The 110,729-nt window shown below is 63.1% G+C and carries 113 protein-coding genes and 1 pseudogene (1 of these 114 running past the window's edge); 58 read left to right on the forward strand and 56 right to left on the reverse strand.

The window, feature by feature from the left end; translation table 11 throughout:
• The 3 genes in view from AYX22_RS00505 to AYX22_RS00515 are tightly spaced (at most 7 nt apart) and all read left to right on the forward strand, a layout consistent with a single transcriptional unit that may run on beyond the window.
• Positions 1-670 carry the final stretch of an MFS transporter gene (locus tag AYX22_RS00505; protein ID WP_207595629.1) on the forward strand. It extends 680 nt beyond the left edge of the window, so the window shows 670 of its 1,350 coding nt (coding positions 681-1,350); its start codon lies off the left edge, out of view; the stop codon is at positions 668-670.
• Between the two features lie 6 nt (positions 671-676).
• On the forward strand, positions 677-2,386 hold the full coding sequence (locus AYX22_RS00510; RefSeq protein ID WP_207595630.1) for a 5-oxoprolinase/urea amidolyase family protein: 1,710 nt from the start codon (positions 677-679) through the stop codon (positions 2,384-2,386).
• 7 nt (positions 2,387-2,393) lie between these two features.
• Positions 2,394-4,157 (forward strand): biotin carboxylase N-terminal domain-containing protein, encoded by a 1,764-nt coding sequence (locus AYX22_RS00515; protein WP_207597411.1) that lies wholly within the window; start codon positions 2,394-2,396, stop codon positions 4,155-4,157.
• Positions 4,158-4,162: 5 nt separating this feature from the next.
• On the opposite strand, the gene AYX22_RS00520 is transcribed toward AYX22_RS00515, so the two are convergent.
• Positions 4,163-5,416: a D-arabinono-1,4-lactone oxidase gene (locus AYX22_RS00520; RefSeq protein WP_207595631.1), complete on the reverse strand. Its 1,254-nt coding sequence runs from the start codon at positions 5,414-5,416 to the stop codon at positions 4,163-4,165.
• A 129-nt stretch (positions 5,417-5,545) separates the two neighbouring features.
• Here AYX22_RS00520 and AYX22_RS00525 point away from each other — a divergent pair, with 129 nt between their 5' ends.
• On the forward strand, positions 5,546-6,550 hold the full coding sequence (locus tag AYX22_RS00525) for a LacI family DNA-binding transcriptional regulator (protein ID WP_207595632.1): 1,005 nt from the start codon (positions 5,546-5,548) through the stop codon (positions 6,548-6,550).
• A gap of 3 nt (positions 6,551-6,553) precedes the next feature.
• On the opposite strand, the gene AYX22_RS00530 is transcribed toward AYX22_RS00525, so the two are convergent.
• From AYX22_RS00530 to AYX22_RS00540, 3 genes are all read right to left on the reverse strand, one after another.
• The gene (locus AYX22_RS00530) at positions 6,554-7,549 is read right to left on the reverse strand and encodes a bile acid:sodium symporter family protein (RefSeq protein ID WP_207595633.1); all 996 of its coding nucleotides are present in this window, start codon (positions 7,547-7,549) and stop codon (positions 6,554-6,556) included.
• Between the two features lie 160 nt (positions 7,550-7,709).
• Positions 7,710-9,206 carry a SulP family inorganic anion transporter gene (locus tag AYX22_RS00535; RefSeq protein ID WP_207595634.1) on the reverse strand — a complete coding sequence of 499 codons (1,497 nt, stop codon included), beginning with the start codon at positions 9,204-9,206 and terminating at the stop codon, positions 7,710-7,712.
• Between the two features lie 22 nt (positions 9,207-9,228).
• Positions 9,229-10,335: a RelA/SpoT domain-containing protein gene (locus AYX22_RS00540; protein ID WP_207595635.1), complete on the reverse strand. Its 1,107-nt coding sequence runs from the start codon at positions 10,333-10,335 to the stop codon at positions 9,229-9,231.
• 110 nt (positions 10,336-10,445) lie between these two features.
• On the opposite strand from AYX22_RS00540, the gene AYX22_RS00545 reads away from it, so the two are divergent.
• Positions 10,446-11,267, forward strand: a complete 822-nt coding sequence (locus AYX22_RS00545) for an alpha/beta hydrolase (protein ID WP_207595636.1) — start codon at positions 10,446-10,448, stop codon at positions 11,265-11,267.
• A gap of 40 nt (positions 11,268-11,307) precedes the next feature.
• Positions 11,308-12,243, forward strand: a complete 936-nt coding sequence (locus AYX22_RS00550; protein WP_089593110.1) for a carbohydrate kinase — start codon at positions 11,308-11,310, stop codon at positions 12,241-12,243.
• Positions 12,244-12,266: 23 nt separating this feature from the next.
• Here AYX22_RS00550 and AYX22_RS00555 read toward each other — a convergent pair whose 3' ends face one another.
• Positions 12,267-13,328, reverse strand: a complete 1,062-nt coding sequence (locus AYX22_RS00555) for a glutathione S-transferase family protein (protein ID WP_207595637.1) — start codon at positions 13,326-13,328, stop codon at positions 12,267-12,269.
• 71 nt (positions 13,329-13,399) lie between these two features.
• Here AYX22_RS00555 and AYX22_RS00560 point away from each other — a divergent pair, with 71 nt between their 5' ends.
• A complete protein-coding gene (locus tag AYX22_RS00560) occupies positions 13,400-14,209 on the forward strand; it encodes an HAD family hydrolase (RefSeq protein ID WP_207597412.1) in 810 nt (269 codons plus the stop codon).
• Positions 14,210-14,277: 68 nt separating this feature from the next.
• Positions 14,278-15,096 (forward strand): isocitrate lyase/phosphoenolpyruvate mutase family protein, encoded by an 819-nt coding sequence (locus AYX22_RS00565; RefSeq protein ID WP_207595638.1) that lies wholly within the window; start codon positions 14,278-14,280, stop codon positions 15,094-15,096.
• A gap of 28 nt (positions 15,097-15,124) precedes the next feature.
• On the opposite strand, the gene AYX22_RS00570 is transcribed toward AYX22_RS00565, so the two are convergent.
• On the reverse strand, positions 15,125-15,991 hold the full coding sequence (locus AYX22_RS00570) for an SDR family oxidoreductase (RefSeq protein WP_207595639.1): 867 nt from the start codon (positions 15,989-15,991) through the stop codon (positions 15,125-15,127).
• Between the two features lie 138 nt (positions 15,992-16,129).
• Between AYX22_RS00570 and AYX22_RS00575 the strand changes: the two genes are divergently transcribed.
• Positions 16,130-16,402, forward strand: a complete 273-nt coding sequence (locus AYX22_RS00575; RefSeq protein ID WP_207595640.1) for a hypothetical protein — start codon at positions 16,130-16,132, stop codon at positions 16,400-16,402.
• Between the two features lie 13 nt (positions 16,403-16,415).
• Entirely contained in the window at positions 16,416-17,213 is a 798-nt protein-coding gene (locus AYX22_RS00580; protein WP_207595641.1) for a glycerophosphodiester phosphodiesterase, read from the forward strand.
• Positions 17,214-17,273: 60 nt separating this feature from the next.
• On the opposite strand, the gene AYX22_RS00585 is transcribed toward AYX22_RS00580, so the two are convergent.
• Entirely contained in the window at positions 17,274-19,094 is a 1,821-nt protein-coding gene (locus AYX22_RS00585) for a sugar-binding domain-containing protein (protein WP_207597413.1), read from the reverse strand.
• 74 nt (positions 19,095-19,168) lie between these two features.
• Between AYX22_RS00585 and AYX22_RS00590 the strand changes: the two genes are divergently transcribed.
• Together AYX22_RS00590 and AYX22_RS00595 are read left to right on the forward strand one after the other, a co-directional pair.
• Positions 19,169-20,131, forward strand: coding sequence for a D-2-hydroxyacid dehydrogenase family protein (locus AYX22_RS00590; RefSeq protein WP_242703466.1), 963 nt, complete (start codon positions 19,169-19,171; stop codon positions 20,129-20,131).
• Positions 20,132-20,191: 60 nt separating this feature from the next.
• Positions 20,192-21,334 (forward strand): glycerate kinase, encoded by a 1,143-nt coding sequence (locus AYX22_RS00595; protein ID WP_207595643.1) that lies wholly within the window; start codon positions 20,192-20,194, stop codon positions 21,332-21,334.
• On the opposite strand, the gene AYX22_RS00600 is transcribed toward AYX22_RS00595, so the two are convergent.
• The gene (locus AYX22_RS00600) at positions 21,335-21,565 is read right to left on the reverse strand and encodes a DUF2630 family protein (protein WP_207595644.1); all 231 of its coding nucleotides are present in this window, start codon (positions 21,563-21,565) and stop codon (positions 21,335-21,337) included.
• Positions 21,566-21,658: 93 nt separating this feature from the next.
• Here AYX22_RS00600 and AYX22_RS00605 point away from each other — a divergent pair, with 93 nt between their 5' ends.
• The 3 genes from AYX22_RS00605 to AYX22_RS00615 all read left to right on the forward strand — a co-directional run bounded on the left by AYX22_RS00605 (position 21,659) and on the right by AYX22_RS00615 (position 23,016).
• Positions 21,659-22,102, forward strand: a complete 444-nt coding sequence (locus tag AYX22_RS00605) for a YdeI/OmpD-associated family protein (protein ID WP_207595645.1) — start codon at positions 21,659-21,661, stop codon at positions 22,100-22,102.
• A 48-nt stretch (positions 22,103-22,150) separates the two neighbouring features.
• Positions 22,151-22,594, forward strand: coding sequence for a hypothetical protein (locus AYX22_RS00610; RefSeq protein WP_207595646.1), 444 nt, complete (start codon positions 22,151-22,153; stop codon positions 22,592-22,594).
• Between the two features lie 122 nt (positions 22,595-22,716).
• A complete protein-coding gene (locus AYX22_RS00615; protein ID WP_207595647.1) occupies positions 22,717-23,016 on the forward strand; it encodes a hypothetical protein in 300 nt (99 codons plus the stop codon).
• A 73-nt stretch (positions 23,017-23,089) separates the two neighbouring features.
• Here the strand turns inward: AYX22_RS00615 and AYX22_RS00620 are convergent, their stop codons facing one another.
• A complete protein-coding gene (locus AYX22_RS00620; protein WP_207595648.1) occupies positions 23,090-24,349 on the reverse strand; it encodes an MFS transporter in 1,260 nt (419 codons plus the stop codon).
• Positions 24,350-24,404: 55 nt separating this feature from the next.
• On the opposite strand from AYX22_RS00620, the gene AYX22_RS00625 reads away from it, so the two are divergent.
• A complete protein-coding gene (locus AYX22_RS00625) occupies positions 24,405-25,358 on the forward strand; it encodes a DUF5937 family protein (RefSeq protein WP_207595649.1) in 954 nt (317 codons plus the stop codon).
• A gap of 48 nt (positions 25,359-25,406) precedes the next feature.
• On the opposite strand, the gene AYX22_RS00630 is transcribed toward AYX22_RS00625, so the two are convergent.
• The 6 genes from AYX22_RS00630 to AYX22_RS00655 form a co-directional block, all read right to left on the reverse strand.
• Positions 25,407-25,958, reverse strand: a complete 552-nt coding sequence (locus AYX22_RS00630; RefSeq protein WP_207595650.1) for a dihydrofolate reductase family protein — start codon at positions 25,956-25,958, stop codon at positions 25,407-25,409.
• A 38-nt stretch (positions 25,959-25,996) separates the two neighbouring features.
• Entirely contained in the window at positions 25,997-26,323 is a 327-nt protein-coding gene (locus AYX22_RS00635; protein ID WP_207595651.1) for a hypothetical protein, read from the reverse strand.
• An 813-nt stretch (positions 26,324-27,136) separates the two neighbouring features.
• On the reverse strand, positions 27,137-27,361 hold the full coding sequence (locus AYX22_RS00640; RefSeq protein ID WP_207595652.1) for a hypothetical protein: 225 nt from the start codon (positions 27,359-27,361) through the stop codon (positions 27,137-27,139).
• 57 nt (positions 27,362-27,418) lie between these two features.
• Positions 27,419-28,267 (reverse strand): hypothetical protein, encoded by an 849-nt coding sequence (locus AYX22_RS00645; protein WP_207595653.1) that lies wholly within the window; start codon positions 28,265-28,267, stop codon positions 27,419-27,421.
• Positions 28,260-29,171 carry an ATP-binding cassette domain-containing protein gene (locus AYX22_RS00650; protein WP_207595654.1) on the reverse strand — a complete coding sequence of 304 codons (912 nt, stop codon included), beginning with the start codon at positions 29,169-29,171 and terminating at the stop codon, positions 28,260-28,262. Before AYX22_RS00650 ends, AYX22_RS00645 begins: the two co-directional genes overlap by 8 nt.
• A complete protein-coding gene (locus AYX22_RS00655) occupies positions 29,146-30,468 on the reverse strand; it encodes a PH domain-containing protein (protein ID WP_207595655.1) in 1,323 nt (440 codons plus the stop codon). Before AYX22_RS00655 ends, AYX22_RS00650 begins: the two co-directional genes overlap by 26 nt.
• Before the next feature lie 151 nt (positions 30,469-30,619).
• On the opposite strand from AYX22_RS00655, the gene AYX22_RS00660 reads away from it, so the two are divergent.
• Positions 30,620-31,954, forward strand: coding sequence for an ISL3 family transposase (locus AYX22_RS00660; RefSeq protein ID WP_231941989.1), 1,335 nt, complete (start codon positions 30,620-30,622; stop codon positions 31,952-31,954).
• A 177-nt stretch (positions 31,955-32,131) separates the two neighbouring features.
• Here the strand turns inward: AYX22_RS00660 and AYX22_RS00665 are convergent, their stop codons facing one another.
• Positions 32,132-32,617, reverse strand: a complete 486-nt coding sequence (locus tag AYX22_RS00665) for a PH domain-containing protein (RefSeq protein WP_207595656.1) — start codon at positions 32,615-32,617, stop codon at positions 32,132-32,134.
• A 618-nt stretch (positions 32,618-33,235) separates the two neighbouring features.
• Here AYX22_RS00665 and AYX22_RS00670 point away from each other — a divergent pair.
• Positions 33,236-33,400: an aureocin A53 family class IId bacteriocin gene (locus AYX22_RS00670; protein WP_207595657.1), complete on the forward strand. Its 165-nt coding sequence runs from the start codon at positions 33,236-33,238 to the stop codon at positions 33,398-33,400.
• A gap of 93 nt (positions 33,401-33,493) precedes the next feature.
• Here the strand turns inward: AYX22_RS00670 and AYX22_RS00675 are convergent, their stop codons facing one another.
• The 5 genes from AYX22_RS00675 to AYX22_RS00695 all read right to left on the reverse strand — a co-directional run bounded on the left by AYX22_RS00675 (position 33,494) and on the right by AYX22_RS00695 (position 36,405).
• Positions 33,494-33,799 (reverse strand): hypothetical protein, encoded by a 306-nt coding sequence (locus tag AYX22_RS00675; protein ID WP_207595658.1) that lies wholly within the window; start codon positions 33,797-33,799, stop codon positions 33,494-33,496.
• Entirely contained in the window at positions 33,786-34,088 is a 303-nt protein-coding gene (locus AYX22_RS00680) for a DUF2089 family protein (protein WP_207595659.1), read from the reverse strand. The genes AYX22_RS00675 and AYX22_RS00680 overlap by 14 nt, the downstream gene beginning before the upstream one ends.
• 299 nt (positions 34,089-34,387) lie before the next feature.
• Positions 34,388-34,930, reverse strand: a complete 543-nt coding sequence (locus AYX22_RS00685) for a GNAT family protein (protein ID WP_207595660.1) — start codon at positions 34,928-34,930, stop codon at positions 34,388-34,390.
• Between the two features lie 324 nt (positions 34,931-35,254).
• Positions 35,255-35,512, reverse strand: a complete 258-nt coding sequence (locus tag AYX22_RS00690) for a hypothetical protein (protein WP_207595661.1) — start codon at positions 35,510-35,512, stop codon at positions 35,255-35,257.
• A gap of 8 nt (positions 35,513-35,520) precedes the next feature.
• Positions 35,521-36,405 carry a hypothetical protein gene (locus AYX22_RS00695; RefSeq protein ID WP_207595662.1) on the reverse strand — a complete coding sequence of 295 codons (885 nt, stop codon included), beginning with the start codon at positions 36,403-36,405 and terminating at the stop codon, positions 35,521-35,523.
• Positions 36,406-36,916: 511 nt separating this feature from the next.
• Here AYX22_RS00695 and AYX22_RS00700 point away from each other — a divergent pair.
• The 6 genes from AYX22_RS00700 (at position 36,917) to AYX22_RS00720 (ending at position 42,449) form a co-directional block, all read left to right on the forward strand.
• A complete protein-coding gene (locus tag AYX22_RS00700) occupies positions 36,917-37,297 on the forward strand; it encodes a hypothetical protein (RefSeq protein ID WP_207595663.1) in 381 nt (126 codons plus the stop codon).
• Positions 37,298-37,547: 250 nt separating this feature from the next.
• Positions 37,548-38,078, forward strand: coding sequence for an alpha/beta hydrolase (locus tag AYX22_RS23950; RefSeq protein ID WP_242703467.1), 531 nt, complete (start codon positions 37,548-37,550; stop codon positions 38,076-38,078).
• Positions 38,056-38,376 (forward strand): hypothetical protein, encoded by a 321-nt coding sequence (locus AYX22_RS23955; RefSeq protein ID WP_242703468.1) that lies wholly within the window; start codon positions 38,056-38,058, stop codon positions 38,374-38,376. The genes AYX22_RS23950 and AYX22_RS23955 overlap by 23 nt, the downstream gene beginning before the upstream one ends.
• A 596-nt stretch (positions 38,377-38,972) precedes the next feature.
• Positions 38,973-40,526, forward strand: coding sequence for an IS21 family transposase (gene istA, locus AYX22_RS00710; protein WP_071416161.1), 1,554 nt, complete (start codon positions 38,973-38,975; stop codon positions 40,524-40,526).
• Complete coding sequence (gene istB / locus AYX22_RS00715; protein ID WP_071416162.1) at positions 40,523-41,311, forward strand: IS21-like element helper ATPase IstB; 789 nt, start codon at positions 40,523-40,525, stop codon at positions 41,309-41,311. The genes istA and istB overlap by 4 nt, the downstream gene beginning before the upstream one ends.
• Positions 41,312-41,660: 349 nt before the next feature.
• Positions 41,661-42,449: a hypothetical protein gene (locus AYX22_RS00720; protein WP_207595664.1), complete on the forward strand. Its 789-nt coding sequence runs from the start codon at positions 41,661-41,663 to the stop codon at positions 42,447-42,449.
• A gap of 340 nt (positions 42,450-42,789) precedes the next feature.
• On the opposite strand, the gene AYX22_RS00725 is transcribed toward AYX22_RS00720, so the two are convergent.
• Complete coding sequence (locus tag AYX22_RS00725; RefSeq protein ID WP_207595665.1) at positions 42,790-43,563, reverse strand: SDR family oxidoreductase; 774 nt, start codon at positions 43,561-43,563, stop codon at positions 42,790-42,792.
• A 159-nt stretch (positions 43,564-43,722) separates the two neighbouring features.
• Here AYX22_RS00725 and AYX22_RS00730 point away from each other — a divergent pair, with 159 nt between their 5' ends.
• A complete protein-coding gene (locus AYX22_RS00730; protein WP_207595666.1) occupies positions 43,723-44,319 on the forward strand; it encodes a TetR/AcrR family transcriptional regulator in 597 nt (198 codons plus the stop codon).
• 242 nt (positions 44,320-44,561) lie between these two features.
• On the opposite strand, the gene AYX22_RS00735 is transcribed toward AYX22_RS00730, so the two are convergent.
• The 4 genes from AYX22_RS00735 to AYX22_RS00750 form a co-directional block, all read right to left on the reverse strand.
• Entirely contained in the window at positions 44,562-45,191 is a 630-nt protein-coding gene (locus tag AYX22_RS00735) for a hypothetical protein (protein ID WP_207595667.1), read from the reverse strand.
• A gap of 84 nt (positions 45,192-45,275) precedes the next feature.
• Positions 45,276-47,120, reverse strand: a complete 1,845-nt coding sequence (locus AYX22_RS00740; RefSeq protein ID WP_207595668.1) for an alpha/beta fold hydrolase — start codon at positions 47,118-47,120, stop codon at positions 45,276-45,278.
• Positions 47,117-47,698 (reverse strand): TetR/AcrR family transcriptional regulator, encoded by a 582-nt coding sequence (locus AYX22_RS00745; protein ID WP_242703469.1) that lies wholly within the window; start codon positions 47,696-47,698, stop codon positions 47,117-47,119. Before AYX22_RS00745 ends, AYX22_RS00740 begins: the two co-directional genes overlap by 4 nt.
• A 150-nt stretch (positions 47,699-47,848) precedes the next feature.
• The gene (locus AYX22_RS00750) at positions 47,849-48,415 is read right to left on the reverse strand and encodes a type 1 glutamine amidotransferase domain-containing protein (protein WP_207595670.1); all 567 of its coding nucleotides are present in this window, start codon (positions 48,413-48,415) and stop codon (positions 47,849-47,851) included.
• Positions 48,416-48,607: 192 nt separating this feature from the next.
• On the opposite strand from AYX22_RS00750, the gene AYX22_RS00755 reads away from it, so the two are divergent.
• Positions 48,608-49,099 (forward strand): DUF2975 domain-containing protein, encoded by a 492-nt coding sequence (locus tag AYX22_RS00755; protein ID WP_207595671.1) that lies wholly within the window; start codon positions 48,608-48,610, stop codon positions 49,097-49,099.
• On the forward strand, positions 49,099-49,386 hold the full coding sequence (locus AYX22_RS00760; protein ID WP_347565757.1) for a helix-turn-helix transcriptional regulator: 288 nt from the start codon (positions 49,099-49,101) through the stop codon (positions 49,384-49,386). Before AYX22_RS00755 ends, AYX22_RS00760 begins: the two co-directional genes overlap by 1 nt.
• A 595-nt stretch (positions 49,387-49,981) precedes the next feature.
• On the opposite strand, the pseudogene AYX22_RS24360 reads toward AYX22_RS00760, so the two are convergent.
• The 6 genes and pseudogenes from AYX22_RS24360 to AYX22_RS00790 form a co-directional block, all read right to left on the reverse strand.
• A pseudogene (locus tag AYX22_RS24360) lies at positions 49,982-50,344 on the reverse strand (Gfo/Idh/MocA family oxidoreductase); the annotation flags it as partial.
• Between the two features lie 30 nt (positions 50,345-50,374).
• On the reverse strand, positions 50,375-51,394 hold the full coding sequence (locus tag AYX22_RS00770; RefSeq protein ID WP_207597414.1) for a LacI family DNA-binding transcriptional regulator: 1,020 nt from the start codon (positions 51,392-51,394) through the stop codon (positions 50,375-50,377).
• A 45-nt stretch (positions 51,395-51,439) separates the two neighbouring features.
• Entirely contained in the window at positions 51,440-52,897 is a 1,458-nt protein-coding gene (locus AYX22_RS00775; RefSeq protein WP_207595673.1) for a GH1 family beta-glucosidase, read from the reverse strand.
• On the reverse strand, positions 52,897-53,742 hold the full coding sequence (locus tag AYX22_RS00780) for a carbohydrate ABC transporter permease (protein WP_242703656.1): 846 nt from the start codon (positions 53,740-53,742) through the stop codon (positions 52,897-52,899). Before AYX22_RS00780 ends, AYX22_RS00775 begins: the two co-directional genes overlap by 1 nt.
• A 53-nt stretch (positions 53,743-53,795) precedes the next feature.
• Positions 53,796-54,881: a sugar ABC transporter permease gene (locus AYX22_RS00785; RefSeq protein ID WP_207595675.1), complete on the reverse strand. Its 1,086-nt coding sequence runs from the start codon at positions 54,879-54,881 to the stop codon at positions 53,796-53,798.
• A 63-nt stretch (positions 54,882-54,944) separates the two neighbouring features.
• The gene (locus tag AYX22_RS00790; RefSeq protein ID WP_207595676.1) at positions 54,945-56,261 is read right to left on the reverse strand and encodes an extracellular solute-binding protein; all 1,317 of its coding nucleotides are present in this window, start codon (positions 56,259-56,261) and stop codon (positions 54,945-54,947) included.
• Between the two features lie 325 nt (positions 56,262-56,586).
• Between AYX22_RS00790 and AYX22_RS00795 the strand changes: the two genes are divergently transcribed.
• Complete coding sequence (locus AYX22_RS00795; RefSeq protein ID WP_207595677.1) at positions 56,587-57,393, forward strand: alpha/beta fold hydrolase; 807 nt, start codon at positions 56,587-56,589, stop codon at positions 57,391-57,393.
• A gap of 68 nt (positions 57,394-57,461) precedes the next feature.
• Here the strand turns inward: AYX22_RS00795 and AYX22_RS00800 are convergent, their stop codons facing one another.
• The 6 genes from AYX22_RS00800 to AYX22_RS00825 form a co-directional block, all read right to left on the reverse strand.
• Positions 57,462-58,259, reverse strand: a complete 798-nt coding sequence (locus AYX22_RS00800; RefSeq protein ID WP_207595678.1) for a hypothetical protein — start codon at positions 58,257-58,259, stop codon at positions 57,462-57,464.
• On the reverse strand, positions 58,256-58,972 hold the full coding sequence (locus AYX22_RS00805; protein ID WP_207595679.1) for an ATP-binding cassette domain-containing protein: 717 nt from the start codon (positions 58,970-58,972) through the stop codon (positions 58,256-58,258). Before AYX22_RS00805 ends, AYX22_RS00800 begins: the two co-directional genes overlap by 4 nt.
• A gap of 30 nt (positions 58,973-59,002) precedes the next feature.
• Entirely contained in the window at positions 59,003-59,824 is an 822-nt protein-coding gene (locus tag AYX22_RS00810) for a hypothetical protein (protein WP_207595680.1), read from the reverse strand.
• A gap of 65 nt (positions 59,825-59,889) precedes the next feature.
• Positions 59,890-60,543, reverse strand: a complete 654-nt coding sequence (locus AYX22_RS00815; protein ID WP_207595681.1) for a response regulator transcription factor — start codon at positions 60,541-60,543, stop codon at positions 59,890-59,892.
• The gene (locus AYX22_RS00820; protein ID WP_207595682.1) at positions 60,540-61,655 is read right to left on the reverse strand and encodes a sensor histidine kinase; all 1,116 of its coding nucleotides are present in this window, start codon (positions 61,653-61,655) and stop codon (positions 60,540-60,542) included. Before AYX22_RS00820 ends, AYX22_RS00815 begins: the two co-directional genes overlap by 4 nt.
• 2 nt (positions 61,656-61,657) lie before the next feature.
• On the reverse strand, positions 61,658-62,506 hold the full coding sequence (locus AYX22_RS00825; protein WP_207595683.1) for a MurR/RpiR family transcriptional regulator: 849 nt from the start codon (positions 62,504-62,506) through the stop codon (positions 61,658-61,660).
• Positions 62,507-62,655: 149 nt separating this feature from the next.
• On the opposite strand from AYX22_RS00825, the gene AYX22_RS00830 reads away from it, so the two are divergent.
• The 6 genes from AYX22_RS00830 to AYX22_RS00855 are packed head-to-tail and all read left to right on the forward strand — an operon-like array spanning position 62,656 to position 68,939.
• Positions 62,656-63,843 (forward strand): C45 family peptidase, encoded by a 1,188-nt coding sequence (locus tag AYX22_RS00830; protein WP_207595684.1) that lies wholly within the window; start codon positions 62,656-62,658, stop codon positions 63,841-63,843.
• Positions 63,840-65,492, forward strand: a complete 1,653-nt coding sequence (locus AYX22_RS00835; RefSeq protein WP_207595685.1) for an ABC transporter substrate-binding protein — start codon at positions 63,840-63,842, stop codon at positions 65,490-65,492. The genes AYX22_RS00830 and AYX22_RS00835 overlap by 4 nt, the downstream gene beginning before the upstream one ends.
• A 4-nt stretch (positions 65,493-65,496) precedes the next feature.
• Entirely contained in the window at positions 65,497-66,447 is a 951-nt protein-coding gene (locus AYX22_RS00840; protein WP_207595686.1) for an ABC transporter permease, read from the forward strand.
• Positions 66,444-67,307, forward strand: a complete 864-nt coding sequence (locus AYX22_RS00845) for an ABC transporter permease (protein ID WP_207595687.1) — start codon at positions 66,444-66,446, stop codon at positions 67,305-67,307. Before AYX22_RS00840 ends, AYX22_RS00845 begins: the two co-directional genes overlap by 4 nt.
• A gap of 4 nt (positions 67,308-67,311) precedes the next feature.
• Positions 67,312-68,121 (forward strand): ABC transporter ATP-binding protein, encoded by an 810-nt coding sequence (locus AYX22_RS00850; protein WP_207595688.1) that lies wholly within the window; start codon positions 67,312-67,314, stop codon positions 68,119-68,121.
• A complete protein-coding gene (locus tag AYX22_RS00855) occupies positions 68,118-68,939 on the forward strand; it encodes an ATP-binding cassette domain-containing protein (protein WP_207595689.1) in 822 nt (273 codons plus the stop codon). Before AYX22_RS00850 ends, AYX22_RS00855 begins: the two co-directional genes overlap by 4 nt.
• Before the next feature lie 147 nt (positions 68,940-69,086).
• On the opposite strand, the gene AYX22_RS00860 is transcribed toward AYX22_RS00855, so the two are convergent.
• A complete protein-coding gene (locus AYX22_RS00860) occupies positions 69,087-69,734 on the reverse strand; it encodes a hypothetical protein (protein ID WP_207595690.1) in 648 nt (215 codons plus the stop codon).
• A 2-nt stretch (positions 69,735-69,736) separates the two neighbouring features.
• The gene (locus AYX22_RS00865) at positions 69,737-71,092 is read right to left on the reverse strand and encodes a solute carrier family 23 protein (protein ID WP_207595691.1); all 1,356 of its coding nucleotides are present in this window, start codon (positions 71,090-71,092) and stop codon (positions 69,737-69,739) included.
• A 255-nt stretch (positions 71,093-71,347) separates the two neighbouring features.
• On the opposite strand from AYX22_RS00865, the gene AYX22_RS00870 reads away from it, so the two are divergent.
• Positions 71,348-71,953, forward strand: coding sequence for a malonic semialdehyde reductase (locus tag AYX22_RS00870; RefSeq protein ID WP_207595692.1), 606 nt, complete (start codon positions 71,348-71,350; stop codon positions 71,951-71,953).
• A 533-nt stretch (positions 71,954-72,486) separates the two neighbouring features.
• A complete protein-coding gene (locus AYX22_RS00875; RefSeq protein ID WP_207595693.1) occupies positions 72,487-72,987 on the forward strand; it encodes a 2'-5' RNA ligase family protein in 501 nt (166 codons plus the stop codon).
• 102 nt (positions 72,988-73,089) lie between these two features.
• Here AYX22_RS00875 and pgm read toward each other — a convergent pair whose 3' ends face one another.
• Both pgm and AYX22_RS00885 read right to left on the reverse strand, forming a co-directional pair.
• Positions 73,090-74,751, reverse strand: coding sequence for a phosphoglucomutase (alpha-D-glucose-1,6-bisphosphate-dependent) (gene pgm / locus AYX22_RS00880; protein ID WP_242703470.1), 1,662 nt, complete (start codon positions 74,749-74,751; stop codon positions 73,090-73,092).
• Between the two features lie 200 nt (positions 74,752-74,951).
• A complete protein-coding gene (locus AYX22_RS00885) occupies positions 74,952-75,707 on the reverse strand; it encodes a glucose 1-dehydrogenase (RefSeq protein WP_207595695.1) in 756 nt (251 codons plus the stop codon).
• 217 nt (positions 75,708-75,924) lie between these two features.
• Between AYX22_RS00885 and AYX22_RS00890 the strand changes: the two genes are divergently transcribed.
• A complete protein-coding gene (locus AYX22_RS00890; protein WP_207595696.1) occupies positions 75,925-76,632 on the forward strand; it encodes a DUF4190 domain-containing protein in 708 nt (235 codons plus the stop codon).
• A 93-nt stretch (positions 76,633-76,725) separates the two neighbouring features.
• Here AYX22_RS00890 and AYX22_RS00895 read toward each other — a convergent pair whose 3' ends face one another.
• The 3 genes from AYX22_RS00895 to AYX22_RS00905 all read right to left on the reverse strand — a co-directional run bounded on the left by AYX22_RS00895 (position 76,726) and on the right by AYX22_RS00905 (position 80,472).
• Positions 76,726-78,225 carry a peptide MFS transporter gene (locus tag AYX22_RS00895; RefSeq protein ID WP_207595697.1) on the reverse strand — a complete coding sequence of 500 codons (1,500 nt, stop codon included), beginning with the start codon at positions 78,223-78,225 and terminating at the stop codon, positions 76,726-76,728.
• 74 nt (positions 78,226-78,299) lie between these two features.
• On the reverse strand, positions 78,300-79,703 hold the full coding sequence (locus tag AYX22_RS00900; protein WP_242703471.1) for an amidase: 1,404 nt from the start codon (positions 79,701-79,703) through the stop codon (positions 78,300-78,302).
• 25 nt (positions 79,704-79,728) lie between these two features.
• Positions 79,729-80,472 carry a peptidase E gene (locus tag AYX22_RS00905; protein WP_207595699.1) on the reverse strand — a complete coding sequence of 248 codons (744 nt, stop codon included), beginning with the start codon at positions 80,470-80,472 and terminating at the stop codon, positions 79,729-79,731.
• A 156-nt stretch (positions 80,473-80,628) separates the two neighbouring features.
• Here AYX22_RS00905 and AYX22_RS00910 point away from each other — a divergent pair, with 156 nt between their 5' ends.
• From AYX22_RS00910 to AYX22_RS00920, 3 genes are all read left to right on the forward strand, one after another.
• On the forward strand, positions 80,629-80,955 hold the full coding sequence (locus tag AYX22_RS00910; protein WP_024818941.1) for a rhodanese-like domain-containing protein: 327 nt from the start codon (positions 80,629-80,631) through the stop codon (positions 80,953-80,955).
• 30 nt (positions 80,956-80,985) lie between these two features.
• Positions 80,986-81,921 carry a prephenate dehydratase gene (pheA, locus tag AYX22_RS00915; RefSeq protein WP_207595700.1) on the forward strand — a complete coding sequence of 312 codons (936 nt, stop codon included), beginning with the start codon at positions 80,986-80,988 and terminating at the stop codon, positions 81,919-81,921.
• Between the two features lie 105 nt (positions 81,922-82,026).
• Positions 82,027-82,257, forward strand: a complete 231-nt coding sequence (locus AYX22_RS00920) for a hypothetical protein (protein WP_207595701.1) — start codon at positions 82,027-82,029, stop codon at positions 82,255-82,257.
• On the opposite strand, the gene AYX22_RS00925 is transcribed toward AYX22_RS00920, so the two are convergent.
• The gene (locus tag AYX22_RS00925) at positions 82,254-83,315 is read right to left on the reverse strand and encodes a diacylglycerol kinase family protein (RefSeq protein ID WP_207595702.1); all 1,062 of its coding nucleotides are present in this window, start codon (positions 83,313-83,315) and stop codon (positions 82,254-82,256) included. The genes AYX22_RS00920 and AYX22_RS00925 overlap by 4 nt on opposite strands.
• A gap of 111 nt (positions 83,316-83,426) precedes the next feature.
• Here AYX22_RS00925 and serS point away from each other — a divergent pair, with 111 nt between their 5' ends.
• Positions 83,427-84,707 (forward strand): serine--tRNA ligase, encoded by a 1,281-nt coding sequence (serS, locus tag AYX22_RS00930; protein WP_207595703.1) that lies wholly within the window; start codon positions 83,427-83,429, stop codon positions 84,705-84,707.
• Here serS and AYX22_RS00935 read toward each other — a convergent pair.
• Positions 84,704-85,444 (reverse strand): class I SAM-dependent methyltransferase, encoded by a 741-nt coding sequence (locus tag AYX22_RS00935; RefSeq protein WP_207595704.1) that lies wholly within the window; start codon positions 85,442-85,444, stop codon positions 84,704-84,706. The genes serS and AYX22_RS00935 overlap by 4 nt on opposite strands.
• A 176-nt stretch (positions 85,445-85,620) precedes the next feature.
• On the opposite strand from AYX22_RS00935, the gene helR reads away from it, so the two are divergent.
• The 4 genes from helR (at position 85,621) to AYX22_RS00955 (ending at position 90,108) form a co-directional block, all read left to right on the forward strand.
• Positions 85,621-87,819 (forward strand): RNA polymerase recycling motor ATPase HelR, encoded by a 2,199-nt coding sequence (gene helR / locus AYX22_RS00940; protein ID WP_207595705.1) that lies wholly within the window; start codon positions 85,621-85,623, stop codon positions 87,817-87,819.
• Between the two features lie 73 nt (positions 87,820-87,892).
• The gene (locus AYX22_RS00945; RefSeq protein ID WP_207595706.1) at positions 87,893-88,738 is read left to right on the forward strand and encodes an HAD family hydrolase; all 846 of its coding nucleotides are present in this window, start codon (positions 87,893-87,895) and stop codon (positions 88,736-88,738) included.
• 39 nt (positions 88,739-88,777) lie between these two features.
• The gene (locus tag AYX22_RS00950) at positions 88,778-89,632 is read left to right on the forward strand and encodes an AraC family transcriptional regulator (protein ID WP_207595707.1); all 855 of its coding nucleotides are present in this window, start codon (positions 88,778-88,780) and stop codon (positions 89,630-89,632) included.
• 80 nt (positions 89,633-89,712) lie between these two features.
• Positions 89,713-90,108 (forward strand): DUF1761 domain-containing protein, encoded by a 396-nt coding sequence (locus AYX22_RS00955; RefSeq protein WP_207595708.1) that lies wholly within the window; start codon positions 89,713-89,715, stop codon positions 90,106-90,108.
• 28 nt (positions 90,109-90,136) lie between these two features.
• Here the strand turns inward: AYX22_RS00955 and AYX22_RS00960 are convergent, their stop codons facing one another.
• Positions 90,137-90,877: a GAF and ANTAR domain-containing protein gene (locus tag AYX22_RS00960; RefSeq protein ID WP_207595709.1), complete on the reverse strand. Its 741-nt coding sequence runs from the start codon at positions 90,875-90,877 to the stop codon at positions 90,137-90,139.
• 133 nt (positions 90,878-91,010) lie between these two features.
• Between AYX22_RS00960 and AYX22_RS00965 the strand changes: the two genes are divergently transcribed.
• Positions 91,011-91,787 (forward strand): sigma-70 family RNA polymerase sigma factor, encoded by a 777-nt coding sequence (locus AYX22_RS00965; protein ID WP_207595710.1) that lies wholly within the window; start codon positions 91,011-91,013, stop codon positions 91,785-91,787.
• A 42-nt stretch (positions 91,788-91,829) separates the two neighbouring features.
• Here the strand turns inward: AYX22_RS00965 and AYX22_RS00970 are convergent, their stop codons facing one another.
• Entirely contained in the window at positions 91,830-92,780 is a 951-nt protein-coding gene (locus AYX22_RS00970) for a glycosyltransferase family 9 protein (RefSeq protein ID WP_207595711.1), read from the reverse strand.
• Positions 92,781-92,866: 86 nt separating this feature from the next.
• Between AYX22_RS00970 and AYX22_RS00975 the strand changes: the two genes are divergently transcribed.
• From AYX22_RS00975 to AYX22_RS01005, 7 genes are read left to right on the forward strand one after another with little or no spacing between them, the layout of a single operon-like run.
• Positions 92,867-93,421, forward strand: a complete 555-nt coding sequence (locus AYX22_RS00975) for an HAD-IIIA family hydrolase (protein ID WP_207595712.1) — start codon at positions 92,867-92,869, stop codon at positions 93,419-93,421.
• Positions 93,418-94,506 carry a glycosyltransferase family 9 protein gene (locus tag AYX22_RS00980; RefSeq protein WP_207595713.1) on the forward strand — a complete coding sequence of 363 codons (1,089 nt, stop codon included), beginning with the start codon at positions 93,418-93,420 and terminating at the stop codon, positions 94,504-94,506. Before AYX22_RS00975 ends, AYX22_RS00980 begins: the two co-directional genes overlap by 4 nt.
• Positions 94,503-95,570 carry a glycosyltransferase gene (locus AYX22_RS00985; protein ID WP_207595714.1) on the forward strand — a complete coding sequence of 356 codons (1,068 nt, stop codon included), beginning with the start codon at positions 94,503-94,505 and terminating at the stop codon, positions 95,568-95,570. The genes AYX22_RS00980 and AYX22_RS00985 overlap by 4 nt, the downstream gene beginning before the upstream one ends.
• Entirely contained in the window at positions 95,567-96,835 is a 1,269-nt protein-coding gene (locus AYX22_RS00990; RefSeq protein ID WP_207595715.1) for a glycosyltransferase, read from the forward strand. The genes AYX22_RS00985 and AYX22_RS00990 overlap by 4 nt, the downstream gene beginning before the upstream one ends.
• Positions 96,835-97,518 carry an SIS domain-containing protein gene (locus tag AYX22_RS00995; protein WP_207595716.1) on the forward strand — a complete coding sequence of 228 codons (684 nt, stop codon included), beginning with the start codon at positions 96,835-96,837 and terminating at the stop codon, positions 97,516-97,518. Before AYX22_RS00990 ends, AYX22_RS00995 begins: the two co-directional genes overlap by 1 nt.
• Complete coding sequence (locus AYX22_RS01000) at positions 97,515-98,918, forward strand: PfkB family carbohydrate kinase (RefSeq protein WP_207595717.1); 1,404 nt, start codon at positions 97,515-97,517, stop codon at positions 98,916-98,918. Before AYX22_RS00995 ends, AYX22_RS01000 begins: the two co-directional genes overlap by 4 nt.
• 59 nt (positions 98,919-98,977) lie before the next feature.
• Positions 98,978-99,673 (forward strand): SDR family oxidoreductase, encoded by a 696-nt coding sequence (locus tag AYX22_RS01005; RefSeq protein ID WP_207595718.1) that lies wholly within the window; start codon positions 98,978-98,980, stop codon positions 99,671-99,673.
• Here the strand turns inward: AYX22_RS01005 and AYX22_RS01010 are convergent.
• Positions 99,639-100,805, reverse strand: a complete 1,167-nt coding sequence (locus AYX22_RS01010) for a glycosyltransferase family 9 protein (protein ID WP_207595719.1) — start codon at positions 100,803-100,805, stop codon at positions 99,639-99,641. The genes AYX22_RS01005 and AYX22_RS01010 overlap by 35 nt on opposite strands.
• 110 nt (positions 100,806-100,915) lie before the next feature.
• Here AYX22_RS01010 and rfaE2 point away from each other — a divergent pair, with 110 nt between their 5' ends.
• Entirely contained in the window at positions 100,916-102,466 is a 1,551-nt protein-coding gene (rfaE2, locus tag AYX22_RS01015; RefSeq protein ID WP_207595720.1) for a D-glycero-beta-D-manno-heptose 1-phosphate adenylyltransferase, read from the forward strand.
• A gap of 11 nt (positions 102,467-102,477) precedes the next feature.
• Entirely contained in the window at positions 102,478-103,512 is a 1,035-nt protein-coding gene (locus AYX22_RS01020) for an NAD-dependent epimerase/dehydratase family protein (RefSeq protein WP_207595721.1), read from the forward strand.
• A gap of 3 nt (positions 103,513-103,515) precedes the next feature.
• On the opposite strand, the gene AYX22_RS01025 is transcribed toward AYX22_RS01020, so the two are convergent.
• Positions 103,516-104,598 (reverse strand): aromatic acid exporter family protein, encoded by a 1,083-nt coding sequence (locus AYX22_RS01025; protein ID WP_242703472.1) that lies wholly within the window; start codon positions 104,596-104,598, stop codon positions 103,516-103,518.
• Positions 104,599-104,782: 184 nt separating this feature from the next.
• Here AYX22_RS01025 and AYX22_RS01030 point away from each other — a divergent pair, with 184 nt between their 5' ends.
• From AYX22_RS01030 to AYX22_RS01040, 3 genes are read left to right on the forward strand one after another with little or no spacing between them, the layout of a single operon-like run.
• Entirely contained in the window at positions 104,783-105,715 is a 933-nt protein-coding gene (locus tag AYX22_RS01030; RefSeq protein ID WP_207595722.1) for a hypothetical protein, read from the forward strand.
• Positions 105,712-106,143, forward strand: coding sequence for a phage holin family protein (locus tag AYX22_RS01035; RefSeq protein WP_207595723.1), 432 nt, complete (start codon positions 105,712-105,714; stop codon positions 106,141-106,143). The genes AYX22_RS01030 and AYX22_RS01035 overlap by 4 nt, the downstream gene beginning before the upstream one ends.
• Complete coding sequence (locus AYX22_RS01040) at positions 106,140-106,736, forward strand: DUF3618 domain-containing protein (RefSeq protein WP_207595724.1); 597 nt, start codon at positions 106,140-106,142, stop codon at positions 106,734-106,736. The genes AYX22_RS01035 and AYX22_RS01040 overlap by 4 nt, the downstream gene beginning before the upstream one ends.
• Before the next feature lie 120 nt (positions 106,737-106,856).
• On the opposite strand, the gene AYX22_RS01045 is transcribed toward AYX22_RS01040, so the two are convergent.
• The 5 genes from AYX22_RS01045 to AYX22_RS01065 form a co-directional block, all read right to left on the reverse strand.
• On the reverse strand, positions 106,857-107,456 hold the full coding sequence (locus AYX22_RS01045; RefSeq protein ID WP_207595725.1) for a hypothetical protein: 600 nt from the start codon (positions 107,454-107,456) through the stop codon (positions 106,857-106,859).
• A 71-nt stretch (positions 107,457-107,527) separates the two neighbouring features.
• Positions 107,528-108,163 carry a hypothetical protein gene (locus tag AYX22_RS01050; RefSeq protein WP_207595726.1) on the reverse strand — a complete coding sequence of 212 codons (636 nt, stop codon included), beginning with the start codon at positions 108,161-108,163 and terminating at the stop codon, positions 107,528-107,530.
• Positions 108,150-108,785: an RDD family protein gene (locus AYX22_RS01055; protein WP_207595727.1), complete on the reverse strand. Its 636-nt coding sequence runs from the start codon at positions 108,783-108,785 to the stop codon at positions 108,150-108,152. Before AYX22_RS01055 ends, AYX22_RS01050 begins: the two co-directional genes overlap by 14 nt.
• Positions 108,786-108,831: 46 nt before the next feature.
• Positions 108,832-109,635, reverse strand: a complete 804-nt coding sequence (locus AYX22_RS01060) for a hypothetical protein (protein WP_207595728.1) — start codon at positions 109,633-109,635, stop codon at positions 108,832-108,834.
• Positions 109,632-110,612, reverse strand: coding sequence for a hypothetical protein (locus tag AYX22_RS01065; RefSeq protein ID WP_207595729.1), 981 nt, complete (start codon positions 110,610-110,612; stop codon positions 109,632-109,634). The genes AYX22_RS01060 and AYX22_RS01065 overlap by 4 nt, the downstream gene beginning before the upstream one ends.
• Positions 110,613-110,729: the final 117 nt, after the last annotated feature.

Below are 110,729 nucleotides of genomic sequence, written 5' to 3' on the forward strand. Positions count from 1 at the left end.
CCAGGCCCACGGTGATCGTCCCAAGGCTCCTATCAAGGAAGTCTTCACCACGCAGCCCAAGGCACTGGTCGCCGCAGCCCTGTCCCGAGTTTGCCCTGACATCCTTTACGCGCTGTTCACGGTGTTCGTCGCCGTTTACGCCACCAAGGAACTGGGCATGACAACGGGCAACGTCCTGTCCGCCATCCTGATCGGCTCTGCCTTCCAGCTCTTCCTGATCCCGTTGGCCGGCGCGTTGACGGACCGCTTCAACCGACGCTGGGTCTACGGCATCGCTGCAGCTGCGACCGCAGCCTATATCCCGCTGTTCTTCCTGCTGATCCAAGGCAAGTCAGTAGCCATGCTGACCGTCGGTACGGTCATCGGCCTGGCCCTGCACGCCTTCATGTACGGACCTCAGGCGGCCTTCATCACCGAACAGTTCCCGGCCCGTCTCCGTTACGCCGGCAGCTCGCTGGCGTACACCTTGGCCGGTGTGATCGGTGGGGCGGTTGCACCCATCATCTTCACCGCTCTCTACGGAGCAGCAGGTGGCGGCTGGTACCTGATCGCTGTGTACATCCTCGTCGCTTCTGTTGTGACGATCGTTGGCATGCTCCTCGGTCGCGACCCCAAACCGGAAGAAGACGTCCGTTTGATGCAGGGGACGCACGCTCAGCCGGCGTCGTAGCGAAAAATGGAAACCGTGATGCACACAGCCACCGCAAAAAGGGTTCGTTCTGTCAGGCCTGTCGGTACCCGTGCCGTGCTGGCTGAACTGGATGGGCTGCAGGACGTATTGGCCCTGCAGGACATGCTCAACAAGTCCCCGCTGCAGGGACAAGTGGACGTTCTTGCCGCCGCCGAAACTGTCATGGTGGTGGGCGAGTCCGCAGCGGCCACCCGCGCCATCGGCACCCGGTTGCTTGAGCTGGAAATCACGGCTCCGGAAGTCACCGACTCCGGGCTGGTGGTCATCGAGACCGTATACGACGGCGACGACCTCGCCGACGTCGCGGAGCTCACCGGCCTGAGCGTGGACGGCGTCATAGCCGCCCATACCGGCCAGATCTGGACCGTTGCCTTCGCAGGCTTCGCACCAGGTTTCGGCTACATGGTGGGCGAGAATGAAGCACTCACGGTTCCCCGCCGCTCTTCCCCGAGGACAGCTGTCCCCGCTGGATCTGTAGCCCTTGGTGGCCAATACTCGGCCGTTTATCCCCGCAGTTCACCAGGCGGTTGGCAGTTGATAGGCCGGACCGGGGCGCGGATGTGGGACCTTGACCGTGCACAGCCTGCCTTGGTCCGCCCCGGTGACCGTGTGCATTACAAGGCCGTCCGCGAGGTTGTGACAGCCGGCGTACACCCGGCAGGGGATACCTCAGCCGGCGACTCCCCGGCCGGCGGCTCCGACAAGGAGCGCCACACTGAGTCCGGTCTTCGGATACTGAATCCAGGGCCGCAGAGCCTTGTCCAGGACCTCGGCCGCCGGGGCTTCGGTCCGCTGGGAGTGTCTGCTGCCGGGGCGTTGGACCGGGCATCGCTGCGCCGCGCCAACAGACTGGTGGGGAACGCTTCGTCGGCTGCGGCCATTGAGAGCGTCAACGGCGGCCTCACGGTGGAAGCAATCGGCGACCAAGTGATTGCCGTGGCGGGTGCGCCGACGACGCTGACCATCGAGTCGCCGTCGTGGGTTGATTCTGAAGGATCCGACGACGACGGCTACGTCCAGCCCGGCTCTCAGCGGACCGTCCCCATGGCCGCGCCCTTCGCACTGCTCGACGGCGAAGTGCTCACGGTGGGGGCTCCCAAGTCGGGATTCCGAAACTATGTGGCGATCCGTGGCGGCGTTGATGTCCCTGAGGTTCTGGGCAGCCGGTCCGCTGACACGATGTCCGGGATTGGTCCTGCTCCTTTGACAGTCGGCCAGGAACTTCCGGCTGGTGAAGACACCGCATCCACAGCCGTGGGAAGCCCAGAGCTCCAACCGGATTTCCCCGGGCTCGCCGGCCACGGCGTCACGGTACTTGACGTCGTTCCCGGACCACGTGCCGACTGGTTCGACCAGGAAGCGCTTGATTCCCTCTGCGGCCAGGACTGGCTGGTCACGCCGCAGTCCAACCGCGTGGGCATGCGCCTGGACGGGACCCCGTTGCGGCGCACCCGTGAGGGCGAGCTCCCCAGCGAGGGCACCATGGCCGGCGCCCTTCAGATTCCACCCGCGGGGCTGCCCGTCCTCTTCCTGGCGGACCACCCCATCACAGGCGGCTATCCGGTGATTGGCGTGGTGCGTGACGAACACCTCGACCTCGCTGCCCAGGTTCCCATCGGCGGACGGATCCGTTTCCGCCTCGTTCCGGATGCGCCGGACTTCACCACGACGTTTACCAAGACCCCAGAGAATTGAGTATGTGATGCGCAAGGTCCTGATCGCGAACCGCGGCGAAATCGCAGTCCGCGTCGCCCGAGCCTGCGACGACGCCGGCATCCAGTCAGTCGCCGTCTATGCAGACATCGACGCAGATGCCATGCACGTTGGTGCTGCCGACGAAGCCTACAGCCTGCGCGGCAACTCGCCGGCTGATACCTACCTGAACATTGGGAAGCTACTGCATGTTGCCGAGGAATCCGGCGCTGACGCCGTCCATCCCGGTTACGGTTTCCTGTCCGAGAACGCTGACTTTGCACAAGCAGTGCTCGACGCCGGACTCAAGTGGATCGGCCCGTCGCCGGAGTCGATTCGCCAGCTGGGCAACAAGATCACGGCGCGCGATATCGCCGTCCGCGCCGGTGCACCTTTGGTGGCCGGCAGCGACGGCCCGGTGTCGTCTGCGGCAGAGGCCCGCGCTTTCGCCGAGGAACACGGACTCCCCCTTGCGATCAAGGCGGCCTTCGGCGGCGGTGGCCGCGGCCTGAAAGTGGTTCGTGAGCTCGCCGAAGTAGAGGAAGCCTTCGACTCCGCAGTGCGTGAAGCAGTGGCTGCATTCGGTCGCGGCGAGTGCTTCGTGGAGCAGTACCTCGACCGGCCCCGGCACGTGGAGGCGCAGGTCATCGCAGACATCCACGGCAACGTGGTGGTGGTGGGAACCCGCGACTGCTCCCTGCAGCGACGCCACCAGAAACTCGTGGAAGAAGCCCCGGCCCCTTTCCTGAGCGACGAACAGCGAAAGCAAATCTACGAGGGCTCCAAGGCCATTGTCCGCGAAGCAGGCTACTACGGTGCCGGGACAGTGGAATTCCTGGTCTCAGCTGACGGGGCCGTGGCTTTCCTGGAGGTCAACACGCGCCTTCAGGTCGAGCACCCCATTACGGAAGAGACTGCGGGGATTGACCTTGTCCAGGAGCAATTCCGCATTGCTGCCGGTCTGCCGCTGAGCATCACGGAGGACCCCATTGCCCGTGGACACTCCTTCGAGTTCCGCATCAACGCAGAGGATGTCGGGCGCGGGTTCCTCCCCTCGCCGGGCACCGTTGCGTTGTTCGAAGCACCGACGGGACCCGGCATCCGAATGGATACCGGTGTCCGGTCCGGTTCCTTCGTGGCGCCCCAGTTCGACTCCCTGCTGGCCAAGTTGATCGTGAGCGGAGCTGATCGCCAGCAGGCACTCCGCCGCGCACGCCGGGCCCTTGCCGAAATCAACATCACCGGCCTCCCCACCGTTCTGCCGTTCCACCGCGCGGTTCTGGAATCCGAAGACTTCACGTCCATTGCCGGAATGCGGGTCCACACCCGATGGATCGAAACCGACTTCGCGGACCAGATCCCGGTGGATCCCGAGTACAACGTGGTGGCCCCGGAAGGTGCGCGCAGAACCATCACCATCGATGTGGACGGAAGACGCCTCGCCGTGGGATTACCGGCGGACCTGCTGGACGGCTGGGCCCGATCAGGGCAAGGCCTTCCTGCCGCGCCAGACGTGACGGGTTGGCCGGGTTCTGCCGCCGGTACCGGGGACTCGCCAGCCGAATCCGCGCTCGTCTCCAGCATGGCCGGCACAGTAGTGAAGTGGCTGGTGGAACCCGGTGAAGAAGTCGCCGCGGGTGACCCCTTGGTGGTCCTTGAAGCCATGAAGATGGAAACCCAAGTTCCCGCCCACCGGACTGGTACGCTCTCCGAGGTCCTGTCCGCACCGGGCGGAGTTGTCACCGCTGGCGCCGTGCTGGCCCACATCCAGTAGCTCCGCTAGGCGTGTGCCGCCGCTGATATGCCCAGCACGCTGTCCAGCAAGCTGTTGCGGAACTTACCTGTGGGGTCGTTCGCCTGAACCAAGGCGCGGAAGTCTTCGAACCGCGGGTAGAGCGCGGCAAAGTCGTACTGCCCGGTTGTGAAGAGTTTGCCCCAGTGCGGGCGTGCGCCGAACGGACGCAGAGCTTCCTCAAGCTCCGGGAGCACTGCTTCCACGTCAGACTGGAGGGGCTTCCACGTGAAGTGCAGCGCCACACTTTGCTGCTGATAGAACGGGCTGAGCCAGAACTCGTCAGCGGCAATGGTGCGGATTTCCGAGATGAACAGGAGCGGCGCCAGCTTGCCTGCAAGCGCGCGGACTGCCTGCAAGGCAGCAGGCGCCTGGTCCAGCGGCAGAAGGAACTCGCTCTGCAGCTCCTCACCGTTGCTCGGTGTGAATTCGTGGCGGAAATGCGGCAAGCGGTCCAGCCATTTTCCAGCGACATCCAGCTGCTCGGTGCAGTTTTCGGCCGACATGTCCGGCAGGGGGTGCATGGCCGCGGTCGCCGCTGTTGCTCCAAAGAGGTCCGGCAGGGGAGCCTCGGAGTCGAGTGCTTTGAGCCAGACCTGCGGGATGGTGTCTCCGGTGTAATCCGTGAAGAAGCTGACGCTGTAGGCGCTGGATGCGATGGCCTGGAAGTTCGCCAAGGCACCTTCCCACGACAACCCGGTGAGCACACGCTGCCGGACCTCGTAGCTCGGGCGGACTGCCAGCTCAAGTCCCGTGACGATGCCAAGGGCTCCCACGCCCACCACGCTGGCGGGGAATTCGTCGTCGTCCGCTGTCAGTGTCACCAGCTCGCCGGAGGCGCGCACCAGGTCAACACCCACGACGGCGGCAGCCAGCGAGGGGTTGTTGACCCCACTACCGTGCGTGCCGGTTTGGATGGCGCCGGCGACGGAGATGTGGGGGAGCGAAGCAAGATTGTGGATGGCGTAGCCCTGCTCCTCGAGCGCGCGACCCAGGGCGCCGTAGCTGATGGCGCCGCTGACCTTGACCGTGCCCTTCGCGACGTCCAGCAAAACTTCCTGGGGGAGGGCGTCGAGGAGGATGTGGGTGCCGTCCGTGTCTGCCACTGTGTTGAAGGAGTGCCTGGAGCCGAGGGCCTTGATCTTGGTTGCGTTCGCCACGAGCTCCTGCAGTTCAGCCACCGAGGTGGGGCGGTGGACTTCCGCGGAGGAGTATTCGAGGTTTCCTGCCCAGTTCTTCATTGAAGGATCTTCCCATCTGGCGTTATACGGACGTCCATAAATTGTTAACGTTCACAACTAATTGAGTCAAGGGGTGTCCAGCCCTTGCCGATAGAGTTCAAGAAACCCGCTGTCTACCAGGAGCTGCACGTGAGCCAGGGATCCAAGCCCACCATCCGGGACGTTGCGAAGGCGGCTGACGTATCGCTGACCACTGTGTCCTACGTGCTTTCCGGCCGTCACGGCGGGACAACGCGGATCAGCCAGCCCACACAGGACCGGGTGTTGGCGGCCGTGAAGGAGCTCGGTTACGTGCCCAATCAGGCCGCGCGAGGCATGCGTCGGGGGAAGACGGACGTGGTGGCGGTGGCTATCGGGAACCTCGATTGGCCATGGGACCGCGCCCTCGCCACGGCGGCGGCCCGGATCCTCCCGGAGCGTGGGTACCAACCGGTGATCCTGCTGGGCGACGATTGGCGGAAGTTCATGATGTCCGGGGGCGCCGATGGTGTCATCATCGGCTACTTCCCCGAGGCCAAGGCAGACGACGAAACCGTCACCGAACTGGCTCGCCGCGGCGTCGCCCAAGTAGTGATCTCCGGAACCATGAAGCCCGCCGGGTTTGATGTCCTGGCCCCCGAATCCGATGAAGGGCTCGCGGAGTGCATGGAATTCCTCACCAGATCCCACCGCAGAATCGCGTGCATCCGCAGGGCAGACCCAGCTGGACGGCCCAAGAGCCGCTTTGCCGCCTATGCTGCCGGGTTGGAGAAGGCTCGCATACCTCTGGATGAGTCCTTGGTCAGGACGTCGCAGCACCACCCTGCCACCGCGTATCGGTCAGCGGTGGAACTACTCCAACTGCCGGACAGGCCCACGGCCATCTTCTGCACGGACGACATGGAAGCGCTGCAAGCCATCCGTGCCGCGTACCGCCTGGGCCTGCGGGTCCCTGAGGATATCCAGATTGTTGGCGTAGGAAACTCCACTGAGGGCCAGGAGTACGACCCGGCCCTGACCACTGTTGGTCCGGACCCCATTTTTGAGCAGGTGGTCAGGATGCTGCTTGATCGCTTGGCGGGTGTGACGCCAGCGGAGGGAATCCGGATTGCTTCGCCATGGAAGTTGCACCATCGAGGCACCACGCAGCCCTAGGAGCTAGTCCTTCAGTGGGCGGCGCGCCAGCCAGGCGGCCACAGTTGCCCCCGAGATGTTGTGCCACACCGAGAACACGGCAGACGGCAGTGCGGCCAAGGGGCTGAAATGCGCTGTGGCCAGTGTGGCGGCCAGGCCGGAGTTCTGCATGCCAACCTCAAACGCGAGGGCGCGGCGTGCCTTGTCGTCCAGCCTGCCGACCTTGCCCGCGAGGTAACCCAAGCCCAGACCGAAACCGTTGTGGAGAACGACTGCCAGGAAAACGATCGCGCCTGCAGCCACGATCTTGCTGGCACTTCCCGCGACGACGATGGCCACGATCAGTGAAATCACGACGGCGGACGCCCACGGAAGTGCGGGAAGAACCTTTGCGACGAGCTTCGAGAGGAACAAACGGGCCAGCAGGCCCGCGATCACCGGCAGCAGCACTGTCTTCACGATGTCCATCACCATCGCGCCGGCATCGATGTGTAGGAAAGAGCCGGCCAGGAAGAGTGTCAGGGCGGGGGTCACGATGGGCGCGATCAGCGTGGAAACCGAGGCGACGGCCACGGACAGGGCTACATCGCCCTTTGCCAGGAACGCCATGACGTTCGAAGCGGTACCCGAAGGTGCGCAACCCACCAGGATCAGCCCGACGGCCAGTTCCGGCGGCAACTGCAGAAGGACGGCGATGAGCCATCCGGCGCCGGGCATGATCACGTAGTGCGCCACAATGCCAAGGGCAACGGCCCATGGGCGCCGGGCCACCGAGGCAAAGTCCGGCGGGGTGAGCGTGAGCCCCATGCAGAACATGATGACGCCCAGCAGGTAGGGAACCGCGACGCCCATTGGTTTGAACAGATCCGGAACCAGGAAGCCGAGGACTCCCGCTGCAACCACCAGGAGTGGGAACACAGTGACAGCGATGCGCGCAATCTTGGCTTCAGCCGCAAGGGCGGCGTTGACGGGCGCAACGGCTTGTTCGGTTGTCGACGGGGTATTGGTTGCCTCAAGCATTCATCCATGCTCACACTCGGCGTCCAACCCGAACGACTTCTTTACATCCACGCAGGGGTATATGTCAGACAACCGCTGTTTCGCACCCAACTAGGTGACAGTAAACGCACCACTGAGCCCTTATTAGGACGTGTGCTGTTACCTAGTTGGGAGCGGCGGATCAGGAGTTGAGCTTCCCGGCCAATCTCTCGCGCATGCGGATGCTGGCCTCGTTGAGCCCGATAAATTCCACCTCGCGCCCGTGATTCCGGTACTTTTCGGTCACGGAATCCAGCACGGCAACAGTGGACGCGTCCCAAATGTGGGAGCCGTGCAGATCGATGATCACACGATCTATGCCTTCTGAGGAATCTTTTGCATAGTCGAACTGCGTGTACAGATCATTGGACGACGCAAAGAACAGCTCGCCGTCCACGGTGTACGTGGCAACAACTTCGCCGTTGAGCTCGAGTTCCGTCCGCTCCACCGTTGCGAAATGAGCCACCCGCCGCGCGAACAGCACCATGGCAGTCAAAACGCCGACGCCGACACCCACCGCGAGGTTGTGGGTCGCCACAACAGCGGCAACAGTTATCAGCATGACGGCGGTCTCCGACTTGGGCAGCCGCTTCAGGGTTGAGGGCTGGATGGAGTGCCAGTCGAAGGTGATCAGGGAAACGAAAATCATCACGGCAACCAGCGCGGCCATGGGGATCATGCCCACGACGTCGCCGAGGACCACTACGAGCACCAGCAGGAAGACACCGGCCAGGAACGTCGAGAGCCGGCTCCGGGCGCCGGAGCCCTTGACGTTGATCATGGTCTGCCCGATCACCGCACAGCCACCCAGGCCCCCAAGGAACCCGGTGACGATGTTCGCCGCACCTTGTCCCCAAGAGACGCGGGTCTTGTTGGACCGGGTGTCCGTGATGTCGTCAACCAGCTTGGCGGTCATCAGCGATTCGAGCAGGCCCACCAATGCCATGGACAGCGCGAAGGGTGCAATGATCTGGAACGTCTCCAGGTTCAGGGGAACGTTGGGGAGGAAGAAGCCGGGCAGGCTGTCCGGGAGTTCACCCTTATCGCTGACAGTCGGAACATCGATGCCACCCAGTACGGTGACCAAGGTGATGGCAACAATAGCCACCAAGGGAGCCGGAATGGCAGTTGTCAGGCGGGGCAGTCCGAACACAATGACCAGGCCAACGACGACAATCGGGTAGACCATCCACGGCACGTTGAAGAGCTCTGGCATCTGGGACATAAACACCAAGATGGCCAGCGCGTTCACGAAGCCGATCATCACGGACCGAGGGATAAACCGCATCAACTTGGTCACGCCGAGCACCGCCAGGATGATCTGGAAGACGCCGGCCAGGATGATGGTGGCAATCAGGTAGTCGAGCCCGTGTTCCTTCATGACGGGAGCGATCACCAATGCCACCGCGCCAGTGGCAGCGGAAATCATGGCAGGACGGCCGCCCACCAGCGCGGTGACCACGCCCATGGTGAACGATGCGAACAAGCCAATACGAGGATCCACACCGGCGATCACCGAGAACGCGATTGCTTCCGGGATTAAGGCCAGAGCCACCACAAGTCCCGCGAGGGACTCCGTCAGCAGCCGGCGGGGCGAGCGAAAAGTCGCCCGCAATGACATGAGTTGCTCCGGAGTCATGGGTCCTTACAGGGCAGGTTTCTTACAGTGCAGTCTGGCGGTAGCGCTCAATCTGCTTAAGACGCCGCTGGAGGCTGTCGCGCCGCGGGTGCGGAACGGCGTCGGGCGCCTCAGCAGTGAGATCAATGTGTTCGGTTCCGTACTGCCACAACAAGAGGTCATCCAGGAGGCGGTCGGGGCCGGGTGAATAGCGATGGTCCAGGGCCTTGCGGACCTCGGTGATCCGGTTGGCACTGAGAAGCCCGGCCAGCTCCACGGTCTTGGTGAGCCCGTGGGCGGCGAGCAGTTCGGCAGCCCATCCCCAGTCGTCATCAACTTTACGGTCAACGTGCGGCAGGAGCGTACGCCAGACGTCCCGGACCCGGTTGGGGGTCAGCGGCGAGCCGCCCTCACCCTCCAGGTCCCAGTAGCCCCGGACTTCCTCGTACCGCTCGTGAAGATCGGCGAAGGCGCTCTCCACTGTTTCCAACATGGCAGCTGTGGCAGTGAACTGGCGGTCAAAGTGGGGCGTCCACGCACGCGGGTCTTCGGCCTTGAACCGGATGTCGTGCTCGATCTCGCTCCAGGCGTGGGCAAAAACGGTGCGGATCTGGCATTCGAAGAAGTAGCTGCCGTTGGCAGGCATGTCCGGATTGAAGACGTGCTGGTATTCCTTCACGGCCTCGTTCTGGATGGTCCTCAGAATGAGGTGGCGGCTGGAGTATCCGTAGGTTCCCGACTCGATGGAGCCGATGTCCTTTTCACGGTCTCCGCGGCAATCGAAGAGCTGCCGCTGCCGCTTGATGATGTTGGCCACGGCGGCGTTCTCGGCCGGTAGCTTGGTGATGACACGGATGCCCACCATGTCATTCAACGTGCGGAAGGGATCCGGAAACTTCAACAACCGGGGGCCACCCGGCTCCAAGGGATCATCGGTGCGGGAGATCTTTTCCCGAAAGGACTCCACTGTTTTGGTCCGTCCTGTGACAAACAACGGAGTGACCTCGGCGTCATTCAGCATGTCCCTCAAGGTGAGCAGGACATCACGCGTGACCCGTTTCAGGGCAGGGCGGACACGCTCATAGAGCGCCACGTTTGCTTCCACTGCGTCGCGCTGATCCTGGTCCAGGCTGTCCCAATTGCTTGCCATGCCCCCAGCTTACGGGGCGGGTCCGACACTGAACCGAGCCACTCGCCGTCGGGGTGCCTCTAGCCAAACTAGTGAATCGTCACGATAGGCTCAGTACAAAGGAGGGCGCAATGTTGCGGCACAAGTACAGCTACGGCGAACACCCCAGCCAATGGGGCGAACTCTTCATACCTGAACCGTCCAACGGAAACCATCGCGGCGCGCCTGCGCTGGCCGGAGGGATCGCCGTTGTGATCCACGGCGGTTACTGGCGGTCCCAGTACGGCGCGGAGCTCGGCGAGCCCCTTGCACGGGACCTCGCAGCGCACGGCATCACCGCCTGGAACCTCGAGTATCGGCGGGCCGGCAACGGCGGTGGTTGGCCCCACACTTTCGAGGACATCCTGGCCGGCATCGACCACTTGGCCACCATCGCCGGTGATCACAATCTCCAGCTCGGCAAAGTGGTCGCGTTGGGTCACTCGGCCGGCGGCCATTTGGCGGTCTGGGCTGCTGGACGGCAGCGGCTCTCGGACATCGGAACGCCTGACGCCGACCGCCAACTCCAGCGCAGCCCGGAGGACAATGCCGTCCACCTGACTGGCGTCGTCAGCCAGTCCGGCCTCCTGAACCTCGCGGCCGCGGAGAAGCTGAACCTCAGCAACGGAGCCGTCTGCAACCTCATGGGCGGGGATTCCCATAGATTCCCCAAACGGCATAAGTACGCGGACCCCATGAGTTCGCTGCCGCTGGACGTTCCGGTATATGCCGTCCATGCCACGGACGATGAGGACGTTCCCGCCAGCCAGTCCGAGGCATACGTTGCTGCAGCCACGGCGGCAGGAAGCGCCGCCCAGTTGCTCCGGGTTCCCGGTGACCACTTCGACCTGATCGACCCCAAAGCCGTCGCCTACAAGAAGTGCCGCGAACTGGTCCAACGACTACTCTCGTAAACTGTACGTCGCAGGGGCTTGCCTCTGGCAGAGTTGTCCCATGCTGACAGTCATTGGTGAAGCTCTTGTTGATGTGGTCCAACGCTCGTCCGGAATCGAGGCGCACGTTGGCGGCAGTCCGCTCAACGTAGCCGTCGGTCTGGCGCGCCTTGACCACCCGGTGCAGTTCATCGGGCGCTATGGCCGGGACGCCTACGGTGACTCCGTGGCGGCCCACCTCCGCTCAAGCTCCGTAATGGTGCCGCTTCCGCCGGACGAGAAGCCCACCAGCGTGGCCACTGCCACAATCGACGACGACGGCGCCGCCACCTACGTCTTTGACCTCGCCTGGGAATTGCCCGGACTCGCCGCAAGGTTGCCGCTGATGCTGCAGGGCGCCACCTTGCTGCACACAGGTTCCATAGCCACCGCACTGGAGCCCGGCGCCGCAGAGGTGCTTGCCGCCGTCGAACACGCCCACCCGGGCAGCACCATCAGCTTCGATCCCAACTGCCGTCCGAGCATCATTACGGACGTTGATTACGCGCGGACGCAAGCCGAACGCTTCGTGGCGCTGTCCGACGTCGTCAAGGCCTCCGACGAGGACCTTGAGTGGCTGTACCCCGGCATCGATCCAACGGAATCCGCGCGCCGCTGGCTGACGTTGGGAGGCGCCGGAGGTCCGGCCCTGGTTGTGGTGACACGTGGTTCTCGAGGTCCGTGGGGCATCACCAGGGCAGGCGAGACCCAGATTCCCGCACCAGCTGTGAACGTGGTGGACACTGTGGGCGCGGGGGATTCGTTCATGGCGGGGTTGTTGTCCGCCATTGTTGACCATGGGCTGGATGGCGCGCAGAATCGTGACGCCTTAAGGGCCATGCCGGCTGAGACCTTGGCAGCCATCATGGATCACGCAACACGTGCGGCCGCCGTGACGGTGTCGCGGGCAGGCGCGAATCCGCCCACGCGGGCTGAGCTCAACCACGGAGTGGCGTAACCACGGGCCGAAAGCGTAGGGGTCTAGCTGGCCCCGTGACCGGCGGCCACTTCCTCGCCGGCCTTCACTGGTCCCGGCGGGGTGCCTTCCCCGAACGGACTTCCTCCCAGGGATTCCCGTCCGTGCGGACTCAGCCAGCCGGATAGATCCGGTCCAGCAGGAACGATCTGCGTGGGATTAATGTCCTCGTGGACGATGTAGTAGTGCTGTTTGATCTGCACAAAGTCGATGGTGTCCCCAAACCCAGGCGTCTGGAACAGGTCCCGGGCGTAGCCCCACAATGCCGGCATTTCGCTGAGTTTGTTGCGGTTGCACTTGAAATGACCGTGATAGACGGCATCGAAACGCGCCAAGGTGGTGAACAGCCGGACGTCGGCCTCGGTGATGGTGTCACCCACGAGGTATCGCTGGCCGGTCAGCCGTTCCTCAAGCCAGTCCAAAGCGTTCCAGAGACGGGTGTACGCCGCATCGTAGGCTTCCTGTGATCCGGCGAAGCCGCACCTGTAGACCCCGTTGTTGACCTCGGTGAAAACTCTCTTGTTGACGGCGTCGATTTCCTCGCGCAGGTGCTCCGGATACAGCTGCGGCGCGCCCGGACGATGGAACTCCGTCCACTCCGTGGAGAAGTCCAGCGTGATCTGGGGGAAGTTGTTGGTGACCACTTGGCCGCTGGGGACGTCCACCAAAGCCGGAACTGTGATGCCTCGGGGGTAGTCCGGAAAGCGCCGGAAGAATGCCTCCTGCAAACGTTCGATGCCGAGTACCGGGTCCTTGCCGTCCGGATCCAGATCGAAGGTCCAGGATCGGGCGTCGTGCGTGGGACCGGGTTGGCCAAGGCTGATGACGTCCTCAAGTCCCAAGAGCCTGCGGACGATCACGGTGCGGTTGGCCCACGGACAAGCCCGGGCGGCGATCAACCGGTAGCGTCCCGGCTCCACGGGCCAGCCGGGCTCGCCGTTGGGTCCGGTGGCGCCGTCACGGGTGATCCGGTCCTCGATGTAGTTGGTATCGCGGTTGAACTCACTGCCAGTGACGTACGCGCCGCGGGTGCTGTGTTCGTCGACTTCGCTGGTCTTCTCACTCATGGCTTCAGCCTAAGCCGGGCTCACCGAACCGCGCGACCTTGTGGGCCGTTGTGCCCACGTAGACTGGCATGATGCGGCTCGTAGCAAGCGATATTGACGGCACCATCCTCGGTCACGACGGCAAAATCAGTGACCGGACCATCAAGGCATTCCAGGCGTGCCGCGACGCAGGGGTGGAACTCGTCTTCGTCACGGGTCGTCCGCCACGCTGGCTGTACCCGCTCCAGGAGCAGCTTGGCCATAGCGGAATCGTGATCTGTTCCAATGGGGCGGTGGTGTGGGACCTGGAAACCGAGAAAGCACTCTCTTCGTGTGCCCTGGACGCCGACTCCGTTTTTGAGGCCCGTCGGATCATCAAGTCGCTCAGGCCTGACGCGCTCTTCGCCGTTGAGACCCTCACGGGTTTCCAACTGGAGCCGGGCTTTATCGAGAACGAAACCAGCGAGCTTCTCGCCGAATTCACCCCGAAACCGCTGGCTGAGACGCTCACGGCGGATGACGCCGTCGTGAAGTTTCTGGCAATTACCCGGAAAGGCACGCCGGACGAATTCCTCGCCGAAGTTCAGCCTGCCGTCGCCCACCTGGTGAGCACCACCCACTCGGCACCTCGAACCGCGATGCTGGAGATGTCAGTGCCCGGCATCAACAAGGCCGTCACGCTCGCCAAGTACGCCGAGTCCCTGGGGATAGAAGCTGCTGATGTAGTGGCGTTCGGAGACATGCCCAATGACATCGAGATGCTCCGCTGGGCCGGTCACGGTTACGCCATGGCCAGCGGACACCCGGAGGCCATCCTCGCCGCCGGACAGCAGGCACCGCACTTCGACGACGACGGCGTGGCCCAGATTCTCGAGGCAAAGCTGACGGAGCAGCGGGTCTAGTTTGTTCGTGCCCTGGTGATGTCCGATTTCCGCCGGACGTCCACTGTGATGGCTGGTGGAATGGACTCATGAATCCGGAACAGAATAAAACCGCAGCCCACTTCAGATCCCTCCACACCAGCCAAAAGCCCTTGGCACTCAGCAACGCCTGGGACGTCGCCAGCGCCGTCATCACGGAGGCAGCTGGCGCGCCCGCTGTAGCGACCACCAGCGCCGGAGTTGCCTGGTCCTTGGGTATGCCCGACGGCGACCGGCTGGACAGGGAGCGTGCTGTGGCAGTTATCGCCAGCATCGTGGACGCCGTCAAGGTGCCCGTCACGGCGGACATCGAGGGTGGTTATTCGGAAACGCTGGAAGGAATCGCGAGGACGGTCGCCGATATTCTTGAGGCCGGTGCCGTGGGGATCAACATGGAAGATGGTTCCCGGGACCCGGAAGAATTCTGCGCGAGGATCTCAGCCGCACGGGATGCCGCACGTCAGGCGGGCAAGGACTTGTTCATCAATGCGCGCACCGATGTGTTCCTTGCCGGCGCCGGCACCGTCCAGCAGCAAATTGCCGAGGCCCTGGCCAGAGCCGAAAAGTATGTTGAAGCAGGCGCCGACGGCATTTTCGTTCCCGGAGCATCAGATGCAGACACCGTTGCCGCGTTGACCGCTGGGATTTCCATCCCCGTCAACGTGATGGTGGGGGCAGGATCGCTGAGCGTCAGCGAACTCGGAAGGCTTGGCGTCTCCCGGGTCAGCCTCGGCTCGAGCGTAGCCCAAGCCGCCTATGCCGTAGCCCAGCGCGCCGCGGAAGAGCTGAACACCGAGGGCACTTACAACGCAGTGGGCGAAGCCATCGACTACGGTTCCCTCAACGGGCTGTTCGCCAGCTCGAAGTAGTCCCCGGGCCAGCAAGAAGCCTCGCGCTTCACGGGTGTCGCACGCCTTCGCCGGCCAGCAGCGCGCGATAGCCCTCTTCGAACGTGGGGAAGGTGAATTCGAAGCCTGTCGCCCGAAGCCGTGCGTTGCTGCAGCGCTTGTCACCGGGGCCGGCGTCGGAGGCGTCGCCGGGTGCCGCCGTCGGGGGTTCCGGGCATCCCATCTCCGAGGCGAGGAACCGCATGACGTCGCCCATTTCCGCCGCGAGATCATCGACGCCGACGTAGACGGAATCCGGGGCGGCTTCCATGGTGGTGAGGTGGACGATCATCGCGGCGGCGTCGTCCCTGTGGACGCGGTTGGTGTGCCGGGGGAGGGCGGGAATAACGGCCTTGCCACTGCGGACCTGGTCGATCAGCCGGGTGCGACCCGGTCCGTAAATGCCGCCCAACCGCAGCGAAATGGGCTGGGTGAGGGTTCCGCGGGTCCGGGCGAACAGGAGCTTCTCTGCCTCCACCAGGACTTTGCCGCTGAATCGCGTGGGCTCGGTGGGGGTGGACTCGTCCACCACCGCCCCGCCGGAGTCTTTGTACACAGCCGTGGAGGAGACGAACAGGATGCGCCGCGGTTGAATGGACTGCCGTTCCAGGGCGTCCAGGACGTTCTTCACTCCGCTCACGTAGGCAGCTCGGTAGGCCTCTTCGGTAGAGGAATCGGCCGCAATTGCCACCACCACAATGTCCACGTCTGACGGTAGTTCCGGCAGCTCGGTGGAGAGGTCCGCGTACACGCCGCGGATTTCGGCAGGCAACTTCCCGGGGGATCGGCGCAATCCCACCACCTCATGGCCCGCAGCGGCGAAGCGGAGTCCGGCTTCGGTTCCAAGGTCGCCGCATCCGGCTATCAACACAGTCATGCCCTTTAGTTTGCCAGTCCCGCGGTGTCACCCAGTTCCCAGCTTCCATACAACCGGCGTTCAACTTGGCTCCGTAGGCTTCCAGCCAAGGACCCGTTCGCACGGTGAAATCGTCTCGTTGAATGTGTAGGGGGAATCATGGCCAAGCGTCGGATCAACAACGTCAATACTGCGCCTTTGCGGCGGATCGAACCGGACCATCACTGGCGCTCGCTGCGCCAGGGCGATCGGGTCAGCGTCACTCTGACGCCGGGTTACGAATCGTCCGGGGTGGTGGACGCCGTCACCGGCGATGCCACCGCGGTGTGGGTGGAGCTCGACGGCGGTCGCGGCCGCACGCTGGTGCACGTCAGCGACGGCGTGGCGATCGTTCCGCAAAGGACGACGGCGGCACTCCCGCAGGAGTCCTAGCCGCACCTTGGCGATGGGCTACGCTACGGGTGTGACGCTGCCCTATTTCCTCCGCAAGGATGGTTCAGTGGGCCCTCTGGCCTTCGCCCACCGGGGATTCTCCTTGGACGGTCTGGAGAATTCCCTGGCAGCATTCAGGGCTGCGGTGGATCTGGGTACGATGCACCTCGAGACAGACGTCCACACCACGTCCGACGGCGTGCTGCTGGTTTTCCATGACTCGTCCTTGGACAGGGTGACTGATTCCGCAGGGAAAGTGTCCGAGCTGACGGCGGCCGAAGTAGCTCTGGCGAGGATCGGCGGGCTGGAGCCGGTGCCAACCTTTGAGGAGCTGGTCACGGCGTTGCCCGGTGCCCGGCTGAACCTGGACGTCAAGGACTGGAATTCTGTGGACACAATGGCTGCCGCCATTGAGAAGCACCGCATCCATGACAGGGTTCTGGTCACCAGCTTCTCGGATAGGCGACGCCGCGCAGTCCTTTCCAAGCTTTCCCGCCGAGTGGCGTCCTCGGCAGGCAGCTCCCTGACAGCGCTTTTCGTCCTTCTTGGGCCCATACTTCCGACGCCTCTGGCACGCAAGCTGCTCTCCGACGTCGACGTCTTCCAGGTTCCTGTCCGCTATGGGTGGTTGCCGGTGGTGACGCCCGGATTTGTACGCCGCGCCCATCGACTTGGCAGGCAGGTGCATGTGTGGACCGTCAACGATCCTGTAGAGATGGAGCGTCTGCTGGACCTGGGCGTGGACGGCATCGTGTCCGACCGGCTCGACCTCCTCAAGAAAGTTCTGGTGCGCCGGGGCGAGTGGGTCTGATAGAGCGTCCGGGGGTGGGGACGCTCTATCACTTCCCTCGGGTTTGGTGGGGGCGCTCTCTCACTTCCCTCGGGTTTCGATCGCTGCAGGCCGGATTTGGCTCGCACGGATCCTGGCGAGGTCGAACTTGTTGCTGCGGTCGAAGTTGAAGATGCCGTTTTTCTCCTGGAAGACGTCCGTCAGTTGGGTGTAGCAGTACCCGAACATGTCCGGGTTTTCCAGCAGGACTGAGCACAGACCGTCGAACCGGGCGTAGAACTCCTCCTCTGAGCCGACCCGCTGGCCGTAGCCCCACGAGGAGGCGACGTCGCTTCCGTCCACAGCCTGGCGGGCCTCAACTTCGTTCCACCAGATCCCTCCGAATTCCGAGACGAAGTAGGGCTGCCCGGCATACGGCACTGAGTAGTCCTGGCCGTCCGCTGTGCGGTTGATGAACGGTTTGCCGTCCGCAAGGCCTTGTTGTTCCAGGCGGAAGCGGTCCGGATCCTGCTCATAGGAGTGGGAATCGTAGATGTCCGTTTCCCGGATGCGGTGGGAGTATCCGGAGGCGTCGATGACCGGGCGTGTGGGATCAGCGAGCTTGGTAGCCAGGAACATGGCTTCGGTGACGTCATCCAGCACAGTCGGGCGGTCATGCATCACTTGGTGTGTCTCGTTCAGCGGGCACCAACCAATGATGGAAGGGTGATTGAAGTCGCGCTTAAGCACTTCCAGCCATTGCGCCACGAAGCTCGCTGTGGGCCTTTGGTTGTGCCCCACAGTTCCTCCGCCGGAGACACCCCAGTCGCCGAACTCGCCCCACACCAGATAGCCGAGCCGGTCAGCGTGGTAGAGGAAGCGTTCCTCGAAGACTTTCTCGTGGAGCCGGGCGCCGTTGAAACCAGCTGCCATGGACAGTTCGATGTCCTTGATCAAGGCTGCGTCATCCGGAGAGGTCATCAGCGATTCGGGCCAGTAGCCCTGATCCAGAATGAGGCGTTGGAAGACTGCTTTGCCGTTGATGCGAACAACCTTTCCGTCCAAGGCAACGGACCGCACTGCTGCGTAGCTGCTGACGTGGTCAACAGTATTGCCGGCGGAGTCCATCACGCTGACCTCAAGGTCATACAGGAAGGGATCTTCAATTGACCAAGGGCGCAGGGACTCGCTGGGGATTTCCAGCCGAAGGGAGGGCGTAAGGTCCAGATCGGCTTTGACCGTAGCTTCAACCCGCATGTCACCCTTGTCGCTGAGTACCGCGGTGATGGTGTGCCCGTTCCGGTTCTGGCTGACGGGCACCTCAAGTGTGATGCTGGAGTCCGCCAGGTTGGGTGTCATTTGGAGGCGCTTGATATGGACCTCAGGGACTGCTTCCATCCACACGGTCTGCCAGATTCCGGTCGTTCTGGTGTACTGGCAGTGGGTGTTGTTGTACCACGTGGCTTGTTTGCCACGGGCCTGCATTTCGTGCCGGGAATCCCTGGCCCGCACCACAATTACTGCGTCCGTACCGGGCTCGGCCACTCCTCCAAGGTCTGCAGTGAAGGGAGTGAAGCCGCCGCGATGGCGGGCCACTTCGACGCCGTTCACCCACACCGTGGCGTCGTGATCCACAGCGCCGAAGTGAAGCAGGACGTTTTGACCTACCCATTCCTGCGGGATGGTCACCGTGCGCCGGTACCAGACTGCTTCCATGAAATCGACATGCTCAATCCCCGACAGCTTGGATTCCGGCGCGAACGGCACCAGGATTTCGCTGTTGAGTACGCGGGTGGTGAGGCCGCGTTCCAAACCGGAGTCACCGGCGTCGATCTCAAATGCCCAGGTTCCATTGAGGTTCAGCCACTGCTCGCGGACCAGCTGCGGGCGGGGGTGTTCGGGCTTGGGCATGGCGGAGGTCACATTTTGGGTCACACTCAAAAACCTAACGCGAGATGGGGTTGAGTACCACCGGCCGCCACGCGAGGATAAGGAACGTGACCCGATTCCGTTTAGCCATCCTGGACGATTACCAGCAGGTCTCCGGCGATTACGCCCCGTGGGACTCACTGCTCGACGACGGCGTTAAAGTGAGCGTTTTCAGCGCACCTTTCGTATCGGAAGAGCAAGCCGTGGCCGCCCTGGCGCCGTTCGACATCATTGTGGCGATGCGCGAACGCACGCGTTTTCCCCAGGATGTCCTTGAATCCCTGCCCAACCTGAAGCTGCTGGTGACCACCGGCATGGCGAACGCAGCCATTGACTTGGAAGCAGCGGCAGAGCGGGGCATCGTGGTGTGCGGAACGGGTGGTTCTCCGGCAGCGGCCCCCGAGCTGACTTGGGCTTTGCTCATGGCCTTTGCCCGGAATCTGACCGTGGAGGAGAACTCCCTGCGGGCAGGCGACTGGCAGGCCGGCGTCGGGTTTGAACTCGAAGGCAAGACGCTGGGAATCGTTGGACTGGGCAAGATCGGCAAGCGGATCGCGGGCTACGCGAAGGCTTTTGGGATGGACGTTCTCGCGTGGAGCCAGAACCTCACTGCGGACGCTGCCGAGGCCGTCGGTGCACGGAAGGTCAGCAAAGAGGAGTTGTTCCGTGAGTCCGACGTCGTAACGCTGCACCTCCGGCTGTCCGAGCGGACTGAGGGGATTGTCGGTTCCAAGGAGTTGCGTCTTCTCGGCCCCGAAGGCGTGCTGGTCAACACCGCGCGGGGTCCTTTGGTGGATGAGGCTGCGCTGATCCAAGCACTGGAGGAGGGGTGGATCCGCGGCGCGGCGTTGGACGTGTTTGATGAGGAGCCCTTGCCGGCCGGGCACGCGCTGTTGCATTCTTCGCGGACCATGCTTTCCCCACATATCGGTTACGTGACGCACGAGAGTTACCGGCAGTTCTATGGCGGGGCTTTCGAGGACGTCAAAGGGTGGCTCGACGGGGCACCAGTTCGGGTGATCAACGGTTAAATCAGCCGCTGCATTACGCGCGGGCAAGCGCTTTCCGAGCGAAGCTGGCAAGATGGACCCATGCGTATCCTCATCGCCCCGGACAAGTTCAAGGGATCACTGACCGCCGCCGAAGCCGCGTCAGCCATGGCCGAAGGCGCTCTCCGTGTTTACCCCGATGCCATTACCACCCAGTTTCCTGTGGCCGATGGCGGGGAAGGCACGCTGGATGCTGCGATCGCCGCAGGCTACGAAGAACGAAACAACGCGGTGGTCGGCCCCATCCTCAAGCCTGTCGGAGCCTCCTGGGCGATCCGGAAAGACGCTTTCGGCGGGGCCGGCGTTGTCATCGAAACCGCGATGGCTTCCGGCCTGGCCCACATGGAGCCGACGCCGGAGAATTCCCTGCGTGCCCACAGCTACGGCTGCGGCCAGTTGATCGCCGCTGCCCTCGACGCCGGTGCCACCGAGATCGTGCTCGGCCTGGGTGGTTCGGCAATGTCCGACGCCGGTAGCGGCGCCCTGCGTGCTTTGGGGCTAAAGCCCCTCGATGCGGCCGGGAATGTGGTGCCGCTCGGCGGAGGTTCCTTGGCCGACGTCGTGGCCATAGATGTCTCCGAGCTGGATCCGCGGCTGTCTACCGTGAAGTTCCGCATCGCCGTCGACGTCCAAAACCCGCTGTACGGCCCCGAAGGTGCCGCTCATGTTTTCGGTCCGCAAAAGGGTGCCGATGAGGACGCCGTTGAAAGGCTCGACGCCGGCCTCCGCAACTGGGCGTCGCTCCTTCGGGAAGCTACTGGCCGCGACGTGAACGTTCCGGGAGCTGGAGCAGCTGGTGGGTTCCCGGCGTCGTTCCTGGCTTTCACTGATGCGGAGCTGGAAGGCGGCTTCGCGCTGGTCGCTGGCCTGACAGGCCTCGCGCAGCATTTGGGCGAGGCCGATCTGGTCATCACCGGCGAAGGGTCCATGGACGAGCAATCGCTCACAGGCAAGGCGCCGATCGCACTTGCCGACGCCGCAAGTGTGCACGGAATTCCCGTCATCGCAGTCGCAGGGCGCATTACGGTAACGCCCGAAGACCTGGCGAAGCACGGCATTGTGGCCGCGGCCCAGTTGTTGGACGTTGCGCAGCGCAAAGATGGCGTTCCTGACGTCGCCGACGCTGTAGCCAATGCAGCTAAATACCTCGCTTGGGCTACCAGCCAGGTGCTTGAGGGAGCCTGACTACTGCCGGTAGCCTTCGACTTCGCTGACGGGCCGCGGCTCGGCGTCGTCGGGATTCCCGCCTGCATCCTTCTTGGCGCGACGTTGGCGCAGCAAGTCCCAGCATTGGTCCAGCTGGGCCTCCAGTTGGGCGAGGCGGGCGGTGTCGTTGTCTGACCCTTCGGAGTCACGCAAGCGGTGCTCCTCTTCGACCAGCGACTGGATGCGCTCCAAGAGATCCTGGTTGTCCATGTCTAAGACTCCTCGATGTGGTTTGGACGGTTATCTAGAAACTAGTCCTGTAGGTCCAGTGCGTCTACCAATGGCCAACGGCATACTGGGGACATGAAATTCACAACCACCATCGTTGGCGATGGCAACAAGGCCGGCATCGAAGTTCCCGACGAGATTGTTGACGGACTTGGAGCCGGCAAACGGCCCCCTGTGGTGGTGACCATCAACGGGCAGAGCTACCGCAGCAGCATCGCGGTGATGGGCGGGAAGTACATGGTGGGCGTCAGTTCGGCCAACCGTGAGCTCACGGGCGCTTCGGCTGGAGACACGGTTGAGGTTGGCCTTGAAGTGGACACCCAGCCACGCGTGATCGAGGTGCCCGAGGACTTGGCCGCCGCGCTGGATGACGAACCTGAGGCAAAGGCCTTCTACAAGACCCTGAACTACAGCTCTCAGCGGCGATACGTAGAGCCGATCGGGGACGCCAAGACCGAGGAGACGCGTGCCCGGCGGATAGCGAAGGTGGTTGCGGATTTGAAGGCGGGGAAGAAGTAGCCCAGTTGGCCGTAGGCTGGTTTTTTCGACCTTGGAGGGGGACTGCCCGTGGTCTACGACCGGGAGCGTGAGCGGCGCGACGACGCTGCCTATGCGGAACATAAGGAAGCTGTGGCACGCGGCGAGAAGCGTGTCCTTCGACGGACCAGCACCGGTGAGTTGCACAGCTATCCCAAAGAGGAGATCGGGTTTACGCCGGGACGGGGGCAGGCGCAGGTCAGTTCGTGGTGGGGCATGGCAATATTGGCTGCTTTTGGGGCGGTGGGATTCGTTGCCACGGTGGTGCTGTTCATCATGCCTGCGTTCCAAGGAGGCGGGCCCTCATGGGGTGCCCTGTGGCCCATGGGCATTGCGGGCTTCCTGGCTTGGTACGGGTTCAGCTTGTCCAAGGATGAGTATCGGGCAACACAATTACGCAAGAAACGGGGATCCCCGAAGCCTGGCACGGGAAACGTGGACGTAAATCTGCTGGAGCTGGGTAGCCGTCAGTAGCTCGATTCGAGGACGTTACCGAAGGGCCCTTACCCTCGGCACGGACTTGCGCTATCTTGTTCCCACCTGCGTCGGGCTGGCTGGGAAGCGGGCGCCAAGTCACAACTAAGCGAGGTAACACAATGCGAATCAGAATTCTCTCTGCTGCCCTCTGTGTGGGTGCGCTGACGGCCTTGTCTGCGACGCCGGCTTTCGCGGCCGGACAGGTGGAAAAGGGCCCGGAAAACTCCAACTCCATCTGCTCGTACTCGGGCCTGAATGACCACCCTGATGCGGCATACCCTGAAGGTGGCCGGGTGCAGTCCTACGGTCAGGCCGTGAGGCAGGGGTTCAAGGACGAATTGGCTGCGCAGGGCGAATCGCCCAGCCTTCTCTGCAACGGACACCGTCTTCCTTGGCAGGAAGTGACCGGAAGCCACTGACTCTCCGCCCGATAAGCGACGGCTGCCTCCCGCAGACTAAAATCGGCGGGAGGCAGCTGTTGTCACGGCCCCCTCAGGTGAGCGCCGCCGTCGTCGACGCCTTCCGCGCTATCAGCGCGATTCCCGCCGCCGATGCAAGGAAGACGGCACCCAGGATGGCCCAACCCAGCGTGCCATGTTCGACGACGGTGGCGGTCACCACGAGCGGTGCGAGCATAGCCCCCAGGGCAGATCCCATGCCGAACATCCCTTGGTAAGCGCCTGCTTGATGGGGGTTGGCGAGTTCGAAGCTGAGTCCCCAGGCTCCCGCTTGCGAGAGGATCTCCGCGAACGAGTGAAGAAGTGCCGCGCCGGATAGAAGGCTGATGGCGGCGATGACCGGCACCCCGCCCGCCGCGGCGTAGAGCGCGCAGGCCACAGCCATGAGCACGCCACCAATCAGCACGATCTTTCCTGCGCGCCGGGGGTGCTCGGTACCGCGGGAGAGCGGCACTTGCAGCAGAACGACACACAGGGTGTTGATGACAAGGATTGCCGATATCAGGACGTCTGGGGCACTGGTGTCCTGCGAAATCCACAGCGGTACGCCCATCTCGGCGAGCCCAAACTGCATGCCGAAGATACCGGACAGCACGGTCAGCAGTACGTAGCGGCGGTCCTTGAAGGGGGAGATGCCCCGCGTTGGGGCAGGTTTGGCGGGATCGTGGCGGGGTGCGTCCACCCTGGCGGGGAGGCGGCGGAGGGCCATCGCGCTCAGGAGGTAGGCCACGCCGGCGCCGATCATCATTCCCCGGAAGGCACCCGCGGTACCGGCCAACAACGCGAGCCCGGCGATCATGCCTCCCACGGCGATGCCGAGGTTGGTGATGGTGCGGAGGACTGCGCGCGCATTCACCCGGTTCGGGCCGTCGAAGGCCCGGGCGATGATCGCGGACCGCGTGGCATTCGCGCCCCGGTCCACGCCGACTGCTATACAGGCGATGACGACGGCGGTGCTGAAGTTCCCGGCGAACGTATAGCTTGCGATCGCGAGACCCTGGACGGCGACCATGCCCACAAGGAGTCGACGTGCGGAAAAGTGGTCGGCGAGTCGACCACCGATGTACGACGTCGCGACCCCGACCCCGCTGGAAACCGTGAGGATCACAGCGATTTCGAGGGCACTCAGCCCGACGAAGCGGCTGAAGTACAGGACCGTCAGGGTGAGGAAGATTCCGCGGCCCACTGTGGATACCAGGATGGCGGAGGCGAGGATCTTGAGGGCGGGATCAGAGAGCGCGACGCGGAGGTTGTGCTGCGGAGCGGGGGCGGTATTGGCAGGGGATTTAGTCACACCCCAGTTCTGTCACCCCCTGACGGCGGGCGGTATTGATGTAGCGTAATGCTTCATGTTGAAGTACGAGTTGTCAGAGGCAGATCTGGGCGGCGTGCGCTTTGGCATCTCGCCCCTCTGCGAACTGGGACTCTCCCTCAGGGCTGTTCGCGATCCCAGCCAGTACCCGCTCCAGCTGCCTTGGTTGCGTCGGACGGAAGAAGCCCGCTCACGTTTGGACCTCGATGGATTGCTGTCCCTGGTGGATGACCGGCTGTGGACACCGGACTTCCTGAACCCCCGGCCTCAGTCCCCACTGACCAGGATCGATGACGAGTTCGCAGCATTGGAGCAGCTTTCGGCCGAGCAGTTTCACGGAGATTTGGTCAGGGTGCACGGCGCTGTCCCGGCAGTCTTTTCCGGGCCCGTTGGGCAGGCGATCCGACGCATGGTCGGTATCCTCCGGGACTTCTGGGAAACCTGCTTCGAGCCGCACTGGCTGCGCATGCGCACCATCCTGGAAGCGGACATTGTCTACCGGGGCCGGCAGATTGCACAGGCCGGGCTGTTCACGATGCTGAACGATTTGTCCGGTGCTGTGGAATTCGATGGCCGCGTCATCTCCGTGCGGCTGAAGAATCCGGCGTCGCGGACCGAGAGGACGGACGGCTTGGGGCTGACACTTGTTCCCACCATGTTCACGCGCCGGGCCTCTGCTCCCGTGAACCACGGCGATCCGCCGCTGCTGATGTACCCCGCCAGGGGCCAGGGCGCCATGTGGGAAACGGAACGGATCACGAACCCGGCCGCGATTGTGGCCGTATTGGGTGAGGTCCGGACCAGCCTGCTCACCGCCTTGGCAGCCCCGGCCTCGTCCACAGAGTTGGGCCTGCGCTTTGGCGTCACAACGTCGGCCGTGAACCAGCACCTCAGGGCACTCCGGGACGCAGGACTCGTGACGTCAACCCGCTACGGCCGCAGTGTGCTCTACTTCCGGAGCGAACTGGGCGCGGCGTTGCTGCTGGGGTGACTTCACAGGCGGGACGACGGCGGCAGGCGAGTGTCGCCGTCGTACGTTTTAGTCTTTGCGGAGGCTGTAGGTGCTGACCACGTTGCCCTTGCTGGTGGCGTACTGGTCCTCCAACACGAGCCGGTGCAACGGGTCGCCGTCCTCAAAGAGCCGCCGCCCGCTGCCGGCCACCACGGGATGCGTCATGAGGGTCAGTTCGTCCAGGATGCCCGCGAAAAACAGTTGGCGGACCAGGGAGATGCTGCCGCAGACGGCAATCTCGCCGCCACCCCGGGACTTGAGGTCGGCGACGAACTTCTCCACATCGCCTTCGATCAGGTGCGAGTTCTCCCACTCAAGAGGCTCTGTGAGGGTGCGCGATGCGACGAACTTTTCCACGGGATTGATGAAGGTAGCAAAGTCCTCATCCCGAGGTGCGGTGGGCCAATATCCGGCCCACTCCTGGTAGCTGACCCGCCCCAGGACCACGGTGTCCACCGTGGTGATCATCTTGGTCAGTCCTCTGCCGAGTTCGTCGTCGAAGCTGTCGAACTGGAACTTGAATGGGTCCTGAACCACGCCATCAACGGAGTGGAACAGGCCGGCGGTGACTTTGCGCAATTGTTTCTCCTGTTAGGCGGCGGGTGTTTGGAGTGGTGTTAGGCGGCGCGGCTGGTGATTTGGAGGCCGCGGGGCGGAAGGGCGGTCACATTGTTGTGGTCCGGGTTGAGGCGCACGGGCACTTCATGGAGTTCGGCGTAGACCTGGAGTTGTTTCAGTGCATCCTCATCAATGGTCGCTTGGGACAGGTCCATCTCCACTCCGAGACCGCCGCCAAGGCCCTTGGTGCGTTGGACCACTGGGAAGAGACCCTGAAGGCTCAGGGCGGTCACGCGACCGGTCGCTTCGATCTGAATTTGCTCGCCGTCTACGTCGACGCGAACAACAACGGAGAGCTTCTCGCTGGCCAATGCACTGCCTTTCATCCTTGCTGCCACGCTGCAGCGCCCCCAGCGTATGTGCCATGTGTGACCTGCGCAACATTACGACGGCGGTGGCCGGCATGGCAGCTGCGGCTGAGGATCGTCGGCGTCGATCAGGCCGCTGTGTACCCACGCATGGATATGGGCTCCTGAGTCACAAACCGAACTGTCCCGGAAGTTGTCTTTGTGACAGCTGGCTGCAGGGGATGTTTTGGGACAACATACGGGACTGAAATGTTACGTCCAGGCTGATTCGGCATTCCACCAGTGCTCAAAAGTGCCTTGATGAATGGCCTACAGCCGTTTGCAAGATGCCCCGGCGTGGATGCCCTTTAGTCCGTTTTGCGGCGGGGCGCGGTGTCGGGGTGCCGTCGCCGCCTAAATCGGCCGAGTGGGACCGTCCCAACGAGAGTGTTCCAGTACGAAGGAATTGGGACACGCCGGGCCGGTGAACATGGCGGACCGGCGCGAGGGGACGTTATGTCACCGAGAAGATGTCGGGGCTAATGGTGCTCGAACGCCTTTGCTGGGCTTTGGCTGTAGTTCGTGCCGAAGTAGCTCAGGTTGTTTCTCAGTCCTACTGCTCGTGTGCTTAAGTCAGAAGTCCCGCCTGGAATTTGGGGAAACCCGGCGGGACAGGAACCTACCGTACCAGCCTGGTCTCCGGTTCAGTATGCAGTTCCTGAAATAGGCGCCTGCCTATCTGGTTGTCTGCACCTTCGGGGTTCATAGAGGCTTTTCATGGGAAGAGAGAAAGCCGGCACCAGATTGGATCTGGTGCCGGCCTTTCGCCCGTTCATGGTCCTTGCATTCGGTCTAGTCGCGGTAGGCGTGGGCCAGCGTGGATCGTCGCGTGGGCTGCACCGTCCGGTCCTCGGCGGCCTGCTTTTCACGCCGGTCGATAATGACCTCGTTGATGGAGAAGGGGATCAGCACGATCAGGGGCAGCAGGATCCCCTGCCAGAAAGGCCATAGAGACAGCACTAGCGGGAGGAAGGAAGCGACGAACAAGACCTTGTCGACGTATCGATACCACTTCATCTTGTCCGTATCTTCACCGTTGAGTGTTCAAGTTGTAGCCGTTGGTGTTCCGGGCCCTCAGACTTGGCGTGCGCGCAGATTTCCTAGGGCAAGTGACACGGCTGACCAAGCGGCGAGAACCAAGAGGGCTACGAGTGGGTATTGAAGGGTTCCCGGGTCAGTGTTGGTGGTTGATCTCGCTGCTGTGAGCAGCGCACCGGGGAAGTATGCGGCTAGTTTCTCGGCCCAGGCGATTCCCATGAGACTGGCTGATGCCAAGACTATGGGAACGCCCCACATGAGACCCATGAAGGAAAAAATTGAGCCCGCCCCGGAACGGGTAAGGTATCCCAGCCCGGTCCCGAATACGGACAACAGTCCTGCCGCCAGCGCAGCTGCTGCTACTGAGCCCCAGAGCTCGGGGTTTAGGATTGTGCGGTCGTAGTCGGAGCCGACGATGAGGGCTGTGATGCCCAGGGAAATGAGGCAGGCCAGGGCTGCGGTGCCGAATGCGATGAGGAAGCCGACGGTAGTTTTGGCCAGAAGAGTCTGCCCGCGTTTTGGCGCGAGGGTGTTGGTGAAGTTGATGCTTCCATGGGTGTATTCGGTGGTGATGGCGAGGATGGCTGCTATGACAAGGAATACGGACCCCAGTTCGACTCCCGCAGTCGGGGCCACGGCCACCGTTTCGGCAATGCTGGTTTGGCTGATGTTTTCGGAGCCGTCCGCGAGGGCCTTGATCGCCCATGCCGTGATGGTACTGGTGGCGATGGTGAGGACGAAACTAAGGATCAGCAGAACTCTGATGGCTGTGAGTGAGAGGTATTTCTTGAGTTCCGCTTGGAGCAGCCAGGCGAAGCGTTGGGGCAGCAGGACCCCGGCGGATGTCAGGCTGATGGGCGCTTGACTGGTTGTTTGGCTAGACATGGCTTGCCACGTCCTCTCTGGCGTTCGTGTGTTGTGTCATCTGGCGGTACACGGATTCCAGTGACACTCTTTCGTTGCGGAGTTCATCCAGGAGAACGCCGGCGTCTCTGGCCTTCGTAAATACTTCGCGTGTGGAGGTGTCGTAGATCGCAAGCCCGTCATTGGTGTTGGGAAGGTGTTCTACGAGGTCTCCGGGAAATGCAGCTGCGAGGCTTCGTGGGTCATTTGCGCGGACGATGACTTTGCTTCGGGCAAGTTTTTGGAGGCCGCTGAGATCGGTATCGGTGAGGATTCTGCCTTGGTGGAGGATCACGATCCTGTCGGCTGTCAGTTCCATTTCGGACATCAAGTGTGATGACAAAAGGATCGCTGAGCCTTCGGAGGCGAGTTTCTGTGCGAGTTCCCGGAACCAGATGATGCCGTCCGGATCCAGTCCATTGATGGGTTCGTCGAAAATGTAATTTGTGGGCCTGCCCAGCAGTGCCAGGCCGAGCCCGAGACGCTGCCGCATTCCCAGGGAGAGTTCCCTGACTCTCCGTCGCGGCACTGAGCCGAGTCCGACTTCTTCGAGCATTGTTTTGACGTTGGCGGAGCTGACGCCGAGGCTCTTGGCCACCACCTCAGCCTGGTGCTGGATGCTGAGGCCGGGAATGAGCCATCTGGTGTCCAGAAGGGACCCAACTGTTCGGAACGGGTTGCTCAGCTGTGGATAAGGGGTTCCATCGATTGATGTTGATCCTGCGTCGGGTTGTTCGAGGCCGAGTATTGCCCTCATGGTGGTCGTTTTTCCAGCACCGTTAGGGCCGAGAAACCCGGTGATTTTGCCTTGTTCGACAGTGAAGGACACGTCAGTCAGGACTTTGTTGGGCCCGTAGGACTTACTGAGGGATTGGACAGTGATCATATGTAGGCCTTGTCTGTACGGACGTCGGGACGGGTGAATGTTCGGGGCCGAGGGCAGGTTCCAGTGCATTCAGCAGCGCTGTTGCCTGCCGGCGTTGTAGCAGGAGGGCAAAGCTCCTGGGCAATTGGCCTCCGTCTTTGAAGGAGACGGTCACTTTGGAGGGCAGGAAGCGAATCGGCGGTTGCGTTGATTTGAGGGCAACAATGTTCCGCGAATCGAAGATCCAGTGCCGGCTTGTCCAGAGCCCCCAGCCCAGGTGGATCTGGCTGTTCACGGCGGAAACTCTAAGGGTCCGGTGTGTGCGGTTTACCGATGCCGCGGTGAGCAGTGCAATAGCCGCGATCCCTCCGTAGCGTGCGAAGGGCACTGAATCTGTTAGGGCGGCAAGCGTTAGGGCCGCTATCAGTCCTATGGACAGTTTGGTCGTCACCAGAACCAACGAAATCCCGACGTTCGACCTGGCCGTTATCAGTGGTGACTTCAAGTCGAAACGCGGGAGGTACAGGCGGACGTGGGAGTCAACGTCGCGGCGGGAGAGGACGGGGAACACGATTCTTCGGCGGTTGCTGTCTGTCCTGGAGCGTGAGGTGACGGAAATTCTATGCAGGCCGCTGATCCGCATGAAGAGGTTTTGGTCGATATGGAGGGTATCCACGTCAGAGGTCTTTATCTGGTACTTCTGGGTGGTGAAGAAGCCCCGGGAGACGTTGAGGCTGTCTTCGGCGGATGCGATGCGGAATTTGCCGTAAATGAGACATGTCAGTCCATAGCCGTAGGCCACTGCCACGACGAGAAAGACCGTGAGTACGCCGAGCTGCGCCCCGAGGCCGATCCCGGCATAAACCTTCTCCAGTTCCTGGGGCACAGGGAGCGTGATTACTTCGCCAAGTCGGTTGTAGAGACCGTAAAGCACCGGAACAAGCAGCAGGTACTTGCCATAAGTGATGGATATGGCAAGCATCTTTCCAGGAGTCAGCTTGAAGTCGATGGCTTTGCCCTCGGCTTCAGGTTCCCGGTGTTCTGCGGCCGGGGAGGAGACCTTCTCGGGCTCGGTGTCGGTGGGTGCTTTTGCTTCCGGTGGCGGAAGTGTCACGCCGGTCAGGGTGAGCAGTTCGCTCAGTTGGGGTGATGTGAGGGCATGGAATTCGAGAGCTTCATGCCCCGCCGATTTGGTCTCGATGCTGAGGTGGTGGACGCCGGTTATGCGCTCATACCTGTCTTGTCGGACGTCGGCACCTACGAGTGAAACGAGCGGTACGCGGAGTACATTGCCGAACAAGAGACCGGTTCGGTACACGAGGGTGTTGTCCTCTACTCGCCAACGAACGGAAATCCAGGTCGAGAACAGCAGACTTAGGCGGGTCAAACCGTAGTAGACGGGCTCTTCGCGGTTGATGGTGAAACAGGTTCCGTGTCTTGAAATCTGAAGGGCTCGTAGCCCTGCTGTGATGGATGTTCTCTACGCATTCATCAAGAGTCAGGAGCTACGAGCCTTGAACGAGCCTACTTCGCCGCGCCCCGATGCTGCCACCGCCATTTTCAACCTGCCCGACTACCGGGTCACCGGCACCGAGGTCCTCGCCTTCGGGCAGCGACGGATCCGCGTCGTGGCCACCGCCGAGGCCGGCTGCCCGTCCTGCGGCGTGATCAGCACCCGCGTGCATTCACGCCGGTCACAACGCCTGCGTGACATCCCTGTCGCCGGCCCGGTCGAAGTGGTCTGGGCCAAGCGGAGGTTCTTCTGCGATGAGTACCTGTGCCCCCGCCGGACATTCACCGAGGAGACAGCCGAGGTACCGCGCCGGGCACGGTCCACCCGCCGGCTCCGTGAGGCCCTGGTGGCCGCCGTGATCGGTTCCGGGAGGGCCGCCGCCGAGGCTGCCTCTTCATTCGGTGTCTCGTGGTGGCTTGTCCAGCGGGCACTGGATTCCGCGGCGCTGACGCTGCCCGATGTCGATGCCCTGGCACCGCGGATGCTCGGCATCGATGAACACCGCTACCGGTCCGTGCGGTTCTTCCGCGACCCTGCCACGAAGGCCTGGAAACGCTACGAACCCTGGATGACCACCATCGTCGATCTCGACACCGGACAAGTCCTCGGGATCGTTGACGGCCGCGACAGCGAGGGGGTAGGAGACTGGCTGTTCGCCCGCCCGCTTCAGTGGCGGCTGGGCGTGCAGGTCGTTGCCATCGACCCCTCGGCGGCGTTCCGCAAGGCCCTGCGGATGTGGCTTCCACGCACCGCTGTCTCAGTCGACGCGTTCCACCTGGTCAAGCTCGGCAACGACATGCTCACCGAAGTCCGGCAACGACTCACCCAGCAGACCCATGGTCGGCGGGGGCGCTCCATCGATCCGGTCTGGGCCAACCGGCGACTGCTCCTGCGCGCCGGGGACACGCTCTCGGATCGGGCCCGGGACAGGCTCAGCAACGTGTTCGCGACCGACGATGTCACCGGGAAGCTGCAGGCCGCGTGGCTGGTCAAGGAACAGCTCCGGGCCCTGCTGACTACCGGCTCTCTTGCCGACGCTGCCGCCGCGAAGGACCGGCTGCAGGTCCTGGTCGAGCGAGCCGCGCAGCCGGAGACGAACCGGCTGTGGCGCACAATCTGCCGGTGGTGGAAAGAGATCGAAGTCCTCATTGTCACCGGTGCGACAACCGCGAAAGTGGAAGCCAACAACACCGCGATAAAACACATAAAGAGGACGGGTCGGGGATTCACCAACGCACGCAACTACAAAACCCGTATCCTGTTGCGCAGTGCCGCCAGAACAGCGGCATGAACATCCCTCACGGCAGAACGTTCACCACGAACCGTGAAGAGCCAGTAGACGCTGAAGATCACGACGCCGGTATGGACTGCGGCATGATCAAAACGCGAGTGCAGGGTCCAGAGGATCAGTGACATCACCACGGTTGGGATGAGGGCTTTAAACGCCCGGGCGAGAATCAGGCGAGGGCTATTCCGATGCCACATACTGCCCCGCTGAGCGGCTGACCAGGGTCTCTTCGATGTGCTCTATGACATCAGACTTTAGACCCGGCACCGTGAATCGTTCCCCGAGTGTCCCTATTTGCAGAGATTCGAGCCCGTATTTGCGCAGGAGAGGCCCGCGTCGGACGTTCGTGTAGAGCACCTGGTGGTACGGGATCAGAATCCGCCGATACAAAAAACGGCCCGTGTGGATCTCGACACCACGCTCGGTGAGCGCGTACCGGAAATAACGGGCCCGCAGCGGGATCAGCCAAAGAAGGTCAACGGCAGTCAGCGCAACAGTCAGAGCCGCGGCGCAGACGGCCAGAACAAGCACGATGGAGGCCGGCGCCAGATAGCAGAGCAACGCCAGCAGGCAGAGGAAGACGCCCGCTGACGTGGTCGCCGCTGCACGCCAACATGACACGATGCCCGGATCCAACGTGTGGTCAGCCGGGATATCCCCGTTCACCAGCACGCTCCCGGGAGTGAGACGTGTACGGCCAGGCGGTCCACTACGCGTACAGGCAAGTTCCCGGACCTGACAGAGGCGCGAGATGCGGGGCCGCGGTCAACGCCCACAGGTGCAGATGAGATGGAACCGGTGCGCGGCGTGTGGGACGCGCAGGAAGGAAGGCGCTGCAGCGGTAAATCCGCAGGGCAGCAAGAAGCTGTCACGATTACGATCCCCAATTCCTAACGTAAATAGCTAGTCGGAGCCTACACGCACTAAACGGTGAACCAAAACCAGAGGTAAATCTCTAAATATCTCTTATTTCAAAAGTGTCAAGTCAAGCGGTAGGTGGAAAATTCCATGTAACAAAATCGATGCGGCGTCAAGTCATACGGAATTCGTAGAGAAGTGATCCGATGAATGAGGGGAACCTAAAAGGGTTTTACTAATGCACTTGCGAAAGCCGGTTCGATGCTGGTAGCTTCCGTAGTGGCTTGAGTCGAAGAATCGAATTGGGGGGTCGCCGAAGGGTGACATCGATTTTCGAAGGCGCGGTTCTTGTCATTCATTGGGGGATGAACGGCTAATTTCAAAACGGCACTTAGTCCTCCTATCAATCATGACGATAGGAACAAAATGTTTGCAATTCTGCTTCGCGTTGCTCAGGCTGCCGCTCGCTACGGCCAGCGTGTCGTTGACTGGGTTTGGGCTAATTCCAGCCGCATCTACCAGTGGATCCGTGACGGTTTGGCTGTCGACGCCATCATCAACCGGATCCTCGAAATCCTGGGCATCAACTAGTCACGTGTTTGGTCTGGAACTGCAGTCCAGACCTTGATGGGTGGGGGTGTCTCCGACGGCCGCGGAGGCACCGCCACCCATCTACTAGCGCCTCTAACTCAATGACCTGCTCGCATTGACGCTGTCAATCCGGGCATTTTCGCTGTCAAGACGCTTCCGGTAAGACACCTGGCCGGACCACCAAATAACTAGCAGCCCGACCATGACGACAACTGCGCTTATCCACGCCCCTGGCCCGGACAGAATGCCGTTGGCGGCCAGGATCACAGCGGCGATGAGCCAGAGGATCGGAATGATTGCTCCGAGGAACTTTTGCCGGCGGTTTGACAGGATAAACCGGTGCACTGCAGCAATGGCAATGAGGCAAAGAGTGGCTATCGTTGGATTAATGTTGTCCATAATTTCCCCCTGATTGTTTATGGTGCAATTCTATTATGCGCTTGGCAGCATCACGGGTTATGCGTCCTTCGATGGCCATGGCAAAAACTTTCTGTGAGAACTCATCAACGCTCGTGCTCTCGGCTACCTGTATTTTCTCGATGATCTTGTCCAAGCGGCTACGCACTGTCGGGTATGAGACGCCGTATTCAGAGGCCAAGGCCTTAAGGGAGCCGGAGTGAAGAATCATGGATCTGATGAAGCCGAGGTCGCTCTCGCTCAACTCGTCCATCCACGCGTTGGTCTCCATGTGAATAATGTTAAAGCCATCTTTAATATTATTCAAGTCCCGAGTTGTGCCTGCCCACCTCCAAGCAGGCAGGATGTCCTCTGCTCGGCGCAACTATCAGGTGCTGTGGGGTTGCAGGCCCGTGCATGGGTCCAGTACCGGACCCCGGCTCGACGGGTGCGACATCGGCGGAACCTAGAGTCTATTCGATTTGCGTCGCTCAATGTAGGTCCGGCGTCTCTGATCGGGAAGTGTCCCAATTCCAAGGAAGTGGAACACCGAAACCACGGCAGGGCAGCGAGGTCTGCGTAGCGTGATTCCTAGCGAGCAGGAAGGCGCGAGTACATGTACATGTCCTTGCGCTGGCCGCCAATCTCTAGCCAGCTCCTCATCGTCCCTTCCCGTACGAACCCGCTGCGCTCGGCTGCGCGCCAGGAGCCCTCATTCCAAGGCTCGACGTAGAGTTCCAATCGATGAATCCCGGGTTGCGCAAGACCCCAGGCGGCGAGGGCACCTAAAGCAGAGGAAGCAGCTCCCTTCCCCCGATGACTTGGCGCCACCCAATAGCCAATGCTCGCCCGGCCTTGGCTGAGGTTCTTCAGCCACAGCCCGATTTGGCCAACCGCCTGATCAGAGGAGGGATCAGCAATAGCGAAGGAGTACCCGGTGCCATCAACTAAGCGTTGGTGCTGTCTTTCGATGAAGGCCAGAGCTGCCTGGCGTGAACCGCTGGCGGGGACCGTCGTGATGGCAGGAATTAGTGGATCGCTCGAGGCTTCCTGGACCACAGGAACATCGGCTGCCGTAAATGGGCGGAGCCTGTAAGGGGGCGCAACGAGTACAGGCTGCTCCAGAGGATTCATCCTCAGACTCTACGCGGAGCCCCCGGGCAGCGGGGGAGATACCGAAACTGCCACCGTCCCACGTCCAAGGAAATGGGATACCGTCTTTCCCTTTGGTGGCGACAGGTGATCCGTCTGCGCCAGGAGGAAAAAGACAAGCAGAAGGAGGAGGCCTCGGAGGCCTCCTCCTTCTGCTTAGGCGGATCTGGTTTAGAAGAAAACGAAGAGTCCTAACCGAATACGCGATATGCGAGTGTGCGTATCGGCATCAGGGGTTGAACGATGAGCTCTCGTCCGGGGCTGGTGCCGTTATGGGTTTCGACCGCGATCGCATGTTGGTCAGTGTCAGTGAGTGGGGTCCCGGTAGGCATGACGTATATCAGCGGCGCTCTTGGAACTATTCTCCTGGGATCGGGAGAGTTCCGCGGTCAAGCGTCGCTGGCGCCATAGCCGCACTTCATTGATGAAGAACGGGAGGGAACCCCATACGGTGAAGCCGATCTTCCATTCGGGCGTCAAGTCACCGGTGGTCAGCATTATCACCACTCCGAGGATGAGTAACAGCAGGTATGGGACCCTGAAGTTCTTGATGTTCTCTTTCATGGTGGCCCCTATTGGCAGTCGCGTGCGGGCTGGACCGTTTGGCCGCCTCGGCCAGTAACGGGGAATCCATAGCAGGTGGTGGCGTTCAGTCCGTTGGAGGCCCACATTGAGGAGATGTGCCTCATGACGTCTTTCGCTCCGGAGAATCCAACAATTCCGCAGACCATGGCGAAGATACGTCCAGGGATTCCGCCAACCAGCGAAAGCATGCAGCCGCCGCCGGCGCCTGCAGCCAGGATCGTGCCAAGGCTCGCACCGATGGCGTGGGCTTCATAACCCCACATAGCGATGATGGGGTATGGAATCCATTGGATACTCGGATCGGCAACGATGGGGTACTGAGCCCCTTCGGTGTTTACGTGCTGGATTAGTGTCCTGCCAACGATTTCGTAGTTAGTAGCTAGTTTCTTACCGTTCGCATCCAAAGCCCAGGGGGATTTGATGAACGGGTACAGAAGGCTTGACTCGCTGTCTTTGAGAAGTACTGAGCCGTCGGTCTGCAGGAACGGCGTGTAGCCATCCGGGATTTCCAAGTCGAAAAAGGCCTTATCACCGTGCCGTAGAACGGTCATCAGGCTTGATGAATCATCACCGATTTTCGACACGGAATCATCTTCATCCTGCGCCTTGATTGCCACATCAACCTGTTTGCCTGTGGCACCTGTTCCTTCCGGGGCCGGTAGTGCCCCTGCGATCGCCGGAGCGCTTCCGGTAATGGAGTCCTTTGGAACCAAGCCGTCATCGGCCTTTAACGCTTCATTCGCGATCGAAACAGCCGAGTCGTTAGTCGCTTCGTTTGCTTCCCCAGGCGACGCCTGCGCTGGTAGGCTCCCCGCGCTGAGGATCAGAGAAATTGCGATAGCAACGCCGGCCGGGCGTGCAAAGCTAAACATCGACTTTTTTCAAAAAACTCTCCCCCATGTGCCGGGGTGGGTTGATTCCCGCGCTGCCGGAACTCACACCCTTTACGTTTTTCACGCAGTTGTAAAGTCAAGCGCGTATGAGCGATTGATGGTCCGCTTACGGTACACAATCGCAGTGCAGACGACTTCTGTAGTCAGCGGTGGCGTCTTTTGAAATGGGATGGCTTGCAATATCCACTTTGGGTCTCCCGGTTCTAGAAGCAGCACGCCCCTTCTAGCTCTACGGGATGCGACAGTAACAGCGGACGCTGCCGCACGAGCTGGCTTGGTGTTCCACTTCTAAGGAAGTGGGACATCCGGCTGGGAAGCCCTGAACGCGACCTGACCTTCGGAGACCGCGCCAAGAGAAAGGGCGCTTGACTTGACAAAGGATAGCGGTCACTTGAGACTCGGAACGGCTTCGCGGTGTGATCGCCAACACATTCTTGGGGCGGGTGTGATGCCAGTAATTCACTAAAAATTCTGGGGAAGGAATTACGACATGCGTAAATCACGATTGGCTCTTTCCGGCGCTGCAGCCGCGGGTGCTATTGCAATCTCGGGGCTGGCCACGGCGCCGATGGCCTCCGCCAGTGCAGCGGCTTCGGTGACCGGGTCCTACGCCTACTACAACTCGTCCACTAACGTCCTAACGAGCCGGGACACCCGCGTAGATGGCGTCTCATCTGTGGCGCAGCTCAGGTATGTTTCGAACGGGACTACCTACATTGCGACGCTGACCAACAGTCAGGGAAGCGGCGAGCAGGCCCAAGCTCAAAGCAGCGGCCTGCGAGGGACCGTTTACGTCCGGGCGTGCCTTAACAACCGAAGCGCCGGCACTGGCATCTATGGTTGCTCAGGTTGGGTGGCTTCGGCAGCCTAGGAAGATCAATAAGAGGATGGGGATAACGCACTGTCTATCCCCATCCTCTTATTGTCTAAGTCGCGGCACTGATGGGGGCTATCGACTGACGCACTCATCGCCCCTAGCCCCACCCCCTCAGGCTTCCTCTGAAAACTGAGCGGCCAGCCCCGTAACCTGCCTTGTCCTGGTTCCAAGGACGGGGGACTGGCCTCAGGGTCTGGCAGTGTGGGGTTCGTGGGTTTTCCTTTTGCGGGGGCAGGATGGTGGCATGTTTGAGGGTTTCGAGGAACGCCACATCGACGTCGGGTCGTGCAGTCTGTTTGTCCGTTATGGTGGCGAAGGCCCACCGGTTCTGTTGCTTCACGGGCATCCGCGCACGTCCGCTACATGGCATCGGGTCGCTCCTCAACTGTTGAACGCGGGATTCTGTGTCGTTTGCCCCGACCTCCCGGGTTACGGACAGTCGAGCAAACCGGCCCCGACAGTGGACCATGCAGCCCATTCAAAGCGCGCGACCGCCCGGCACATGGTCGCACTTATGGCGGAACTGGGTCACGAGCAATTTAGGCTCGTGGGACATGACCGGGGCAGCTACACTGCGCTGCGACTGGTCTTGGATTATCCCGGAATGGTCTCCAAGGTCGCGCTGCTCGATTGCATCCCCATCAGTGAGCATCTAGCCAGGGCCGATGCGAGGTTCGCTACAAAGTGGTGGCATTGGTTCTTCTACGCCCAACCAGATACCGGACAGCTGGTATGGCGGGAGCGCGGCGGCAATGGGGCAGGAAAACTACGATGAGTGGCGCAGGGCGATCCATAACCCGGACACGGTGCGGGCCATGCTTGAAGATTACCGGGCGGGCGTGACCATCGACCGGCAGCATGAGGAAGCCGACAGGCAGGCGGGAAGGGCAGTTACCGTGCCCCTGTTGCTGCTCTGGTCGCTCCGGGACGACCTTGTAGATCTCTACGGCGATCCGCTCAGGGTCTGGGAGCGGTGGGCGATCGATGCTCGCGGCTACGGCATCGATTCAGGGCACCACATGGCCGAGGAAGTCCCGGACGAGTTATCCTCCGCCTTGCTGGGATTCCTTTAACTGCACCGTTCCGTTCTGCAACTGAAAAGAAGGCTGGAACGAAATGGCACGTCCTTTGACTATGGGGGAGAACCTCACCGCGGACGCATGGTCCATCCAAGGGCAACTTCCCCGCTGGGCAAGGGGCATCTATGAGGAACGCCCAAATGTCTCGGACGTCAGTGTCCCGGTTCCACGGAAATGGCACATCCGACTGCACCGCCAATATCGGGTGACGAGCCTGTCTTGTAACTAACGATGATCACCGATCTCGAAACACTTAGTCGCAAGTCTCGCCGGGGTTCAGAATGGCAAGCTGCGCAGGGGAGCAGAGCTACATCAGTGAGACGTCTCTTTATCCCAAGGGTTACGAGATGTGAGCTACCGCCAGGTCTCATTGGCTGGTTAGACTCGGGCGGTGAGTGTTAGCGGCCATGAAAAACTGCCCATAGGCGGCCACGAAAGTGCCCACTGACGGCCAGTAAAACTGCCCGATGGTGGCCATGAGATCTGCCCACTTCCTTACTGAACCGACCGCGTCTTAAGCGGTGGGAGCCTCTCCCTGGGGTTTGATGACGGTGTCTAAGCGCACCAAGCGAACCAGGAAGAGGCCCTGTATGAAGTCTGACGGAGAAATCATGGAAATTCTTGCTGCCTACGACCTGACCGGATCGTTGCGCGCCACTGCGGAGCTCACGGGCTGCTCGCACCACACTGTTGCCAAACACGTGACCGCCCGGGACGCAGGCCGGCCGATCGGGGAACCGACGGCACGGGGCCGGGTCACCGACCCGTTCCTGCCCAAGATCGAAGAATGGGTGGAAGCCTCCAAGGGCCGGATCCGCGCTGACAAGGCCCACGAGAAGCTCCTCGCTCTGGGCTATGCGGGTTCGGAGCGCTCCACCCGCCGGGCGATTGCGCAGGTCAAGGACGCGTGGCGGCTGGGCCACACCCGCGTCCATCGGCCGTGGATCACTGAACCTGGGATGTGGTTGCAGTACGACTTCGGCGACGGGCCACGGATCGGCGGGGTGAAGACGATCCTGTTCGTGGCGTGGCTGGCGTTCTCACGCTTCCGCATCGTGATCCCGCTCAAGGACAGGACGGCGCCGAGCGTGTTCGCGGCCCTGGACCGGTGCTTCCGGATCCTCGGCGGAGCACCGACCTATGTCCTCACGGACAACGAGAAGACCGTGACCACCTCCCACGTTGCCGGGGTCCCGGTGCGGAACCAGCAGACCCTGGACTTCGCCCGGCACTACGGGGTGACCGTGCTGACCTGCCAGCCCGCGGACCCGGCCACCAAAGGCGGGGTGGAAGCGTCCGTGAAGCTCGCCAAGGCCGACCTCGTGCCCAAAGACACCAACCTCCGCGACGAATACGCCACCTTCGCCGAGCTCGAGGCCGCCTGCACGGCGTTCATGGACGAGGTCAATCACCGTGAGCACCGGACGACGCGGCGCAAACCCGCAGCCATGCTCGCCGAGGAAGCCCCGCGGCTGCACCGTATCCCGGACACCGCCCACACGGTCGCCTTCGGACTCGCCCGCATGGTTCCGGAGAACACCCCAATGGTCACCTTCGAAAACGCCCAGTACTCCGTCCCGGCCCACCTGCTCGGAGCCCGGGTGTTCGTCCGCACCCACGGGACCGGGCCCGGCGAGCAGGTCATCATCGTCCACCACGGCACTGCAGGGCCCGTCGAAGTCGCCCGCCATGATCGGGCCCGGCCCGGCAGTCCCGCCATCAACGACGAACACTTCCCGGGAACCCGGACCAGGGTCCCCGGCGATTACGAGGTCAGGGCCCGCAGCGCGGACGAGGCAGCGTTCCTGGCCATCGGCGAAGGCGCCAGGACCTGGCTGATGGAGGCCGCCGCGGCCGGGACCGCACGGATCAACGTGAAAATGGCAGAAGCCGTCACGCTGGCCAAAATCGCCGGCACCGACCAGGTCGACCGGGCCCTGGGCGACGCCGCACTACATGGCCGGTTCGCGCACCAGGACCTCGCCTCGATCCTGAACGCCAACATCCGCCGCACGACCACCCACGCGGCCAACGAAGCCACCTCCCTGACTCAGGGAACCGGCGCGTGGGCCGCGATCGGCAACCCGACCCTGAACACCACAACCAACACCACGACCAAAATCACGCCGGAGGAGGCCCGATGAGCCCCGTCACCACAGCCAACACCGCCGCTCCGCCGTTGCCGGCGGACCTGGAAGCCCTTATGCGGTCCCTGAAAATGCCCCACGCCCGTGCACTGGCACCGGACCTGATCGCGACCGCCCGCGCCCAGCGGTGGGAACCAACCGAGGTCATCAAAGCACTCTTCACCGAGGAAGCCGCCGGTCGGGCCCGGTCCATGCTCGCTTCCCGCCGCAAAGCAGCAGGCTTCCCGACCGGGAAGACCTTCGAGGCGTGGGACCCTGCAGCGTCCTCCATCCCTGCCCCGACCCAGCAGGCCCTCCGGACCCTGGAATGGATCACCCGCAGGGAAAACCTCGTCGTCTGCGGGCCCTCCGGGACCGGGAAGACGTTCTTCCTCGAAGCCCTCGGCCAGCAGGCCGTTGAAGCCGGAATGCGGGTCGCCTGGTTCAGGCTCGAAGACCTCGGCGTCCTGATCCGCGCCCACCGAACCGACGACAGCGTCACCCGGGCCGTGGCCAGGATTCTCCGCGCGGAGCTCGTGGTCATTGACGATATTGGCCTGTTGCCGGTGGCCACGGACGCCGCCGAAGGTCTCTACCGGGTCGTGGACGCAGCCTACGAAAAACGGTCCATCGCGATCAGCTCCAACCTCCACCCCGCCGGATTCGACGAGCTCATGCCCAAAACCCTCGCAACCGCCACCGTTGACCGGCTGCTGCACCACGCCCACGTCTGTCAGACCAGCGGCGATTCCGTCCGCCTCACCCAGGCCCTCGCCGGGAAAGGAGTAACCCGACTGAACTGATCAACCCCACGATGGCCAATCCCGCCGAACCAATCAGTGGGCAGATCTGTTGGCCATCACCGGGCAGTTTTACTGGCCACCAGCGGGCACTTTTAGTGGCCGTCCATGGGCAGAAACAACTGGCCATTGACAGGTGAGAGCTGCCGCAATTTTGGCGTTTCCTCGCCGCTGCTTCAGGGCGCTCCTGTCATTGCGGGGGTTGCATGAGTCGAAACTCATTTCCATCCAACTCTCATTGTCACGGGTTCTCTACCGGAGGAGACTGAGGCGACGGCATCCCATCTCGGACCGCCTGCGAGGCCACCCGGCTGCGGGGCCTCACAGTAGCTTGTAGTGGCCTGGTGGATCAATGAGTTCCATGACACCCATCGAAAAGGCCGCTCAGCGGTCACGCTATCTCTTGCCCTTGCTGACTATCGCACTGATTGGATGTCTCGGCGGGTGCGAGTATGAGTCCGACGACGCATCCCTGCCGTCTGCCAGTTCTCCGATGACGGAGGCTCGCACGGTCCCGCCGCTGCCTGAGAGTCGCGACCCTCGCACGGTCCCGCCGCTGCCGAAGAGTGGCGATATCGACGCCGGCACATATCTAGTCCCCGTCGACGGCTACAAGGAGCCTTTCGAGATCACCGTTCCAGGCGGCTGGTCTGCTCTCGACGGCAATAGCCTGGGCAAGGATGACCCGGATCACCCGGCTGAATGGGCCGTCCACCTGACCCTTGGGTCCGCGTTCTATGTGTCGATGGACGCATGCAACTGGAGGGGTGCCCTTGCCGATGTCGGTCCTGCGGACTGGGCCTTCACTAGGGCTATGGCGGCGCAGTCATCAACGGCAAGCACTCCTCCTGTCAAGATCATGGTGGGCGATTACCCCGGCTTCGAGTTCGACCACTCCGTCGAGGGCGACGTGGACATCCCGGCCTGCGACAGCGGCAAGTTCTGCATCCACTCAGAAATGATGTACCACTGCACACACTGGTACTCGACTCAGAATGAACACGAGACCTACCGGGTGGTCGACGTGGAGGGCCGACGGGCTGTCGTTGCGGTGGGCTATATCGACGAATCGATCAATCCGGAGCTGATAAGAGAGGCGCGCGCCGTTTTCGACTCGATCGTGTTCAGGTCCTTCAAATGACCAGCTGATCCGATAGGCGATCCCGCCCGCGGTCTCCGACTCCTTCTCTGAACCCACCGGGGTGTCTCATAGGCTCTGTGTCTCGAAACGCTGGGGTTTCGAGGCGAGTTCGAGCGGGCGCCGGAGGAGGTTGCCTGCTGGCCCCGCACTAGCCCTGGGTGAGTGATTCGAGGCGACACGGAGCGGCGCAAGAAAACCGCCATTTATCGCCAACATTCACATTCTCGCGACTCCTGACTGATGGGGGAGTGTCCCGCTAATGGTGTCCCACTTCTAAGCGGCTTAGGGGCGCTGCCGCGCCGAACGCGGACGCTGTACGCGTCCAGATGGTGCTGGTGGGTTAGAGGTTGGTGCCGCCGGTGGCGTCGATCTTCTGCCCGGTGATCCAGCGCGCTTCGTCGGAAGCAAGGAAAGCTACGACGCTTGCGATATCGTCGGGCTGGCCCACTCGACCCAGGGCGCTGCTGGCAGCTACCCCGGCCTGGGCTTCGTCGTTTCCGCGGAGCCAACCAGCGTTGATGTCGGTGTCCACGACACCCGGAGCGACCGAATTCACCGTGATTTCCCTGGGCCCGAGGTGTTTGGCGAGAGTCAGGGTAAAGGCCTCAATCGCGCCCTTGGTGAGGGCGTAGCCAATGATTTCCGGGAACGCTATGCGGGTCACGCCGGAGGAGATGTTGACGATGCGGCCCCCGTCAGCGATCCGGGTCAGCCCTTCCTTGACGATGAAGTAGGGTGCGTTGACGTTAACGGCCTGCTGGGTTAGGAAATCTTCCCGGCTGAAGTCTTCAATGGCCCCGCGCAGGGTGACCCCGGCATTGTTCACGAGGACGTGGATCGGCTGGTTCAAGGCGCCGGCTTCTGCAGCGGCTTTGTCGTAGGCGGCCCAAAAATCCTGTGCTGCGGTGTCGGCTCCAAGGTCTGCCTGGAAAGGGAAAGCCTTTCCTCCCGCAGCTTCGATGGAGGCCACCACCTCGGCGGCCGCCTTCCCGTCGTGTCCGTAGTGGACAGCAACAGTCAGGCCTGCGGTGGCAAGGCGGGAGGAGATTGCCGCACCGATCCCTCGGCTGGCTCCGGTCACAACGGCGATGTGGTCTTTGTGTGTTTCGCTCATGAATGAGATACTTACATACGTTTAGCGATCACTACAAGAAAGATTTCGAAAACTTATTGTGGCGCTGACCACAGCATGAAAAACCACTCTCGTGGAGGCAGCCGGAATAGATGCCGGCTGCTGGGGGCTCTTCTTGAGAGGAACGACGAGAGGACGACGATGTCAGGAAAAGCAGGCCAAGGCCGGAAATTCAATATCGACGACGCCCTGGAAGCAGCCACTTTGGTCTTCTGGGACAGCGGATACGAGGGCACCTCCTTGGCGGAGCTCACAAAAGCCATGGGCATCAACCCACCCAGCCTGTATAAGGCCTTCGGCTCCAAGGAAGACCTCTTCTTCTCCGTCGTGGACCACTACAACGCAACCCACGGAAGCTTCATGTCCACCGCGTTCGCAGAAGAAGAGAGCGGCCTGAAACTCATGCGTCGGCTGCTGATAGAAGCCGCCGACCACTACCCGTCAAGGACATTCCCGGGAGGCTGTCTGGTGATCAGCTCCGCCGTCGCGGTCACCTCCGCGAACCGCCACGTCGCAGAACGATTGTCCAAAATGCGCAACGACAACATCCTGGCCATGGCAGAAGCACTGACCCGGGACCGCGAAGCAGGCCGGATCTCCAAATCCACCGACACCCATGCAATGGCAGCCTTCGTCGGCGCGACACTACAAGGAATGAGCCAGCAAGCCCGCGACGGCGCAAGCAATGAGGACCTCCTCCGCATCGCCCACTACGCCATCACCGCCATCGGGGCCTAACAAGCGACACGGCCAGACGCCACGCGGCCAGTCCAGACCGCCGGGGTGCAGCAAGGGCGTGAAGCCAGCCCGCCACCACTCTGAAGAACTCCGGCAACCCGTGAGCGTGTCGGCTTCCTCAGGATCGTCCCAGCCACGGTTCCACTTCCAAGGAAGTGGAACGCCTGATCAGACGGTTGGAAGTGGGTGGACTGCGCCTGCCTCAATAGCCTAAGCGCCGCACCGGCATCTGCGGTTGCTGCTCAGGAGGCGGCCGACTTGCTCAGTGGGTTGTCCGGCGAGGGTTCTCGAGGGCCTGAAGGAACACTGAACAAGGGCATGAGCCACTGAATCAACGGTCCGATCAGAAACGCTTCGGCCACGGTACCGATCCCGAGGGTCCCGCCCAGCAACCAGCCGGCTGCGGCAACTGTTACCTCGATCAATGTGCGGCAAGTGCGGATTGACCAGCCGGTCCGCTGCGCCAGGCCGGTCATCAGCCCGTCCCGTGCACCTGGGCCGAAGGAGGCCCCAAGGTAGCAGGCGCTGCCGACGGCCAGGAGCACCAGCCCCCCGGCAAGATAGACGACTTGCCAGAGTAGTCCGTTGGCTTGAGGAATCAAAGGTATCGACAAGTCGACGAAGGCGCCGATCAACACGGCGTTCGCCAGAGTGCCCCAACCCGGGCGCATCCTCAGGGGGATCCATAGGAGGAGCACGAGAAAGCTGACCGCGATGATGACCATTCCGGTGCTGATTCCCGTCAGCCGGCCCAGACCTTGATGAAAGATGTCCCAAGGGGAGATTCCAAGTCCAGCTTTGATGAGGACGGCGATGGAAAAGCCGAAGAGTGACAGGCCTGCGAGTAATTGAATGATTCTGCGTACCAACATCACACCAGCCTCCCCCAAACTGGCTCTGAAATATGTAGCCAGTTTGGACCTCTGGCTACCTCCAGATTCACGCCCCTGTGGATCTCATAAGGCACCCGTATGCCTGTCAGCGGTTGAAACCTCGGGAGCCGTGTTCGCGTGGGACATCCCCTTGATCAGGCCCACCAGGGCGTTGCCATGCGTCAGTTGAGGATGGTGCCCGGCGCCCGTCACCGTGATCAGCTCAACATTTGGAAGTGACTCGAGCTGCTCAACTGCTCCTGGGGTGATGGGGTCCTCGCTTCCCACGATGATGCGGACCGGGCCGCTGAAACGCCCCAGCGCTTCCCGTAGTTCAGCACGCCATTGCTTGGAGCCCGCCAGGGCGAGATGCTTGGCCACCCTCTTGGCGCTGCTTCGCTTGAGGTCACTGAGGCTGGACGTGAGAGCAGCGGCGCTGGCTTCTGATCCGGTCAGCTGGCGTGACAGCCGTGCGGCGTCAATGTGTCGCAAGTAGGTGGATGCCAGCGGCCATAGTTTGGCCGAAATACCCATCGGGGCTTGAAGGAAGAACGGTGCGATCACCGTGAGGGACTTGACCTGTGCCGGGAGCTGGTCAGCCGCCAATACTGCCGCGGCCGCACCAATGGAGTGGCCGATGAGGTCAACGGGTTCGCCGTCCAGTAGAGCTGGCAGCCACTGTTCCCAGTCCTGAACGCCTGTTCCACTGCTGAGGCCGAGTCCGGGCAGGTCGACGACACGCGCGCCGATGCCCGACGCCACGTCGGCCCACGTGTCTGCATTGACCGGCAAGCCGGGAAGGACAACACGGCTGGATCCGGGTACGCCGAGCTCGAATGTGCGCAGACCGCCGACGTCGACGAATCGACGACCGTCAGACATGTTGGCGCCAAACCGATGAGCGGCCAGATGGTCGGCCCACCGCTCCACGGACACCAGAACATCCGGCATCTGAATCCCGTGTTTGTGGGCGAACTCGACGGCGGACTCTGTCGGATAGCGGTCGGCGGACATGAAGGTGAGCGTCTCGGGATCCGCTTTGGTGATCCGCTGCGGGAGCCGCTTGATGATCCCGATCGGCATCCTTAGCCGTGGGACGTTGACGCCGAGGTGCCGGCCGACATGGGTCAGGAGGTCTGCCAGCGGCGGGGTGGCGTCGTCGAGAATCCAATACGCCTTGCCTGCAGCAGCAGGATCGACCGCTGCTGCCGTCATGAAGGCTGCCAGATAGTCGACCGTGACCACCGGGAGGAACGTCGAGCCGTTTCCGGGCAGTGCGGCTACGGTGCCTTGCCAAATCTGCTCGATGGTCGTGGCCAGCCCGATAAGCTGGTCGGACTCCCCGGTCACGCTGTCGCCGATCAGGCTGGAGGGATTGACGATGGTCCAAGGCACCCCACCCTCCAGGGCCCGGGCCTGGAAGATGGCGTCGGATTCCACCTTGGAGGCTTCGTAGGCGCCAAGTTCCTTGTAGACCGCTGCGCGGTGGTCCTCTGACCATGGAACGGTTTTAGGGTCCTGTCCGCCGACGCGGTAGCCCGACACGTGGACGACGCGCTGCAGGTTGGGGAGGTCCCCGGCGAAGTCGATCAGCTTCTCGACGATGCCGACGTTCGCACTGCGTGCCTCTTGGGCGGTCATTCCGAATCGGTAGGACCCGGCGCAGTTGTGGATCTCGGTGATGGACGGGAATGCCGAGGGCCCGCCCGGGATGATCTCGGGAGCATCGAAGTCGACAATGGTCGTTCTGATGCTCCGTGTCAGACCATGCTCCTTGGCCCATCGCTCGACACCCGCTCCGGACTCGGCGGTCCGAACTGCCGCTGTGACGTTCGCGCCAGCTTTGGCGAGGGACAGGACGAGGTGTCGGCCGACCATTCCTGATGCCCCGAAGACCAGGGCGTGACGGGGGTTTTCGTGAGGCGTCATCGTGTCCCGCCAACGGTCTTGCAGCGCTGGTTGATGAGTTCCGCCACGACGTCAGCGGCCGATAACAGGGGTTGGGTGCTTTGCATGGCGCGGGAGACGATCACCGCCCCCTCAATCGTCGATACAACAACAGTTGCCAGAGACCGGGCTTCCTTGGCGTCAACGCCGCTGGCCTCGAGGAGCGCGGACGTCGGGGCGATCCACGCCTCGAAGGCAGCGGCACACGCCTGTCTCAGCCGCTCACTCTCTGCGCCCATCTCCAGGGTGACCACGGAAACCGGGCAACCCAGTCGGAAGTTGCTCTCGCTGACGATGGTGGCCAGAGCCTCGATCGCGGCCCGGGCAGCCTCAGCCGCGCTGCCGGCGGAAGTTGCTGCCTCCGCAATGAGCGTTTCGAACTGTTTCGCGGCGAGCTCGACCGCTGCGATGCCCAGGCCCTCCTTCCCGTCGGGGAAGTGGAAATAGATGGACCCCTTGGGAGCTGCGGCGTGTTCGATCACAGCATTCAGCCCCGTGCCGCTGTAACCGCTGGTCTGGATGAGCTGGAGCATTGACTCTGCCAGCCGTGCTTTTGTCATGTTTCCTTTTGAGGCCATGAAGAAATAATAGACTGGTCTACATATTTTGCAAACACTCAAGAAGCCAGTCTTCGTGAAACGCCAAGTGCCGCCGTCGTACTTCTTGTAAAAGTACGACGGCGGCACTTGCCGTATGGGGGTCGGTGACCGCTAAGCGGTCTGCCCGGCGTGCTGGCCCTCGGAGATCTCCTCGACCACCTTGGCGTTGAACGCGGGGAGGTCGTCCGGGGTGCGGCTGGTGACCAAGCCCTGGTCCACCACCACTTCCTCGTCGGTCCAGTTGGCGCCGGCATTCTTCAAATCCGTCTGGAGTGTGTGATACGAGGTGACGTTGCGGCCCTTGATCACGCCGGCGTCGATGAGAATCCACGGGCCGTGGCAGATGGATGCCACCGGCTTGTGCTGCTCAAAGAAGGCTCGAGTGAAGTTCTGCGCATCTTTGTCGACGCGGAGATGATCGGCGTTCACGACGCCGCCCGGAAGAACCAGTGCGTCAAATTCGGAGGCATCCGCGTCGGCGACTGCGAGGTCGACGTCGAACGTGTCACCCTTTTCCACGCCGTTAAAGCCCTGGAGCTTTCCCTTGGAGGGAGCTACGAGGGTGGACTCGCCGCCGGCATCCTTGACCGCCTGCCATGGGCTGGTGAGTTCCACCTGCTCCACGCCGTCCGTCAAGAGGAATGCGACCTTCTTGCCTGCGATGTTGTGTTCTGACATTGTTCCTCCTCCATTGCGCGGCGGGGTGCTTTTTAAGCGCGGGCCGCCACTGTGAGAGTTGTTTGTCTGACCTGCTCAAGCCTAGGGAATCCAGCTTTACTAAGCAAGCTGACTAATTTGCCGTCGCATCCGCTACTTGCTTACGTATCGAATATCGATAGAATCAGGTTGTTGTTCGATAAAGGAGTGTCCATGGGAAAGCTGACGATCCTCGCCCTGCGCATAGTGATCGCGATGGTATTGGCGGGTTCGCTGTTCGTGCAGGTACGGATGGTGCCCCTGCTTTCCAACGACCTAGTGGAGGCGGGTGCGCCTGATGGGCCGCGGATTGCGTTGCTGGTCATCGTGGTCCTGGGAATTCTGTGTGTCCAGGTGGTTGCGGTCTGTGTGTGGCGGCTGCTGACGATGGTGCGGCGTGGGACGGTCTTTTCGCACGGAGCGTTCCGTTTTGTGGACGTGATTTTTGGTGCCATCGCTGCCGCAGCAGTGCTGATGTTTGGCATCGCAGTGATCCTGGCGCCCGGCGATATCGCACCGGGAGTCGTCATGCTGATCTGTGGCGCAGCGTTGATGATCGGGGGAGTGGCGCTGTTGGTGCTGGTGCTGCGGACCCTCCTTGCGCAGGCCGTGGCCCGGGACGTTGAGGCGGCCGGGTTGCGGGCCGAGCTCGACGAGGTGATTTGATGCCGATCATCGTGGACATCGATGTCATGCTGGCCAAGCGCAAAATGCCCGTCGGGGTGCTCGCCGAGAAGGTAGGCATCACCCCGGCGAACTTGGCCGTACTCAAGAACGGTCGTGCCAAAGCCGTGCGTTTTACTACGCTCGAAGCGCTGTGTGAGGTGCTGGAGTGCCAGCCGGGGGACCTGCTGCGGTGGGAGTCTGATGATCGCTCGCATACCGCAACCCCATCTGCCGGCGGGCCTCATCCAGCAGTTCCATCGACCCAACCGACTCCGCTGGAGTCATGAACGGGCTCTCGGTCAGCCCGGATTGCAGGCAACGCGTCACCTCACGCAGCTCGTAACTGAATCCGTGTCCGAGCACCTCGAATTTCTCCGTCCGCGGCGTGCCGATGCGTGACTGAATAGTGAGTTCGGCCGGATTGAAAAGCGGAGCAGAGGACCGCAACCAACCTTCCGTGCCTCCCACTGTTATTACACTGGGGCATTCCGCGCCGATGGAGGTGATCAGCTGCGCCTGCGCGCCGCTCTGGTAGTTCAAGGTGAGGGAGTTCTGCAGGTCCACCCCCTCAGGAGTCAGGACTCCGGTGGCGACCATGTTTCGGGGCTCACCGAAAACTCCCAGCGCCCACGTCAGTGGATACACGGCGAGGTCCAGCAACGCTCCACCGCCTGCGGCCGGGTCCCAGATCCGCGCTGTGGGATCGAAGGCGGGCACGAAACCGAGGTCAGCCTGGAGCCAGCGCGGCTCCCCGATCTCCCCCGACTGCAAAATTTCGACCGCGCGGCAGAAACTGGGCAGGAACCGGGTCCACACTGCCTCCATCAGGAATAGTCCACGATCCCGGGCGAGATCCGCCAACTCCTGTGCCTGTACGGCGTTCATGGCGATGGGCTTTTCGCACAGGACATGCTTCCCCGCCGTCAGCGCGGCCAACGCGACAGCATGATGCTGCGCATGAGGTGTGGCGATGTAGACGACGTCGACGGCGGGATCGGCCAGCAGCCGTTCATAGCCCGGCGTATCTCCGACATCCGAATAAGACGCTGCAAAGCCGAACTTCCCGGCAAAGCTGTGGGCCGACGCCTCCGAGCGCGAACTGACCGCCTGGAGAACGGCGTCCTCCAAGAGCGCGAGGTCTTGCACCACGCGTAAGGCGATGGAGCCCGTGGCCACAACTCCCCAGCGGATGGGACGGCCTGTCGCGACGGAAGGCGCGACGGTGCTGACGGGAGCAGGAAGCATGGAAGAGCCTTTCAAGGCAAGGGCTAAAAGCTAGACGGAATCGCGGATCACGATCGACGTTGGCATCCTGTTGACGCGTTCCGCCGGCTTGCCCTCGATCAGGTGAACCAGGGTCTCGGCCATTTTCTTGCCGAGTTCAACAATCGGGTGATGCACGGTGGTGAGGGCGGGGGTGACGGAGGTGGCAAAGGAATCGTCATCAAAACCCACGACGGCGATGTCCTCCGGGATGCGAAGACCCCGGCCTTGGATGGCGGTGTAGGCGCCGGCAGCCATCTGGTCGTTCGCTGCAAAAACGGCGTCAACAGGCACGCCGCGGTCCAACAATCGATGCATGGCTTTGGCGCCCGAGGCCAACGTGAAGTCGCCCTCCTCCACCAAACTTTCGCCAAGACCGGCTTCCCGCACGGCGGTCCTCCACCCCGCCAGGCGATCCAGGCCCGGGGGCATATCTTGCGGACCGGCAATAGTTGCAACGTTCTTTCGGCCGCTCTGGGTCAGTAGACGCGTGACCTCGTAGGCCGCTTGTTCGTTGGCAACATCCACGTAATAGCTTTCCTTGCCACCTACCAAGGGGCGTCCTGCGAACACCATGGGAAGGGACCCCGAGAGGTGCGTCCAGGAGTTGTCGCCGCTGTGGTGCGACACCACCAGGACGCCGTCCACGTTGCCTCCGAGCAAGAAGCTGCGGGTTTTCTCCGGCTTCGACTCAGAGGAGATCACCATGTTCAGGGTGTACTCCGTGTCGGTGAGATACAAGGCGATGCCCTGCACCACCGAGGCGAAGAACGGATCCGCGAAGACCTTGGATGTCGACTCCGGAACGATGAGCGTGACCGCGTTTGCCCTCCGTTTGGCCAAGGAACGGGCAGCACGGTTGGGCGTGTAGTCGAGTGCGAGGATGGCTTTCCTCACGGACTGCGCCATTTCCGGGTCCACACTGGGGCTGTCGTTGACCACGCGGGACACGGTGGCCCGCGACACCCCGGCCAAGGCAGCCACCATTTCAAGGGTGGGTACCGGCCGGGGGCCGCTGGTGTCCTGCGTCATGGTCATCTCCGGAACGTAAGAAAAAGTATGCCTCTGAAGGCTACTTTAGGCGTTCACTGTGGCCGTGGCAGAAGCCTTGGCTGAGGCGATGACCCGGGAATAAGCCAGTCCGCTGTCCTTCACCGTGCGCTCAAAGGTGTCGTAATCCACGCGAACCACCCCGAAGCGTTTGCCGTAACCCCAGGACCACTCAAAGTTGTCCAGGAGTGACCACACAAAGTAGCCGCGCACATCGGCGCCCTGGTCCAGTGCCTCGCCCACGGCCGTGATGTGATCCAGCACGAACTGGGTCCGCTCGGCATCATGGACCGCCCCGTCAGGACTGACGACGTCGTCGTAAGCGGCACCGTTTTCGGTGATGTACAGCGGTGGCAGCGTGGGGTATTCCTCGCCAAGACGCACCAGGAGCTTCCGAAGCCCGTCCGGGTTGACCTCCCAGTTCATGGCAGTGCGCGGCAGGCCGCGGCTGGGGAATGCGATGTCCTCCGAACCGATCCAGCACGACGACGTCGGGCGGGTTGCGCCGCCCGAGTGGCCGTCGCCGTGTTCATCAGTGGGGTGACCACTGATGAGGTCATCGTGGTAGTGGTTGACGCCCAGGAAATCGATGGGAGCGCCGATGATCTCCAGGTCGCCGGGCTTGATGACGTCCCGGATGCCGAACTGCTCAAGGTCGTTGAGCGTGTCCTCCGGGTAAACGCCACGGAGGATCGGATCAAGGAAGATCCTGTTCTGCAGCGAATCGAACCGGCGCGCGGCGTCGAGGTCTACGGGATCGGAAGGATCCCGCGGGATGGAGTTGCTGAGGTTGAGCGTGATCCCCAACTGCTGGGCGCCGCGGCTCCGCAGCTCGTTGACCGCCAGGCCGTGGGCGAGGTGCTGGTGGTGGATCGCTGCGACGGCTGCTTCCGGCTCTTGACGGCCGGGAGCGTGAACGCCGGCCGCATAGCCCAGGAGTGAGGAGCAGAACGGTTCGTTGAACGTAGTCCAGTGCTGAACACGGTCACCCAGTGCTGAATAGACATCGTTCGCGTAGTCGACGAAGCGGTAGGCGGTGTCGCGGTTGGCCCAGCCGCCCTTCTCCTCCAGCGCCTGCGGGAGGTCCCAGTGGTAAAGGGTCAACCAAGGGAGGATGCCGGCGTCGAGCAGCTCATCCACCAAGCGGGAGTAGAAGTCCAGGCCGACGGCGTTCGCAGTACGGCCGCCAGGCCGGACACGGGACCAGCTGGTGGAGAACCGGTAGGAATCCAGGCCCAGCTCCTTCATGATCCTGACGTCCTGGGGCATGCGGTGGTAGTGCTGCACCGCGTCCTTCAGCGTCTCGCCGTTGGCAATGGCACCCGGAATACGGGCGAAAGCATCCCACACGGAATCTTCCTTGCCGCCCTCGTGGCTGGCGCCTTCCACCTGGGCTGCGGCGGTGGCCGAGCCCCAGAGGAAGCCCTTGGGCCACTCCCTGTTAAAGGGGGTGACCGCTGGGTGGTTTGTTGCTTCGAATGGCATTAGCCCTTCACTGCTCCTTGCATGATTCCGGAAATAAGTTGACGGCCCGCCAGGACGAAGAGTGCCAGCAGCGGAAGTGTTGCCATGACGGCGCCGGCCAGGACGATCGAATAGTCCACGTAACGGGCCGACTGCAGTTGGCTGAGCGCCGTCTGCAAGGTGGGGTTGCCGGCGTCGAGCACCAGCAGGGGCCAGAGGAAATCAGTCCATGCCGTCATGAACGTGAAGAGGCCCAGGATTGCCATGGCCGGACGCGCGGCCGGCAGTGCAACATGCCAAAAGGTGGAGATCATGGACGCGCCATCCATACGTGCCGACTCGATGAGCTCGTCCGGGATCACGTCCACCAAGTACTGCCGCATGAAGAAGACACCGAACGCTGTCACCAGGGTAGGGATCACGACGGCGCCGATCTCACCTGTCCAGCCCAGCGTGCGCATCAGCATGAACAGCGGGATGATGCCGAGCTGCGTAGGGATGGCCATGGTGGCGATCACCGCAACCATCAGCCAGTTGCGGCCGCGGAAGCGCAGCTTGGCGAACGCGTATCCGGCCAGGGTGGAGAAGCCCACCACCGAGACGGTGATGATGCCCGAGATCAGGACGCTGTTGCCGAGCGCCAGCCAGAATGGGACGGTGTCGAAGACCTCCCCAACGTTGGTCCAGAAGTTGCCACCAGGGAACAGCGGCGGCCAGGTCTCCCCGAGGGCTTCGTTGGAGCGGCTGCCGATGATCACGGACCACCACAGCGGGTAGGCGGAGGCCAGGAAGAACGCCAGCAGCAACCCATAGGTGAGGAAGCCGGGCCGTCGGCCGTTGCCAAAGAGTGCTTTTCGGGTGGTCATGGATCGGGAGGTCTGCTGCGGAGCCGGGGGTTGTGGCCGGTTTTGCGTGAGGGTCATTTCCCGCTCCTCGGGGTTGAGTCTGGTGCCGTTACCGCCTGGGCGGTGAGGCCGGCGTCGTCCGCTTTTGTATTCGCAGCGGAGGAACGCTTCCGACGGCGGCGACTGGCTGCTCCGCGATCATCGCCATTGGTGGCGATACGGCGTGAGATCAGCCAGTTCACGATGCCGAAAAGCAGGATGATCAGAAACAGGAGCCAGGCGATGGTGGAAGCCTTGCCGAAGTTCTGCCGCTGGAAAGCCATCTCCCACAGGTACAGCACGGTGGTCTGGAACTGGCGTGCCGTTCCGCCGGCTGCTACGGGATCGAAGAGCCTTGGCTCGGTAAAGATCTGCAGCCCGCCGATGGTGGCCGTGACAATAACGAACACCATGGTGGGCCGGATGCTCGGCAGCGTGATGCTGAAGAAGCGGCGGACGGAGCCGGCGCCGTCGATTGCTGCGGATTCGTAGATATCGCGCGGTACTGACTGCATGGCGGCCAGGAGGATGAGCGCGTTGTAGCCGGTCCAGCGCCAGTTCACCATGGTGGCGATGGCGATGTGGCTGGGAAGGGTGTCGTTCTTCCACATGATGGGATCGATGCCGAAGCTGGACAGGATGTTGTTGATGAGGCCGTACTGCTCGCCGAACATGTTGGTGAAGATCATGGCGACCGCCACGGGAGTCACAACGTAGGGGAGCAGGATGCTCATGCGCCAGAAGGTCTTGGCGCGCAGATTCTGGTCCAGCACCGCGGCGATGATGGTGGCCATGATCAGCTGGGGGATGGTGGAAATCAGGAAGATGCTGACAGTGTTGAACAGGGAATTCCAGAAGAACCTGTCTTGAAGAACCTCAGCGAAGTTCTGGAATCCCACGAACTCGCCCTGGCCTTTGAGTAGGTGCCAGTCGAAGAGGGAGACGAAGAAGGTGTAGCCCAGGGGAAAGAGGCCTACCAGGGCAAACAGGATGAAAAACGGGGCGATGTAGAGGTACGGGGACGCCTTCATGTCGAGGACGTTGAGGCGCTGCCGGAACGACGGTTTCGGTTTGGTGGCAGCCGTTCTACCGGCGGCCGGGCGGTTCAAGGTGGTGGTCATGGTCGGGTCTCAGACTCTGTGAGGGGGCCTCCGGTTTCCCGGAGGCCCCACGGCCGGGTGCTGCTAGTTGTTGACCACGAGGTCGTTGAGGAGCTTGACGGCTTCATTCCAGGCTTGATCGGCGTTGCCCTTGCCCGAATCGAGCATCTTGAGGGCGGGTCCGAAGACGTTTTCCTGGATCACAGAGTCATCCGGACCCTTGAACTGGGCGATGACACCTTCTGCGCGGGACTCAAAGATGGCGCCGTAGGGAGCGTTGTTGAACAGTTCGTTCGGCTTTGCTGCTTCCACGATCTTCGCCTGTGCTTCGAGGGTGCTCGGGAAGTTGTTCGCTGCAGCGGACTGCTTGATCTGCTGTTCAGGTGCGGTCAGCCATGCTGCCAGCTTGGCTGCTTCGGCGGGGTGCTTGGAGCTCTTGGGGACCGAGAGGAAAGCGCCGCCCCAGTTGGAAGCACCGCCGGGGAAGACGTCGGCTACGTCCCAGCCGCTGGCTGCCCCTCCGCCTGCTGACTCGAGCTGGCCCTTGATGGTGCCGAGCATCCATGCCGGGCAAACGTGCGTGGCGAAGGAGCCGTCCACGAATGCCTTGCCGTTACCCCAGTCGAACTGGGTCTGGTTGGAGGACAGGCCATCGGCAGTGCCGGCAGCGAGCATGTCGAACTTCGCCCGCATTTCCTTGTTGCCCTCGACGTTCAGCTTGCCGTCCTTGGTGTAGTAACCCTCGTCCATCTGGTTGACCATGGAGTTCCAGACGAAGCCGGACTGGTCATACCAGGCTTTGCCTGTGGCCTCTTTGTACTGGCGGCCGAGCTTGAAGTACGTTTCCCAGCTTGCGTCCTTGCCGCCGAACAATTCCGCGACCTTCTCACGGTCGCTCGGCAGGCCTGCTGCCTCGAAGAGCTTGCCGTTGAAGCACAGGGCCTGCGGTCCGATGTCAGTGCCATAACCGATCACACGACCATTGGGGTCTGTGCCCTGCTTGAACTTCCAGTCCACCCAGTTGCCCTTGATGTCCTCGGCGCCGTGCTCCTTGAGGTCCACAAACTGGTCCGAAACCTCCATAATGGAGCCGAGCCAGCCCTCCTCGATGGCCGTGACGTCGCTGAGTCCGGAGCCGGCGGCCAGCTTAGTGAACGCATCGGTCCGGGCGTTGGAACCGCGATCGATGTTGGTGGCCTCGATGGTGACTCCGGGGTTCTGCTTCTCATATTCGGCGTACAGGTCGTCGTATCCGAAAGTGCCGAAGGTGGTCACGGTCAGCGTGACGGGATTGTCTGCGCTCGCCGCTTTGTCGCCTCCGCCGCTGCAGCCGGCCGCCACGAGGGCAAGAGAGGCTACGCCCGCCAGGGCAGTGAATTTCCTTAGTCGCGAAAACTCCACGATCACTCCTTTGTGTGTTCGAGCGACCGTACGCCTATGGCGAGAGAGCGCTCTCTGGGATGTGGGACCAATGTATGTGCTGCAAGTCACGTACGTCAAGAGAGCGCTCTCTGGAGTTGGTTCTGTGTCTTCGTGCGTCGGTGCCGCCGAGGGGTGAGCTCTCATGCTGCCGAGGGGTTAGCTCTCGGGGGTATGGAGGGTTCTTATTACCGAAAGCTCACCCCTCGGTGGGTACTTCCCGCCAACAATCCCGAAGGGTCTGATTGGTGCGAGCAAAGGTAATGGTGCTGCCAGGCTCGAGCTCTGACGGTGTTAGCGTTCAAGGGTGCATTCTGTTGACTATGGGGCGGGAACCCCAATCCTGATCATCCACGGATTCTGCGTTGATCACCGCCTTTTGTTGGGGCTCGACCCCGTGTTCGATGCTCACGGTCAGTGGCGGCGGGTCTATGTGGACTTGCCGGGCATGGGCCAATCCGCGGCAGGACCCGAGATCGATAGCGCGGATGCCGTGGCCGACGCGGTTGTCTCCTTTGCCCGGAAGACCTTCGGTGCCGAAAGGTTCGCTGTCCTCGGAAACTCCTTCGGTGGCATGATCGCCCGTCACCTGGTGGCCGAATTCGGGGAACAGGTACTGGGCCTGGCGCTCCTCTGCCCAGTGGTCATTGCGGATCACGGGTCCCGAACCCTGCCTGCCAAGACAGTGCTCCAAGCAGACCCGACCCTACTGGCCGCCTTGGAACCCGCGGACGCGGCCGACTATGAGGCCATGGCCGTGGTCCAATCTCCCGAGAATTGGTTTCTTTTCCGAGACGCGGCCCTGCCGGGGTTTCGCGTATTCGATCAAGCCGCGATCCAACGGATCTCGAGCAACTACACACTCCGTGCCGAGCCGGAAAGTCGCTTCGCCAACTTTCAAGGACCCGCGCTGATTCTCGCCGGTCGTCAGGACCATGTGGTGGGGTTTGAGGACCAGACTGCGCTGGCGCGCAGCTATGCACAGTCCACCACCGCCGTCCTGGATCGAGCGGGTCACAACGCGCACCTGGACCAGCCGGAGCTAACGGCTGCCCTCCTTTGGGAGTGGCTTGGCCGGGTGGAAAGGTCCATGGGACGCGAGGCCGCGGACTGACGCCTTCAGCTTAACCACGACGGCGGTCCTCGCCCGAGCATTCGGTGAGGACCGCCGTCGTGGTTCAGCTAGCCACGGACATCACGCGTGCTGAACTTGAATCCTGCAAAGGCTACGAGGCCGGCCGTCCAGGTGAACGTTACTATCGCTGCGGTGAGAGTACCCAGGTCCGCGTCCGGGTAGGACCCTGTAACCAAGCCTGGGTCGAACAGCAGAACCCCGGCCACGGTGGGGAGATAGGCAAAGGCCGGAGTCAGCAGGAGCAACATCAGCGACAGTTGTGACACCACAATGAGAGTAAACAGCGGGATCAGCGTCTGCTTGAGCAAGACGCCAAGGGCGAAACCTATGAGGGCTATGGCATCCCAGAAGGCTATGGCACCGACCCAACGGAGAATGAGGCTTGCCGGAACGGTCCCGTTGATCAGCGAAAGCTCGCCAAGTCCGGACTGAGACAGCACACTCAATAGCGGGATAGTCACAACACCCAGCAGTGTGACGAACACTGTCAACGCAGCGCACTTGGCCAAATACAGGCGCTCGCGGTTCGGCGCTGCCACCAAGCTGGTCCGCAGTTGGCCCGACACGTACTCACTTGATGCGGAAATGACGCCAATAACAATGATTCCAATCAGTCCCAAGGCAACCCAATCGAAGCCGACCGTTTCCGGACTCGCGCCAGGAGCCAGGTCCGGGTCATTGGTTCGGAGCGCGTCCCCAACCGGCCCCGCTTGGGACCACCCGATGAGTACGACGCTGAGCCACGTCAGGATTGCGGTGATCCACAGAGACCTTAAAGTGATGAGTTTTGTGAGTTCGGCACGGAACAGGCTGGGTTTACTGGCGGTGGCCACGAGTGAACTCATGCGGCGTTTCCTTTGGTCGCATTGCCGGTCCAATCGAAGTAGGCGGCTTCCAGGTCGTGGTGACCTGCTACCAGATCGCTGGCGTTTCCGGATTGAACAATGCGGCCACCGGAAATGACGACGATGTGGTCAGCGACGTGCTGCACCTCATTGATGAGATGGCTGGAGATAAGGACCGTCTTACCGTTGGCGGCGAGGGTCCGGAGCAGTTCACGGATCCAGCGGATTCCTTCCGGGTCCAGGCCGTTAGTGGGTTCATCAAGAACAATAACGTGCGGATCGCCGAGGAGGGCCGCGGCGATTCCGAGTCTCTGGCCCATACCCAGTGAGTAGGCTCCCACGCGCTTCCGGGCGGCGTCCGAAAGCCCGACGAGCTCCAGAACTTCACGGATCCTGGAAAGCGGAATGCCGTTGGATTGAGCCATCCAGATGAGATGGGCCTTTGCCGTGCGGCCCTTGTGGGCTCCTGAGCCATCGAGCTGGGCTCCCACCGTCCACAGGGGAGCGGTGAGGTCCTGGTAGGGCTTTCCTTCAATGAGAGCGGACCCGCTGTCCGCCCGGTCGAGGCCTAGAAGCAGCCGAAAAGTTGTGGACTTGCCGGCGCCGTTCGGACCGAGGAAGGCGGTGACTTTCCCGGGCTCGGCCGTCAGCGAGACGTCGATGATTCCGTCCGACTGCCCGTATTTCTTGCTCAAATTCTTGATCTCGATCATTGTCTGGTCTCCTTGGGTAGTCGATGTCACTTAGCGGCGAACCGGCTGGCGGCGAAACAGAAGATGCGCGGTGATCAGCGCTGCGGCCACCCAAACCGCGAGGACCACCCCACCCGTCGCGGGCCCTAAGTCGCCCGGCGTAGGAGGCGGAAGCTGGTAGAGCTGGGCTCCCGCCTGATCCGGCAGAAACTTGGCAAGGGGTGTGATGTTCACCAGGTAGGTGGAGACAATGAGGGCCATCGCCAAGACCGTGCCCATGGCCGCCAATCCGCTGCGCAGGACCACCGACAATGCGTAGGTGAATACGGCGATGACGACCCAGTAAAGGATCACGCCCCAAAGGACTCCGGATGTGGCTTGTGGAGTCGCTGCTATCTGGCTGCTTTCGGCTGTGCAGTCGATGGCCACGCAACGAATCCCTGCCGACCCGAACACGCTCAGGACAGCCGTGATAAATGCAGCGGCGACGACCACGACTGCTTTGGCTGCCAACACGGCGCTTCGCTGCGGGAGGCTGATTAAGGTGCTTCGGAGAGAACCGCTGTCCGATTCCTGGTGCATCGACCATGCCGCAAGGAGAATTACCCCGATCTGCCCGTAGTGAAGGATGACCAGAAAAGCGGTTCCTCCTAAGAGTCCGGCTGCCTCTTCCGGCCTGCCAGCCCTATGTGCGGCCGCGATGAGGTTCGTTAGTACCCAGGACAGAAGCACTGTCAGCATGACAGTTCCAACCATGGTGTTGAGGCAAAGCCGCAGGGTGAGGAGCTTGGTGGTTTCGGCCCTGACGGCGCGGGCCATGGTGGTTCGTGACCCCGGCCGCACGCCGAAGGTCGCTATGGAAGATGCTGGCATAACTCAAGTCAATCCGGCTCAGCACTACTTGTCTGTCTGCAGGTGTCGACAGTCGTGGCACCCACTTAGACGGTCGAAGAACCCACCAGTCCGCCCTCGTAGGCGATGACAACCAGTTGGGCCCGATCCCGTGCGCCTAGTTTCGTGAGGATTCGACTCACGTAAGTCCGCACAGTGGTTCGCGTGAGGAACAAGGCGGCCGCAATCTCGTTGTTGGATGCGCCTTGTCCGATGAGGGTCAAGGTTTCGCGTTCGCGGACGGTCAGTCCGCTGATACGGTCGTGTGCGGCCGGGCGCAGGGTGAAGCGGTCTATGAGACGGCGGGTGATCTCCGGGGCGAGTAGGGCGTTCCCTTCATGGGCGGTACGGATTGCCTTGAGGATGTCCGGCAGAGGGGCGTTCTTCAGGAGGAACCCTGATGCTCCGTGGCGGAGTGCTTGGTAGACGTAGTCGTCCAGATCGAAGGTGGTCAGCATAACCAGCCGGGTGCGTGACTTCCGGGAGGCCAGAATGCCTGCAGCCTCAAGCCCGGTCATTCGAGGCATTCGAACATCCATCAGCGCTACGTCGGGTTGATGCTGGATGATGGCTTCCACTGCCTCTGCACCGTCGGCAACCACGGCGGAGACGGTCATGTCCGGTTCATCGCCGATCAATAAGCGCAGTGACGTCCTGATGTGAGCATCGTCGTCTGCGATGAGAACACTGATCTCATTCATCGGGTTTCCACCCTCCCTGCAGTTCCCGGCAGTGAAACAGCCACGCGGTATCCACTGGCATCCCGTCCTGCGTCGAAGGTTCCTCCCAATAACTGAGCCCGTTCACGCATTCCTGTGAGTCCGTGACCGTTCTTGGAAGCCAAAGCTGCCCCCGGGCCGTCGTCGAGGATGATGATTCTCAGGTGGTCGCCCTCGGTCCTGATAGTGATCCGGCAGGTTTGTGCTCCGGAATGACGGATCACGTTGGTGAGGGCTTCCTGAATGATGCGGTAAGCCGTGGTTCGCTGCGCAGCGGGAAGATCCCCGGCGCCTTGATCGGCGTCGATGTGGACTGATATGCCGGCCCGTATGGCCGGCCGGGAGAGTTCCTGCACCAATTCCACGAGTCTTCCCGGTGGGGCCTCATCAGCAGTTTCATCACGTTCCTGAAGCATCAGGACGTGCAATTCACCCAACGCATCCCGGGCATCGGACTCAATTCCTTGCAAGGCGGACCGTAGATCGTCGGTGGTGGATGATTTCACATGCGCTACGACGCCGGCCCGCACTCCGATCCCTCCCAGGGTGTGGGACAGAACATCGTGGATATCGCGGGCGAGGCGGAGCCTTTCCTGAGCCCGGGCATTGCGCTCGGTCTCGTACCGCATGCGTTGAGTGCGGATGCCCAGGACCCATGCCGCACCGATGATGACAGCGCCCAGGATGACCCCCCGAATGCTCGCTTCGGCGCCCTCGGCGGACACCAGAAGCAACCATGCGAACAGAAGAACTTCCAGCGCGACCAGCCACGTGGGAAACAAGCGGGTGCCGAATCGCTCCGCGGCGACGTAGAGACAGAACCCGGTGACCAGGAAAGGATCCTCCGTCATTCCGAAGGCCCATCCCACCGCCGTCACAACGCCGGTCCACACGGCTGCAAGCCAAGGAAACCGTGACCGAAGGCAGAGACCCAGGACAAGCAGTGCGCCAAGGACCAGTTGAACAGGCCTGCCAGGTGGTTCCGGGGGAGCAACGGTGATCCAAAGCCCCGCCACCACAATGAGGCCGATCAATCCGTTCAGCAGGGCGGGGGCGATCGTCCTGCGGAAAACGGAAGAGCGGGTCTGAGTCACAGTCAGTACCCCAACTGCTCCCGCAACGCCGTGAGTTGGTGCGACGACTCCACAGCTTGCTCGTGGTCAACGGACACCAGCGCCTGAACCAGGACATCACTGAGCACAATCGATGGCAACGCCTCAGTGGTCATGCCGGTGGGTGTGTGTGGAGCGAGGATCACGGCGTCGGACAGGTCGTGCAGGGCGGAGTCGGGTTCGTCCGTCAGTAGAACGGTTGACGCACCAACTGAACGTGCTCGCTTAAGCAGCACCTCGACGTCGACCGTTACACGTCCCGGCGCGAAGACGACCACCACGTCCTGGTTCCCAAGTTGGAGCAAATCATCCGCGAGCCGGAAGCCGTCGCTGGAGATGCACCTGGCCCGCCGGCCGATCCTGTTACAGCGCAGGGCCAGGTTGAGGGCGGCAATTCCGGACGCGCCCACACCGTAACTGACAATCGTGGAACCTCTCATGAGGAGTTCGACGGCGGGAGCGATCGCCTCCGCCGGGTCGGCGCTGGAGGCGAGTTCCAGCCTGTCCTTGGCCTCGGACCACACGTTGTGCCAGATGTCTTCGATGCTGGCACCCATGTGGTCGATGCGCTGTTGCATGCGAACTTCCGGCGCCACCGTTGAGGTGAAGGGGGTGGCGATGTCTCTTTTGAGTTCCTGCAATCCGGAGTATTCCAGCGACTGAACCGTTCGGACCACCGTGGCGCTGCTGGTCCCACTCTCGGCGCCGAGTTCCTGCGCGCTCGCGTAGAGAAGACGCTCGGGAGAGCTGTTGGTGAGGAACGTGCTCACTGTCCGCTCGGCCTTGGAGAGCTTGTCCCAATGCTCGCGGACACGACCACGCAGGTTAATCATGCCCTGATTTTTCGTAACGTCTGTTACAGAAGTCACATTGGATGTATTGTTCATTCTAAAGAAGCCCTCACTTGTAACGGTTGTTCCAAAGATACCCCTTCCCGCCGCGGATGACAGTGAGCCCCAACCGAATGAAAGGCCCTACGGATATGAGCAACACATCCTTGCGGATCGTGGAGATCTCCGGACCTCCCCTGGAGCGGGGGAGGCAGTACGGAAACGCTGCCGCAGACCTGATCACCAAAGCCATCGATTTTTACACGGAAGCGTTCCAACAGCAGACGGGACTGACCTGGGAGCAACTGCGCGGGCGGGCCGAGCGCTGGATGGGGCTGTGCACTGACACTGCGCCGGATCTGGTCACGGAAATGCGCGGCATCGCCGAAGGCAGTGGCCGGGACGTCCTGGACATCATGGTGCTGAACCTTCGCGGTGAAATCATCTACGACGCTGGCTTCGCCAAGGCGCCTGAACCCGAAGAGCGCGACAACGTGGACGGGTGCACTTCCTTTGTACTGACCGATGGTGCATCCGGTGATGGCCACATGTACGTCGGCCAAAACTGGGATTGGCGCCACGGAGCACAGGATACCGTGATGATCCTGCGGGTTATTCAGGACCCCAAGCCCACGCTGATCATGCAGGTTGAGGCAGGCCAGATTGGCCGGCACGGAGCGAACTCCGCCGGCATTGCCCTCAACGCCAACGGATTGGGTGGCCGGTTCAACGACGAACTCGGGATGCCGCAGACCTTCATCCGGCGCATGGTGTTGGATCAATCAGAACTTCCGGATGCGTTGAACACGCTCTTCCGCCAGAAGCCCCACATCGCCAGCAACGCCGTGCTGTCCCACCGCTCCGGATTCTCCATTGACGTGGAAACCACCCCGGGAAGCAACGGTTGGATGTACCCGGACACATCCGGGGTGCTGGTGCACGGAAACCACTACGAAGCTTTCATGCCAGTACAACTGGCAGCCACCTACCGTCCGGTCTCCGTGGATTCCCTCTTCCGGGTTCCACAAGCGCGACGGGGGCTGGAACGGGTCCGCACCGCCACAAGCACCGTGCACTCCCGCGAACTTATCAAGTCAGCGATGTCGGACCACCTGGGTTACCCCGAATCCGTGTGCACCCACCCTGACGAGCGCCGCCCCCGTGTCCGACAGTGGTCCACGTTGCTCTCAAGCTGTGTTGACCTCACAAGCGGTGACTACCTGGTCACCAACGGAACCCCGTGCGACCACCACTACGAACAAATGCCCTGGAACCTCTACGACGGGCCCGGTTCTGCCCACGACTCCCTCAACCCCACCATTGCAGAGGTATCACTGTGAAACGCAACGATAGATTCAAGCCTTTTGCCCGGACCGGCGTGATCGCCGGTGCAGCCGCCTTCACTCTGGCGATCAGTGCCTGCAACGCGGCAGGTCCGCAAGCCCAGAGCACCCCCACTGATGTTTCCTTCGGTCCTACAACATCTGAAGCTGCAGGCCCGATCGACTCCTTCACGTGGATGATCACCCAGGAGCCGGCAACGTTCGATCTGGACAAGGACAGCGGTACGGCCGAGAACACCATCATGTCCAATGTCTGCGAACGCCTGATGAAACTCCAGCCAGACCTGACCACCACGCCTCATCTGGCAGAGAGCGCCGAATGGACCTCGGACACCACGGTGGTGTTTACGCTCCGGAAGGACGTGACATTCCACGACGGCACTCCAATGACCGCCGATGACGTGCTCTGGAGCATGCAGCGGCATGCAGCAAAGGGCGCCGACGAATCAGACGAATACGCCAACGTCACCGACATGGCCAAGACGGGCGAAAACCAGATCACCGTCACCCTTAAGCAACGCGACGCCATCTTCCTCCAGGCCATGGCCGGTAACGGCGGTATCGTCCTGAACCGCAAGGTTGTTGAAGCCCAAGGCGCCAACTTCGGGTCGCCGTCGGCTCCTGACGCCTGCTCAGGTCCCCTCAAACTCGAGAAGTGGTCGGCAGGTTCCAACATCACCCTCACCAAGGCCGCTGACTACTGGGACGCTGACAACGCTTCCCTGACCAGCGCCGTGACTTTCCGCTGGGCTGACGACAATGCGATCGTGAATGCCTTGACCAGCGGCGAAGCCCAAGGCGCCTACTTGGACAGCCCTGCCACGGCCGGACCGCTGCAGAAGAGCGACAAGGTCCAGATCGCCCAAGGGCCGTCCACCAACGTCTGGTCGCTCATAGCCACCGAGCGCGGAGCTTTGAACGACGAGCGGATCAGGCAGGCATTGTCGCTGGCCCTCAACCGGCAGGGTGTAGCCCAGGCAGCATTTGGCGGGCTGGCCAAACCCTGGAAGACGCCGGTGGGTCCGGGCGCTTGGGGCTACGAAGAGCCCACGTTCAGCAGCGCCTACGAAGCATTGACCGGCGCACCCACGCAGCCGTCCGAGGAAGACCTGAAGAAGGCGAAGAAACTGGTGCAGGAAGCCGGCGTGCCTGCGGAACCGATCGTTGTTGCCAACAGCGGCGACTCCATCAGGAACGTCATCTCCAGCGCACTTGTTGAAGCAGCGCAGAAGATCGGGCTGACGGCCGAAATCGTCACCATCCCGCGCCAGCAATACGGCGACTTTTACTCGGACGCATCCCTGCGTGCACAAGCAGACCTCTTCTCGGACGAGTACTACATCTCCAAGAACGACCCCGTGGGCTTCTACAAAAACGGGGCCTCCACGGCCCGGGTGAACTTTGTGAAATTCATCGGCGAGGGCTACGACAACAAGGTCAAGGAAGCCCAGGCCACCACCGACGACGCCGCCCGCGCCAAGCTCGCCATCGAACTGGAGAAGCAGTGGACCGACGCCGTGGTCTGGATTCCTGTGGCACACACACCCGCAACCATCGCCATGGCGAAAGACATCACCGGAGCACCGTCGTCGGCATCGTTCCTCTACTACCCGTGGGCCGCGGACGTCGGCAGCAGCAAGAAGTGACGCCATGATCCGTGCAGCAACCCGCATCGCGGGAATGATCCTGACCTTGGTGGTGAGCTCGTTCGTCATCTTCGCCGCGATGTATGCGGCGCCAGGGGACCCGGTCACGTTCCTGATCGGCAACCCGGAGAACATGACGCCTGAGCGCGTTGCCGAAGTGAAGGCGCAGTACAACCTGGATCAACCGCTCATTGTGCAATACGGGCTCTGGGCTTCCCAGGCTTTTGTAGGCAACCTCGGCACGTCGTTCCAATATCACCAGCCAGTGGCTGAGCTGATGGCCACCCGGCTTCCGGCAACACTCGCGTTGGTGGCCATGGCGTCAGTGTTGTTCATCGTGGCCGGTGTTGGCCTGGGCATCCTGTCCGCGCTGCGCCAAGGCAAGCGCACGGACTCCACCATCACGGCAGCCACCACGCTGGCGGCCTCTGTTCCTTCATTCGTCATTGGCCTGCTGCTGGTGTCCATCTTCTCCGTGCAACTGGGATGGTTTCCCGTTTCCGGTGCCGGCGAAGGCTTCTTGGACCGGCTGCACCACCTTGCGCTGCCCGCAGTGGCACTGGCTGTTGGCGCCGTCGCAATTGTCAGCCGGGTGACCCGCCAATCCATGGTGGAGCAAATCTCCATGGACCACGTGGAGGCGGCCCGCAGCTTCGGGCTGGCGCCCGCCAAACTGATCCGCCGGCACGTTCTCCGCAATGCGTGGGGACCCATCCTCACCATGGTGGCGCTTGTGGTGGCCAGCATGCTGGCCGGAACGGTCGTCGTCGAGAGTGTCTTTGGCATTAGCGGCGTCGGCAAGCTGCTGGTGGATGCCATCAACACGCACGACTTCCCCGTGGTGCAGGCCGTGCTCCTCTACATGGTCATCACGTACATGGTGGTGACCACCCTGGTGGACCTGGTCCACCCGCTGCTTGATCCGCGCATCAAGGCAAAGGACAAGAAATCATGAGCTCCCTTTCGACGTCCACGCTGGCGTCCACCCCGGTTATCGGCAGGAAGAAGCGCGACGTTGCCTACCTTCTGAGCCTCGGCTTCCTCATCGTTGTGGTTGTTGCCGCTCTGCTTGCACCGTGGGTGGCCCCGTACGCCGCCAACGCCGTGGACTTCACCGCGATCTGGCAGGCGCCGGGTGCAGCGCACCTGCTCGGTACTGACCAGGTTGGCCAGGACTTGTTCTCCCGGCTCATCCACGGCGCCCGCGAATCGTTGCTCGGACCCCTTGCACTCTTGGCGCTGGCTACGGTGTTCGGGGTGACGATCGGAACCGTCGCGGCCTGGAACGGTGGCTGGATCGATGTCCTCCTGGCGCGCATCACCGATGTCATGTTCGCCTTCCCCGGGCTTTTGTTTGTGGTTTTGGTCATCGCCGTCTTTGGCAAAGGACCCGCGACGGCGATTGTCGCCTTGGCGCTCGCCTACGCACCGGTGATCGCCAAGTTCACGAGGTCGTTGGCGTTGGCCGAGATGGCCCGGCCCTACGTGGATGCCTACCGCGTGCAGGGTGTAGGCGGATTCTTCCTGTGCGTCCGCTACATCATCCCCAACCTGACGCCACCGCTCCTCGGCTATCTTGTGGTGCTGTTCGGCGAAGGCCTCATGAGCCTCGCGACGCTCAGCTTCCTGGGATTCGGCGCACAACCGCCCAGCTCCGAGTGGGGACTCATGGTCCAGGAAGGCCAGTCCGGCATCATCCAAGGCCACATCTGGCCGACGCTGGTTCCCGGCGCCGCCATCGCCGCCGTTGTGGTGGCCGTCAACGTGGTGGGCGTGCGGCTGTCCGACCGCCTGAACTCCCGGTTTGAGAGGTAGGAAAATGCTGCTCGACATAGACAATCTGAGCCTCACCATCACCACGAATGGCCTCAGCCACCAAATCCTGGACCAAGTGAGCCTCTCCGTTGACGCCGGGGAAGTGGTGGGCCTGGTGGGCGAGTCCGGTTCCGGTAAGTCCACCACCGCGCGAGCCGTGCTGAGGCTGTATCCCGAAACGGCCCGCGTCGACGGTTCCATCATGGTGAGTGGGACGGAAGTCCTGTCCGCCTCCAAAGATGAGCTCCACCGCGTTCGATCGTCCGAAGCCGCGATGATCCATCAGGACCCGCGGGCGGCGCTCAACCCGGTGCGGCGGATCGGCGACTCGCTGACTGAGCGGCTGGTCCACGTGCTGGGTGTCAGCCGTTCGGATGCTGCCGCGGCTGGGCTGGAACTCCTTGCCGCTGTGGGGATCCGGCAGCCTGAAGAGCGGATGCGCCAGTACCCGCACGAGCTCTCCGGCGGCATGCTTCAGCGGGTTGTCATTGCCGCGGCGCTCACCGGACAGCCAAAACTGCTGCTGGCAGACGAGGCCACCAGCGCGCTGGACGTGACTACCCAAGCCGAAGTCCTGGCGATCCTGCGGGACCTTCAGACGCAGCGCGGCCTGGGAGTTCTCCTCATCACCCACGACCTCCACCTGGCAGCCGCGTACTGCGACCGCGTGTACGTGATGTACCGCGGGCGGATCGTGGAGGAACTGCGCGGCAACGACCTCTTCCACGGGGCGCAACACGAATACACCCGCCGGCTGTTGTCGGCCGTTCCCGCAATCGGCCACCTCCCCAATACAGAAAGCAGGGCATCATGAGCGAGCACGTCCTCGAGGTCGACGGGCTGCAGAAGGCGTTCCGCGTGGGTGCGGGCAACGTTGTAGCCTGCAACAACGTCAGCTTCGCCATTCCGCCGGGCGGTTCCATGGGGCTGGTGGGGGAGTCGGGGTCCGGGAAGAGCACCATCGCCCGCATGCTGGTGGGACTTGAAACGCCCGACGCCGGCACTATCCACGTGCGGGGACGGCAGCTTGGGACGCGGGAACGGGGACGTGCGGCCCGCCTGCGGCGTGCCAAGGAAATCCAGATGGTGTTCCAGGATCCGTACGGCTCATTGGACCGGCGGCTGACCGTTGCACAGTGTTTGGATCAGGCGATGCGGTTGCATGGGGTTTCTGGTTCTTCGCGTGTTGCTGCGCTGTTGGATCAGGTTGGCTTGCTGGCGAAGCATGGTGACTCCAAGCCGCACCAGCTCAGCGGCGGTCAGCGGCAACGCGTGGCGATTGCCCGGTGCTTGGCCATTGAGCCGTCGGTGATGGTGCTGGACGAGGCTGTGTCCGCGTTGGATGTTTCGGTGCAGGCCCAGATCCTTGCCCTGTTGAACGAGATCCGTTCTTCGTCCGGGATCGCGCTGTTGTTCGTAAGCCACGACCTCGCCGTGGTTTCCGAGGTCACGGACGACGTGCTGGTTATGTACCGGGGGTCGATCCTCGAGCAGGGACCCACGGGGCGGGTGCTGAATGCGCCGGAGCACAGTTACACGAAGCTGCTGATCTCCTCTATGCCTGGGCCGGGGTGGGAACCGAAGGATGTGCTGCAGAGGCGGGCGGCGTTCGAGGCGGAGGTGGGGGTGTGAGGGGGCGTAGTTTGCCGTCAGTTGCTTGATTTGTTCCAGGCAGTGGTTTCCAGTCTGTCGTCGCTTCGAACGCTTTCGATTAGACCCGTGGGTCCACTGACTTTTGTACCTTGCAGGTCATAGTCGGTCCACACGAACCAGGACCGATCAGCAGGCCACCAGTTGGTAGGTGTGAATCGATACCCTTCCACCATCAGAGAAGGAATCGCTCCCAGCGGTCCCTTCCACAGATGAGTCGGTATCGTCAGTCGACCCCGCGGGCAGCATAGCCATGAACGCGAAGATCTCGGTGTCGTATGCGTTGGGTTCGAAAGCAGCGATTGAGTGGATGAGCGCAGCGAAGCTGGCTTGGTCCAGGGATCCCTCCGGGGGCGGTTCGATTGAGAGTGGCCATGAATCAGGCGGAAACCACCTGTGGCAAGGAGGGTAGATGTGCGGGTCGCGCAGGCTATGCCCGGAACGGGCCAAATACTCGCCCCATGTCAGCCGTCTCAAGTCAGGGCCGGGCGTGGACGAATAACCGAGCGGCACCCCGGAATCGGTGGTGGCCTCGTCCAGATTGAAGTCGCCGATCATCGTCGGCTCACCGCCTGCAGCGATACGGCGCTTGTTCTCGTCGTCGTGAGTGCCGGCACCCTCAAGCGTCGGGTTCTCATACATGGCGTGAAGCACCCACACGGAGTCCTGCCAGCCTGTAGGGTCCATTCCCGTCCAGACGTTCTTCTCATGCTCTGCCAGCAACCAGTTGAGCTCGGGGGCAGCGTCCGGAACGTGTGACATTCCTGCCGGTGCCACCCCTACTTCCCCTTCTTCCCCGTCCGCTTAGCCGCAGCGTTCACCGCAGACTTCACCGCAGGCGGCAGCCCCGCCGTCTCGGTCTCCGGCTCGGCCACAGTCCCGCGCCAGCGAGCCAGACCCTTCATGCCGTGGTAGATCACCAGGGCAGCAGCGGAACCAAGGGCAATGCCCGTGAACTTCAGCTCGCCAATGGTCCAGGTGTAGTCAGCAATGCCGATGATCAAAGCCACAGCGGCCGTCGTCAGGTTGATCGGGTTGGAGAAATTGACCTTGTTCTGCACCCAGATCTTGACGCCGAGCACGCCGATCATGCCGTACAGCATGGTCGCGGCACCGCCCAGGACGCCCGGCGGTACGGTCGCAATCAGCTCGCCGAATTTCGGGGAGAAGCTCAGCAGGATGGCGAAGACACCGGCAACCCAGTAGGCCGCCGTCGAGTAGACCTTTGTGGCGGCCATGACGCCGATGTTCTCCGCATATGTCGTGGTACCGGAACCGCCGCCGAACCCGGCAAGAACCGTCGCGGCGCCGTCGGCCATCAGCGCGCGGCCGGAGACGCCGTCGAGGTTCTGGCCTGTCATCGCGGCCACCGACTTCACGTGCCCCACGTTCTCAGCAACGAGCACCAGCACAACCGGCACGAACAGACCCACCACGCCGATGTGGAATTCGGGCGTCTGGAACAGCGGCAGGCCAATCCACGCGGCGGCGTCCATCTTTTCGTAGTTGACCTCGCCCCGCATCATCGCCACGAGGTAACCCACCACAACGCCCACCAGGATGCTCAGGCGCCCCAGAATCCCGCGGAATAGAACGGAAACCAGGATGATCGTGACCAACGTGATCAGTGCGGTAACCGGCGCGAGGTCGAAGTTCGCCTTTGCGGCCGGCGCCAGGTTCAGGCCGATCAGCGCCACGATGGCGCCGGTGACGATCGGCGGCATCAACCGGTTGATCCACTCGGCGCCGAACTTCTGGACCACCGCACCGATAAGCGCCAGTACGACGCCGGCAAGCACCACGCCGCCCAAGGCGCCACTCACGCCGTACTGCTGCTGGGACGCCATGATCGGGGCGATGAACGCGAAGCTCGACCCCAGGTAGCTGGGCACGCGGCCCTTGGTGATCACCAGGAACAGCAGGGTGCCGATACCCGAGAAGAGCAGGGTGGTGGCCGGAGGCATGCCCGTGATGATGGGGACCAGGAAGGTCGCGCCGAACATAGCCACCACGTGCTGCATGCCGATGCCGATGGTCAGGGGCCACGCCAGCCGCTCGTCGGGTGCCACCACGTGGCCGGGCCGGACGGACTTGCCGTTGCCGTGGAGCTTCCATTTCATGCCGAGCATGCTCATGGCGGGGCCTTCCTCAGAAGAGTGTTGGGATTCGGTGCAACATTACCGCCATTGCGGGGCCTGCTCTACGCGCCTCGCGCGGTGAATAACGCGCCAAGCGGGCCTCACAACGCAAGGAAACGACACGCGGAGTCACGCTGTGTGCTCAACGTCACGGGCCGTCACGGGAAGAGGACAACGGAAGTTGAAGTTGCAACCATGGAAAGCAGAAGTGCCCGGCCGGCTCAGGGTCAGGCCCAGCGAAAGGTTCACCAAATGACGATTGCCCACGAAGAAGCAGTCATTGACGCCGCAGCAGTCGACGCCATTTTTGCCGAAGCCCGTACCGCCAACAGCTTTGCCGGCGAGGTCACCGAAGAGCAGGCCCGCGCCATCTACGAGCTCACCAAGTTCGGCCCCACCGCTTTCAACTCCCAGCCGCTCCGCGTGACCTACGTCCGCTCTGATGAGGCCCGCGCCAAGCTGGTGGACACCCTCTCCAACGGCAACAAGGCCAAGACCGCCTCCGCCCCGCTGGTCGCCATCCTCTCTTACGACACCGACTGGCAGGGTCAGTGGGACAAGTTCCTGCCCGCTTACGGCGCGCCCAAGGCCATGTACGACGCCGATCCCGCTTTCGCCGCTGCTACGGGCAACAACAACGCTCATTTGCAGGCCGGCTACTTCATCCTGGCCGTGCGCTCGCTCGGTTTCGCCGCTGGCCCGATGACCGGCGCCGACTTCTCCGCCATCGACGCCGAGTTCTTCCCGGCCGGCGACCAGAAGAGCTTCCTCGTGGTCAACATCGGCCACCCAGGCCCCGACGCCTGGGGCGAAGCCAAGCCGAAGTTCGCATACGACGACGTTGTTCGCACTGTCTAAGACCTCACATTGCAAAAAACGCCCGCTCACAGGAATGTGGGCGGGCGTTTTGCATTGCCGGCGGCTTGAGGCCGACGCTCTTTCAGGTCCCTCGGGTTTGCAGCCAACGCTCTCTCATGTCCCTCGGGTTTGCGGCCGACGCTCTCTCACTCCCGCTCGGATCGATTTCCCCGATCCCGATGATCTGCCGCTCTGATGACTCAGCGGACGAGTAGGGTCACCGCCACGATCACTACGGCGGCCACAAGCAGCAGTATGAGTAAAACCATGACGTGCCAAGCCTCTAGCCTCACATTCCCCCAGCGTTGCATGTCCTTCCCTCGACCCTAGGGATGTGAGAGAGGGTTGGCCGGAAGCCCGAGGGGTGTGAGAGAGGGTTGGCCGGAAGCCCGAGGGGTGTGAGAGAGGGTTGGCCGGAAGCCCGAGGGGTGTGAGAGAGGGTTGGCCGGAAGCCCGAGGGGTGTGAGAGAGGGTTGGCCGGAAGCCCGAGGGATGTGAGAGAGGGTTGGTCGGCGGGTGGCAAACTAATGCCTATGCGGAACCTCATCTGGGTGGCGTTCACGGAGCCCGTCTCTCCGGGGCTGGTTTTTCCGCGCAGCGACTGGCCGCTGCACATCACGCTGTTAAGGTTCGACGTCGGGACTGACGTGAGTGCCGACGTCGCCGGTGTATTGGCGGACTTGGCCGAAGCACCCGTCAAGGGAGCGCTGGGTGCGCAGCTGCGGGTGGGCGGAGAGGCGGGTTTCGGGCATATGGGGTCCATCCCGGTCAGTCTCATCGAGCACAACCCGCTGCTTCAGGGGCTGCACGAAGAGATTGTCGAGGCAGCAAAGGCAGCAGGCGGGCGCATCGCCACCCCCAACTACATCCTGGACCACTACAGGCCGCACATCTCGCACCACGACGGCAAGCGACCCAAGTCCGGAGACGTCGTCGTGCTTGACCACGTAGCGCTGGTGGACATGGCGCCCGAAGGTGACCACACCATCCGCCGAGTCCTTAGGCTCTGGACGCAGGACGCGGAAGGCGATTGAAGACGCGGAAACGGGCTGAGGACACTCGAATTCAGGTGTCCTCAGCCCGTTTCGGTGGCGCCAGCAGATATGCGCGTCGCCGGCGTCGCAAGCTGGGCGGTACTAGGCGATAACCCCGTCCACCAGCGCCTTGGCCTCTTCCTGCACCTGCTTCAAGTGGTCCGCGCCCTTGAAGGACTCGGCGTAGATCTTGTAAACGTCCTCGGTACCGGAGGGGCGGGCCGCGAACCAGGCGTTCTCGGTGACCACTTTCAGGCCGCCGATCGAAGCGCCGTTGCCGGGTGCCTCGGTGAGCTTGGCCGTAATGTCCTCGCCTGCAAGGGACGTGGCGGTGACATCAGCGGCGGAGAGCTTGCCCAGCTTGGACTTCTGCTCGCGCGTGGCGGCGGCGTCGATGCGAGCGTAAACGGGTGCTCCGAACTGGTCCGTCAGTCCCTTGTACAGCTGTGAAGGAGAGGACCCCGTGACGGCGGTGATCTCCGAGGCCAGGAGGGCCAGCAGGATGCCGTCCTTGTCCGTGGTCCAGACGCTGCCGTCGAGCTTGTTGAAGGAAGCGCCGGCGGATTCCTCGCCACCGAAGGCGCCTTCGCCGGACAGCAGGCCCGGAACAAACCACTTGAAGCCCACGGGAACCTCAACCAGCTTGCGGCCTAGTCCACCGGCAACGCGGTCGATGATCGAGGAGGAAACCAGCGTCTTGCCCACCACGGATTCCGGGTTCCAGCCGCTGCGGTTCCGGTACAGGTAGTCGATGGCGACAGCCAGATAGTGGTTCGGGTTCATCAAGCCACCGTCCGGTGTCACGATTCCGTGGCGGTCGGCGTCGGCGTCGTTACCTGTGGCGACGTCATAAGCGGCGGTGCCATCAGCACCAACGGCCATCCGCTTGATCAGGGACGCCATGGCCGACGGCGACGAGCAATCCATGCGGATCTTCTCGTCCCAGTCGAGGGTCATGAACGCCCACTGTGGATCGACTGTGGGGTTCACAACGGTGAGGTTGAGCTGATGGCGCTCGCCGATCTCGCCCCAATAATCCACGGAGGCGCCGCCCATGGGGTCGGCTCCGATGCGGACACCGGCGTTGCGGATGGCGTCGAGGTTCAGCACCGAGGGGAGATCGTCCACGTAGCTGCTGAGGAAGTCGAACTTGCCGGTGGTGTCAGCACTCAGGGCATCGTTCAACGGGATGCGCTTGACCCCACGGAGGCCATTTTCCAGAAGCTGGTTGGCGCGGTCGGCGATCCATCCGGTGGCATCCGTGTCAGCAGGGCCGCCGTGGGGAGGGTTGTATTTGAAGCCGCCGTCGCCGGGAGGGTTGTGGCTGGGAGTGACCACGATGCCGTCGGCCTGGGGGGTGCCTGGCGCCGCTTCGCGGTTGTACTTGAGGATCGCGTGGCTCAAAGCCGGGGTGGGAGTGTAGCCGTGGCGGGCGTCCACCAGGACGGTCACGCCGTTGGCGGCGAGCACCTCCAAGGCGGAGTTCTGCGCCGGCTCGCTGAGGGCGTGGGTGTCACGACCAATGAACAGCGGGCCGGTGATGCCCTGGCGTCCACGGTATTCAACGATTGCCTGCGTGATCGCGAGGATGTGCGGCTCGTTGAAGGATGCCTTCAAGCTGGATCCGCGGTGTCCCGACGTTCCAAACGCCACACGCTGCGCGGGATCACCCAAGTCCGGAGCTACGTCGAAATACGCGTCCAGCAGGGCTGTGATGTCAACAAGGTCCTGGGGAAGGGCAACTGTGCCCGCTCGGCTAGCCATGGGGTCCAGCATGCCAGACCCTCGCGGCTGCTGACAGGAAATGACCGTGTTGAGCGCCCTGTGACGCCGAAAGGCACCAAACTTGCCGCGACCGAAGCCCAGCGACGCGAAGATTAAGCGTTCGTTCAGCGGCGGGTGGTATGGCAGAAAAATGCTCCGGCCCGGTTGGTGAACCGGGCCGGAGCGGTCCAAAACCAGTGCTAGACGGCCGTGTAACCGCCATCGACCAGCACGTAGGAGCCGGTCATGAAGCTGGCCTTGTCGGAGAGGAGGAACGTGGTGACGTTCGCGATCTCATCGGCCTTACCCAAACGACCCAGCGGGTGTTTGGCCTCGAGCCCGTTGATGACTTCCTTCGGGGCGGCGGCCAGCAAGGGAGTGTCGATGTAGCCAGGGCCGATTGCGTTGACGCGGAGACCCTGCGCGCCGTATTCGGCAGCAGCGTTCTTGGTCAAGCCCACCACGGCGTGCTTGGCAGCGGTGTAGGCGGCGTTGCCGGGGGCAGCGACGGCGCCATGGATCGAGGCCATGTTCACAATGGCGCCTTCGGAAGCGCCAGCGGCCAGGATGGCCGGGATCTGGTAACGCATGCCGTACAGGACGCCGCTCAGGTTGATGGCGATGACCCGGTCCCAATCCTCGATATCGACGTCGCCCACCGGAGCGCTTGCCCCGCCGATGCCCGCGTTGTTCACGGCGTAGTTGAGGGCGCCGTACGTCTCCACGGCAAAGTCGACCGCCTTCTTGCTGTCCTCGGCCACGGCAGTGTTGGCCTGGAACGGAACTGCAGTGCCGCCGTCGGCCGTGATCTGGTTGGCCACGCGGGTGGCGGCGTCGAGGTTGACGTCAGTAACTACTACCTTGACGCCGTTCTTGGCGAGGTCCTTGCTGATCGCTTCCCCAAGCCCTGAGCCGCCGCCGGTGACGAGCGCGGTCTTGCCTTCGAAGTTACCCATGATTCCTCCTTCGCGGGACGGATCCCGCCGATTTACTTGGTGAGCGCTGCTTAAGTCGCTACTCCTATAAACCGAGTCCGACTCGAGAATATTCCATGCTTATGCATGAATCTTTGCGGATGGGTTGTTATGCCCATGCCATCAATGCGCGCTACCTTATGCGGCGCCCCGGACGGCGGTAGTGTTGGGAGCAAAGACCACTTTCAGGGGGATTCCTATGTCAGATCAACCATCCAAGGCCAACGAGGACAAGCCGGCGGGCTACGAACCGCCGCAGTACGTCCCGCCTGCACAGTTCAGCGCACCCGAGTCGAGCGCGCCGGGCCAAGGCGCACCGCACCAGGGCGCACCGGACCAGGGCGCATCAAGCGAGAGCGCCAACGCCACGCAGCCCCTCCCGCCCTATGAGCAGAGCGCGCACGGGGACTCCTACGCGCAGGACGCGTACACGCATAACGCCCAGGGCCAGAATGACTTCTATGCCCAGCCGCAGCCGCCCGCCAGCACGGGTTCCTACACGCCGGGCGACTACAGCCAGCAGCCGCCGTCGCCGTACGGCCAGCCGCCCAGCCCGTACCAGCAGCAGCAGACGTTCGGTCAGCAGCCCTATGGCCAGCAGCCTTACGGCCAGCCGCAGTCGCCGTACGGCCAGCCTGCGTACTACGCCATGCAGGCCGAGCCCAAGGGTTTGAGCATTGCCAGCATGTGCTGCGGTATCGCCATCTTTGTTGGGTTCGGATTCTTCATCCTGCCGCAGATCGCCGCCGTGATCCTGGGCCACCTCGGCCTCAAGCGCGAGCCTGCGGGCAAGGGCATGGCCATCGCCGGCCTGGTGATGGGATACATCGGCATTGCGCTGACGGTGATCTTCGGCATCATCTTCTTCGCTGCGATCGGTGCTTCCACCAGCAGCTACAACTACTAAATAAACGCGTACGACGGCGGCCCTTGCGTCAGGTGGGAAACCCACCGAACGCAAGGGCCGCCGTCGTCGTTTAACGTCAGTCCGTTACGGCTGTTACCGAACGCCACCCATCAGCTTCTTGATTGCCGGCGACGCTGCAGCCAGGCCAACAGCCAGGACCACTGCCACGCTGCCGATGCCCAGGAAGTACGGGAGCTCGTCATCGGGGTTGTAGAGGCCGGCGAGGATTCCGGCCAGCGTGGTGCCGAGCGAGACGGACAGGAAGAACAGCGCCACCATCTGGGTGTGGAAGGCCTGCGGGGCGAGCTTGGTGCTCACGGACAGGCCGATGGGGGAGAGGAACAGTTCCGCCAGGGTGAACATGAACAGGATTCCCACCAAGGCCAACAGCGGGGTCTTGCCTTCGCCGGCCAGCGGGATGAACGCAAGGAACGCCAAGCCCATGATGAACAGGCCGGCGGAGAACTTCAGCGGCGAACTCGGCTGCTTGGAGCCCAGCTTGGTCCACAGGGCAGCCATGACGCCGGCGAAGATGATGATGAACACCGGGTTGATGGACTGGACCCATGCGGCAGGCATTTCCCAGCCGAACAGGTTGCGGTCCAGCTTTTCCTGGGAGTACACGGCGATGAACGTGAACTGCTGCTGGAACAGTGCCCAGAACCCGGCTGAAGCGATGAACAAGGGGATGAAAGCGACTACGCGCTTGCGCTCCACGCCAGTGACCAGCGGGCTGCGGAAGATCAGGAACAGGTAGACCACTGCGGCGCCGATGGCAGCGTAGGCCATGCTCCGGGCCAGGTTGTTGGCGTTGACGATCCCTGTACCGAGCAACACGCCAATGACGATCAGGATGGCCAGGAAGATCAGGCCGTACTTGGTGCGGTCCTTCGCCGGGAGGGGGTTGGGGACGCGGTGTGCTTCCTCGGGGAGCCTCTTGCGGCCCAGCGAGTAGATGACCAGGCCGATCGCCATGCCCACGGCCGCGGCGCCGAAGCCGATGTGGAAACCGTAGCTCGTCTGGAGCCAGCCGGTGACCAACGGGCCGATGAGCCCACCGATGTTGATGCCCATGTAGAAGATGGAGAAGCCGGCGTCGCGGCGCTCATCCTTCTCGCCGTAAAGGCTGCCGACCAGCGCCGTGGCGTTGGCTTTCAGGCCACCGGAGCCGATGCCCACCAGCACCAGGCCCGCGATCAAGCCCGGAATGCCGGGAAGCAGGGCCAGCGCGATGTGGCCGGCCATGATCATGATGGCTGAGCCGAAAAGGACTTTTTCTGAGCCGAAGAGACGGTCGGCGAGCCAGGCACCGAGAATCGTCGACAGGTAAACGCCGCCACCGTACGCGCCCACCAAACCAGCGGCGAGGCTCTGGTCAATGGAGAGACCGCCCTGCTCGGCGGTGAAGTACATGTAGTAGAGCAGGATTCCCTGCATGCCGTAGAAGGAGAATCGCTCCCACATTTCCACGGAGAAGAGGCTGGCCAACATCTTTGGGTGGCCGAAGAATGACGTATCGCCCGCTGGCTTTGCGGACTCAGCCGTGGTTTGAGGTGTGCTCATTTTCTTAATGCTGGCACTGACTGCGGGCATTGTCACATCGATGAATGCCCGGGGCAACCACTTTCCATATGTTAGACGCGCGACCCAGGCACGCCCAGCGGGCCTCAGCGGCTCTCGAGGACCGCCGCGAGCTGGAGGAGCACCAGTTCAGATCCCGGCTGGCCAACCAGCTGAATCCCCATTGGCAGTCCGCCCTGCGTCGTATGCACCGGAATGCTGATCGCCGGAAGTCCGCACACGTTCACCATGGACGACCACGGGGCGTACTCGCACTGCCGTTTGTAGTCCTCGTCGGCGTCACCTGCCCACTCGCTCGGCCAGAGTTCACCACTGTGCCCGCCTCCGGTAAACCAACCGATCGGCCGCGGTGTCTGGGCCAGCGTCGGCATGAGCATCAGGTCCCAGCCCGAGTACTGCGTGATGGTGTCGTGCTCGAACTGCCGCAGGAAACCCAGGGCCTCGTTGACCTTCAACGCGCTCCGCTGTTGTGCCCGACGCCGGAACGTCCTGGTCAACGGGGTCAGCAACGCCTCGCGCTGGGGTGCTATCCGGGCACTCCCGACTCCGGCGGTCCAGGCTGTGGTGAATGCCTCGGGATAGCGGTTGTCGTAGCGGATTTCGGCTTCCGTGACGCTGTGGCCCGCCTTTTCCAGCAGCCGGATCCCCAGCGAGAGGGCGTCCATCGCTTCCTGCCCGATCTGGAACGGGTAGATGCCGGCCCACGGGCTATCCAGGGTCACACCGATTCTCATGGGTTCCGGTGCCCGCCCCACGTTGGCGAGGTATCCGCCGTCGGGCGCTTGGTCGCGAGGGACCAGCGCGTCCATCAGGAGCGCTGCATCTGCTGCTGTTCTTGCCAGCGGCCCGGCAACCACCAACTTGGCTGCGTCGCCCGCGCTCGCACCCGATGGCACCACGCCCCGCCCCGGTTTCAACCCGACCAGGCCGCACGCGCCGGCCGGGATCCGGATGGACCCGCCGCCGTCGGTCCCCGGAGCGAACGGCACCAGGCCGGCGGCCACAGCGGCAGCGCTGCCACCCGACGACCCACCAGAGCTTCGACCCAGTGAATGCGGATTGCGCGACGGCGGTGCAACGCGGTTTTCGCTGTAGGCCGTCAGTCCGAACTCCGGAACCTGGGTCTTGCCCAGTGAGATGGCGCCGAGGCCCTTCAGCGTCGCGGCGAGGGCGCCATCCTCGGGCGCGGGCTTGTGCTCAAGGGCCGCGCTGCCGTGTGTGGTGGGAACGCCGGCAACATCGGTGAGGTCCTTGAAGGCCGTGGGCATGCCGTGGAGGACGGGAAGTTCATTCAGGCGTCCCTCCCGGTTCAGCCTGGCGTGCAGCCCATCCGCGGCGGCCGCGTCCTGCAGGGCCTGTTCCGCGGTGACCGTGACGAAGGCGCCCAGCTGCTTGTTTCCGGCTTCGATCATGGACAAGAAGTGGGTGGTGGCTTCACTGGCTGAGACTTCGCCCGAAGCCAGGGCATCACGGAGCTCAACAGCCGTCATTCGCGATATGTCATGCACGTAAGGATCAGCCAAGGAAACGCGACTCCAACCGTTCCTCCACAGCAACAGCATCTACGCTCTCGCCCGCTCCGGCGGTCACCCGGAAGGCGGCCTTGTTCTTCACTTCGGACACCACCTCTACAAGTTCCGTCCCCCGGTAAACCAGCCCGACGCCGTCGTCCGTGCAGTGCGTCTCACCCAGAGTGCCGTTGGCCACCAACTGGTGAATGGCAGGCGCGCGGCGAAGTTCTGAGTCATAGTGGACCCCGTTGCCGTAAGGGAGGAAGCCCAGGGCGTTGGTAACGGGCTTGAGCTCAGGCCCAAAGGAATCAGTCACGCCGCCTTGGTACCAACAGATGGAGCCAGCGGAAACCCCGGCCAGGACCACGCCGCCTTCCCAAGCCCGCCGCAGGATCCCGTCCAGGCCATGCGCGCGCCAGACGGCCAGCAGATTCACCACCGAACCGCCATTAACCCACACCACATCCTGCTCCAGGAGATGGGCCTCCGGGTCCTCGATGTTGGGCATGGTGAAAAGGTTGAGGTGGCTGAAATCGAAGCCTGCGATGCGGGCGGCTTGGTCCATTTCCGCGGCCCACCAACGCTGGTCACCGGAGGCTGTGCCGATGTGTGTGACGCGGGGAGCCCGGCCGGTGACGCCGGACAGTTCCACGGCGTAATGCATCAGGTGGTTGAACTCGATCCTGGTCCGATCGCCGGGCTTGTAGCCGCCGGATGTCGCCAGAATCGTGGGGTGCCCAGCAGCCATGGGGGTACTCCTTACGCGCGAGTGTTGGGGGAGTGCTTGGGTCCCAGTCTTAGCGTCCTGGCCTTGGGGCGCAAGCGTGGTCCGCCTGCGAAGTTACGGTGCCACGCAGTGGGGACTAGGCTGGATCCTGGACTTAATCGATGGGAAGGGACCGCCATGAGCGACTTCGATACCGTGCCTGTGGGCGACATTCCGGCCGACGCCAGCATTCTGGACGTCCGCGAAGACTACGAGTGGGTGGCAGGCCATGCCGAAGGAGCGCGCCACATTCCCATGGACCAGCTTCCGGCACGCCTGGATGAGCTGGATCCAGACGACGACCTCTTTGTCATCTGCCGCACCGGCGGTCGCTCTTTCCGCGCCGTGCAGTGGCTCGTAGGACAGGGCTACTCGGCCGTGAACGTAGCAGGGGGCATGGATATGTGGTTCGAGACCGGCAAGCCAATGGTCTCGGACAATGGACTGAAGCCGGTTGTTCTCTAACCTGCGTATATAACCAGCAAGGAATATCTCTTGACGCCACCAGTGACCTACACGTTCCTCGGTCCCGAGGGCACCTTCACCGAGGCCGCCCTCCTGCAAGTACCGGGTGCTGCTGACGCCACGCGGATTCCCTGCACCAACGTCAACACGGCCCTGGATCGGGTCCGTGCCGGCGAGGCTGATGCGGCCATGGTTCCCATCGAGAACTCGGTGGAGGGCGGGGTCACTGCCACCTTGGACGCGATCGCCACTGGCCAGGAGCTCCGGATCATCCGCGAGGCCCTTGTTCCCATCACCTTCGTGCTCGTGGCGAGGCCCGGCGTCGAACTTTCCGACATCAAGAGGATCTCGACGCACGGGCACGCCTGGGCGCAGTGCCGCTTGTGGGTGGATGAGCACCTTCCGAACGCCGATTACGTTCCGGGGTCGTCCACGGCGGCCTCGGCGATGGGCCTGCTGGAGGACGATGCGCCGTATGAAGCCGCCATTTGTGCGCCGCTGGTCGCTGCGGAACAACCCGGCCTGAATGTTCTGGCGGAGGACATCGGCGACAACCCCGAGGCCGTCACGCGGTTCATTCTGGTGAGCAAACCCGGCCTTCTTCCGGGCCGCACCGGAGCTGACAAGACCACCGTTGTTGTCCCGCTGCCTGAGGACCATCCCGGCGCGCTCATGGAGATCCTGGACCAGTTCGCGTCCCGCGGAGTGAACCTCAGCCGCATCGAATCCCGGCCCACCGGACAGTACCTGGGCCACTACTTCTTCAGCATCGACGCCGACGGTCACGCTACGGATTCACGGGTAGCGGACGCCCTGGCCGGCCTCCACCGCATCAGCCCGGCCACGCGGTTCCTGGGCTCCTATGCCCGCGCCGACAAACAGCCGGCCGTGGTGGCCCCGCATACGTCCGACGCCGCCTTTGCCTCGGCGCACGCGTGGGTTGACTCGATCCTCAAGGGCTCCTAGGCGCTTTCCACAGCGTGGAAAGCGTGCTCTTTCGCAGTCATGCTTCTATGCGTATGCTTGCCTGATCCATCAACGATGGCTGAATGCCAAACGAAGGGAGCGGTCATGACTGTCCACAGCGATGACAAAGACGGCCAGGGCATGATCGTCAATCCCAAGCCCTCAAGTGAAAACAAAGATGACTGGGACGGCGACGACGCTGACCGTGCGGATCGCCTGCGCTTCGAAGAGGAGCAGGCCATGATCAAGGAGCAGTCCGAGGCCCGGGCCGCAGCCAAGGCAGCGGCTGAAGAAGCCGGGAAGAACGCGGCGCAATCCGAAAAGGGCGCTGTTTAGCCGGTTTTGGCTTTAGGCACGCGCACCAGCAGGGACCCTGGTGCCACCTGGACGGTCACCGTTGTAGCCTCGCCCGAGGGGTCGCCGTCCAGCTGTGTTGCCATGGGTTCCTGGCTGCGGATGACCACCTTGCCGGAGCGGTAGAAGCTCATCATTGGCAGGTTCGCGTTGTGCTTGAAGAGGACCTTGGTGTACATGGCGAGCCAGCCGAAAGCGCTGCGGGGACTCATGACCACAATGTCCAGCATGCCGTCGTCGACCATTGCCTGGGGGATGAAGTCGATGCCGCCGGGGATCAAACCACAGTTGGCAAACAGTACGCTGCGGATCTTCCGGGCCTGCTCGGGCTGGTCATCCATGGTGATGGTGACGCGTTTGCGGCGGCCGGGAAGGTGGCGGACGCCGGCTTCGGTATAGGCCAGCCAGCCGACGCTCTTCTTGAGCTTGTCCCTGGTATCGCCAACAACCTCGGCGTCAAGGCCCATGCCGGCGATGACCAGGAACGTGTGCTCGGCGGACTCGCCGGTGATGTCGTTGTCCACGCCCATGGTGGCGGTATCGATGTAGCGCTGGTGGCCGAACAGCGCCACCTGGATGCAGTCCTCGAGGTCGGTGACGTCCAAATCCACGTTGCGCGCCAGCAGGTTTCCGGTGCCCAGTGGGATGAGGCCCATGGCAACGTTCTTGTGCGCCAGGGACTCAGCCACCACGCGCACTGTACCGTCGCCGCCGCACGCCAGGACGACGTCGGCCCCGTACGCAAGAGCCTCCCGGGACTGGCTGTAACCGGGATCCTCCAGGGTGGTTTCGTAGAATTTGGGAGCGTCCCATCCCGCGAGGTCGCAGGCGTCCAAGATGGCCTGCCGGGCAACATCCGCGTTGTTCTTCACGGGGTTCAAGATGACTGCCACCCGCTGGTCCCCGGCTCCGGGCTTGTGCGTATCCTCCCGAACAGCGCTTCTGATGTGCCGGGCTTTCAATCGGCGCACACCCCACCAACTGGAGACGGCAAAGGCCACGCCCCCAGCGAGAATCACGTACAGGATCCAGTCGCTCATGGTGATCCAACACTATCCCCTGGGCAGGTCACTCCATGCCGAGTCTCCGCGACGGGTGGTCTTTGCCCGCTGCGGGCCGGAAATCCGCGGCGCATTCGATACTCTTGTCTGGTGATCGACGTAAAAGACCTCAGCGAAAATCCGGACAAGTTCCGTGCCAGCCAGCGCGCCCGTGGCGCCGACGAGTCCGTTGTGGACGCGATCATCTCCGCTGACTCCGACCGCCGTGCCGCGCTGATCCGCCACGAGACGCTCCGCGCAGAGCAAAACGCTTTCGGCAAGAAGGTTGCGCAGGCCAAGGGCGAGGAAAAGCAGGCGCTGCTTGCCGAGGTCAAGGAACTGGCCAACTCGGTCAAAGCAGCTGCCGCTGAAGCCTCAGCCGCCCAGGCAAAGCAGGAAGAACTGCTCCGGGTCATTCCCAACCTCGTGGTGGATGGTGTCCCCGAGGGTGGCGAGGACGACTACGTCGTGGTCAAGACCGTCGGTACTCCGCGCGAATTCACGGACTTCGAGCCGAAGGATCACCTGGAAATCGGTGAACTGATTGGCGCGATCGACATGGAACGCGGCGCCAAGGTTTCCGGCTCGCGTTTCTACTTCCTTCGCGGCGTTGGCGCCAGGCTGGAAATGGCCCTCCTGCAGATGGCCATGGAGCAGGCCATCGACGCCGGCTTCGTCCCCATGATCACCCCAACTTTGGTGCGCCCGGAGACCATGCAGGGCACCGGTTTTGATGTCAAGCACGACGCCGAGATCTACCGTCTCGCTGAAGACGACCTTTACCTTGTGGGAACCTCGGAGGTGGCCCTCGCCGGCTACCACGCAGACGAGATCCTGGACCTCTCCGCAGGCCCCATCCGCTACGCGGGCCAGAGTTCCTGCTACCGCCGTGAGGCCGGTTCCCACGGCAAGGACACCCGCGGCATTATTCGCGTGCACCAGTTCAATAAGGTGGAGATGTTCATCTACACCACGGTTGAGGAAGCAGCTGCCGAGCACGAGCGCCTGCTCGCGTGGGAAGAGGAAATGCTGGCAAAGTGCGAGCTTCCCTACCGCGTGATCGACACTGCCGCCGGCGACCTCGGCATGTCCGCGGCCCGCAAGTTCGACTGTGAAGCGTGGGTTCCCACCCAGAACGCCTACCGCGAGCTCACCTCGACGTCCAACTGCACCACGTTCCAGGCGCGCCGCCTCAACATCCGTGAACGCGTGATCAACGACGAAGGCGTTGCCAAGGGAACCCGCGCCGTTGCCACGCTGAACGGCACACTGGCCACCACGCGCTGGATCGTTGCCATCCTTGAGCACCACCAGAACCCGGACGGCTCCGTCAACGTTCCCAAGGCACTGCAGAAGTACCTTGGCGGGCTTGAGGTTCTGCCGGTTATCTAGCGGGGCTTGCGGGCAAGCACGATCAGTTCGCCTTGCCCGCTGCCCACGTCCTCGCCGGCCCAGCCGCCGCACACGTGGTCCACCGTGAAGCCTGCTGAGGCTAGATCGTGGCGGAGCTGATCTTCCGTGCGGAAGGCCAGCACGGATGTCTCGGGTTTGTCGATGCTCCCGTCCACAACCCGGTGTTCAGTCAGTGCAACGAGCCCGCCCGGCCGAGGATCACACTCCATCCACGTTTCCAAGGCAGTGCCGTCGGGGAGGGCGCAGCGCCGCCGCGTCTTCGCCGGAGTCCAGTGTTCCCACGCTCTGGCTGCAGGGTCTCGGGAATCGAGGGCCAATCGACCTCCCGGGACGAGCGCACGGTTGATGTCGGCAAGCGTTCGGGACCAGTCGCCGTCGTCGTAGATCGATTGAGCCACGTGCGCCGTCATGATCGCTACGTCAAAGGCAGCGTCGCGGGGGATCGCCGCCGATGTCCCGTCCAACCAGGTGACGCCTTCAGCCCCGGGTTTCTGTCGCGCAGCCGCAAGGGAACCCGAGTTGGGGTCGATGCCAACAACGGCATGGCCAGCCGCGGCAACCGCCAAGGTGATCCGACCGGTACCGCAGCCCAGATCCAGCACCCGGCTGTCCGGCCGCTCATTCACCAAAGCCAGGAAAAAGTCGTCATCCGCGGCCCACTGATTCTCCGCGTCGTAGAGGGCTGACAGTTGGGCTGAGGTCATTCGGGAAGACATCCGCCCACCCTAACGGTCTCGTCGCCGGATCCCCGGGAAATCGGGCACAAAAAAGGAAGGGAAATGATCCCTTCCATACCCAATTTATAACCCACCCGGGGGCTTGCGGCAAGGCCCCCTGCATGCCGAACAATGGATCCACGAACCCCATCGCCCAGAGAAAAGGGACTCGTGCCATGCCCGAAACCAGCCCCCTGAAAACCAGGGCATTCGCCCTGCCGGAGCACCTTGCCCGCAAGGCCGTGCCCATGTTGATCGGCAGCGATGAGCAGCAGTTTGAAGCCATCGCAACCAGCCTTTCAGAATCCCTCACGGGGTTGTCCAACCGTCTGGATGCCGTGCGAAAGCAGCCCGGCGGCCGGGGCCAGGCAGCCCTGGACCGGGACCAGGAAATTCATCGGATCACCGCGCGGCTGCGGGCTCTCAACCGCTTCGGACTGGACCTTTGCTTGGGCCGTATGGTCACCGCTGACAATCCGGAGCCCACCTACATAGGGCGGCTGGGACTCAATGACACAGAAGGCCGCAGGCTCCTGATCGATTGGCGCTCGCCGGCGGCGGAGCCCTTCTTCGGAGCGACCCACGCCAACCCGATGGGTTTGGTAAGTCGCCGCCGCTACCGCTGGACCAGAGGGCGGATCAGTGACTACTGGGACGAAGTGTTCACGGCGGATGGCTTGGAAAGTAACGCTGCACTGGATGACCAATCCGCCTTCATCGCCAGTTTGGGCAGCAGCCGCACGGCTCGAATGCGGGACGTTCTGGGGACCATCCAGGCGGACCAGGACCAGATCATCCGGGCAGGCTCGCGGGGTGCCCTGGTGGTCGACGGCGGTCCTGGTACCGGTAAGACCGTGGTCGCCCTGCACCGCACGGCATATCTGCTCTATTCGGACCCTCGGCTGAGCCAGCGAGGTAACCATCGAAGGAGCGATGTCCTGTTCGTCGGCCCCCACCAGCCCTACCTCGCTTACGTTGCGGATGTTCTTCCCAGCCTGGGCGAAGAGGGAGTCCAGACCTGCACGCTGCGGGACCTGGTCCCGGAAGGTGCCACGGCCGTCGTCGAAAGTGATCCCGACGCCGCCAGGCTCAAGTCGTCCGTTGAGATGGTGAAGGCGATTGAGGCTGCCGTGAGGTTTTACGAAGCGCCGCCGTCCAGGGGCATGGAGGTTGAGACGCCGTACGCCGACATCTGGCTCAGCACCGAAGACTGGGCCGAGGCCTTCGATGCCGCAGAGCCCGGCACCCCGCACAACGAGGCACGCGACGACGTGTGGGAGGCGCTGCTGGAAATCCTCATGGACAAGGTGGCCGAGCGCGATGTTCCCACGGGCTTGCTCCGGAGGATGTTGGCCCACAACGCGGGGCTGCAGGAGGAATTCAACAAGGCCTGGCCGTTGCTCTCCTACGGGGCGCTGGTGGCCGACCTCTGGCGTGTGCCTGCCTATCTGCAGCTGTGCGCACCATGGTTGCAGCCTGATGAAAGGGCGGTACTGCGGCGTCAAGACCCGGAGGAATGGACGACGGCGGATCTGCCGCTTTTGGATGCAGCCCGCCAACGCTTGGGCGACCCTGAAGCTTCCCGACGCAGGCGGAAGCAGGAAGCGGCGCTGGCCGCGGAACGGGAGCTCATGGATCGGGTGGTAGATGACCTGATTGCAGCTGACGACTCAGAAAACCTGGAGATGTACATGTTGCGGGGCGATGACATGCGGGACAAACTGCTGGGCCGTGATGCGGTGCCCGCAGCTGATCCCGATGTCCTGGCAGGACCGTTCGCGCACATTGTGGTGGACGAGGCCCAGGAGTTGACCGACGCTGAGTGGCGGATGCTGCTTCTTCGCTGCCCGTCGCGGAGCTTTACGGTGGTGGGGGACCGCGCCCAAGCCAGGCACGGGTTCACTGAGACCTGGGAGGAACGCCTGGAGCGGGTGGGCCTGGGTATCATTTCCGTGGCCAGCCTCAGCATCAACTACCGCACGCCGGAAGAAGTCATGGCGGAAGCTGCGCCGGTCATCAGGGCGGCCCTCCCGGACGCCAACGTCCCCACATCGGTCCGCAAAAGTGGCATCCCCGTGGTCCATGGGAAAGCTCAGGAGCTCAACTCCATCCTGGAAGTCTGGCTCGCCAAGAACCCGGAGGGCACGGCCTGCGTCGTCAGCCAGCCGGACGCCGTGGCAACGAAGCCCACACTGGACCGCGTCAGCTGGCTCACGCCTGAATCATGCAAGGGTCTCGAGTTCGACCTGGTGGTTGTCATCGACCCGGGCGGGTTCGGCGCAGGCATGGAAGGTGCAGTGGACCGCTATGTCGCCATGACCCGGGCCACCCAGCAACTCGTGATCCTGGGGAGGAACGTGGAACCATCCGAATGATTCACCGTCCGTTAATCCACAGCTGTGGCGCCGGTCCTAGTTCAGTGTCGGAAGTGTCTGCTCTACTGTAAGCATGACTATTTTGACTGATACTCCAGTTGCTGGCATCGATGACCAGCCAAATAACAACAACAACCTCATGGTCGCCTTGGACGTTGACGGCACCTTGGTTGACCACGACGGCCACATGTCACCAGCCGTTCGCTCTGCTGCGCAGGCAGTGGTTGCCAGCGGCCACGACGTCATGATCGCCACGGGCCGCTCACTCAACGCGACGCTGCCCATTATTGAACAGATCGGCCTCGAGCGAGGTTACGCAGTGTGCTGCAATGGCGGCGTGACACTTCGACTGGATCCCTCGCTGGACAAGGGCTACGAGATCATCCACAAGGCAACCTTCGATCCCGCTCCGGCTCTGAAGGCCCTGCGCGAACGGCTGCCCAACGCCAAGTACGCGCTGGAAGACGAGGACGGCAACTTCCTCTCCACCGAGCGCTTCCAGGATGCCAGCTTCGGTGTGGAGTCCATCGGCGTGGACTTTCAGACCATGTTGGATGCCACCGCGGTCCGCGTGGTGGTCTTCAGCAGCGAGAACACCTCGGATGAGTTCAACGAGGCCATCAAGCACATCGGACTTTCCGGCGTGACCTACTCGGTGGGTTGGACCGCCTGGCTGGACATCGCCGCGGAGGGTGTCACCAAGGCAAGCGCCCTTGAAGCCCTGCGCCGGAAGCTCGGCACGGACCGGAACAACACGGTGGCCGTCGGTGATGGCCGCAACGACATCGAGATGCTCACCTGGGCAGGCCGGGGCATTGCCATGGGCCAGGCCCCCGACGAGGTACTCGCCGTTGCGGACGAGGTCACCGCGTCAGTGCTCGACGACGGCGCAGCCTTGGTTCTGCGCGGCCTGCTGTAACTGCGCATTAGCGGGCGGCGGGGTACCTAGACTGGGGCTGTGTTCTATGAAGAGTGCCCCGCGCCGCCCGGACTGCAGCCGTTCGTTACCCAGCTGTGGTTTGTCCGTGCTCAGCCTCAGGCCCGTTACGAGAAGATTCTCCCCGGCCCTTCGGCACACCTGATTCTGAATCTGTCTGACCCGTACAGGCTGATCACCCCTCCTGAGGGTGGAACAGCCCCCACCCTGTCGGAAGCCGGCGCAACGGAAGTTTCCACGGGCTTTTACGCAGGCCTGCAACGCAGTTATGTCATCAGTGAAAACCCGGATCAGCTGTTCAACATTGGTGCCCGTCTGGCTCCCTATGGACTGGCAGCGTTTACCAACCGGCCGCCGTCGGAATTTCAGAACCGGGTGGTGGATGCTGAAAGCATCTTTCCTGGTTTTTCCTTGCTCCGCTCTCAACTGACCACCGCAGGGCCTGAAGAGGCCTTCGCGGCACTGGCAAGTTTTCTGGAAGCGCAGCTCAGGCCGGGGTACGCGGCCGATCCCCGGACACTGCACGCCGTGGAAACCCTTGCTAAAGAGGACGTCGAAATCAGCGTGGTGGCTGCGGGATTGGGGATCAGCGCGTCCACGCTGGAGCGCATCATGATGCGGGATTGTGGGACCACGGCCAAGGCTTATTCGGACGTGTGCCGGTTCAACAGGCTCGTGAACCAGGCGGCAGCCCTGCCTATGGGCTCCATCCCGGGCCGGGAACTCCTTCACTTGGCCGATTACTACGACCAGCCTCATCTGATCCGGTCTTTCAGGCGCTTCAGTGGTTTTACCCCCACCGAATACCTTCAGGTGGTGCAGAACTACGGGGCGGAATATGCCACGTTTATCCCGCTCGAGGAAGTAGCCGGATAGCCTGCGGGTTTTTTACAAGACCGCGAGCTTGACCGGGCGTACTGTCCATTCAGGAACTGCTCACCCTGGAGAGGACACTGATGGACGTTCAGATCAATTGGCTCGCTGTGTTGTTGGCTGCGTTGGCCACGTTCGTAGTGGGTGGGCTCTGGTATTCGTTGTTGTTCGCCAAAGCGTGGCAGAAGGCGGCCGGGGTGGGCGATGAACAGTTGAAGTCCGGGACGGCTCGCGTCTTTGTGGGCTCGTTCCTCCTGGCGGCTGTGATGGCCGTTGTCCTGGCTGCGTTCATCGGCCGGGCCGGGTTCATGTTCGGGACCTTTGCCGGGCTGGCCGCGGGCCTGGGATGGGTGGCAACAGCCTTGGGTGTTAATTACCTGTTCGAGCGCCGCAGCCTCACACTTTTTGCCATCAACGGCAGCTACAACGTGGTTACTTTCACGGTGATGGGCGCAATCATCGGAGCCATGCAGGGGTAGCGCCCCGTAGGTACAAGAACTAGTTGAACTACTTGAACACCGTCTGGACCGGCCCTCCGCCGGCGGACTCAACAATGGCTTGCGCAACCACCCGGAGCTTGACGTTGCGGTTGCTGGAGGCCTTCTTGATGAGTTCCATCGCCTCCTCCTGGGTGCAGCGGTTCTGCGCGATGATGATCCCGGTGGCGATGTCGATCACGGTCCTGGACTCCATGGCCGCCCGCAGGTTGGCGGCGGTTTGGCTGTGCTGGGCAATCAGGATGGCCAGCTGAAGGCCCTTGGCGGCCTGCCCCACGTAGTCGTTGGCGCGCTGCACGGCTGCCTGGTCAAAAGCGTTGGGGCGGTCGGAGTACAGGTTGAGACCCGCCATGGCTGTGTCGTCCGGCAGTGGGAAGGGAACCGCAAGCACGGAACGAAGGCCATGGTCGGTGATGGCCTCGTTATATTCCGGCCAGGTATCGTCTTTTTCAAAGTCGGGAATATGGACCTGGGTGCCCTCGCGGCAGGCATGCAGGCAGGGCCCGTCGGCAAACGCGTATTGGACCTCATCCAGTTGCCGTGCACGTTCGCTGCTGCTGGCCACTGTGCCGGCTGTGCGGTGACGCATCAGCGTAATTCCGCAGTAAACCTCGTGGTCAGGGCTGCTGAAGATACTTGCTGAATGCCGGGCCAACTCCTCAAGGAACGCCTCGACGTCAGGCGTGCCCAGCAGCAAATCCTGAATATCGGACAGGACCGTACTCGGCTCTGCGAGTTGTGGTTCTTCCATGTAAATCTCCGATTCGTTGGACGCGGCTACCTTTTGAGCCTAACCCCGTTGAAAGCTAATAGTAAGTGTGCTTCTCTTTTTAAAGAGTCTTGCCGTGGGCTCACCTAACCAGCAGGTAGAGGATTGAAGCCCCATGCGACAGATCCCACGCTTTGACGTCCCCTCACGTCCCCCCGCCAACGCACCGCAAGGGAGCATCCAGCAAAGCTTTCAGGACAGCCTGATCCTGGACCACCTCAATCTGGCCAAGTCCATTGCCTCCAGGTACTCGGCCCACACCCACGACCTCGACGACGTCAGGCAGGTCGCATACATGGGCCTCATCAAGGCTTCGCGGGGTTATGACGAATCAAAAGGCGTCAGTTTCCCTGCCTACGCCGCGCCCACGATCGCCGGCGAGGTCAAACGCTACCTACGCGATCATTGCTGGGTGGTGCGCCCTCCGCGGACCATTCAGGATGTCCGCCGCCAAGTGCTGGCGCGGACGGAGGAAATGACCCAAACTCTGCAACGAACGCCAACGCCCGAGGAAGTGGCCCAGGACCTGGCCCTGGAGCCGTGCCAGGTGCGCGAAGCACTGATGGCCGGCACCAGCAAACGCCCGGATTCCCTGGATGCTCCAGTATCCGAGGGCCGCGAAGGCCTCCAAGGCTCGCTTTCGGCTTTCGGGTGCCCCACGGACCGCCTCGAGGACGTGCTGGCTCTCCGCAACGCCATCCGCGGACTGAGCGCCGAGGACCGGCACTTGCTCTACCGCCGTTACTACCGCGAGGAAACGCAGTCCACCATCGCCGAGGCCCTGGGGATGTCGCAAATGCAGGTATCGCGCAAGCTGTCCAAGATCCTGGTTTCCCTTCAAACCCAACTGCTGGACGAACAAGCCCATTTGCAGGACGGGACTGCACCCTAGAATCCGATGATCACAACCCGCGTTACCGCCGGAAGAGGGTCCCTATGTGCCCAGCCTCTCCACGGCGTCCACAACGTCGCGGACACTGACGGCCAAAAGCGCCGGATCAGGATCGGCTGAGAACACATCACCGCGGCGGAGTTCGACGGCGGTCAGCACCTTGTGCGGTCCGGGCGGCGGTCCCCATTCTTCCGCGGGGGCGGGGCCGAACAGCACCACGGACGGGCGCCCATAAGCGGACGCCAAGTGCGCTGCACCGGTATCGGCGGATACCACCAACCGCGCTTCGGCGATGGTGGCCGCGAACTCGGCAAGGCCTTGCCGCCCGGCCAGCAGGCCGTCGTCGAGGTTTGCTCCTTTGAGTTTCGCCAACGCGGCTGTCTGCTCAGCGCGCCCGCGCTCCGACGCGCCACCAGTGAGCACTACGTCGTGCCCGGCTGCCGCGAGTTCCGCCGCCACGTCCGCGAACCGATCCACGGGCCACAGCCGGCTGCCGTAGGCCGCGCCCACGTGGATCACGGTGGCTCCCGGGCGCGACGAAGGGACAGCGGGGAGGTTCAACCGGTAGTCCAGGGGGTCGGCTTCGATGCCGTGCCAGTTGAGCAGTCGGGTCCAGCGCTCGCGTTCAGGCAAGCCCGAGGTCCAGGCCGGCCCATCGATCCCGGGTGCCTCGTGCGCGACCACCCGGTTGGCCCCCAGTTCCTCGATCCGGAGGCGGCTCTCGGCGCCGTTTCCGTGCAGGTTCACGGCAATGTCCACGGCCCCGTGCGGGACGGTCAGGGGGTCGTCGAGGCCCGGGGTAGGCAAGTGATGGATGCCGCCCACCAGTTCCAGGGCCTCGGCGATCCAGGCCGGTGCAGCGTACAGAATGCGGTGTTCGGGAAAGGCCCGCCGCAGGCCTCGAAGCGCCGGAACTGCGACCAAAAGGTCACCGAGCTTCAAGGCGCGCAGGGCAAGCAAAAGAGGTTGATCGTTGCGTTCAGCTGTATTCATGGTGGCCTCCCGCTAGGAGTCTAGCGGCACGAAACTTCTCACCGCCGCACTGTTTAGCGTCCGGAGAACCGGGGAACGTTGCGGGTATGGGAGGAACCGGAACGTTGAAGGCGGTCCTGTTTGACCGCGATGGAACGCTGGTGGTTGACGTGCCTTACAACGGCGACCCGCAGCTGGTGCGGCCCATGGAAGGCGCCCTTGCGGCGCTGGAAGAAGTGCGCAGGGCAGGGCTTGCCACAGGGGTCCTCAGCAACCAGTCGGGTGTTGCCCGTGGGCTGCTGTCGATGGACCAGGTGGATGCCGTCAACCAGCGGGTGGAACAGTTGTTGGGCCCGTTCGACGTGTGGCAAGTATGTCCGCACGGGCCCGAGGACAGCTGCGAATGCCGTAAACCTGCGCCAGGCATGATCTTGGCTGCCTGCCATGCCCTGGGCATCGAACCGTCCGAGGCTGCCTATGTTGGCGACATCGGTACTGACATGGACGCAGCCGCGGCAGCTGGTGCCCGCAGTGTGTTGGTGCCCACGGAGATCACCCTGCACGAGGAGATTGAGGCTGCGGCCAATGTGGCCGTGGATCTTGGCCACGCGGTGAAGATCCTTCTTTCCGGGGTACCGGAAGAACAGGACACCCCTGTATGAGCCGGATCCTGGTAGCCCGCCTGGACAGCATGGGCGACGTCCTCCTTTCAGGACCCGCCCTGCGTGCTGTGGCCAACGGAAACAGGCCGGATGGCAGCCGCCCAAACGACGTGGTCCTGCTTTGCGGTCCCGAAGGGTCAAGCGCGGCGGAGATGCTGCCCGGAGTCACCGAGGTTTACACCTGGGCCTGCCCCTGGATCGTGAACCCCGCACCCCCTGCAACCGAAGCGACGGCCCGCCGGCTGATCGACTTTGTCCGCAATTCCCGCATCGAGGAAGCCCTGATCCTCACGTCCTTCCACCAATCCCCCCTCCCGCTCGCACTGCTCCTGCGCTTGGCAGGCGTCAAGAAGATCACGGGTGCGTCCACGGACTATGCAGGCTCCCTGCTGGACGTCCGGCTCAAACCCGGCGAGGACTTCCCCGAGGACCAGCCGGAGGCGGTCCGCGCCCTCACCATCGCTGAGGCCGGTGGCTACGTTCTTCCCGACGGCGACGACGGGAAACTGCGCATCACTCCGGGGTCGGACCCGGGCGGCGTGGCGGACGAACTGGCTGAAGGTGGCCCGTACATCGTGGTCCACCCGGGAGCCGCAGCACCCGCCAGGGCGTGGCCGGCCCTCCACCACGCCGCCACCGTGGAACTGCTCGAAGCATACGGGCATCGTGTGGTGGTCACGGGAGGTCCCGGGGAAACGTCCCTCACCGCAACGGTGGCAGGACCTTCGGCCAGGAACCTCGGCGGCGGAACCAACCTGCGGACGCTGGCAGCGGTACTTGCCGGTGCCGCCGTCGTGGTGACCGGAAATACAGGTCCCGCCCATCTGGCTGCAGCGGTGGGTACGCCGGTGGTCTGCCTGTTCGCACCCGTTGTCCCTGCGATCCGCTGGGCACCTTACGGCGTTCCGCTGGAGCTGCTCGGCGACCAGGAAGCGGGTTGCAGGAACAGCCGCGCACGCATTTGTCCTGTTCCCGGGCATCCCTGCCTGAGCTCGGTATCCCCGGAACAGGTTGTCGAAGCTGTTGAAAGGCTCCTGGGAGGCGTGTCGTCACTGTCCACTCGTCGGAAGGTGTGGAAACCATGAGGATCCTGGTGTGGCATGTCCACGGCGGATGGATGGAGGCATTCGTCCGTGGCCGGCATGAGTACCTGCTGCCAACATCGTCCGACGGCGGCGCGTGGGGTTTGGGGCGTGGGGGCCGTGAATGGCCTGCTGCCGCCCGGGAAGTTGACCTGGAGACGCTCGATCCGGACAGCGTAGATGCCGTCGTCCTCCAACGGCCCGAGGAGATCACTGCGGTGGCCCGCACGCTGGGCCGGCGCCCGGGCCACGACCTCCCAGCCGTCTACCTCGAACACAACACACCCAAGGGCGACGTCCCGTTCACGCTTCATCCCTTGGCGGACCAGGGCAGCATCCCGGTGGTCCATGTGACCCATTTCAACCAGCTCTTCTGGGACACGGGCTCGGCGGCCACCACGGTGATCGAGCACGGCATCCCCGACCCCGGGCACCTGTACACCGGCGAACAGGTAGAGATGGGCGTGGTGGTCAACGAACCCGTCAGGCGTGGCCGTGTCACGGGAACCGACCTCCTGCCCGGATTCGCCGGCGTGGGTCCGCTGCGGGTGTTCGGCATGGGGACGGAGGCGTTGCCGGAAGCACTGAATCTCAAGGGATTCGGTCTTAGCGAAAAACGGCTCCACATTGCCGGTGACGTGCAGGCGCCCAAACTCCATCAGGAACTGGCACGCTGCCGCCTGTACCTGCATCCGTTGCGGTGGACGTCGTTGGGGTTGGCCCTGCTGGAAGCCATGCATCTTGGCATGCCGGTGCTGGCACTGGACACCACCGAGGCGGGCCGCGCCGTACCGCATGGCGCAGGCCTCGTCTCCAACGACGTCGACGACCTCCAAAAGTTCGCCCGGCGGCTGCTGGACGACCCCGACGACGCGTACGCCATGGGGATCATCGCCCGTGAGGCCGCCTTGCAGCGCTACGGACTCGGTAGGTTTCTTCGGGCTTGGGACGAACTCCTGGCCGACCTGCCCCAGCACACCCACGGAGGAAGCCGTCCGCAACCCGGCACGGCTTTCGCCAGCCATGACACAGAAGCCAGCCATGACACCGAGAGGACGCACCCATGAAAATCTCCATGGTCTCCGAACACGCCAGCCCACTGGCTGCATTGGGAGGCGTTGATGCCGGCGGGCAGAACGTCCATGTGGCCGCGCTTTCGTCAAGCCTTGCTGATCGCGGCCACCAGGTCACGGTGTACACGCGGCGCGACGATCCGGACCTGCCCGCAAAGGTGCAGGTTGGTCCGGGACTCACCGTGGTCCACGTCGACGCCGGCCCTGCCCGCCGCATTCCCAAGGACGGGTTGCTGCCGTATATGGGTGCGCTGGCGGACGGGATCTGCGCGGACTGGGCCGGCCAGTTGCCGGACGTGGTCCATGCGCACTTCTGGATGTCCGGCCTTGCAGCCATCCAGGCCTCCCGGCGCGCCGGAGCACCAGACCCCGTGCCTGTAGTGCAGACCTTCCATGCCCTGGGTTCGGTGAAGCGCCGCCATCAAGGGTCCGCAGACACCAGCCCGCCGGCCAGGGAGTGGCTGGAACCCTGGGTTGGCCGCACGGCTGACTGGATCATCGCCACGTGCCCCGACGAGGTCTTCGAGCTCAAAGCCCTGGGCATCAGCCGGTCCAAGGTCTCCATTGCCCCCTGCGGCGTGGACCTCACGCTGTTCCCGGGAACCTCCGACGCCGAACCCAAGTCACGGACGCATCGCATCCTGAGCGTAGGGCGCCTCGTGCAACGGAAGGGCGTGGACACGGTGATCCAGGCCCTCCCGATCCTCGCTGAGGCAGGCTTCAAGGACGTGGAGCTGTTGATCGTTGGTGGCTCCGGCGACGCCCTGACACTTGAGGAAGACCCGGAAGCCCAACGGCTCCATGCGTTGGCGAAGGAACTCGGGGTGGAGGACAAAGTGACCATGCGCGGGCAGGTTCCACGCGATGCGATGCCCGGCATTTTCCGCAGCGCCGACGCCGTGGTCTGTGCGCCTTGGTACGAGCCGTTCGGCATTGTGCCGTTGGAGGCCATGGCCTGCGGAGTGCCAGTGGTTGCGGCTGCAGTGGGCGGACTCCGGGAGACCGTCGTCGACCAAAAGACCGGGCTGCATGTCCCGCCGCGTGATCCGGAAGCCCTCGCCGAGGCACTCGGCAAGCTGCTGGCCGACCCGGAGCTGCGCGCCGACATGGGCCGGGCGGGCGCTCGCCGGGCACGCTCCCGCTACTCCTGGGAACGCGTTGCCGCCGACACCGAGAAAGCCTACCGATCCGTCCTGGCGGCCGGGCTGTCCCGGCAATCCGAGCAAGTCCTGGAACCATTGGAAGGAACGGCGCTGTGATGATCAAAGGCCTTGCGACCACCGGGTCCAGCACCTCGACCACTGTCCAGGCGCGCTGGGTACCCAACGTCACCGACCCTACCCACACCGCTGAGGTCACCACACACCTGGACAACGTCCTGCCAGCGCTGGAGTCGCTGCGCTCGCAGTCCGGGCGCCTGTCCGCATGGGGAACCGAACTCGCCACCAGGCTGCTCTCCGGACAACGACTGCTGGCGGCAGGCAACGGCGGCTCAGCTGCTGAGGCGCAACACCTGACAGCTGAACTGGTGGGCAGGTTCGACGAAGAACGCGCGCCCTTCTCCGCCATCTCCCTGCACGCAGAGTCCTCCGCCGTCACCGCACTGTCCAACGACTACGGCTACGAGGAAGTCTTCGCCCGGCAAGTCAGGGCACATGGGCGGGCGGGCGATGTGCTTCTCCTTCTCTCCACCAGCGGACGCAGCCCCAATCTGCTCAAAGCCGCCCGTGCGGCAAGGGAACGCGGCATCGCAACGTGGGCTCTCACCGGTCCGGGCCCCAACCCCCTTTCCGATGCCTGCGATCAAGCCATCACCGTGGACGCCATCGCCGCCAACGCCCAGGAAGGCCACCTCATCGCAATCCATGCAGTGTGCCGGGCCTTCGACGCCGAGGTCGCCCAGCGCGCAGGTTCAAGCTCCTTCGGGGCGGGGCAACCATGAGGATCACAGTCGTAGGCGACGTCCTTCTGGACGTTGACATCAACGGGGCAGCCACCCGGCTCAGCCCCGACGCGCCGGTACCGGTGGTGGACGTCGGCGACATCCGGCGTCGTGCAGGAGGCGCCGGGCTCGTGGCCACCGTGTTGGCCCAGGACGGCCACAGCGTTTCGCTGGTCACCGCACTATCGGACGACGACGGCGCCAGCCACCTCAAGCGCGCCCTGTCCGGGGTGTCTGTGCTCACCGGAGTCCCGCTCGCCCCCACGCCCACCAAGACACGGGTGCGGATCGGGACACACCCGATGGTCCGGTTCGACGAAGGGTGCGCCCCCGCCCCTGTTCCCGCCAGCACGGGGGAGATGCTCGCAGCCATCGCCTCGGCGGAAGCCATTGTGGTGGCCGACTACGGCCGGGGAATGACCGCCAACACCGAGATCCGTGCCGCGCTCGCCGATGCTGTACGCCGCGTCCCCGTGGTGTGGGATCCGCATCCTGCTGGTTCCGAGCCCGTGCAAGGCGTCGCCGTCGTGACGCCGAACCTTGCCGAGGCCATCGCGGCGGCGAAAGCGGCCGGGCTGGAACCGTCCACGGGTGCCGAGGAAGCAGGCCGGTACCTGCTCGAAAGATGGGGAAGCAGCGCCGTTTTGGTGACCAGGGGTGCGGACGGGGCGCTCTTGATGTCAGCCGGAGCCGCGCAGGGTATCCCCGCCCCCAGAACCAACGTCAGCGACCCCTGTGGAGCCGGCGACCGACTGGCCGGCAGCCTTGCCGTGCACTTGGGATCAGGGATGGACCTCGCACAGGCCGCCGCCCGGGCAGTGGAGGATGCGTCCGCCTTCCTGGCAGGGGGTGGAGCGGCGGCGTTGGCGGTGGTGACCGAAGCGCCCGACGCCGGCCCCGTCGTCGAGCTTAAAGGTCTGGAACTCGTGGGAGCCGACGACCTTGACCCGGATGGTGTCCAGCTGGCTCGGGCGGTGCGGGCCGGAGGAGGCACTGTGGTGGCCACGGGCGGATGCTTCGATCTCCTCCACGCCGGTCACGCCCGGACGCTGGCCGCCGCGCGTGGTATGGGCGACTGCCTTATCGTTTGCCTGAATTCCGATGAATCGGTCAGGCGGCTCAAGGGTCCACATCGGCCAATCGTCAGCGTGGAGGACCGCGCGGAGTTGCTGCTGGCACTCGAATGCGTCGACGCCGTGGTGGTCTTCGGCGAGGACACTCCCGAAGCCTGCCTCACCGAACTGCGGCCCGATATTTGGGTCAAGGGTGGCGACTACACTCCCGAAGAATTGCCGGAAGCCCGCTTGGTGGCGGGTTGGGGAGGGCGCTGCGTCACTGTGCCCTTCCATCCGGCACGCTCCACCAGCGGCCTGGCTGCAGCCCTGGCCAAGGTCAGCTGACAACAACACCGTCAGCTGAGAACAAGCACCCAAGCAACCGATCAACCGAGAGGAACCGCATGAACACGCAAACACCTGGTCGCGTCATCGTCACTGGAGGCGGCTCCGGCCTTGGCGCTGCGATCGTGGAAGCCATCCGCGACGCCGGTGGCACGCCCTTCGTCTTCGACCGCGATGTAAGCAACGTCTCCGGGGCCAAAGCCCTGGAAGTGGACGTCTCCAACCGGGAAGCAGTGGAAGCCGCCGTCAAGGAGGCCGCCGACACCCTGGGCGGGCTCGATGGCGTGGTGACCGCGGCAGGCATCGACCGCTGCGGCAAGCTGGGCGATGTCCCTGCCGCCGAATGGGAAAAGGTCATTGGGGTGAACCTCCTGGGCACGGTGTCCGTAGTCCGGGCGGCCTTGCCGTACCTCAAGGAATCCCGCGGACGGGCCATCACCATTGCGTCCACGCTGGGTTTGAGGGCACTGCCGGATGCCACTGCCTACTGCGCCTCGAAGTTCGGTGTGATCGGCTTCAGCCGCGCATTGGCTGCCGAAACCGGGGGAGTCATAGGCGTCACCACCATCATCCCGGGCGGTATGAAGACCCACTTCTTCGATGATCGGGATGAGCAGTACAAGCCGCAGGACGATTCCAAACTGAACGATCCCGCCAATGTGGCGCAGGCAGTGGTGTTCGCGCTCTCGCAGCCGTTCGGCAGCGAAGTCCGTGAGCTGCTTATCTGCCCCGCAGAAGAAGGCTCGTGGCCGTAAGGTCCAGCACGTCCTGAACAACGTCGGCCACGGCGATGCCCTCGATGAGGGTGTCGTCGTGGCCGCAGTGCGGTGCCGTCCATCCCACCTGGGTCACGTCCGCTCCGCAGCGCGGGCACTGCGTAGCCCACGACATATGGACGCGGTGCAAGGCCCGCCCTCGAGGGCCCGCATTGAACGCGTTCCCCACCCAATAGATCCCTACCGTCGGGGTCCCCACTGCCTGGGCAAGGTGCCGGGGACCGCTGTCACTGGCGAGCATCACCGTGGCTTCACCCAGGAGTGCCGCCAAGTCTCCGATCTCCAGTTCGCCGGCCACGGAGCGCACGGCCTGCCGCTGGTTCTCCGCCAGTTGCCTGCCCGCGAGCTCGGACACTTCCTGCGTCAGCGCCTTCTCCGAACGGTCGCCCACAATCAACACTTGCGCACCTTCCCGCACTAAGGTTGCCGCCGCTTCAGCAAAATACGATGCCGGCCACCGCCTCCGCGGATCGGTGGCACCCGGATGGAGCACCACCAACGATGTCCGCTGATGGTCCTTGAAACCCGCAATGTTCCGTTGATGTTCCAGCGTCGGGAGCAGGGGAGGGGCGACGATCGACGGAGCGCCGGCCAGGCCTGCGACCTCCAACCAGCGGTCCGGTTCATTCTGGTAGTAGACGTAATCAAGGTTCCGCTCCAGCCGTTCCGCGTCCCGGGTGCGCGTGCCCACGGTATGCCGGGCGCCCAGGCGGAGCAGGAAAGGGTTGGAGAAGCGCCCTCCGCCGTGCATCTGCAACGCGATGTCGAATTTCCTGGCACGCATGGCCTCGAAAAAGGCCTCTTGCGCCGCGACGTCCCCAGCATCATCCTCGAAGCGCTCGCCGTTGCGCGGACCGTCGTGGACGCCCCGCGTCACTGGCAGCATTTGGACGTCGTCTACCGGACCTTCCGTCGCGGCAACCACTGCCGCGTGGATCGGTGTGCCCAGCACGGTGATGGTGGCAGCAGGGTAGGCCTCCTTGAGGGCGTGGAGGGCAGGGAAGGTGTAGATCAGGTCGCCCAAGCCGCCACCCCGGAGGACCGCAATCCGCTTCACGTCGCTGAACATTTCCAGCACGGGACCGACGCCGGGCTTGGGAGGAAGATTCATGAGCAATTCCTTCTTCAGGGTGGCGGAAACTCCCGGGCCGGGCGTGTGAAGCGCCTGCCGCGGGGTACCTGAGGGGAACAGGAAACTGTCGCCCAACCGGAAGGTACCCCATGGCACGCCTATCCAATCAAGAAGGCCTGGCTGACTGGTTGCCAGGCCGCTTGGCCGAGGAACGTCCTGTTGTGACGGTCATCGGCGATTCCATACTGGACGGCTGGTGGGATGGGACCATTGAGCGGTTCTGCCGCGAAGCCCCGGCTCCCGTCGTCCAGGTCCAGCGCCGCGACTTCGCCCCGGGAGGAGCCGCCAACACGGCGATGAACCTCGCTGCGATGGGGGCGGAGGTTCGTTTCATTTCGCTGATCGGAGAGGACCCGGCGGGCCGCACGCTCCTTGACCAGCTCCGCTCGGCAGGGGTGGACGTTTCGCATGTGGTCTCGCACCCCGCGATGACCACCACCACCAAATTCCGGGTGAGCAGTGGCGGGCAGGTCATGCTGCGGCTGGACGACTCGGCAACCGACCTTCCGGCCGAAGGCCTCCGCCACATGGCCGATGCCATTCCCGAAGCACTTCCCGGCTCGTCGGCCGTGGTCCTCTGCGACTACGGGGCGGGTGCTTTGGAAGGAGCTGTGCGCGAGGCCATTCTTGAAAATTTGGGGCCGGGGAGTGAGGGCGGGCAATCCACCCCAGCAGTGGTTCGGCAGGACATCCTGGTGGTAGTGGACGCCCACTATCCCGGACAGTGGGCCGACCTCAAACCTGACCTCGCAACCCCAAACGCCCAGGAAGCGGCCAGATTGCTTGGGACCGAGTTGCCCGGAGGCGCTGCCAGGTGCCCCTTCGTGGAAGCCCACGCAGACCAGCTCCTTCGCGCCTCAGGTGCGGGCGCCGTCGTCGTGACGTTGGACCGGGAGGGCACGCTGACGGTTCGCCCCGGCGGCACCTCCCAGGAGCCGGCCACCCACCGAACGTGGGCGCGGCCCCAGGCGGAAAAACAGGCCTCGGGCGCCGGGGATACCTTCGTGGCCGCGTTGACCATTGCCCGTGCTGCCGGATTGCCGCTGACCACCAGCGTGGATCTGGCCCAGGCTGCAGCAGATGTTGTCGTCCACCGGCCAGGCACCTCCGTCTGCACCACCGACGAACTCGCCAAGCACCTCCGGGGCTTTGCGGATACAGCACTGACGGACGCCGAGTTGGCGCGGCAGGTGGAGGAGCACCGCAGGGAGGGTAAGCGGATTGTGCTCACCAACGGGTGCTTCGATGTCCTTCACCGCGGCCACACCCGATACCTCAACCAGGCCAAGCAGTTGGGTGATGTACTGGTGGTCGCACTGAACAGCGATTCTTCGGTGCGGAAGCTCAAGGGCCCGGACCGGCCGGTCAACCATGAAGCTGACCGTGCGGCAGTCATCGCTGCCCTGAGTTGCGTGGACCATGTCATCGTTTTTGATACCCCCACTCCCATACCGCTTATAGACCTCCTGCAGCCCGACATTTACGCCAAAGGCGGCGACTACACGCCGGAGATGCTCCAGGAAACCGTGGCCGTGGAGCGCTATGGCGGCACCGTGACCATCCTGGACTACGTGGCCGAGCACTCCACAACAGCCGTGCTGGAGCGCATCCGCGCTACGGGCGACGGTCCGCAAACCTAAGGAAGGATGCCATGCGTATTGTGATCACCGGTGCCACCGGGCACGTTGGCACCGAAGTCCTGAAGCGGCTCCAGGCTGCGCGCTCGGAAGAAGGAGCAGACCTTGACCTTGTGGGCATTGTCCGTCGGCAGCCCGACCAGGACGCGCCTCCCTACCAAGGGGTCGAGTGGCACACTGTGGATATCGGCGATCGCAAGGACCAGCCTGCGCTGGAAGCTGCCCTGGCCGGAGCCGACGCCGTGGTGCACCTTGCCTGGTTAATCCAGCCGAACCACAACCGCGAACTGCTTCGCCGGACCAACGTGGCGGGAACGGCCCACGTGTTGGCCGCAGCCCGGAAAGCCGGGGTCGGGCACGTTGTGTGTGCTTCGTCCGTGGGTGCCTATTCACCAGCACCCAAGGGCCAGCGGACCAAGGAGGGTTGGCCGGCGGCGGGTATCCGCACGTCCCACTACAGTGCGGACAAAGCCGCGCAGGAGAGGATCCTGGACAGCTTCGCGAAGGAGAACCCGGAGATCGTGGTGGCCCGTCTTCGTCCTGCGTTGACGTTCAGCGACGGGGCAGGCAGCGAAGTAGGCCGGTACTTCCTGGGCCGGGTGCTGCCGCGGCTGGTTCCCCGCAAGCCCCGGTTGCCGCTGCTGGCTCTTCCCAAGGAACTGGTGTTTCAGGCTGTACACGCCGCCGACGTCGCCGACGCCTATTGGCGCGCGCTGGAGCGCAAGGCCGAAGGTGCCTTCAACATCGCCGCAGAACCCGTGATCGACCCCAACGCCTTGGCGTGGATTTTCAACGCCCGGCGGTTGCTGCCGTTCCCGCTTCCGGTGCTTCGCGCCGCCGTCGAGGTCAGTTGGCGTCTCCGTTTGCAGGCGACGGACGGCGGGTGGGTGGATATGGCAGCCAATGCGCCCATCATGGACACTTCCCGGGCACATGGTCTCCTGGGCTGGTCGCCCAAGCATTCCTCGCTGGAATCACTGGCGGAAATGCTCGACGGGATCGGTGCAGGAAAGGGCCGTAAAGCCTCGCCGCCACTGCATCCGCGCTAGCCCTTACTCGGCCGTCAGCACTACCGTGAGGATCCGGCGGAGACTCATGGCGACGGACGCCGGTGCGTTCACCGGTGCATGATCGGCGGCAGCGCCGGCTACAGCATCGCTGAGGGCAGAGATGCTGTCCTTCGCTGCGGCCAGGCGGTTGGCGAGTTCCCCGGACTCTGCATCCCGCCAGCGATCGATCACTGCGGCTACCGCTTCCAAGGATTCAGCCAGGTTTCCCACTACTGAGTCGGGGATGACCGTCCCTGCACCTTCTTCCCAGATGGCGCTTGCCAGGACATCGGTGATGTCCTGGACGTGGAACGTGAGCCGCTCAAGGGTCCTCAATCCGGCGAGGTCGCCGGGGATCCGGGTTGCCCGACGGCGGGACCTGGGGTTTGCTTTGGCGCTCAGCTCTGCCTGGTGAACGGCAGTCCGCACAGCTGCGGCGGTGAGCGAGAGATCATCGCTTCGGCTGGCCCAAGCCTCGTGGTTGGGCGGCCAGGACTCTTGCATGGCTTCGGCCATGTCCTTAAGTTGACGGGACAATGCTCCCTGGTGTCCGGCGATCGCGGGATCAATGTCGTCAAGGTGCAGGGGTGGAAACACGAGCCAGTTCACGGTGAAGCCGACAGCAACCCCCAACCCCATTTGAAGAACGTAGGCAAACGAGAATCCTTCAGCGTTGGAATCACCCAGCACCAGCACGAACAACGCCGCCATGGGGATCCATTCGGACGCTGTCCCCAGCCGTGGGAGACCGCCAATGAGAACGCCAAGTCCAACCACCAGGGCAACGGCCAAGGCGGTCGGTGCGGCCACGGTGGTGATGGCGAAGGCCATGCCGATGCCCAACACCAGCCCGGCCAGGCTTTGGAGCCCATGTTTGGCGGAGTCGGCAACAGTGGGGTGCATGCTGACCAGGGCGCCCAGGGGCGCGTAGTACGGGTACGCAGCGGCGGAGCCGGGCATGAAGGGCGCGAGGTACCAGGCGAGGCCTGCTGCAGCGGCCGTTTTGGCAGCGAACAGGAGTCGGTGGCGGGTGACAGTTTTTCGAAGCGCGGGAATCAGCCGTCGCCTCGCGGGCAGTTGGCTCATCACCCCAACATTCGCAGGTATGGTCCCGGCTGTCGAGCCGAAAGCGCAGAACGTGAGCAGGGACATCAATTCGTTCGATTGGGTGATTAGAACCCCCGCAAACGGGTACACACCCATTGATAGTAACGATACTTACTATCCCGGCTGCTGTCCGCAGCCTGCCAACTGTGGAAAGAGAGCGATAATGACTGAGAGCAAATCGCCGCAGGACGGAAGCTTCGCGGCGCCAACCACCGGTGCCCATGCAGGCACCGAACCGTTCACGGGAAATTACCTGGATTCAGCCGACGTTGAGACCCAAACGGCTGGTACCACCGGCATCAGTGGTACCCCCACTGGCTCCGGAACAGGCTCCGCCAGTTCCGGCAAGGTGGATACTGCCAAGGAAGAAGCCGCAGGCGTGGCCGGTGCCGTAGGCGACGCCGCCGGCGGAGTTGTAGACACCGCCAAGACCGAAGCCGGGCATGTTGCCCACGAGGTTAAGGTGAATGCCCGCCAACTGCTCACGCAGACCAAGGGCGAGCTGGCCGATCAGGCCCAAGCACAGCAGCAGCGCGTGGCCGAAGGGTTGCGGTCTATCTCGGACGAACTCTCCACCATGGCCAACTCGACTGAAAACGGTGGTGTGGCGACGGACCTGGTCCAGCAGGCAGCCCAGCGTTCCTCCTCTGTTGCCCAGTGGTTGGAAGGCCGGGATCCCGGTTCCCTGTTGGATGAAGTCAAGGGCTTCGCCCGCCGTAAGCCAGGAACGTTCCTGCTGCTGGCTGCAGGAGCCGGCGTCCTCGCCGGCCGTCTGGGCCGGGGCATGGCAGGCAACGCCTCCGACGCAGCCTCAGCAAACGCCACCCCAGCCACTACTGAGACGCCTCGAGCTGTCTACTACCCGACGCAGGGCGGTGCCGTGACTCCTCCCGCCGTGGACCTTCCCGGACCGACGGCCACCACCGCTGGATACGGTTCAGCCACCACCACCGGATACGACGCCGGTACCACCGGTGGCTACGACGGATCCACCCTCCCTTACCCGGAGACTGAAGCCGGCGGAGTTAAGGCCCAGGGCGACCCGCTTGCCGGACCGCTTGATCCCGATGACCCGCAGTACGGAGGACCCCGATGAGCAGTCCCGCCGATCTGCCCCCCACAGAAGCCCACGTGAAGGCGGAAACCCTTCCCCTCGGCGAGATCCTGAGCGACCTGACGCGTGATGTTTCCACGTTGATGCGCCAGGAAGTGGAGCTGGCCAAGGCGGAGCTGAAAGAGTCCGCCACCAAGGCAGGCAAGGGCGCAGGGATGCTGGGCGGAGCTGCATACGCCGGCCACATCACCGTGCTGTTCTTGTCCATTGCTCTTTGGTGGGCCTTGGGCCAGCTTGTTGGACTCGGATGGTCCGCTGTAATTGTCGCGGTCATCTGGGGAATCGTCGCAGCCGTTTTGGCTGCCAAGGGCCGCAAGGAACTGAACACCATCAAGGGCATGCCCCAGACCGCTGAGACGGTCAAAGAAATACCCCCCGCTTTGAAACCGAACACTGAGGAGACACGATGACGCAGAACCCCGACGCCCTGCGCGCCGATATCGAAGAAACTCGCCGGCGGCTCAGTACCAACGTTGACGCCGTGGCTGACAAGGTCACGCCTTCGCACATCGTCAACCGCAGGGTGGACAAGATCAAGACCGCTGTGTTCGGCGCCCGCGACGACGTCAGTGACGCTGCAGGCAACGCTGCCCACCGGGCCGGGGACGCTGTCTCCGGCATGGCCGGCACCGTTTCCGGGGCCGTATCGGACATCGGTGACGCGCCGCAGGCAATCACCCGCAAGGCCCAGGGCAGCCCTATCGCCGCTGGCCTGATCGCGTTCGGAGCAGGCTTGTTGGTGTCCTCGCTGTTCCCGGCCTCTGAAAAGGAGCGCGAAGCAGCCCAGGCCGTCAAGGAAGCAGCCCAGCCACTGACCGATGAGCTGAGCCACGCTGCCCAAGAAGTCGCCGAGCACCTGCGCGAGCCAGCGCAGGACGCAATGCAGAACGTCAAGGACAGCGCCACGGAAGCCGCCGCCAACGTCAAGGACGAAGGCCAGGCAGCAGCCGCCGATGTCCAGGACCGCGCGCAGACGGCCAAGGACAACGTCAGCAACCAGTAAGATCCACCGCTGACCCAACTGAGTCGCAGCAGATGCCCTTTTGAGCTTTCAAAACGGCATCATCTGCGACTCAGTTGGTTTAACGCTGCGTTCCTGGGATGTGTCGGGCTGGGTCTTGGATCAGCGCACTTCCAGGATCATCTGCAGTAAGCGGGCTGCGGCAGGCCGGGCTGCGTGTTCCTCGGACCACTGCGCACGGGCCAGGGCCTTGCTGACGGCCTGCGTGGTGATGCCCAGCTCCTGGGCCACGGCTTTTTGCTGGCCTCGGACGCCCGGTGTGAGCAGGTCAAGGACCCGCCATTCCGCTGCGCTGCGGTGTTGGACGATGTGTCCCAAGAGTCGCAGCACAGCTTCGGCTTCTGAAGCCAACGCGGTCAAAGGTCCGTCCACTGCCACCGGGATCCGCTCTTTGCCGTTGCGCAGCCTGTCGACGGCCCGGCGCGCGTAGACCAGGCCGTGGCCCGACGCGTCCTTCACCAGGTTGGGCAGCGGCTCATTGATGGGTCCGACTCCGATTCCTACATACCATTGGCTGGACCGGAGCGCGATCAAGGCAGTCTCCACGGCCTGGTGGCCCGATTCGACGATGCCCTGCACCTCATCCTCAACCGAGCGGTCAAAGTCGAGCCGCGCAGGAATGTGCCGCAGGTCCTTGAGCAGCTGCGGCACGAGGTCGCCGTCGCGCCGGCTGTCGCGTTGGTTGATAGTGAGAGTGAACATAGTGGATCACATGCTACCGGCTGGTAGACGGTCTGCAAGGGCCAAATTCGCCCATTGTTCAGTCCAGCCGTTCAGTCGAGCGCCGTCCGCCCGGTAAGGACGACGGCGGGCAGCGCACCTGCCGCGGCCCGTGCCGCGCCGGGCGTTCCTGCATCATTCATCGCCCCGTGGATAGCGAGGACCAATGGGGCGGGATCCTGGTTCGAAGCGAAGACCCAGAACGTGTCGCGGGCTTGGAAAACCACGGCACTCCGGCCTCCAGCACCCAGGGAAACCTTCCGGCGTGCCACCAATCGGCGGTCGGGATCGGTGCCGTCGGAGGTGGTCACGGCTTTGATGGTTCCGGGCGTAATGTCGGCCCAGGGAATCACAACGCGGGTGTGTTTCTGCGAGTACTTGGCGACCATCCCGCCGTCGAAGACCAGCAACTTCCGGAAGCTGCCCAGAAGCGTCATGGACCACAGCACTACACCCGTGAGAATGCTGGTCAGCACAAAGAAGGCGGGGTCGTTGAAGTGCCCGGCTTCCCGGGTGGACCGGATGGGGCTGACGAACTCTGCGATGGTCCCAAAAATGAACCCCAGCACGAGGCAAGGGATGAGGACCTTCCAGTAGATGTGCCGGGATGACGCTACGCAGCGGAGCTGTCCCAGGTCGGGGGTGAGCTCGCGCTCAACACGGCGGACCAGCCAGTTACGGCCGTGCATCCGGGCGCTGGCCGTAGAGGTTGGGCAGGTGCTGCCGATCGGCCGCAGCGGCTTGTTCGGCGGCGGGGACCTTGGGGTCCGGAACCGGTGCCTGGCCCTGCGCAATGCCGGAGCGGCGGTCGATGGCGGCGAACTTCGGATCCCAGGTGTCGTCTCCGCCACCACTGATGGCGGAAGCGATGAGCATCACCACGAAGAACGGAAAGAAGGACCAGGAGATGGCGCGCCATCCGCCCAGCCAGGCGCCCGCCGTCGTGCCGTTCTTGATCCGCACCGAGCGCATGCCCGCAGCGGCGTCGCCTACGCTGCCCACGGTTCCCCAGATCATTCCGTAGACCAACAGGCCCACGAACCACAGGACAACGTAGAGGGTCAGCCACAAACCGTCGTTGTAACCGAGGGCCGAGCCGCTGTTCATCATGGACTCACGGACCACCGCGGCAATCGCGGCCAGGATCACGTAGCCCACCAGGAAGACGACGGCATCCAGGACGCGACCCCAGAAGTGGGCACTACCCGAAGCCTTGACGAAGTATGCGCCGGTGTCAGGATGGCGGCGAACGGGGCGGCCGTTGACAGGATCAAGCAGCCCAGTGAGGGTGGTGGACTTGGAAGTGCTCATGAGGGACTTTCAGCTCGACGGCGGTGTGCGGCTTGGGTGCGGAACGTCAGGCCAGTCCGGCCAGTCCGCCCAGGACGCGGGCCAACGATGCCGCAGAGGTTTCCTGCAGCTCGAACGTTACTGATTCCGCCCGCTCCGGGCCGGATTCTGGCGAGCCCTCCACGCGCGGGGTGAGAACGTGGACGCCGGACGGACCGGTGTACACGGTGACAGTGGGGAATTCGTTGGTATTGGAATTGAAGGCCACTACGTTGCTTGCGGCCTGGGTGTCGGCCAAGGCGGTAGCGGCGTGTGCCTCGAACTGGGCTTCAGTGTAAAGGGCAGGCTCAGTATCGCGGGCGGCAGCCTGCTGGGGGTCGACGAATTCGGCCAAACGCGGAACCAGTTGGTCACGGGTGACCACGGTGAAGCCGTGCAAGCCGCTTTCGTCTACTTCCTCGAGCAGAACACCTTCGTCGTGAAGGTAGCCGTAGAGCCAACGTTTGCCGGTGGACACAGTGCGTTCCACAGAGACAACGCTGCTGCCGCTGCGGCGCAGGGTGAGGGCGCCGGTGATTTCTTCCGTGGCGTGCAGGCGGGAGGGCTCGGTCTCGCCCTCGAAGACCACCGGATACACGAGTTCCTTGGCGAGCAGGCCGCGCAAGGCGATGGCGCACATCAGTTCCTTGCTGGCGTCCTGGGCCGAAAGCCACGGCAGCGCCACCAGCTGTTCGTGCTGAACGCCGTCCAGGGCTACAACTTCTTCATCGGTCAGCGTAGGCAAGGGCGCACCGACGGCGCTGGCCGTGGCCAGGACCTTGGCTGCGGCCTCGATGTCCCTCTGGGTCCATTTCATGGTGCTGGTGGTCATCCGAATATCCCTCCGACAAAGTTTCCGACTGACTTGGCGGCGTCACTGACCCCGTCTGCCACCTTACTGCCTGCGTCCTTGACGAAGCCCGCCACCTCCTTGGCACCGTCGGCGATGTAACTGCCAGGGTTGCGTGCGAAGTTGCTGATGGAGTCCCAGTTGTCGGCTACGAGGTTGCCCAGCGCCCACGCGCCGGCGACGATGCCCGCACCGATCACGATCGGAGCACCGATCGGCCCCAGCAAGGCGGCCCCGCCCGCCGTCATGAGCATGATGCTGCCAACGCCACCCACCACGGACAGGCCGCCGGCAACGCGGTCGCCGGTGCCGCGCCAGCCATCGTGCTCGGGGTTGATCATGTCGCTGATGCCGCCCACGATGTTCAGCGGTGCCGCCAGTGCCCCGGCCACACGGAGGCCCTTGGAGAACTTGCTGGCATCCTGGAACGCCTGGCTGTAAGGGATGTTGGCTTTGAGGTCGGTGAGGACGTCAGTGACTTTCTCGCCGTTCCTCAGCGCGGTCATGGCGTCGCGGACAACCGTTCCGCCGGCCCGCCAGTTGGTCAGGACCTCGCGGGTCTTCACCCATTCCGTGTTGCCCAGCTTGAGGTATTTGTAGGCCGTCCACAGCGGGGCTGCCAAACCCTTGACGCCCATCGCGGTGTCATAGACGTCCTTGAGGACACCCACCGACGAGCCCGAGCCATCATTGTGGCTGGCGAACTCCTGCTGGTTGGCGTGCTTCTTCAGCTGGCTGGCATTCTCGCGCAGCATGGTGGCGGCCTTGACCAGGCTCTGCCGGTGCTGGGAGTTCCAATCGCCCTTGAACACCGTAGCGTCCCGGCCCTGCCACGCTGTTGTGGAATTGATGGCGTTGGACAACTGCGTGCTTTGCAGGCTGATGGCGTCGGCAGCTTTGCCCATCACGCCGGCCAGACTGCGAAGCTGCGTGATGTCCGCGCCGTAGAACCCAGCCATATGAACCCCCTGTGTAAGGCATCGAAAAGTCTCGTCCCAGCCTAAGCGGACCCGGGAGCTACCGCGATGGGGAGACATGCCCATGTGTACAGTCCGGGCAAAAGACGTTAAAGAACG

The sequence above is a fragment of the Arthrobacter sp. D5-1 genome (assembly GCF_017357425.1).
Lineage (GTDB): Bacteria > Actinomycetota > Actinomycetes > Actinomycetales > Micrococcaceae > Arthrobacter.

What these genes read in the sequence shown, in the direction of transcription:
- AYX22_RS00960 (WP_207595709.1), bottom strand. Translation starts at nt 90,877, where the DNA reads ATGGAAGAACCACAACTCGCAGAGCCGAGTACGGTCCTGTCCGATATT.
- AYX22_RS01040 (WP_207595724.1), top strand. Translation starts at nt 106,140, where the DNA reads ATGACGCAGAACCCCGACGCCCTGCGCGCCGATATCGAAGAAACTCGC.
- AYX22_RS00780 (WP_242703656.1), bottom strand. Translation starts at nt 53,742, where the DNA reads ATGACCACCCGAAAAGCACTCTTTGGCAACGGCCGACGGCCCGGCTTC.
- AYX22_RS00830 (WP_207595684.1), top strand. Translation starts at nt 62,656, where the DNA reads ATGAGCAACACATCCTTGCGGATCGTGGAGATCTCCGGACCTCCCCTG.
- AYX22_RS01005 (WP_207595718.1), top strand. Translation starts at nt 98,978, where the DNA reads ATGAACACGCAAACACCTGGTCGCGTCATCGTCACTGGAGGCGGCTCC.
- AYX22_RS00975 (WP_207595712.1), top strand. Translation starts at nt 92,867, where the DNA reads ATGGGAGGAACCGGAACGTTGAAGGCGGTCCTGTTTGACCGCGATGGA.
- AYX22_RS00935 (WP_207595704.1), bottom strand. Translation starts at nt 85,444, where the DNA reads ATGTCTTCCCGAATGACCTCAGCCCAACTGTCAGCCCTCTACGACGCG.
- AYX22_RS00595 (WP_207595643.1), top strand. Translation starts at nt 20,192, where the DNA reads ATGCGTATCCTCATCGCCCCGGACAAGTTCAAGGGATCACTGACCGCC.
- AYX22_RS00545 (WP_207595636.1), top strand. Translation starts at nt 10,446, where the DNA reads ATGTTGCGGCACAAGTACAGCTACGGCGAACACCCCAGCCAATGGGGC.
- AYX22_RS00725 (WP_207595665.1), bottom strand. Translation starts at nt 43,563, where the DNA reads ATGAGCGAAACACACAAAGACCACATCGCCGTTGTGACCGGAGCCAGC.
- AYX22_RS00965 (WP_207595710.1), top strand. Translation starts at nt 91,011, where the DNA reads ATGCGACAGATCCCACGCTTTGACGTCCCCTCACGTCCCCCCGCCAAC.
- AYX22_RS00550 (WP_089593110.1), top strand. Translation starts at nt 11,308, where the DNA reads ATGCTGACAGTCATTGGTGAAGCTCTTGTTGATGTGGTCCAACGCTCG.
- AYX22_RS00815 (WP_207595681.1), bottom strand. Translation starts at nt 60,543, where the DNA reads ATGAATGAGATCAGTGTTCTCATCGCAGACGACGATGCTCACATCAGG.
- AYX22_RS00675 (WP_207595658.1), bottom strand. Translation starts at nt 33,799, where the DNA reads ATGGACAACATTAATCCAACGATAGCCACTCTTTGCCTCATTGCCATT.
- AYX22_RS00995 (WP_207595716.1), top strand. Translation starts at nt 96,835, where the DNA reads ATGATCAAAGGCCTTGCGACCACCGGGTCCAGCACCTCGACCACTGTC.
- rfaE2 (WP_207595720.1), top strand. Translation starts at nt 100,916, where the DNA reads ATGGCACGCCTATCCAATCAAGAAGGCCTGGCTGACTGGTTGCCAGGC.
- AYX22_RS00900 (WP_242703471.1), bottom strand. Translation starts at nt 79,703, where the DNA reads ATGACGGCTGTTGAGCTCCGTGATGCCCTGGCTTCGGGCGAAGTCTCA.
- AYX22_RS01060 (WP_207595728.1), bottom strand. Translation starts at nt 109,635, where the DNA reads ATGACCACCAGCACCATGAAATGGACCCAGAGGGACATCGAGGCCGCA.
- istA (WP_071416161.1), top strand. Translation starts at nt 38,973, where the DNA reads ATGAAGTCTGACGGAGAAATCATGGAAATTCTTGCTGCCTACGACCTG.
- AYX22_RS00685 (WP_207595660.1), bottom strand. Translation starts at nt 34,930, where the DNA reads ATGAATCCTCTGGAGCAGCCTGTACTCGTTGCGCCCCCTTACAGGCTC.
- AYX22_RS00785 (WP_207595675.1), bottom strand. Translation starts at nt 54,881, where the DNA reads ATGACCACCACCTTGAACCGCCCGGCCGCCGGTAGAACGGCTGCCACC.
- AYX22_RS00800 (WP_207595678.1), bottom strand. Translation starts at nt 58,259, where the DNA reads ATGAGTTCACTCGTGGCCACCGCCAGTAAACCCAGCCTGTTCCGTGCC.
- AYX22_RS00720 (WP_207595664.1), top strand. Translation starts at nt 41,661, where the DNA reads ATGAGTTCCATGACACCCATCGAAAAGGCCGCTCAGCGGTCACGCTAT.
- pgm (WP_242703470.1), bottom strand. Translation starts at nt 74,751, where the DNA reads ATGGCTAGCCGAGCGGGCACAGTTGCCCTTCCCCAGGACCTTGTTGAC.
- AYX22_RS01025 (WP_242703472.1), bottom strand. Translation starts at nt 104,598, where the DNA reads ATGAGCCAACTGCCCGCGAGGCGACGGCTGATTCCCGCGCTTCGAAAA.
- AYX22_RS00755 (WP_207595671.1), top strand. Translation starts at nt 48,608, where the DNA reads ATGGGAAAGCTGACGATCCTCGCCCTGCGCATAGTGATCGCGATGGTA.
- AYX22_RS00510 (WP_207595630.1), top strand. Translation starts at nt 677, where the DNA reads ATGGAAACCGTGATGCACACAGCCACCGCAAAAAGGGTTCGTTCTGTC.
- AYX22_RS00555 (WP_207595637.1), bottom strand. Translation starts at nt 13,328, where the DNA reads ATGAGTGAGAAGACCAGCGAAGTCGACGAACACAGCACCCGCGGCGCG.
- helR (WP_207595705.1), top strand. Translation starts at nt 85,621, where the DNA reads ATGCCCGAAACCAGCCCCCTGAAAACCAGGGCATTCGCCCTGCCGGAG.
- AYX22_RS00990 (WP_207595715.1), top strand. Translation starts at nt 95,567, where the DNA reads ATGAAAATCTCCATGGTCTCCGAACACGCCAGCCCACTGGCTGCATTG.
- AYX22_RS00885 (WP_207595695.1), bottom strand. Translation starts at nt 75,707, where the DNA reads ATGGGTAACTTCGAAGGCAAGACCGCGCTCGTCACCGGCGGCGGCTCA.
- AYX22_RS01050 (WP_207595726.1), bottom strand. Translation starts at nt 108,163, where the DNA reads ATGCACGGCCGTAACTGGCTGGTCCGCCGTGTTGAGCGCGAGCTCACC.
- AYX22_RS00760 (WP_347565757.1), top strand. Translation starts at nt 49,099, where the DNA reads ATGCCGATCATCGTGGACATCGATGTCATGCTGGCCAAGCGCAAAATG.
- AYX22_RS00740 (WP_207595668.1), bottom strand. Translation starts at nt 47,120, where the DNA reads ATGACGCCTCACGAAAACCCCCGTCACGCCCTGGTCTTCGGGGCATCA.
- AYX22_RS00650 (WP_207595654.1), bottom strand. Translation starts at nt 29,171, where the DNA reads ATGATCACTGTCCAATCCCTCAGTAAGTCCTACGGGCCCAACAAAGTC.
- AYX22_RS00690 (WP_207595661.1), bottom strand. Translation starts at nt 35,512, where the DNA reads ATGAAAGAGAACATCAAGAACTTCAGGGTCCCATACCTGCTGTTACTC.
- AYX22_RS00970 (WP_207595711.1), bottom strand. Translation starts at nt 92,780, where the DNA reads ATGAATACAGCTGAACGCAACGATCAACCTCTTTTGCTTGCCCTGCGC.
- AYX22_RS01020 (WP_207595721.1), top strand. Translation starts at nt 102,478, where the DNA reads ATGCGTATTGTGATCACCGGTGCCACCGGGCACGTTGGCACCGAAGTC.
- AYX22_RS00955 (WP_207595708.1), top strand. Translation starts at nt 89,713, where the DNA reads ATGGACGTTCAGATCAATTGGCTCGCTGTGTTGTTGGCTGCGTTGGCC.
- AYX22_RS00575 (WP_207595640.1), top strand. Translation starts at nt 16,130, where the DNA reads ATGGCCAAGCGTCGGATCAACAACGTCAATACTGCGCCTTTGCGGCGG.
- AYX22_RS23955 (WP_242703468.1), top strand. Translation starts at nt 38,056, where the DNA reads ATGGGGCAGGAAAACTACGATGAGTGGCGCAGGGCGATCCATAACCCG.
- AYX22_RS00735 (WP_207595667.1), bottom strand. Translation starts at nt 45,191, where the DNA reads ATGTTGGTACGCAGAATCATTCAATTACTCGCAGGCCTGTCACTCTTC.
- AYX22_RS00875 (WP_207595693.1), top strand. Translation starts at nt 72,487, where the DNA reads ATGCGGAACCTCATCTGGGTGGCGTTCACGGAGCCCGTCTCTCCGGGG.
- AYX22_RS00580 (WP_207595641.1), top strand. Translation starts at nt 16,416, where the DNA reads ATGGGCTACGCTACGGGTGTGACGCTGCCCTATTTCCTCCGCAAGGAT.
- AYX22_RS00570 (WP_207595639.1), bottom strand. Translation starts at nt 15,991, where the DNA reads ATGACTGTGTTGATAGCCGGATGCGGCGACCTTGGAACCGAAGCCGGA.
- AYX22_RS00625 (WP_207595649.1), top strand. Translation starts at nt 24,405, where the DNA reads ATGTTGAAGTACGAGTTGTCAGAGGCAGATCTGGGCGGCGTGCGCTTT.
- AYX22_RS00925 (WP_207595702.1), bottom strand. Translation starts at nt 83,315, where the DNA reads ATGAGCGACTGGATCCTGTACGTGATTCTCGCTGGGGGCGTGGCCTTT.
- AYX22_RS00680 (WP_207595659.1), bottom strand. Translation starts at nt 34,088, where the DNA reads ATGGAGACCAACGCGTGGATGGACGAGTTGAGCGAGAGCGACCTCGGC.
- AYX22_RS00825 (WP_207595683.1), bottom strand. Translation starts at nt 62,506, where the DNA reads ATGATTAACCTGCGTGGTCGTGTCCGCGAGCATTGGGACAAGCTCTCC.
- AYX22_RS00670 (WP_207595657.1), top strand. Translation starts at nt 33,236, where the DNA reads ATGTTTGCAATTCTGCTTCGCGTTGCTCAGGCTGCCGCTCGCTACGGC.
- AYX22_RS00980 (WP_207595713.1), top strand. Translation starts at nt 93,418, where the DNA reads ATGAGCCGGATCCTGGTAGCCCGCCTGGACAGCATGGGCGACGTCCTC.
- AYX22_RS00660 (WP_231941989.1), top strand. Translation starts at nt 30,620, where the DNA reads ATGGATGTTCTCTACGCATTCATCAAGAGTCAGGAGCTACGAGCCTTG.
- AYX22_RS00805 (WP_207595679.1), bottom strand. Translation starts at nt 58,972, where the DNA reads ATGATCGAGATCAAGAATTTGAGCAAGAAATACGGGCAGTCGGACGGA.
- AYX22_RS00730 (WP_207595666.1), top strand. Translation starts at nt 43,723, where the DNA reads ATGTCAGGAAAAGCAGGCCAAGGCCGGAAATTCAATATCGACGACGCC.
- AYX22_RS00600 (WP_207595644.1), bottom strand. Translation starts at nt 21,565, where the DNA reads ATGGACAACCAGGATCTCTTGGAGCGCATCCAGTCGCTGGTCGAAGAG.
- AYX22_RS01045 (WP_207595725.1), bottom strand. Translation starts at nt 107,456, where the DNA reads ATGTTCACTCTCACTATCAACCAACGCGACAGCCGGCGCGACGGCGAC.
- AYX22_RS00845 (WP_207595687.1), top strand. Translation starts at nt 66,444, where the DNA reads ATGAGCTCCCTTTCGACGTCCACGCTGGCGTCCACCCCGGTTATCGGC.
- AYX22_RS00905 (WP_207595699.1), bottom strand. Translation starts at nt 80,472, where the DNA reads ATGGCTGCTGGGCACCCCACGATTCTGGCGACATCCGGCGGCTACAAG.
- AYX22_RS00640 (WP_207595652.1), bottom strand. Translation starts at nt 27,361, where the DNA reads ATGAAGTGGTATCGATACGTCGACAAGGTCTTGTTCGTCGCTTCCTTC.
- AYX22_RS00890 (WP_207595696.1), top strand. Translation starts at nt 75,925, where the DNA reads ATGTCAGATCAACCATCCAAGGCCAACGAGGACAAGCCGGCGGGCTAC.
- AYX22_RS00565 (WP_207595638.1), top strand. Translation starts at nt 14,278, where the DNA reads ATGAATCCGGAACAGAATAAAACCGCAGCCCACTTCAGATCCCTCCAC.
- AYX22_RS00850 (WP_207595688.1), top strand. Translation starts at nt 67,312, where the DNA reads ATGCTGCTCGACATAGACAATCTGAGCCTCACCATCACCACGAATGGC.
- AYX22_RS00810 (WP_207595680.1), bottom strand. Translation starts at nt 59,824, where the DNA reads ATGCCAGCATCTTCCATAGCGACCTTCGGCGTGCGGCCGGGGTCACGA.
- istB (WP_071416162.1), top strand. Translation starts at nt 40,523, where the DNA reads ATGAGCCCCGTCACCACAGCCAACACCGCCGCTCCGCCGTTGCCGGCG.
- AYX22_RS01000 (WP_207595717.1), top strand. Translation starts at nt 97,515, where the DNA reads ATGAGGATCACAGTCGTAGGCGACGTCCTTCTGGACGTTGACATCAAC.
- AYX22_RS00515 (WP_207597411.1), top strand. Translation starts at nt 2,394, where the DNA reads ATGCGCAAGGTCCTGATCGCGAACCGCGGCGAAATCGCAGTCCGCGTC.
- AYX22_RS00560 (WP_207597412.1), top strand. Translation starts at nt 13,400, where the DNA reads ATGCGGCTCGTAGCAAGCGATATTGACGGCACCATCCTCGGTCACGAC.
- AYX22_RS01030 (WP_207595722.1), top strand. Translation starts at nt 104,783, where the DNA reads ATGACTGAGAGCAAATCGCCGCAGGACGGAAGCTTCGCGGCGCCAACC.
- AYX22_RS00530 (WP_207595633.1), bottom strand. Translation starts at nt 7,549, where the DNA reads ATGCTTGAGGCAACCAATACCCCGTCGACAACCGAACAAGCCGTTGCG.
- AYX22_RS00870 (WP_207595692.1), top strand. Translation starts at nt 71,348, where the DNA reads ATGACGATTGCCCACGAAGAAGCAGTCATTGACGCCGCAGCAGTCGAC.
- AYX22_RS00910 (WP_024818941.1), top strand. Translation starts at nt 80,629, where the DNA reads ATGAGCGACTTCGATACCGTGCCTGTGGGCGACATTCCGGCCGACGCC.
- AYX22_RS00985 (WP_207595714.1), top strand. Translation starts at nt 94,503, where the DNA reads ATGAGGATCCTGGTGTGGCATGTCCACGGCGGATGGATGGAGGCATTC.
- AYX22_RS00615 (WP_207595647.1), top strand. Translation starts at nt 22,717, where the DNA reads ATGCGAATCAGAATTCTCTCTGCTGCCCTCTGTGTGGGTGCGCTGACG.
- AYX22_RS01055 (WP_207595727.1), bottom strand. Translation starts at nt 108,785, where the DNA reads ATGAGCACTTCCAAGTCCACCACCCTCACTGGGCTGCTTGATCCTGTC.
- AYX22_RS00750 (WP_207595670.1), bottom strand. Translation starts at nt 48,415, where the DNA reads ATGTCAGAACACAACATCGCAGGCAAGAAGGTCGCATTCCTCTTGACG.
- AYX22_RS00695 (WP_207595662.1), bottom strand. Translation starts at nt 36,405, where the DNA reads ATGTTTAGCTTTGCACGCCCGGCCGGCGTTGCTATCGCAATTTCTCTG.
- AYX22_RS00855 (WP_207595689.1), top strand. Translation starts at nt 68,118, where the DNA reads ATGAGCGAGCACGTCCTCGAGGTCGACGGGCTGCAGAAGGCGTTCCGC.
- AYX22_RS00645 (WP_207595653.1), bottom strand. Translation starts at nt 28,267, where the DNA reads ATGTCTAGCCAAACAACCAGTCAAGCGCCCATCAGCCTGACATCCGCC.
- AYX22_RS00920 (WP_207595701.1), top strand. Translation starts at nt 82,027, where the DNA reads ATGACTGTCCACAGCGATGACAAAGACGGCCAGGGCATGATCGTCAAT.
- AYX22_RS01035 (WP_207595723.1), top strand. Translation starts at nt 105,712, where the DNA reads ATGAGCAGTCCCGCCGATCTGCCCCCCACAGAAGCCCACGTGAAGGCG.
- AYX22_RS00775 (WP_207595673.1), bottom strand. Translation starts at nt 52,897, where the DNA reads ATGCCATTCGAAGCAACAAACCACCCAGCGGTCACCCCCTTTAACAGG.
- AYX22_RS00840 (WP_207595686.1), top strand. Translation starts at nt 65,497, where the DNA reads ATGATCCGTGCAGCAACCCGCATCGCGGGAATGATCCTGACCTTGGTG.
- AYX22_RS00635 (WP_207595651.1), bottom strand. Translation starts at nt 26,323, where the DNA reads ATGAAAGGCAGTGCATTGGCCAGCGAGAAGCTCTCCGTTGTTGTTCGC.
- AYX22_RS23950 (WP_242703467.1), top strand. Translation starts at nt 37,548, where the DNA reads ATGTTTGAGGGTTTCGAGGAACGCCACATCGACGTCGGGTCGTGCAGT.
- AYX22_RS00700 (WP_207595663.1), top strand. Translation starts at nt 36,917, where the DNA reads ATGCGTAAATCACGATTGGCTCTTTCCGGCGCTGCAGCCGCGGGTGCT.
- AYX22_RS00895 (WP_207595697.1), bottom strand. Translation starts at nt 78,225, where the DNA reads ATGCCCGCAGTCAGTGCCAGCATTAAGAAAATGAGCACACCTCAAACC.
- AYX22_RS00540 (WP_207595635.1), bottom strand. Translation starts at nt 10,335, where the DNA reads ATGGCAAGCAATTGGGACAGCCTGGACCAGGATCAGCGCGACGCAGTG.
- AYX22_RS01065 (WP_207595729.1), bottom strand. Translation starts at nt 110,612, where the DNA reads ATGGCTGGGTTCTACGGCGCGGACATCACGCAGCTTCGCAGTCTGGCC.
- AYX22_RS00770 (WP_207597414.1), bottom strand. Translation starts at nt 51,394, where the DNA reads ATGACGCAGGACACCAGCGGCCCCCGGCCGGTACCCACCCTTGAAATG.
- AYX22_RS00745 (WP_242703469.1), bottom strand. Translation starts at nt 47,698, where the DNA reads ATGACAAAAGCACGGCTGGCAGAGTCAATGCTCCAGCTCATCCAGACC.
- AYX22_RS00535 (WP_207595634.1), bottom strand. Translation starts at nt 9,206, where the DNA reads ATGACTCCGGAGCAACTCATGTCATTGCGGGCGACTTTTCGCTCGCCC.
- AYX22_RS00865 (WP_207595691.1), bottom strand. Translation starts at nt 71,092, where the DNA reads ATGAGCATGCTCGGCATGAAATGGAAGCTCCACGGCAACGGCAAGTCC.
- AYX22_RS00945 (WP_207595706.1), top strand. Translation starts at nt 87,893, where the DNA reads ATGACTATTTTGACTGATACTCCAGTTGCTGGCATCGATGACCAGCCA.
- AYX22_RS00520 (WP_207595631.1), bottom strand. Translation starts at nt 5,416, where the DNA reads ATGAAGAACTGGGCAGGAAACCTCGAATACTCCTCCGCGGAAGTCCAC.
- AYX22_RS01010 (WP_207595719.1), bottom strand. Translation starts at nt 100,805, where the DNA reads ATGAATCTTCCTCCCAAGCCCGGCGTCGGTCCCGTGCTGGAAATGTTC.
- AYX22_RS00605 (WP_207595645.1), top strand. Translation starts at nt 21,659, where the DNA reads ATGAAATTCACAACCACCATCGTTGGCGATGGCAACAAGGCCGGCATC.